Below are 105,389 nucleotides of genomic sequence, written 5' to 3'. Positions count from 1 at the left end.
TGGCCGCCATGCGCCGCCTCGGCCTTGCCGTTAACCTGTCGAAGCAGGACTTTGCCCGCTATGAAGCCGAGCGGAAAGCAGCCGAACGGCGCGCCACAAGGCCGCGCGGACAAAACCTTTCGCTGCTTGATGCGCTGAAATATCCGTTCCGCATCCGCCGCAAATATGTTCCGGCGCGTGCCGTGCCGCGCATCCGGTCGCTCGACGACGATGCGCCACGCATCCCCCTGCCACCGCCGCCATCGCAGAACGATCCGATCAACGCGGCAAAACTGACCTTGCGGCTGGAGGCGCTGGGCCGGGCACTCGACGATCTTCCCGGCCAGGCACAACGTTTCGCCCGCTGGAAGGCGCGCAACGACGCAGGCCTTGCACGCGACAAAGCGGCCCGCGACGCGGCGGCAGGCGGCAAGCCGGGTCCGGTCCGGTTCCGGCGTTTTTCACCGCTGCGGCGCGGGCGGCCGCCCGGCGGAAGATTGCCGCGCTTCGATCCGGATGTTCCGAAACGCAAGAACATCCGCGAGGTCGACGAGATCCTGGCGCACGCCAATGCCATGGCGTACTACGCGCTGGAGCCGCCGCGCAGGGGTACGTCTTGACGGCGGCCTGACGGACGAAATCGCGAAGGATTGTCGGCCGGCGCGGTTTTTTTTCGCTGCGGGACGACGATGGCTGCTGTCGGCGAGGACTCATCCGTTGGCAAAGCCGGCCGGGCCGGCTCGATCGAGCCTCAATTGAACTCGAAAATCTGCCGGAAAATGCCCGGCGCCATCACCGACAGCGGATTGACCTGAAGGCGCGGCGATTTTGCGTCGCCGTCGAGCTTGAAGGTCACGCCGATCAGCCCCCGGTCGCGCCCGTTGCCGAGCAGTTGGCCGACCAGCGGCAGTTCGCTGAACAGACGGTTCAGGCCATAGGCTGGCATGAAAGTGCCGGTCATGTCCATCTGGCCGCGCTCGTCATAGAGCGTGCCCTGGAAGGTCGCGCCGATCTGCGGCCCGCGTACCACGCCGTTCGCCAGGCGAAGATATCCCTCGCCTCTGGATATCTGGGCATAGCCGCGCTCGAACACGACGCTGGATGCATCGATCTGCTTGCGCACGGCGTCGCTCAGGCTGCGGTCGCTGCCGGCAGGTGGCGTCGACAGGATCGAGGCCAGCCGCGGTTCGTTAACGATCGAGAAGTTTTGCGTGTCCACTTGCCCGGACATGCCGCCATCGCCGCTTCCGGCCAGCGCCACCTTGATCGTGCCGCCCTGCATGTTCTTGTAGAGATCGAGGAAGCGCAGGATCGCGCCGGCATCGGCCGCCTGCAGCCGCAATTGCTTGCGGCCGCCATCGGCTCCGTTGGAAAAGCTCACGGCGCCGCCTGAGCCGGACGCCGCCGTAACCGACATCCGGGAGCCTCTCGATACCAGCTTCAAGCCCGAAAGCGTCTCGCCGTTGAAGCCGGTTACACGGGCGACATCGACGTCGAGCGAGAAATTGGAAGGGTTCGCCGACGCGCCCTTGCCGCTGGAATCCGACAGAAAAGTCTTGATCACCGGCCTTGCATCAAAACCGCTTCCGGTGATGCCGATCTTGTAGCCCTTGCCGGAGCGGTCGATCGCCACCTTGACCTCGTCGCCGCGGTTCAGGCGGACCCTGTCGAACCGGGCGGACGCCAGTTGCCCGCCCGAGAGCGTCATGTCGCCGGTGATCGAGAATGAATTGCCCGTCAGTTCGAAACCGGAGAGCCGCGTTCCGTTATCGGTGGTCTGCATGGCGAACTCGGCGGTCGCCGCTATGCCGGCGCCCTTGCTCCAGCCGGCCCAGGGTATCTCCAGCTTGGCGTCGGTAAGGTCGGCCGCGATGTTGCGTGTGCCGCCGTCGTCGTCGACCTGCACTTTCACCGGCCCCGAAATCATCGAATCGAGGCCGGGAGCGACCTTCCGGCGCGCCGCGTCGTCCAGCGTGAGTTCGATCTTCCTGTCGCGCGCCGGCCCGTCCGGCCGCAGCGGCTCGACCATCGCGATCGTCGCTGGGATGCCGTTCAGCAGCCCCTTCGCCGACATCGTCGCCTGCGCGGGCTCCACCGTCAGGCTTCCGTCGGCATCGGTCAGCGTCTGGCCGGAAAAAGGTTTTGCGATCGACAGATCATGATAGTCGAGATCGACGATCCACTGCAGCGTCTTCGGGTCGACGCCCTTCTGGAGCGGTATGTCGGCGATCACATGGCCCGACACCTGGCCAGAAAGGTCGCCCGGTTGCATCGGCAGGAAGCGCATGGCGTTGATCGGATCGAACGACGCGAATTCGGCGACCGCGGCCGCCTCCCCCTCGACGTCTATGTCCAGCTTGCCGATCACGGGCGGCCGGTTGGACTTTTTGAACGACAGCGTGCCGTTCTTTCCCACAATGGATCGGCCGCTCGGCAGGTAAACCGAGCCCGACGAAAGCGTGACGTCCACGTCATAACCATGGACCTCGATCACGCCGTTGGCGTCGCGGATCGGGGGCAGTTTCCCGAACGTGTCGAAGCGCGTGTCCTCGACCGCGAAACGCCCGTTTATCTCTTCGCTGGAAAGCGGCACGCCGTTGCCGAGCCGCCCGGGCAGCACGCGGAATTCGATCGATGCCTCATCCAGTCTGCCGCCGAACATGTGGTCCAGTACCCAGGTACGCGCCTTGGCGGCCGCGAACCACGGCCACAGTTGCTTGGCGTCGGCGACCTGCATGTCGCGGGCGGACAAGGCGAGCGCCACGCCCGGCGCCAGCCCCTTCGCAAGTTCCACCTTCGCCGTCCCCAGCAGCTCGCCCTGGCCGCTCTTGACGACGATCCGTTCGGCCGAGGCGATGCGTGTCGCGGGATCCAGCGTGCCCTCGACCTGCGCCTGGAAATCGAGGGCCGGTTCCGGCGAATCAGACGGCTGCACCACCGTTTTGGTGCTGACCAATTCGTAGCGATAGACGGGTATGTCGCCGGCGTCACCCGTCGGCGGGCGCGGTCCGAAAGCGCCGTTGAATTCGAGCGAGTTGCGGCCGGTCTGCAAGAGCAGCTTGTCTATCTCGACCTTGCCGGTGCCGCTCGCCAGGGTGGCGTCCACCTGCATGTTGCCGGTGAACACGCCCCGGGCGCCGAAATCGACCTGCGACTTCTCGATCACCCCGGACAGTTTCAACTGCTGGCCTTGCCCGGCGGCCTGTTCGCTTCCGGTCACCGAAAGGGTCATCGCTCCCAGGCGCCCTGCGCTTTGCGGTTGCCCATCGCCGAGGGCTTCAGGCGCGGCCTCGCTCACCACCGAGAGGTCGATCAGGCTTATGCGCCCCGACTGCAATTCGCGGGTCGCCGTTCCGGCCAGCACGATGCGCCGGCCGTCGACATCCGCCTCGACCGAAATCTGCAAGGTATCGTCGGAAATGCGATCGAGCATGCCCTCCATGAGTTTGACGGAACGCAGCCTCTCGCCTTCGGGCAGGATCACGCTGATGTTTTGCAGCGCGACCTCGGAAAGCATTCCGGAGTCGATCAGGTCGAACGCCGCGTGCAGCGGCTTGAACGCGGCGGCAACGACAAGGTCCGGTTCGATCAGCCCGCGCTCGTCGCGCAAGGCGGTCGTCCAGTCGGAGCTTGCCGCCGGCATGGCCGCGGCGGTGATCGTGGCATCCGATATGGAGGCGCTGCCCAGCTTCAGCTTGCCGGTCAGCAACGGTAGCAGCCTTATGCCGAAGTCTACCGTGCCGACATCCGCTATCGTCGTCTGGCTGCCGGCGTTCCTGAGAGTGATGTTGTCCAGTTGGAGGGCAACCGGATGATCCATGCCGAAAGCGATGCGGGCCGGGCCGACAGCCGCGGTCGCCCGATCGCCGGCAATGGCCTGGACCGCTCTTTCAGCCTGGGCGCGAAGCGTCTCCGTGCCCCAGTCGGAATTGACCACGAAGGTGACGGCGGCTGCGCAGAGCAACAGCAGAGCGCCCGCTCCGGCGGCCACGAACAGGCAGGCGCGTAGCGCTCCGCGGCGGGTGCGCTCGCGACGCCAATGCGACTGCTGCCCGTGCGCCGACGGCAGCCCGGAAAGGTTGGTGATTTCGTGGCGCCGAAAGCGGATCTTCTGATGCTTTGGCTGCTCGTGGTGCAAGGCGCGGTTCGTGGTGGTTTTCCTGATATGGGCGACCCCGGAACAAGTTCCAGAAGATGATGCCGGCATGGACGAATCCCGCTGCCGGACTATAAGCCCACTTTCATACACATAATCGGCAAAGAAGGGCATCCATATGGCTGAATTGGCGGAAGGGGACATGGCTCCGGAGGTTTCGCTGCCGCTGGGCGGCGGCGGGACGCTCACCCTCGGCGACCTGCGCGGCAGGACGGTGGTCCTCTATTTCTACCCGAAGGACAACACCGAAGCCTGCACCGCCGAGGCCATCGACTTCTCGGCGTTGAAGAAGGAGTTCGAGGCGTCGGGCGCCTCGGTCATCGGAATATCCCCCGACAGCCCGAAGAAACACGCTAATTTCACCTCCAAGCATGGGCTTTCTCTCGACCTTTTGTCCGACGAGGACCTCAAAGCCGCCAATGCCTATGGCGTCTGGGTGGAGAAGAGCATGTATGGCCGCAAATATATGGGTGTCGAACGCACCACCTTCCTTATTGGCAGCGACGGCCGCATCCGCCGCATCTGGCGCAAGGTCCGCGTCAAGGGACACGCGGCGGAAGTGCTGCAAGCCGTCCGCGATCTCGGCGTCTGATCATGATCCGACAAAAAACAGATTGCGGCGGCAAGACGGGCCTGGAACTCTTTTCGACGTTCCGCATTGTAGCAAAGGAACAACGATCGCGGGAGCAAATATCATGCGCAGTATCGTCCTTTGGCTGCTTGGGGTTCCGATCCCGATCATTATCCTTCTCTGGTTCTTTATGAGATAGAGACAGAAGCATCCATTGAAACTGGAATACAGCCCGCCGCTTTGGCGGGTTTTTCTTTGGAGAGCCGAAATTGTCCTCTTCCGGGCATGGGGCGCGATTCGCGCCAAACGTCCGCAAGAAGACAGCGAAGCAGCACTGCTTGCGATCCGGTCGCGGGTGACCGGCGGGGAACGGCGGCAAGCGTCCGACAGGGTTTCCGACGCGCCGCTTTCCCAGATGTCGGTTTCCCACGTTAACCCTGCGCCTTTTCGCACAAGCCTTTGTTAACCCTAACGATGTGTAATGCCACCATCGCTTGTACGGGTGCAAAGCGGAGTGCGGCGCGAGATGACTGCTCAATCGACTGTTTTCGGCAAGCGTCGCGAGCCCCACACCGTCATCATCGCGCGCGGCAATTCGGTCAGCCATTTCACGGTCCGGCCCTGGATTGCGGCGCTTGCCGGGTCCGTCGTCGCCGCAATCACGCTGGGTTACTTTGCCGCCACCTCTTACCTTGTCTTCCGCGACGACCTGATCGGCGCGGCGATTGCCCGCCAGGCCCGCATGCAGCACGCCTACGAGGACCGTATCTCGGCACTGCGCGCCCAGGTCGACCGTATCACCAGCCGCCAATTGCTCGACCAGCAATTGATGGAGACAAAAGTCACCGAGTTGCTCAACCGCCAGTCGAAGCTCAGCGAACGCCATGGCCGCCTCGGTCCCATCCTTGAAAAGGCGAATGCCGAGGCCGCTCCCGAACAGGCGCCGTTGCTGCAAAAGCGGCCCGACGATCGCGCCGACGCGGCTTCGGGCGCCCCTGCCCTCGCTTATGCGAGTGCGGCCAACAGCGCACCGTTTTCGCTGTGGGCGACCCGCGACGGCAACGACCCGTCCGAATCGGCGGCCGACCGCGCCGACAAGCTGTTCGTCTCGATCAACCAGTCGCTGCGCAGCATCGAGAACGAGCAGATCACCAAGATTTCCACGCTCGCCGACGATGCCTATCAGACCGCCGACCAGATTTCCGACGTCCTCCAAGATGCCGGACTGCCGGTGGATGCCGATTTCGGCAAATCCGCGATGGGCGGCCCGCTGATCGCCATCGACAACGCCCAGGCCTTCGACACCAAGGTCAGGGAACTCGATGTCGCGCTCGACCGGCTCGACCGGGTGAAGAAGCAGGCCAAGAGCCTGCCGATCGCCAACCCGGCGCCCGGCCTTTCCATCTCCAGCACCTTCGGCGTCCGCAAGGATCCGATTCTCGGGACCCCCGCCCTGCATTCCGGAATGGATTTTCGCGCGCCGATGGGGTCTCCCGCCAGCGCGACGGCCGCCGGCACGGTGACCAGCGCCGGCTGGAACGGCGGCTATGGACGCATGGTGGAGATCGACCACGGCAACGGCCTGGCGACGCGTTTTGCGCATCTCAGCCGCATCGACGTCAAGGAAGGCGACAAGGTGCAGATCGGCGACGTCGTCGGGCTGACCGGCAGCAGCGGCCGCTCGACCGGACCGCATCTGCATTATGAAGTCAGGCGCGACGGTCATGCCGTCGACCCGCTGCGCTTCATCAAGATCGGCAAGAAACTCAGCCAGTTGCTCTGACGCAGCGTCATTGCCGCACGTCGATCCCACCAGGATTCGGCCATCCTCGCCGCATGGCGGAGGCTGCTTCACACTTGGCCGGCGAAAGGTCGGGCAAATCGCGCAACGTAGTCGCTATCGCGCTTGACACTCTCCGGCGAACCCCTTAATCGGACGCCCACAACGCGGCTTTGGCCGACGTTGGATGCGCGGGTGTAGCTCAGTTGGTTAGAGTGCCGGCCTGTCACGCCGGAGGTCGCGGGTTCGAGCCCCGTCACTCGCGCCAGTAAATTCAATGCCTTAGGGTATGTGTTTGCTTTCAGCGACTGTCATCATTTGAAGGCAATGCGCCTTCAGCCGTCTGGATTTCCGGTTTTCAATCGCGTCTGCCCGATGGCTCTGACCGTATCGAGCAATCTGATGACAGACCCTTCGCTGACCGCAATTTCCTGCCGCGCCACATAATCGGCGAATGTGTCGATGAACTCGTCTCCTCGCCCTTCATAGAAGAGTCGATTCAACTCCAATCCGGTCCTGATTTTCGGCTCGGTCAACGTTGCCCCCTCACCAAGGCTGCCGACCCTATGTAACCGGCCAGTTGGCTTTTGTCGACAGAATAGGCTTTTGTCGACAGAATCGGGCAAATGCTCACCCTTGCTAGCCGTCCCCGTTCCGTGGCTGGATCCGGGCACCGCGGAGAATGTCTCCCGATCGAGGTAGGCCATCTCCAGCAGATACGCCAGCGTGTCGCATCGCTCTGATTCGGCGATGTTTTTCAGCTCTCGGATGGCAGCGTGAAGGTACATGATCCGGTCGCGAAGTCGGTCTCGCGCGGCAGGATTCATGTCCAGACTCAGAGCTTGCGTTTCCTGCGCAAGAACTTACGCCGGCTCCAATCAATAAATCGATAATGCGCTTCCAGCGGAAATCGGGAGCCAAATCGGAAACCTTCTCGCGTTGGCGGCAACGCAATCGCGCTGAAGACGGCGCCGCCGTGAACCGCCTGGACGCCAGGGTCTTCAAGTCCGCGCGAGGCAAGATGCTGAGCGCCTCCAAAACGCCGCAAGCGCAGCCTCCGTGCTTCATAAAACCTTAACTGCGATGGGAAGAGTGGTTATAGTTCGCCCGCATCCGCCACGAGATCGGGCAGTCGTGCATTTCGGGCGTGGTGTTTGCGCCGTTGGCGCAAAGGGATTTGGGGGAAGCGATGACGTCGAGGCAGGCCTGGGTATCGATCGTGTCGCTTTCCCTGGTGGTGGCGCTTTCGATCGGTGTTGAGCAAGCCAACGCCCAGTCGCTGTTCGAAAGACTTTTCGGCGGCGGGATAAAGAGGACGCGACCGGCCGATCTTCCGCCACCGCCCCGGAAGCGGAGCAATGACGCAGCGGCGAAGAAGACGGGCGCCAGGAATGCCGCCGCCGCGCCGAAGATTACCGGACCCGGCTACAACACCTACAAGGCCGACCGGCTGGTGCGGGTGGATTTTTCGCCGCTGACCCATGCCGTCACGCCAATCGTCTATCAGCCGGGCACACAAGCGATCAGTTTCGATGATGCGGTCGGCGGCCTCGACGATTTCGAGCTTTTCGCCGAAAAGGACATAGGCGCGGCTCTCACCGGCTACTACGCCCAAAACCGTAACTTCATCTGGATCGAACAGGCGACCCCCAACGCGCGCGCCGCCGAGGCGATCCGCGTGCTGGGCGAGGCCGGCAGCTACGGCCTCGATCCGGTCGACTATCTGGTCGCGGTTCCGCCTTCGGACACCTCCGGGCTAGATCCGCAATCACGGCAACGTGATCTGATCCGCTTCGAGATGGCGCTGTCGGCGCGCGTCCTGCGCTACGTCCACGACGCCACCATGGGCCGCATCGATCCGAATAGAATCTCCGGCTATTACGACTTTCCCGCCAAGCCGCTCGACCTCGCCGACGCGCTGGACACGCTGTCGCGCACGTCCGAAATACGCTCCTATCTGGAATCCCGGCATCCGCAAAATCCCGAATACCAGGCGCTGCGCGTCGAGCTCGAGTCGCTGGAGGCCAGCGGCGCCGAAAATGAAATCCGGGTCGACCCCAAACTCGTGCTCAAACCCGGCCAGTCGAGCCCGGAACTGCCGAAGCTGATCAGCCTCGTATCGCGCGATCTCGACGACGAACTTGGCGGCGAATACGGCGAGACCTTGTGGCGGATGGGCGGAAGCGAAATCTATTCGGACGAGCTCGTGCCGGTGTTCAAGGCAGTCCAGCAGCGCGCCGGCCTGAAGTCCGACGGCGTCGTCGGCCCACGCACCGTCAGTGCAGTCGCCGGCACTTCGAACGCAGACAAGATCGAAAAGGTCCGGATCGCGCTGGAACAATTGCGCTGGCTGCCTTCGGACCTCGGCAGCCCCCGCGTCTTCGTCAACCAGCCCGCCTTCACGGCGAGCTACATCGACGGCGACGTCGAGAAGCTGAACATGCGCGTCGTCGTCGGCGCGCCGGCCACGCAGACCAGCTTCTTCTACGACGAGATCGAGCAGGTCGACTACAACCCTTATTGGGGCGTGCCGCAGTCGATCATCGTCAACGAGATGCTGCCGCGTCTGCGCCGCGACCCCGGCTATCTCGACCGCGCGGGATACGAGGTGACGGACGCCAAGGGGCGTCGCATCCCATCCTCGGCGGTCAACTGGGGTCAGTATGGCGCAAAAGTTCCCTACAGCGTCCGCCAGACGCCGAGCGAAGCCAATGCGCTGGGCGAGTTGAAAATTCTGTTCCCGAACGATCATGCGATCTATATGCACGACACGCCGGTGAAGAACCTGTTCCAGCGTGATACGCGTGCTTTCAGCCACGGCTGTATCCGCCTGCAGGATCCGCGCGGCATGGCTGCCGCCGTGCTCGACACGTCCGTCGACCATATCGCGGAGAAGCTGAAGCACGGCCACTCGACCGAGAAGGTGACCCGCAAGATCCCCGTCTATGTCGCCTATTTCACAGCCTGGCCGACAATGAGCGGCAAGGTGGACTATTTCGGCGACGTCTACGACCGCGACGCGAAGCTCAGGCTGGCGCTCGACGCGACCGAGGCAGCGCGGGCTCCGGGTAGCTGAGCGCCCGCCGCAACGGCGGCGTGCGAATAGTCGTCAGCGATTTGCAATTCGCTATTGCGGAATATCGGCAAGCGGCTGCTGGATCGGTGCCGGCCGCCGGAACCCTGCGCTGCGCCCTGCAATCAGCCAATAGACCACACCGCCGACCAGGCCGCTGGCGGCGAATATCGCCACCTCAGCGTAAAGGCTTCGCCTGGTTATCTCTTCGACCGTATCGCTGATCAGCATGAACCCGCTGGCCGAAACGATCGCGCCGAACAGCATGTGGACCCATATGGCGCGCAGGGCGAACAGCTCCGAGACCAGCGTGGTCAGCAGCGTCTGCGTGACGGTCGCCGCGAAAGCGACGAGGAGCACGAGGATGCCGATCGGCGGCGCCATCAGCATAACGAACGCGCCGACAGCCATGACCGCGAAATAGTCGGGCGCGCCGGGGAGGGTCGACGCGAAGCCGTAAATCATCGCCGCCGCCACCAGCCCGACGATCAGGGCGACGAGATAGCCGCAGATCGCCAGAAGCAGCCGCTTGAGCACATGGACGAAAGTCGACAATACCACCCCCTGCCCCGGCCCCTCGCCGGGTTCCGCTCAGGCTGCATCAAAGACCGGGCGCCGTCCACGATCAAGAGCCGGCCTCGGTCGGGGTTGCAGGGAGTGTTGCCGATTGGCACGCCCGGTTAAGCATCCGACTCAGCGGGTCTTGCAGGCCCGCGCATTGCGGTGGATAGTTCCGACATGTCGGCGAATCGAGGAGCGCCGCACATGTTTTGCTTTTGCAGGGGCATCAAATGCGCGCACTTGTTACGCTGAGCGGCCTTCTGGCGATCGTCATCGGTCTGTCCGCCTGCCAGAGCGGGTCGTCTGGCCAGACTTTTCATCCGCAGTGCACTCCGCGCGCTGAGGATGCGGGCAACTGCTACGGCATTGCGCTGCCCGCCGGAGCCAACTTCAACTAAAAGGTAAACGGTGGCCAGCGCGCCTTCGCGGTCAGATGTGATCCGCAGCAGGACCAGGCTTCATCCCGCAAAAATATCCGAAGCCGCGCCCGAAGGCCCGGCCCCAAACTCTCGTCCGTCGGAAAAATCTGGTGGGCGATGACGGGCTCGAACCGCCGACATCTTCGGTGTAAACGAAGCGCTCTACCAACTGAGCTAATCGCCCGACGCGTGGCGGGTGTTTATGCGCTTCGCCTTTGCGGCGCAAGAGCGCAGTCGCACTTGCGCGCCATGGATGAAGGCGCATGGGAGTACGCACACGGTGCCGACTGGCCCCGTCCCGGAGCGCCGCGGGTTCCGACCCTCCAGTCGTGCTCAGATCGCCACCAGGAAGCCCTTGCCATTCGCCCTTGTGCGTGGATCAGCTCGCCCTAGCGAGCTGTGCCGGCATCCTCGCGAACGAGACGATGCGCGAAACGACATCGGCGTCGGAGAGGATGCGCCGGTGTCCGAGCCCCGGCGCCCAATGCAGCGTCACGTGACCGCCGGCCTCGCCATAGGCGCGCGCATCGTCCGCCGGCACCTTCCGGTCGTCCGGTGCGTGCACCACGAAGGTTGGGACGCGCAGCCGCGCGAGCTGGCGTGCGCCGGAGAAATCCTGCAGCCGGCGTTCGGCAAGGTGTTCGATCCGGGCCACCATCGCCTCGCGCGAACGGCTGCCAAGGCCGATCTGGCGGGCGAACCCGTCCACTATGTCCAAAAGGGAGTTTGGCGCAGCGATCAGCACAAGGCGGCCGGCGGCCAGCGGAGCCGTGGTCTTCACGGTGCCGGCGACGGCGGCGACCGCGACTGCGCCACCGAACGAATGGCCAACGACGGCATCAAAAGGACCGAACCATTGTGCCGCCGTCGCCAGGGCATCGACCGCCTTCATGACGGTAAGCTGCCGGCCAGCCGACTGGCCGTGACCCTGCAAGTCGATGGCGAATACCCGGAATCCCGCCGCGCGAAATCCTTCGACGATGGTTTTCATGTATTCCGTGCGCGAACGCCAGCCGTGCACGACCAGCACCCTGCCCGCGTCACCCGCACCCGCGTCTGGGCGGAACTCATGCACCGCGACGCAGTCCTGTCCAACGGTCAGGCGGTGATGGCGGGCGGTGCGCATGAAGTCCGCCGCGCGCGAGACTGCCTTGCGTTCGCCCTCGGTCTGGGCGCGCGGATTGGGCGTGCGTGCGAACAGTTCGAAGGCGGCACGGCCTGCGATACCGGGCGCCAACCGTTCCCCGGCGCCGAACAGCGCCCGGATGACCTGCCAACCCAAAGATGCCATAATCGTGGACCATCCAATAGTTCAAGCGTGAACATATTAGTTCAAGAATGAACAATAATCAAGAACTGCCCTGGGACAATCCGCGTTTCCGCAACTGGGTCTCCGTCGCCCGCGCCTGCCATGCGGTGGAGCGGGCGCTGGGCGCCGCCCTGCTGCCGCTCGACCTCAAGCCGGCGCAACTCGACGTTCTGATGAACCTCTACCGGCATCCCGGCATCTCGCAGCACGACCTCGCTCGGAAACTGCTGGTCGGGCGCTCCAACATCACCATGCTGGTGCCGCAGCTTGAGAAACGCGGGCTGTTAAGGCGCGAAGGCGATGAAAAGGACCGCCGCATCCTACGGCTGTCGCTGACAGCCGAAGGCGAGGTGCTGCTGATGCAGGCGCTGAAAGTCCATATGGCGCTGATCGAGAAGGCGATGGCGACAGCCACGCCCAGCGAGTGCGACTTCGTCGGCGAACACATGCGCCGCATCGCGGAAGTGCTGAAGATCGACTGACAGCATCGAGGGCGGGGGAATCCACGCCGGCCGGCTTGCTATCCGGCCGGCGCACGCGCCGCGCGGCGCCCACCCTTCGGTCCCCGGCTTTCGCCGCGCAACGGCCGCAGCAAGGGAACGGCCACCGCGCCGGCGCCAACCGCCAGAACCCACCAGGCGGGACGCACCGAGAAGGAAAAATGCAGGTTCGCGGCCAGCACCCGGCTTGGCGGAATGCCGGTCGCCAGCCCGTACCACGCATACTCCAATCCAACCGTCGTGAGCCCCGCCACGATCACCGCGGCGGCAAGCGTCAGCGGCGATGTGATGTCGAAGCGGCGCCAATGCAGCAGCCGATAGATCATCAGCAGCACGAACAGCCCGCTCATCAGCGTCGCTTCATAGACGTCCGCCTTGGTCTGCATGAAGAAATGCAGCGCCGCCAGAATGCCGATCGCATAGACGATCTTATGCAGCCGGCCCCAGTTGCCGCCCAGTTTGCGGATGGCTGCATCGGTGGAGGTCGCGCCCAGCACGCAGAGCCCGAGCAAGGCGACGAAGCCGATGGTCAAGTAGAATCGCAGAACGATTTCCGAGGCGACGTGGAGCAGTTTGAAATTCTGGTCGCCGATGTAGAGGGTGAGGTGAGCAAGTCCGTAGAACAGCGCCGCCAGCCCGATCATGCGGCGCACCAGGATAAGCTTCGGCCAGTCGGCGATGCGACGGAGCGGCGTCACCGCCAGCGACAGGAACAGGAAACGGATCGTCCAGTCGCCGGTGCCGTGGATGAGTTCGGTGATGGGTCGGGGGCCGAGCGGGCCAAGTGGCCCGGACGCGCCAAGCGCCCCCGTCGCAAATTGCGTGATGAGGATCAGCGCCGGCAGGGTCAGCCCAGCGAGCACCGCCGCCTTCAGCGGCGAGAATCGTCCCGCGCGGTCGTTCCACGGCATCGTCAGGGTTTGGGTCTTTGCCATCGCATGATCCTATACGACGACCACGTCCGACTGTTACGCGATGCACGGATCACGCTTCGGTGAAGTTCGAGGCAAGTGCCGCGACCCGGTGTTTTTTGCTTGGGCCGCGGCTGCCTCTCACCACATTGTCTTGCGTGCCCGCTCCGGCCATTCCCGATCATACGCCTCGCCGTCGATCCTCGCCTCGCTGGTCTTTTGCAGGATGCGGCCTGGCGTCGGCAGCGACTTTTCGTCGACATGCTTTTCCGGGTTCCACAGGTCGGAACGGCGGATTGCCCGTGCGCACTGGAAATAGACCGTGTCGATGGAAATCACGATCACCGACCGCGCCGGCCTTCCTTCCATCACGAAGCTCGCGCAAAGCTCCGGATCGATGCTCACCTCGGCGCGGCCGTTGACACGCAGTGTCATGCCCGATCCCGGTATCAGGAACAGCAGCCCTGCCCTGCCGTCGCGGATGATGTTCTTCAGCGAATCGGCCCGGTTGTTGCCGCGCCGGTCCGGCATCAGCAGTGTCCTGTCGTCCCGAATGCGCACGAAACCGGCGACATCGCCGCGCGGGCTGCAATCCAGCCCCTCCGGCCCGGCGGTCGCCAGCGCCACGAAGGGCGCCGCCTCGATCAAAGTCGCATATTCGGGAATGAGCCGGTCGAGTTCCTTGACCAGCGAGGCCTCGCCGGGCTGGCCGTAAAGCGCTTCCAGTTCCTCGACGGTTTTTATGATCGACATCGGCAGCTCCCGGTCCTAGTCGCGAGACAGGCGTTTTTCGGACAGTTCGTCGAGATAACCCTGCCAGCGTGTATCCTTCTCGTGGCCGAGTTCATGCAGGTACTGCCAGGTGAAGATGCCCGTATCGTGGAAATCGTCGAAGGTGATGCGCACCGCGTAGTTGCCGACCGGCTCGATCTTGAGGATCGCGACGTTGCGCTTGCCCGGCACCGTGACCCGCTGCTCCGGCGAATGGCCCTGGACTTCGGCCGAGGGCGACAGCACGCGCAGCATTTCGGCCGGCAGTTCGAACGGCCGGTGGTTGGGAAACGTCACCGTCAGCATTTTCCGGTCTTTTGAGACACGAAGTTCGGTTGGAGCAGTCATCGTTTTTCCTTGGCACGGCGGCGACACCGGTTACGCCGAATTTTTCCGAAGCGAAAGCCGCACGCGATATCCAGTCAGACTGGACCGGCGATGGGGCCACACCATCGTATGCATTGCGCCGCCGATCCGCGAAATGATACCAAGGCGCGACCGGACACTTGAATGACGGCGTCAAACGACCGACATCAGGGGCAGGCAAGGAAAAAGCTTTGTTTCATTCGCCGACGCAGCAATCCGACATGATCGACCCGTTCGGACGGTCGATCACCTATCTGCGCGTCTCGGTCACCGATCGCTGCGATTTCCGCTGCACCTATTGCATGGCGGAGGACATGACCTTCCTGCCCAAGAAGGACCTTCTGTCGCTGGAAGAGCTCGACAGGCTGACCACCGTCTTCATCGAGAAGGGTGTGCGCAAGCTGCGTTTGACCGGCGGCGAGCCGCTGGTGCGCAAGAACATCATGCATCTGGTGCGCCAGATCTCGCGTCACCTCGACAGCGGCGCGCTGGAGGAACTGACGCTCACCACCAACGGCTCGCAGCTCTCGCGCTTCGCCGCCGAGCTCGCCAATTGCGGCGTGAAGCGCATCAATGTCTCGCTCGACACGCTCGACCCGCAAAAATTCCGGGCGATCACCCGCTGGGGCAATCTCGACCGTGTGATGGCGGGCATCGACGCCGCGCAGGCCGCCGGCATCCACGTCAAGATCAACGCGGTGGCGCTGAAGAACTTCAACGAATTCGAGATTCCCGACCTGCTGCGTTTCGCGCATGGCCGGGGCATGGACCTGACCGTCATCGAAACCATGCCGATGGGCGACATAGACGGCGACCGCACGGACCAGTACCTGCCGCTGTCGCTGCTGCGCGCCACCCTGGAGCGGCAGTTCACGCTCACCGACATTCCGTTCAAGACCGGCGGCCCGGCCCGCTACGTCGAGGTCGCCGAGACCGGCGGCCGGCTCGGTTTCATCACGCCGATGACCCATAATTTCTGCGAAAGCTGCAACCGCGTCCGCCTCACCTGCACCGGCACGCTCTATATGTGCCTCGGCCAGGAGGATGCCGCCGATCTCAGAACGCCGCTGCGCATGTCGGAAGGCAATGAGCGCGTCGCCGACGCCATCGACGAGGCCATCGGCCGTAAGCCGAAAGGCCATGACTTCGTAATCGACCGCCGCACCCGCCGTCCGGCCGTTTCGCGCCACATGAGCGTCACCGGCGGCTGATAGCCGGCTCATCATAAGTTTTGACTGGACTTGAGCGGGGCGACGGCGTTAGCCGCAGCCTCCGGATCAGGTTGTACGCGATTCAGCTCGGGTTGAACCTGATCGCTTAACGCCGGATCGCGGCCCACCATTGCGGTTCCTCGCCCATGACGACGCTCGACAACAACGATCTCGCGCAACGCCGCCGCGAACGGCTGGCTTCGCTTTTGACGCGCGCCGAACGCCAGGGCGCGCGCTGGCAGTTCTGGGTGACATCAGGCACCTTGCTCGGCGTCGCCATCCTGTTCGTCGCACTCAACAAGTGGGACGCGGCGTTCAGCTATTCGATCTCGACGCTCATCTTCTTTTTCCTGATCAACCTTTTGAATTACGCGCTGATTCGCCGCGGCATGCGGCCGATATGGTTGGGTTTCGTGCTGGGAACCCTCAACATCATCATCCTCACCATTGTGGTGATCGCGCCGAACCCGTTCCACGATCAGGCGCTGCCACACGCCATGACCTTGCGCGAAGCAGGGTTCAAATATCTGCTGATCTTCGTCTGCCTCGGCGCGCTGACGCTGTCGCCGCGCCTCGCCGCCTGGCTTGGCACCGCCGCGGCGATCTGCTGGGCCGCGGCTGTGCTGTGGGTCATCGCCATGCCCGGCACCATCGTCGCGCCGCCGCCTGCGGACGGCATCGGCGTTGGCGAGCGGCTGCGGCTCTATCTCAACCCTAATTTCGTCGACGTGGTGGACCAGGCAACCAACATCGCCGTCATCCTGATCATTGCCGGCATCATCGCTTCCGTGGTGGCCCGCACCCGCCGCCTCGCCGAGGATTACACCAAGGCCGAGCGTGCGCGCTTCAATCTCGCCCGGCACTTTTCGCCCAATGTCGTCGATGCGCTGGCATCGGCCGACGAACCCTTCGGCCCGGTCCGTCGCCAGGAGGTCGCCGTGCTGTTCGCCGACATCGTCGGCTTCACCAACTACGCGGAAGACCACAAGGCCGAGGAGGTCTTCGACATGCTGCGCGAGTTTCACGGCCGCATGGAGCAGGTGGTGTTCGACAATGGCGGCACGGTCGACAACTATATCGGCGACTGCATCATGGCGACCTTCGGCATACCCCGTCCGGGCGATGACGATGCCGTCCATGCCTTGCGCTGTGTCCGCGCCATGCGTGAAGCGCTCGACGAATGGAACGACGAGCGCCGCGCCGCCGGCTTCGATCCCGTCGACGTCCGAATCGGCTGCCAGCACGGTCCGGTGGTCATCGGCGCGATCGGCAGCGAGCGCAACCTGTCCTTCGCCGTGATCGGCGACACCTGCAACGTCGCCAGCCGCCTGCAGACCATGTGCCGCGAACTCGGCGCCTCGGTCTGCATCGGCGACGCGCTGGTGAAGCGGGTGCTTGCGTCAGGCGACCACCAATCGATCGAGGGGTTTACCGAGGCCGGTCCCGTATCGGTGCGCGGCCGCGAAGCGCCGATCGATGTCTGGACCCTGCCCGCATGAGTGCGCGACCAAACACGACATCCACCGCATCGAGGGCGATTTACGTGCCGGCGCTTCCGGCATAGTCTCTGCCGCGTGCCCGGTCCGGCACGTTTGGGGGAAAAATCATGCGCAGACTACTGTTCGCATCCGCAGTTGCCACCGCCTTTGCTCTGCCAGCCGCCGCCCAGTCGATCGGCGGCAAATATTCGGTCGCGGGCACCAATTTCGACGGCTCGCCCTATACCGGCGAGGCCGAGATCAAACTGCGCAGCGAGACGACCTGCGCGATCAAATGGAATACGGGCGGCTCCGTCTCGCAAGGCATCTGCATGCGCAACAAGGACGCCTTCGCTGCCTTCTATGCGCTCAACAAGTCGTATGGCCTGGTCGTCTACAAGGTCATGGAGGACGGTTCACTGCACGGCCTGTGGACGATCTATGGCCAGGACGGCAGCGGCACCGAAGTCTTGACGCCGAAGTGACGCGGTCGCGGCAGGCGATTTTCTCCCGTTCTTGACGGTTGAAATCCCGGGCAAAGGAACGCGGGGCGGCAACGTCCGGTCGCACCGACAAGGCCAAGGGCGCGACGCAGTGGCGCGCCCCTTCGGCGCACGCATCCGCCTTGGACCAGCGCATTGACATTGCTGTTGCGCCGCCGAGTGGATAAGCCGGCCCATACCGCAATCCAACAGGCGTTCCGTGGCCCTGTCTCACAATCGCGCTGGCGCGCTTTTCATGATGGTGTCCATGGCGGGCTTCACCGTCAACGACGCGCTGGTAAAACTGTCCTCGACCGAGATGAACATGGGCCAGGTGATGCTGGTACGCGGCTTTTTCGCCAGCGTCCTGATCGCGGCACTTGCCTGGCACAAAGGCGTGCTCCACAAACCTCGCCTGCTCCTCCACCCGATGGTGATCCTGCGCTCGGCCTGCGAACTCGGCGCGACAATCTTCTTCCTCATCGCGCTGGCGCATCTGCCGATCGGCAACGTCTCGGCGATCCTGCAAGCCCTGCCGCTCGTCGTCACCATGGGCGCGGCACTGTTCCTCGCCGAGCCCGTCGGCTGGCGGCGCTGGCTGTCGATTGGCGTCGGTTTCGTCGGCGTGCTGATCATCATCCGCCCCGGCTTCGAAGGCTTCAGCATCTATTCCGTCGCGGTGCTGGTCAGTGTGCTATGCGGTGCGATCCGCGATTTCTCGACCCGCGCCGTGCCAAAGGAAGTGCCGACGCTCCTTGTCTCGGTCATGACGGCGGTCATCGTGACGCTCGCGGGCGCCGTGCTTGTCCATCCCTTGGGCGGCTGGACGCCAATGGCGATGTGGGAAACCGGCGCACTCGCCGTCGCCGCCGGGCTGCTGCTGGTCGGATACCAGTTCATCATTATGGCGATGCGCACCGGCGACATCTCGTTCATCGCGCCGTTCCGATATACGGCACTGCTTTGGGCCATCCTACTCGGCTATCTCGTCTTCGGCGACGTGCCTGATCTGCCGATGATCTTGGGCTCGGCCATCATCGTGGCGTCCGGCCTCTATATGCTCTATCGCGAACAGGTGGTCGCCAAACGCCTGCCGATCGCCAACAGCACCTCACCGGGAATGGCGCCCGAGGGATTGTGACGGTCTTGCCGCCAAGTCCACTTCGGGCTACCGCGCAATCATGACGACCGCTTCCACCGATATCGCCGGCCTCATCCTCTGCGGTGGACGCTCCAGCCGCATGGGTGGCGGCGACAAGAGTCTTCTGCCGCTCGGCAGTTCGACTATTCTTGCCAGGATCATCAGTCGGCTCGGGCCGATCCGGCCACTGGCGATCAGCGCCAATGGCGATGCGGCCCGCTTCTCGGCCTTCGCGCTCCCCGTTCTTGCCGACACAATACCCGGATATGCCGGGCCGCTCGCTGGCATTTTGGCCGGCATGCATTGGGCCGCCGGGCAAGGCCGCGAATACTTGCTCACCGTCGCCGGCGATACGCCGTTTTTCCCGACCGATCTGGCCGGGCATCTCGCAACCGCGGTGGCAGGCTTGCCTGGGCGCATCGCCGTCGCTTCGAGCAATGGCCGCCGGCATCCGGTTTTTGCGCTCTGGCCGACGGCGCTACGCCACGATCTCGGGCGGTTCCTTGTTGAATCCGGAACCGGCAGGGTCAACACCTTCATCGACCTGCATGATCCCGTCGACGTGGCTTTCCCATTGTTCGAGCACGACGGCCAGTCTATCGATCCCTTCTTCAACATCAACGTTCCAGCCGACCTTGCGGAGGCCGAACGGATCGCGCAGATGCTTGATCCATGACGAAAAATGTCTTCGGCATCACCGGTTGGAAGAATTCCGGCAAGACCACGCTGACCGAGCGGCTGGTGACCGAACTGACCCGCCGCGGCTGGTCCGTATCGACGGTCAAGCATGCCCACCATGCCTTCGACATCGACCAGGAAGGCACCGACAGCTTTCGTCACCGTGCCGCCGGCGCAACCGAAGTCGCGATCGTTTCCGGCGTACGCTGGGCGCTGATGCACGAACTGCGCGACGCAGCCGAGCCCGACCTCGCCTCGATCCTCGAACGCATGTCGCCTTGTGACCTGGTACTGGTCGAGGGCTATAAGCGCGAAAGCCATCGCAAGATCGAGGTCCGGCGTCTCGACGCCAGGAACACCGCGCCGCTCGCGCCGAACGATCCGAACATAGTCGCCATTGCCGCCGACCATCCGGCAGACGGCGGTGGACTGCCGGTGTTCGACCTGAACGAAGTCGGCGCCATCGCCGACTTCGTCGAGACGACGACCGGTCTTGCCCGCTCCTGACGCGGCGTCGCCGCTTTGAGGTTGGGCAAAGCGGTTTTGCGATTGCTTTTTCAGCAAAAACAGTGGGAATATTAATGAATGCGGGCGCGTCAGCCGCGCCGCTAGCGGCCCGGCCCCAATGGACGGGACCGGCCAATAAAAGAGAGGAACGTTATGCGTATCACAAGACGTATCGCCTTCGCGATATCGGCAGCCGCGCTCGCGGCATCCCTCGGTGCGGCCAGCGCCCAGGAATTGAGCCTGAAGATCGGCACCGAAGGCGCCTATCCGCCCTTCAACAACCTGACCGCCGACGGCAAGCTGGAAGGCTTCGACATCGACATCGCCAATGCGCTCTGCGAAGAGATGAAGGCGAAGTGCGAATTCGTCACCCAGGACTGGGACGGCATCATCCCGGCGCTGCAGGCCGGCAAGTTCGACGCCATCATCGCCTCGATGTCGATCACCGACGAGCGCAAGCAGAAGGTCGACTTCACCAACAAATATTACAACACGCCTTCCGCCGTCGCGGGTCCGAAGGACAGCACCATAACGGCGATCACCAAGGAAGGCCTGGCCGGCAAGACGGTCGGCGTCGCCACGTCGACCACGCACTTCAACTATGCCTCGCAGACCTACACGGACTCCGAGATCAAGGGTTATCCGTCCAGCCAGGAATTCCTGCTCGACCTGGCCAATGGCCGCCTCGACGCGGTTGAGGACGACATCAGCGTTCTGGAGGCATGGCTGAAGACGGCGGATGGCGCCTGCTGCAAGATCCTCGGCCAACCCTCCCCGCAGCCTGTCGAGATCTTCGGTCCGGGCGCCGGCATCGCGGTGCGCAAGGGCGAGACCGACCTGGTCAACAAGTTCAACGAAGCCATCAAGGCGATCCGCACCAACGGCAAATACAAGGCGATCAACGACAAGTATTTCAGCTTCGACGTCTACGGCGCCGAAAGCTGATCGATCTGACGGGCGGCCGCCAGATGCGGTCGCCCGTCATTACCCGCTGCCAGACTGATCAACGGAGCCAACCAGCCTCATGAAGAGCATCTGGACTCTGCTGAGTTGGGGCTCTGAGGGATGGCTCGACGAAATCGCCTATGGCGTCTTCATCACCGTTTCGCTGGCTTTCGCGACCCTGCCGATCGGCCTTCTGATCGGTTTCTTCGTCGCCTTGGCAAAGCAGTCGAGAGAGCCTTCGCTCCGGCTCGCGGGCAACATCTACACGACGATCTTCCGCGGGTTGCCCGAACTCGTAACGCTCTTCCTGGTCTATTACGGCGCGCAGATCGGCATCCAGACCTTAGTCCGCACGATCGATCCGGGCGCAACGGTCGACGTCAACAGCTTCATCTCCGGCATGGTAGCGCTTGGCGTCGTCTTTTCGGCCTATGTCAGCGAAGTCTTCCTTTCTGCATTTCGAGCCATTCCCCTCGGCCAGTATGAAGGCGGGTACGCGATAGGTCTGACCAACAGCCAGACGATGCGCCTTGTGGTCCTGCCGCAATTGATACGAATCGCGCTGCCGGGTCTGGCCAATCTCTGGCTGATCCTACTCAAGGAAACCGCCCTGGTCTCGGCGATCGGCCTCAACGATATCCTGCGTTGGACCGGCGTGGCGGCGCGAGTGGAGCGCGAGCCCTTCCTTTTCTACAGTTTCGCGGCTTTCCTCTATCTCGCGCTGACTATCATTTCGTCTTTCGGAATCAACAAGATCGAAAGAGCGGTTGGCCAGGAGCCCGCGCGATGAGCGTCACCAGCCAGGCCGCCGTTGAACTCGCCCCACCGAAGCCGCCGCGCGGTTGGCCGCGCGAGCGCGTCATCGGTCATGTATTGGTCGGCCTATGGATTCTTGTGGGCATCGGCCTCGTCGGCTACCTTGCCGCCGCCTGGAACCCGGAATGGTTTGAAAAATACATTCCGACCTATGTTTCCGGCCTCAAGGTGACGCTGTCGCTGGTTGTCATCTCGATCATTCTCGGCGCCATCCTGTCGCTGCCGATCACCTATGCGCGGATGTCGCGCAACAGCATGCTGTCGGCGCTCGCCTACGGATACGTCTACTTCTTTCGCGGCACGCCGCTGCTGGCGCAGACTTTTCTGATCTATTACGGCATCGGATCGTTCAAGCCGCAGTTGGAGGCGGTCGGCCTCTGGACCTTCTTCCGCGAGGCCTGGTATTGCGCGATCCTCGCCTTCTCCCTGAACACCGCCGCCTATCAGGCTGAAATCCTTCGCGGCGCGATCAGGAGCGTACCACGTGGCCAGTGGGAAGGTGCCGCCTCGCTTGGCCTACACAACCTGCAGACGCTCTGGAAGATCGTTTTGCCGCAGGCACTGATCGTCGCGCTCCGCCCCTACGGCAATGAAATCATTCTGATGGTCAAGGGTTCGGCGATCGTGGCGCTGATCACTGTCGCCGATCTTATGGGCGCGACTCGCCTCGCCTATTCCCGCACCTTCGATTTCCAGGCCTATATCTGGGCGGCGATCGTCTACCTTGCTCTTGTCGAAACCCTGCGCAACGGGATTGACTGGATCGAGCGTGTGATTACACGACATCTGCGGCGCTGATCGGGCGACCGAAAGCAACGCAATCGGAATCGTTCGTAGAGGATCGCACCATGGCGTCTGTCGCTTTTCTCGGTCTCGGCGTCATGGGTTACCCCATGGCAGGGCACCTGAAGAACAAGGGCGGCCATGATCTGACGGTGTACAACCGCACGGCCGCACGCGCCGAAAAATGGGTCGCGGAACATGGCGGCAGGAGCGCGCCGACGCCTCACGAAGCCGCCGAAGGCAAGGATTTCGTATTCTCCTGCGTCGGCAATGATGACGATCTGCGCGAAGTGACAATCGGCGCGCACGGCGCCTTCCAGGCAATGAAGAAGGGCGCCGTGTTCATCGACAACACGACGGCTTCCGCGGAAGTGGCGCGCGAACTCGCTGAAAAGGCATCCGCCGGCGGCTTCGCCTTTCTCGACGCGCCCGTTTCCGGCGGGCAGGCCGGCGCGGAAAACGGGTTTCTCACCGTCATGGTCGGTGGCGAGCAGGCGGATTTCGACCGGGCCAGGCCAGTGATCGACGCCTACGCCCGTATGGTTGGCCTGATGGGTCCGTCCGGCGCGGGGCAATTGACCAAGATGATCAACCAGATCTGCATTGCCGGGCTGGTGCAGGGGCTCGCGGAGGGCCTGCATTTCGGCAAGCGCGCCGGTCTGGATGTCGAGAAGGTCGTTGAGGTCATCTCCAAGGGTGCTGCCGGCTCGTGGCAGATGGAGAACCGCCACAAGACGATGAATGCCGGCAAATACGATTTCGGCTTTGCAGTCGACTGGATGCGCAAGGATCTTAAGATCTGCCTTGAGGAAGCTGACCGCAACGGCGCGAAGCTGCCGGTCACCGCGCTGGTCGACCAGTTCTACAAGGAAGTGCAAGGTATGGGCGGCAGGCGCTGGGATACTTCGTCGCTGCTCGCACGGCTGGAGAAATGACCGGGCCAGCACCCGCCGAACTGTCGCCGGCCTCGACGGCTTCCGAGGTGATTTCCTATCTGAAATCAATCGGTTCAGAAGAAAACCGAAAGGGCATGCTGCGCTACGGAATCCGGATCGAGCGGGCGCTGGGAATTTCCCACGGCGTGCAAAGGGACATCGCCAAACGCATAAAACGCAACCACGAGCGCGCTTTTGACCTCTGGGACAGCGGCATCATGGAGGCACAGTTCATCGCCTCCGTCACCACCGACCCGAAGCGGTTTACCGCAGACAATGCAAGGGCTTGGGCGGCTTCGTTCGATTCCTGGGACATCGTCGACGGCGTCTCGGACCTGTTCGTCGACATCGATTGCTGGCGAGATTTGATCGAGGAATTTGCCGAGGACGACCGCGAGTTCGTACGGCGTACGGCCTTTGCCATGTTGTGCTGGGCAACGGTGCACAGAAAGAAGGAGCCGGACGCCACATTCGCGAACTATTTGCCGCTCATGGAGAAGCATTCGACCGACAGTCGCAATTTCGTGAAGAAGGCCGTCAACTGGGCGCTGCGCACCATCGGTAAACGCTCGCTAGTGCTTCACCCGCCGGCGCTGGCGCTTGCCGAAAAACTCGCCGCCTCGCCTGACAAGACCGCGCGCTGGATCGGCAAGGACGCGGTGCGCGAACTGACCGCCCCGAAGACGCTGGAACGACTCGCCGCGCGACGGCCGGAAAGCATACCGCCCCACTGATTTCTACTGTTTGCTCACCAACGCATTCAGAGCCGCTCTCAAGCGATCGACCTTGTCGAGCAGTTCGAGATATTGGTCAGGAGCAGGGTTCGGACTGGTCTTGCCCAGAAAATAAACGCCCACGGTCTCGGGCCTGGTAGAATCCTCGATTTCGCTGCGTGCCCTCCATTCGGCATCGAGCGTCGTCAGGCGCTTGAGGAACGGGTCGCGGGCGAGCACGCTGGCTGATTCCATGACCTCGGCATCGACGACCTTGGCGGAATAGGTCTGCAAGGCGTTTTCGAGAATGGCGATCGCATTGGAGGATTGCTCCATGAGGATCGACATGGCCGGTTTGCTCGATGGGCTGAAGGGAACCGCGGACGGGATGTAAGGCAGGCCAAGCCTCACAGCCGGATCCAGCCTCAACGTCGCCAGGTCGTCGAGAGTGCGTTTACTGCGCAGGTCGATCTGGGCGGCGTCGTCGTATGGCAGCCGGTCTTCCGGCCCGGGACTGATGACCGTCGTGTAGCGCATCAGCGCCGCGAACCTGAGTATGTTCAGGATAAGCTCTGTTCCGTGCTCGAATTCGCTTTGCGCGACCTTCCTCATGGACGTCAGTTGGGCTTGAGCCTGACGAATGGCGTCTTGCTGGGACTTGGCATTGTAGAGCGTGAACATGAGAGCGATGAGCGCAAAGCAGCCGGCGGCCCATCCGAAAGCCGTCAGGCTCGCCACCCCCGTCATATCTGGCTTACGGCTCGGTCCAAGCAGCGCGACCAGCGCTGCAACAAAGCTCAATATTGGAGCAGCATAAGCGACAAAGCCTTTCATGATATGCTTCCTCGACGGTTGCAGACCAAATATTGACTTTGCGTCACATCATAGATGAGCCGTTCCCGCTTACCAGCCAATTCGCGCGCGGGCCGGCGTGAACGCCAAACGCCTCGCCAGCACGGAGAACGCTCCGCGCCCTAAGCCGCGTTCGAGCCGGACTCCTTGTCCAGCACCATGTAGTCCAGCGGCAGCTCGGTCGTGTACTTGATCTGCTCCATGGCGAAGGACGACGACACGTCGCGTATCTCGATCTTGGCGATCAGCCGCTTGTAGAAGGCGTCATAGGCGGCGATGTCCGGCACGACGACGCGCAGCAAATAATCAATGTCGCCGCTCATGCGATAGAACTCGATGACCTCCGGGAACTCCTGGATCACCTCAGAGAATCGCCGCAGCCATTCGTGGCTGTGCGAATTGGTGCGGATCGACACGAACACCGTGACGCGCGCATTGATCTTTTCCGGATCGAGGATGGCGACGCGGCGGCGGATGACGCCTTCCTCCTCCAGCTTCTGGATGCGGCGCCAGCACGGCGTCGTCGACAGGCCTACCTTCTTGGCGATATCGGCAACGGCGAGCGTCGCGTCTTCCTGCAGAAGACGAAGGATTTTCCGGTCGAGGCGGTCCATGATGGGCTCCGGGAGAAAAATATTCCCTTGAACTTAGCATTCCGGGAACGCCTTACAAGCAAGATTTTCACGGTGCGCAGCGTATGCGGAGCATGTACTTGCGCCGAAGTCAGGCAAGACGCAGCGCGATTTCCGTCTTCAGGCGCGGCAGCAAATCCGTTTCGAACCAGGGATTCTTCCTGATCCAGCCGGTGTTTCGCCATGACGGGTGCGGCAGCGGAATAATCTTCGGTCCATTCGAACCCTCGAAGATGCCCTGCCAGCTCTTCACCGTCTCGGTCAGCGAGCGCGCGGGTCCGCCGATATGCCAGGCCTGCGCGTAAAGCCCAACCGCTACGACGAGTTCCACCTGCGGCATCAGCGAAAGCAGTTGCGCCCGCCACGCCGGCGCGCATTCGCGGCGCGGCGGCAGGTCGCCGCCCTTGGCGTCCTGGCCGGGAAAGCAGAAGCCCATGCCTGCCATGGCGATCCTTCTTGCGTCGTAGAAGGTCGCCTCGGTCACGCCCAGCCAGTCGCGCAAGCGCATGCCGGACGCATCGGAGAACGGTTTTCCGCTCAGATGTACTTTTGTGCCCGGCGCCTGGCCGGCGATCAGGATTCTTGCGGTCGAGGATGGAATTACGACCGGGCGCGGCTCGTGCGGCAGCGGCCGTCCGATCGGACTGTCGACGCAGATGCGGCAGGCGCGGATGCGCGCCGCCAGCCGCTCCAGCTCTTCGGCGTAATCAGGCCGAAGCACTCGGCCGTGCCCTCAGCGCCTGGTGCCAGCGCAGCACCGCGCCGCAATCCTCGGGGATGGTGATGCGCGCCGGCTTCATGAAGTCCAGCGCGATCAGGCCGGTGATGTCGGCAATGCTGAAAAAATCGCCTGCGGCGAATTCGTGCTCGGCGAGGTGTTCGTCGAGGATGTGCATGAAGGCGACGGCGCGCGGCCGGTTCGCTTCGCCCCATTCGGGTACCTGCGGCACCTCCCATTCCTTCATGGCCGGATGGGTATGGCGGAACGCCTGCGACACGGCATAAAACAGGTTGAGTTCGATACGCCGCTGCCACATCTCGACTACCGCCTTGCCCAGCGCGCCGCGCCCGAACAGCGCCGGTTCCGGATGCAGTTCCTCGAAATAGCGGCAGATGGCGACCGATTCGGTCAGGACCGTGCCGTCATCGAGTTCCAGCACCGGCAGCCGCTGCAATGGATTTTTCGCGGTGACCTCCTCGCTTCTGTGGCCCATGGCGCCCATGTCGACAGGCACCAGCGGCACTGTGATGCCTTTCTCGGCCAGAAAGATGCGCACGCGGCGCGGATTCGGCGCGCGGCCGCCGTCGAAGAGTTTCATTTTCCAGCCCTTGCTTCCGGTCCTGCCCCCAATATCGATTGGATAGAGGCGCATGGCGCGCGGTCAAGCCACCTTTCGAAACGGAGAACGTCTGGACCATCCGGAAGGCAGGCGTTGCCCGGCCCGCCGGCATCAGGATTTTGTTTCCGATCCCAACGCCTCGGAACTCCTGCCGCCGAAGAACGCGTTGAAAAATACGCGTTCCGAGGTCGAGCCTATTGTCCTGGCGATCAACGCGGTCGCCAGCACGGCAAAGATCAGGCGGGCGACAAAGACGCTGGTGAAATCGGCACCGAGGGCAACGACGAGCAGCGTGTCCTCGATGATCGAGTGGGCAAAACCCATGAAGATGCAGGCGAGGAAAATCTGGCGGGGTTCGACCGCTGTCGAACGCGCCTCGCGGATGAGCAGCCCGCCACCGTAGGAGATGCCGAGAAACATGCCCACCGCAGCGAACGGGACTGTTTTGGAGCGGATGCCGGCAAGCCAGAACAGGGGAGCGATGCCCTTGTTCAGCCAATCCATGATGCCGGACATTTTGAGGATCTCCATCGTCCAGCTAAGCGCAAGCAGAACGACCAGCATGGCGACAAGGCTCTCCACCAGGCCCAGTGCAAATTCGCCCCAGCCGGCGCTCTGGCCCATCGGCATCCAGGCAGGTTCCAGAGGTGTGGCCAGCCATCCGGTCGCGGCGAAGACCTGGTGCAGAATTGCCGCAAAGACCATGCCGCCACCGACGCGGACCGTGGCGGTGACCAGGAAGCCGGGGCCGGCCTTCTGGATGATGCGCTGCTCGATGGGGATTGCGTGCGCCACCAGCAGCAGCGCCGAAAAGACCGTCATGTCAGCGACCGTCAATTCCGAGACCGGCACCAGGGTGAAGAGGGTCGCCACCGCGCCCCAGAGCCCAACCAGCAAACCCATCAGCCAAGCGAAGGCGAGTTCCGGCGGCAGTCCGTAGAGTTCCATGACCGGCGCAAACATGGGGGAGACGGCGCGGATCACGCCGAATTCCACCAGCGCCTGGGTGAGCAGCGTGATCGGAACGATGATACGGACCAGTTCCCAATAGATTCCAAGCGTTTCGCGGGTTTTTCGGTAAATCAGCGCAGTCACTGTCATGGCCATATCTCCTAGGCTTCCGACAATGGCTTAGCGCGGCATCGTCTGCATTTGGCGTCAAAATCTTGCGGGTCTGTGCAATAATATTGCATAGTTTCGCAACATAAATGCGGAGACTCAGATGGATCGGATCGACAGAAAACTCCTCGATCTCCTGCAGGAGGACGCATCACGAACCAATGCTGAATTGGCCGAAACGATCGGGCTTTCGCCGTCAAGCTGCCTGCGCCGCATCCAGCGGCTGAAAGCCGCCGGCGCCATCGACCGCATCGTTGCGATCCTCGATCCGGCCAAGGCGGGCAAGGGGCTGAAGGCGGTCGTCACCGTGGAGCTGGAACGCCATGGCGAACAACCGACGCGGCAGTTTCTCGACCTCGCGGCCAAGGAACGGGCCGTCGTGCAGGCCTACAGCGTTTCCGGCCAGACCGACGTAGTCCTGATGTTGCGCCTGGCTGATATGGCGGAGTTCGACGCGCTGTGCGAACGCCTGTTCAATGACCGCAGCAACATCGCGCGCTACTACACCATGTTCGTCATTCGAACCGGAAAGGAAACGACGGCGATCCCGTTGTCGGTTCAGGCCGATTGACATTCGGGCCTAGGACGGGACAGTCCGTTGAGCCGGCTGCGGTCGTGCTCAGCCATGCTGCCCATGGCACCGCACTTGAACCCCATCGGGCACGTGCACTGCCGGCATGGTGACGCGCCATCGGCGCAAAGCGCACCGGGGGGCTATGAAGGGAACGGCTACGCGTGACGGCCGAGTGTCTGTCTCAAGCGCCGAAAACTTTCGCGTTGCAACACGGCCTCCCCTGGCTACCTGACGCGTATAGGCGGCCGGCAACGGCAAATCGGCCGGCCGCCATCTCACTCGCCGACCGGCCCATCCGGTCCCGGATCGCCGCCCGCGGCGGCGATCGCCAGCCTGCGCAGATAATGGTTCCAGCCCTTTTCGTGGCCGGCACGCTCTTCCTCGTTCGGCAGCCCGCTATGGGTGAAGCGGACCAGCGTGCCGCTGCCCTTCTCGACCAGGTCGATCTCGACCAGGCTCGATCCGGGCGGCACCGCCTCGCGCCCTTCCCAGCCGAAGCTGTAGGCCAGGCGATGCACCGGGATCACTTCCGTGAATTCACCGCGGGCGGGGTACTTGTCGCCGACGCTGACCAGATAGATGCCGCCGGGACGGGCGTCCGTCGTCGCCGTGCCGAGCCATCGCAGGATCTTGTCGGGATCGGTGAGGAAGGCGAAGACCGTCGCCCGCGGGGCGGCGATCTCGATCTCGGTGCGAAGCATCTCGTTCATCGGCGGCGTCCTCCAATGCGGGCGGCATGTCGTTCCACCACTTTACAGAATGTAGGCCAGCCGGCGTGCTGCACAAGAACGCGTCCGCAGCCACCTGACAGCCGCTCGCGGCGCGGTATTTGCATCGGGTTGGCGAGGCATCGTCCGCTTGTGCGCGATCAGGCGCCGCCCAACCCGAAAATCCCGGTGATCCAACCCCATAGCGTTCCCAGCCGGCCGTGATCGTCCTCGACCATGCTGCCATGCGTTTCGCGCCATTGCCTCGGCCGCTCGAATTCGCCGGCCCAGAGGCCGCGTCCGGCGCGCTGGGCGGCAAGTTCTTCCGCCTCGAAGCCGCCGAAGGCCACCGCCCAGCCCTGCTCGACCAGCGAACGGTTGAGGTCGGTCGACCCAGCCTTGCAGTCGCCGAGCAGCCTTCCGTAGCGGTCGCGCTGCCAGCCGGCGCAGGCGACGGGTTTTGCACCGATCAGCTTGCGCAGAGCCTCGCGCGCCTCGCGGCCGCAGGCGTATTTGATGCCAGCGCGCAGGCAGGTTTGCGAATATTCCGGCGCGTCGATGCCGCGCAGCCTGATCTTCTCGCCGGCGATGGTGATCGTGTCGCCATCATTGACGATCGCCACACCCGCCGGCCGCAAGGTTTCCACGCGGTCGAGCCGTGCCGCCAGAAGCGCCAGCAGGCCAAGGATGACGACGGCTAGGAACAGGTCGAATGCACGGCGGAACAGGCCGCGCGAAGTGGATCGGCGCACGCCGCCAAGCGTCGCGCGCAAAAAGCGACTCATATGGCAAACAGTCTCTTAATCATTCCGAACTAGCCTGCGAGGCGTTAAAAAATCCAAGGCTCAGCGCGCGAAAAACCAAACCGGAATGCCGTCCACGCACACCAACACGGCAGACAAGATCATTGTGGACCGGCGCAAACCGCATCGCAACAGCGACGTGGCGAGGGCCGTCCGGCGGATTCGCGACCGCCTCGCGCAACAGCCCGGCAACGTCGGCTTCGACCGCGAACTCCTGAAACTGCATGCCGACTCCACCATCTCGGCCGCCGTTGCGGTGCCCTTGCTGGTCCTGCTCATCGCCATTGGCGGCATGCTCGCAGGCATGACCCTGTCTATCGCCATCTGGGCCTTGATCACAGTGGCTTGCTACGGCGGGCTCGGCTTTCTCGCAAAGCGCGTCGGCCGTACCGCGACCGATGATATCGACGTCAGTCGAACGAAGCGGGCTTTCCTGATCGCGCATTTCGTCTCGGGCATCGGTTGGGCCTATCTGGCGGCCCTGCAATGCGACCAATGCCACGTCGCGCAGTTTCCGGTGGTCAAGGCGGTGCTGCTGCTGCTGGCGGTCGCCGCCTCGGCGCTGATCGCGGCCTCGCTGCGCGGCGCGCTGGTCGCCACCTTCGCGCTGCCAGTGCTGCTCTATGCGGTGCTGGGCGCCAATCTGCGCCAGCCGGTGGAGGCGCTGATGGCCGCCCTGCTGGTGCTGGCGCTGCCCTTCTTCTCCTACATCTCCGGCCACATCTACCGCTCCTCGCTGATGCTCTTGTCCTTCCGCACCGAAAAGGACGCGCTGATCGCCGAACTGGAGACGGCGAAGGCGATGTCGGACGAGGCGCGCCTCCGCGCGGAAGAAGCCAATCTCGCCAAATCGCGCTTCCTCGCCTCGATGAGCCACGAGCTGCGCACGCCGCTCAACGCCATCCTCGGCTTTTCCGAGGTGATGGGCAGCGAGGTGCTGGGGCCGATGACCAACCATACCTACAAGGACTACGCCCACGACATCCACTCGTCCGGCCAGCACCTGCTGACGCTGATCAACGAGATTCTCGACCTGTCGCGCATCGAGGCCGGACGCTATCAGCTCAACGAGGAGGCGCTGTCGCTGGCCCTCGTCGTCGAGGACTGCTGCCACATGATGACGCTAAAGGCGCGCGGCAAGGATCTCCGCATCGTCGAGGAGTTCGAGCAAGGCATGCCGCGCCTGTTCGCCGACGAGCGCGCCGTGCGACAGATCACACTCAACCTGTTGTCCAACGCGGTGAAGTTCACCTCGACCGGCGGCGAGATTCGCGTCCGCGTCGGCTGGACGGCGGGCGGCGGCCAGTATCTGTCGGTGAAGGACAACGGCCCCGGCATTGCCGAGGACGAGATCCCGGTCGTGCTGTCGGCCTTCGGGCAAGGCGCCATCGCCATCAAGAGCGCCGAACAGGGTACCGGCCTCGGCCTGCCGATCGTCCAGGGGCTTACCGAACTGCATGGCGGCAGCTTCGACATCCGCTCGAAACTGCGCGAAGGCACCGAGGTGATCGTGGTCTTCCCCGCCTCGCGGGTCATGGAGGCGCTGCCCGCCATGCCCACACAAGGGGCCGCGGCGGGCGGACGGCGACGGTAGCGGCGGCCTACCGGCCGGCGCGCGCCAGCCCGTGTTCCACCAGCCGGTCGATGACCTCGCCATAACTCACGCCGCTCGCCGCCATCGCCTTGGCATACATGCTGATGTCGGTGAAACCGGGGATGGTGTTGAGTTCGTTGACCAGAATGCGCATGTCGGCCGTGACGAAAAAATCGACGCGCGCCATGGCGTCGCAGCCGACCGCCCGGAAGGCATTCGCCGCCATCTCGCGGATATTACTCTCGATTTCCGGCGGTAGTTCCGCCGGCACCTTCAGCGCGGCGCCATTCTCGTCGACGTACTTTGCGTCGTAGCTGTAGAAACCGTGGTTTTCGGCCGGCACGATCTCACCAGGCCGCGAAACGAACAGGCCGCCTTGCACATCCTCCAGCACACTGCATTCGATCTCGCGGCCGCGGATGAATTCCTCAGCCAGCAGCTTGCGGTCATGTTTGAAACCTTCCGCCAGCGCCGCCTCGAATTCGCCTTCCGTCGCAACCTTGCTGACCCCGACCGACGATCCCTGCCGCGCCGGCTTGATGAAGACCGGCAGGCCGAGCGTGCGTTCGATTTCGGCGAAGGCGGGCGGATTCCCCTGATGAATGGTGACAGAGCGCGCCGTCGCCAGACCCGCCTCGTTGAGCAATCGTTTGGCGATGTCCTTGTCGAGTGCGGTGGCCGAACCGAGGATGCCGCATCCGGCAAGCGGCACGCGGGCGACTTCGCAAAGCCCCTGCACCGCTCCATCCTCGCCATGCAGCCCGTGCAACACCGGAAACGCGATGTCGATCGTCGGCAGATCATAGGCGGCGCCACCGGCCGGGAGTGCGATGATCCGCCCGTGTCCGCCGGGCACCAGGCAGATTTCCGTTCCGCTTTCCGGCTTCGACAGCGTACCGTCATCGAAGGAACTCAACAGCCATTTTCCCTCGCGGGTGACGAAAACCGGCACCGCATCATATTTGCCCGGTTCCAGCGCGCCCATGACATTGGCCGCCGAAAGCACCGACACGTCGTGCTCGGCGGATCGCCCGCCGAACAGCACGGCGATCCTGAGCTTCGAGTGGTGCGAGGCGTTGGTCATGAAAAAAGTCTCCGGAATGATTTGCGATGAAGGTGACTTGAAGCCGACGGCAATGCCGCGATTGTGGCGGAAATCCTGATTTTTCCTGCAGATCGGCCTCGTCCGAATCGCGGTGAGATTCCCCTCGCAAATCAGATCAGCCGCAGGGGTTCGGCAAGGGGATACCGAGGCGTTTGCCCGGCAGGAAGAGACACGCAGTGCTCTCCGGCAACGAAAAGCTGGCCCGATGCCGTGATAAGCTGGTATGCGGCAGCTCCAACGAGACGACAAAGATGACCCCGACTGCCGAAGACTTGCCTAAAACGCTGCCGGCCGCCGTCCATCCCGCCCTAGCGTCGGCGCTGGCGGCGCAGGGCTATTCGCAACTGACGCCGGTGCAGATGGCGATGCTCGAGGACGGGCACGCCGACGCCGATCTATTGGTCTCGGCGCAGACCGGCTCGGGCAAGACCGTCGCCTTCGGCCTGGCGATCGCCCCGACGCTGCTTGCCGGCGCCGAGCGGTTCGGCGCGCCCGACCGGCCGCTGGGCCTGGTCATTGCGCCGACGCGCGAACTGGCGATGCAGGTGCAGCGGGAACTCGACTGGCTGTATGCGGTCGCCGGCATCCGCATCGCCACCTGCGTCGGCGGCATGGACATGCGCAACGAGCGCCGGGCGCTGGATCGCGGCGCGCATCTGGTGGTCGGCACGCCAGGCCGGCTGCGCGACCATATCACCAAGGGCTCGCTCGATCTCGGCGCTCTGCGTGCGGTGGTGCTCGACGAGGCCGACGAGATGCTGGACCTCGGCTTTCGCGAGGATCTCGAATTCATCCTTGCCGCCGCCCCGCCGCAGCGCCGGACGCTGATGTTTTCGGCGACGGTGCCGCGCGGCATCGCCGAACTCGCCAAGACATTTCAGCACGACGCGGTACGGGTCGCCGCAAGTGCTGCGAGCCAGCAACATGCCGACATCGAATACCAGCTTATGCTGGTGCGGCGCGACGAGCGCGAGCACGCCATCATCAACACGCTCCTCGATTCCGACAGCGGCAGCGCGCTGGTGTTCTGCCATACGCGCGAGGCAGTTCGGCACCTGACGGCGCGCCTGGCCAACCGGGGTTTTTCGGTCGTGGCGCTGTCGGGCGAACTCGCGCAGTCGGAACGCTCGAGCGCCTTGCAGGCGATGCGCGACGGGCGGGCGCATGTCTGCGTGGCGACCGACGTCGCCGCCCGCGGCATCGACCTGCCCAATCTCGACCTCGTCATCCATGCCGATGTGCCGAGCAATCCAGAGACGCTCCTGCACCGCTCCGGCCGCACCGGCCGCGCCGGCCGCAAGGGCGTGTGCGTGCTGATCGTGCCAGAACACCGGCGCGGCGCGGCGGCCAAAGTGCTGTCGCTGGCGAAGCTCATGGCAACGATCCGCCCTGCCCCCGGCATCGCCGAGATCGAGACCCGCTACCGCCGGCAGATTCTGGAGACGGCACTCGCCTCGCCGCCAGCCGACGAGACCGAAGCGCGCTTCGTGGCCGAACTCGTCGGGCAGATGACTCCGGAGCAGATCGCCGTCGCCTACCTGCGCCAGCAGCTTGCCACCCGGCCGGTGCCCGAGGACATCCTGCCGATTGCCATATCTCCGGGAACCGTGAAGCCGCGTCGCGAGAAGCGTTCCGGCGAGGATTTTTCGCGCGAGGGCGCGTCGGTGCGCGAGCCCCGCGGACCCGATATGGTCGGCGGTGTGTGGTTCACGATCTCGCTCGGCCGCAAGCAGCGCGCCGATCCGAAATGGCTGCTTCCAATGATCTGCAAGGCCGGCGGCGTCACCAGGCGCGATGTTGGCTCGATCAGGATCGACGATGCGGAGACAAGGTTCGAAATCTCTGCCGACAAGGCCGAGGCCTATGCCGAGCATCTGACGCGCGCCGGCAGCCTTGAGCGGGGCATCAGCATCGCCCCAGCGGGCCAAGCGCAGGCCCGAACGCTTGAAGCCAAGGGCAAGGAAAAGTTCAAGGGCAAGCCTAAATTCAAGGGCAAGCGGCCGGAAGGACAGCCCGACCGGCCTCCATGGAAACCAAAAGGCCGCGGCGCCAAGCGTCCCGGCTGAAGCCCTCGCTTCAGCCGTCAAATGCAGATCATTTAGCCGACGAAACATTCAGTGCGACAGCCGCGCGAATGAGGGCCTTGAACGCATCCTCGTCGATCTTATCGCCTTCATGGATATCGATGGCGCGGCGGGTGCCACCTTCGAGGCTGGCGTTGAAGAGACCTGACGGGTCCTCCAGCGAAGCGCCTTTTGCAAAGGTTAGCTTCACATAGTTCCTATACGTCTCGCCGGTGCAGATGATGCCCGCATGCTCCCACACCGGAACGCCCAGCATCGAGTTCGACGGCTTTCTCCATTTCACCTCTTCCACCACGTCCGGGTCGGCTTGCTTGATGAGAGTTCGGACATAGGCGAGCGTCTCGCCTCGCCAGCCGGCCAGCTCCTTGATCCTCGCATCGAGCAGTTGGGAGGGGGAGGCTCCTCCATCCGCTTCCTTCGAGTTGCTCTTCTCCATGGTTGCTGCCGCCTTCTTCATAATTGCCGTCGCTTGAGTATCGCGTGTCACCGGATTTGCAACAAGCGAACGTGGGGCGAGCGAAAGTCCACTGCCAACGCTCGGGACAGCCGCCATGCGGACGAAGCTGCCGTTTGCCGGATATCAGCTTTCAGTCGCAGTTTGCACCGCGTAACCGCATAAAAATATCCGTACACTTTCCTGAGCGTGGGCGCGAAGCTGCGCTTTTGACGGTATTCCGCTGTCGCCCAAAAGCATGGCGGCGTTGATTGGCGCACCCATCACGATCCAGTTGAAATGCGTGGCGGCAACAGACGGATCGGGCATACTTACCTGCCCGATCGATGAGTAGTGTTCCAGGGCTCGCGTGAGCCTCCTTATCGATCTCATTGGCCCGTTTTCGTAAAGCGACTGTCCCAGTTCGGGAAATCGCTCAACTTCTCCGATGACCATCCGGCGAAGCTGCATCAGCCGCGGCGTCAAGACGATTGTCAGTTGGTCGATTGCCAATCCCAACAGGTATTCCCCAACGGGGCGATCGTCCAAGACCTCTTCGACATCCTCGCCGATCTCGTGCGCCGCACCGCCAGTCATGGCCCGCACAACCTCCACGAACAAGGCCTCCTTGGACTTGAAGTGTGCGTAGACCGTCTGCTTGGAGACGCCTGCGTTTTCAGCAACCGCATCCATGTTGGCGCCTAAAAACCCGTGCTGCAGAAATACCCGCTCGGCCGCGTCAACGATCTTCGCGTGGCTGCGATGGAGGCGGGTGGCAGCGCCATTGGACATTCCGCAGTCTCCCCTGTTCGACAACACCATAGCACTCAGGCTTGACAAATCAAACTGGACGGTCCAGTCTAATTAATGACGACATGGGAGAAGGCGGTGACAAAACAAACCTCGCTGACCTGCAAATGCGGACAGTTCACCATGCAGGTCGAAGGGCCTCATATCGCGAGCGTCGAGTGCCTTTGCAACAGTTGCAGGAAGGCGGGCGCCGTTCTGAATACGTTGCCGGGCGCCGCGGCTGTGGTGGATGAAAAGGGCGCCACTCCATTCGTGATGCATCGGAAGGACCGTGTGCGCATCCTTTCCGGCGCGGAACACTTGAGGGAGTATCGCTTGTCGGCAGGCGCGGGCACGCGTCGCGTCATTGCGACCTGCTGCAACACGCCGGTTTTCCTGGAGCTGAAGGGAGGCCACTGGCTCAGCCTCTATGGACAGCTATGGACCGACGGCGATCGCCCGCGGCTCGAAATGCGGACCATGACAGGCGATCTTGAGCAACCGGCGAACCTGCCCGACGATGTTCCGAACCTGAAGCAGCAGTCCCTGTCGTTCTACGGCCGGTTGTTTGCCGCATGGGTCAGGATGGGGTTCCGGAGCCCGAAAATTGTGGTGAATGGAGAATTGAATGTCTGAAGCCGATACCAAGATCGAAATCGAAAGCTTCACCTCCCCTCATTGGAAAGAGCGGGTGGATCGCACAAAATACCTGGCGATGCGCGAGGCTCTATTGCCTGTTCTGCCCACAACGCCTCCGGGGATCACCGTGGCCGAGGCAACGGCGGCGCTCCTTGGGCGACTGTCCGATACCGTTTTTCCAGGCGGCGCGAAAGCTGGCTGGTGGCTCAAGGCCGTGCAACTCGACCTGGAGGCAAAGGGGGTGATCGCCCGAGGCTCGACCAAACCGGTGCGCCTATATCGCTGCGAGGGATAGCGAGGCAGAATCAGAACCAAGCATTCGCGACACAATTGCATCGCGTGCCTTGGGTCGACGGTGGACGAGCGCGTCTTGCCAGGACCGGAACTCGTTGCTCTGGCTACCGGGCGATAGCCAGGTGAGCGACAGGCGCGACGCCGTGAGTTCTGGAAATTCAACGAAAGTGGTGGATGCCAGGTGCGAGCGAATTCGGTATGCATTGTCGCAGTTGTGCAAACTGCCAGGCAAGCCTATGGTGCCCGACTTCGTTCCGCTCTATGCCATAATTATTGTTTTGTTTTCCCTGACTTATTTCTCCATGGCTTCCATATCCTTCCTGTTCGTTCGGCTCGACGTTCCGGAAGTATGGCGATTGTTTCGTGGCCTGTTCGATACCTATTTCTGGGTGGTTGGTTTCACCGGCCTTGTGGCAACGGCAGCCTTTGCCGCAAGCGGCCGCATGGCTTTCACGGCTGGAATGCTGTTACTCGCCGCTGCTACGGCAATGGCTATGCGCAGCACGGTGCTTCAGCGAATCGACGCCCAGCAAACCGCCTGGCGATCGGGCGACACCGCAGCGATGCGGCAGCTGCGTCTGATCCACTGGGGCGGCATGCTGGCCAATATCCTTGTCATTGCGACCATTGCGAGCAGCGTGCCGTTCATACTTTGACGCATTGTGGCGGGAAGCGCGGCTAAGACCTAGGCGCCTTCAGGATGAGGTCGGTTCAAGCCTGCACGTCGCCCTCGGCCTTGGGCGCTGCATCCTGCGCCGACATTCCCTTTGCCATATTCTTCGTAGCTTGCGGGCCGATGATCTGACCTCCGCTTGCGCCGCGCACTCACCCCCGTTCACATTTTTTCGCCCGGCAATTGGCTGGCCTGCTTTACCCAATCTGCGAACTGCGCCTCGTCGAACTGTTCGTCTTCAAAAATGTGAAAATAGAGCACTTCCTTGTGTTTTGACGCGACCGGCGGAAGCGGGTCGAGCGATGAGCCGCGGAAGAAGGCCACCTTGATGTATTTCGTAAAGACATGGATGCCGAGGAAATAGGTTCCTTCCTCGACCCCATACATCGGCGAGTTCCATTTCACCGCCTTGCGCACGCCGGGGACGGCGTGCGCGATGATCGCGTCGAGGCGCCGCCCGACGGCGCTTTTCCAGCCCGGCATCGCCGCGATGTAGGCCTGCACGGGGGCGTCGCCATAACCTTTCGGGATCTGCGGGTTGCCGCCCGAAAGGAGGACGACCTCGCCGGCCGGCTTGGTCTTCGCTGCGCCGGGTTTGATGGCGGCTTTCCCTGAGCTCCCAGATGTCTTGCCGGGCATTCCTCACTCCTGTCCGACGGTGCGCCGCCCGCCGCGCCAACCGGCGACATAGGGCAGCGCGAACATGTACAGGCCGGAAAATAGCATCAGGAAGAGCGGTGGCAACGGCGCGTAGACCACCCAGGCGGGAGGCTCGCCCATCGCCATCGCGGCAAAGTTGGCGATGACCGTCATGGTGAAGACGATTGACAGCCAGCGGTGGGTCTGGCGAATCCAGTTGTTCCAGGTCAAGGGAATCTCCTTTCAAGGTCAGTCGAAGCGGATCGGGCGTGTCCCTCGCGGCCTGGCAGGCGTCAGTCCGCGCGTGCCAAAACCTCTTCCAGTTTCGCGAAGAACTGCTGCCACCCTGCCTTGGCACCGCCAAAAGCCTGCTTCTGATCCGGTCGGAAACCCGACTGCTCCACGCGCAGATGGGTTCCCGTGCCCGTCGGGGTGAGCGTGAAGGTCACCACACTCTTCAGGTTGAAGGCCGCATCGTCGTGCTTGAAGTCCCAAGTGTAGGACAGCTTCGTGTTTGGCTCGACGGCGAGGACCTCGCAGTCCAGCACACCGCCCCAGTCTCCGCGAAGATTGAAACGGTGACCCACATCCGGCTTGAAATCGTTTTTCATCAGCCATTCCTCGATCAGATGCGGTTGCGTGAGCGCGCGCCAGAGCTTTTCCGGCGGATGCGGGATATCGCGCTCGACGATGACGGTGCGCGTTTCGGCCGATGTTTCGTTCATTGGTCCATCCTTTTCAGCAGGTCTTCGAGGCCGTCGAACCGGTTTTCCCAGAACCCGGTCATCTCTTTTGTCCAATCGACCAGCGGGGCCAAGGCGCCGAGTTGCGCACTGTAGTGCGTCTGGCGCCCTTCGTGACGGTCGCGCACCAGGCCGGCCTGCTTCAGCAGCCCAAGATGCTTAGAGACCGCCGGTTGCGAGACGCCGGCGCGGGTCGTCAGCGCCCCGACCGTCTGCTCGCCCTCGCGGCACAGCCGCTCAAAGATGGCCCGCCGCGTCGGGTCGGCAAGCGTCCTGAAGAGCATGTCATGGGCATCGGGCATTTGGGATCAATAACCAGCCAGCTATTGATTGACGTATAACCACCGAGATATGAGTTCGTCAAGCCCAGCCGACTGCTGATGGTCAAGCCGTGACCGCCCCTCGCCGGCCTCGGTAGCCCGGCTAACGGTCGCGTGCTAAACCGCCCGCAAGGGAATCGGAATTTTCACCATGCGCCTGCTGCTGCCGATCGCGATGACCATGGCCCTGCTCTCGGCCTGCCAGACTGCGCCGCCGAGCAAGCCGTTCGAGCCCGCCTGCACGCAGCACCGCTTCGATGCCGGCTTCTGCGACCAGCCGACTAATTTCCATTTGTGGACGACGCTTTTAACCGGGCAGATGCAATAGCCCGTCAGGTCTTACGGAAGGAACGGAAACGCATCTTCAAAACTGGAGCCGGAGGCGCCTATGAAGATGATTTCACACGGTGAACAGCCGCGCGAGAAATGGCGAGCAGGCGTGGAAACCCGAATGCAGGTATCGGCCTGCAACGGTGCAGCTCAACTTTGTATTTTCGAGCAATGGGTGGCGCCAGCCATGGGCGCACCCACTCATAGTCATCCCGTGGAGGAAGTGCTTACGGTTCTCGCTGGCAAAGCCGAGATGTGGATCGAAGAAGAAACCGCGGTTTTAACCGCCGGGCAATCTCTCATTGTCCCAGCCAACCGCAAACACGGCTTCCGAAACGTGAGCTCCGAAATGCTTCATATGCATGCCGTGCTCGCATCATCGATTTTCGAGGCGACGTTCGACGGCAGCGAACCTGTCCGACGCTGGCTTCCGTCGGCGGTCAATTCGGGTTGATCGAAATTTCAAGCCGAGACGTTATCCGGAAACGGCTGCTCTTGCCTCCGCGAAGGTCGAGGCCACCTGCGCCGCCGCCTTGACCACCCCCGCCGCAAGCACGGCCGAAGTCCCCTCCCCGCCGCCGATTCCAAAGTCGAGCACCGGTTTCAACCCCAGCCGCCCTACGGCATGAGCCAAGCCTCGTTCAACCGGTTGCTGAGCAATCAGGCAATGATCGATCGCTCCCGTATCGAGCGACTTCAGCACCGCCGCCGCGGCCATCGCCGCACCGCCGTCGAGGATCACCGGCACGTGCTCCATGCGCGCCGCAAGGATCGCGCCTGCGATTGCCGCGAATTCGCGCCCGCCCAGCCGCCGCAACACCTCCAGCGGATCCTTCAGATGGCCGCGATGCAGGGCAAGAGCCCGGTCGACGATCTCCGCCTTGCGCGCCACCATGGCGGCGTCCGCTCCGGAACCCGGTCCGGCCCAGTCCGCGCCCGCGCCGCCGAACAGCGCAGAAAGCATCGCCGCCGCAACCGTCGAGTCACCGACGCCGAGAGCGCCGATGCACAAGAGGTCCGTCCCGCCGGCCACCGCCTCCATGCCGAAGGCAATGGTTGCAGCGCAGCCGCGCTCGTCGAATGCCGCCTCGGTGGTTATGTCGCCGGTCGGCAGGTGCAGCGCGAGGTCGAACACTTTCAGCCCGACATCGTTCGAGAGGCAGACGCCGTTGATGGCGGCGCCGCCGGCGGCACAGAGTTCGACCAGCCGCGCCGTCTCATCGACCGGACGCGGCGAAACGCCGTGAACCGCCACGCCGTGATTGCCGGCGAAGACCGCCATCAGCGGCCGGCGTATCGAAGGCTGCCTGCCGCTCCAGCGCGCCAGCCACACCGCGATTTCCTCCACCCGGCCGAGCGGGCCGAAACGCCGCGACCGCGACAGGAAGTCGAAGCGCACGCGCTCCGCCACCTTGTCGTCACCCGCCGGCAGTTGCCGGATCAGCCCGCGTATGTCGTCGAAGGGAAGTCCCGATACCATGTCGTATCCGTCGCACCTTGCCGTCGTTGCCGGGGGCATAGACGCTCTTGCCGCGTGGCACAATCGCGCCCTTGCATTGCGGGGCCGCCTGTCCCATGTGCTGGAGAACAAACGGAAACTTTTCGGCCGTGATCGAATCGCCCTGCATCCTCGTCTGCTCCATCGACATGAAGACGGGCTACTGCTTCGGCTGCGGGCGCACGCGCGACGAGATCGCGGAATGGATCGCCATGACCCCGGACCAGCGGCGCGCCGTGATGGCGCTGCTGCCGGCCCGGCTGGAAACCGTCGAGCGCCGGCCGCGCCGCGAGACCCGCCGCGCCCGCATGGCGCGCGAACGCGGCATGGCGGAGTGAGTTTTCAACGATGAACCGCTATTATATCGGCCTGATCATCCTCGGCGTCGGACTGGTCATCCTGCTGATGACCGATTCCAGCGGCTCGGTCTTCGGCCTGGACAACAATGATTTCGGCAAGCTGGTCTATGGCGGCGCGCTTATCACCGTCCTCGCCGTCTGGTTTCTGTCCTCGCGCCGCGCCATGAGCGGCGGCTTGCGCGCGGCGGCCATATGGCTGGCGGTCGCCCTCGCGCTCGTTGCCGGCTACCAGTACCGATACGAGATGCAGGACGTACTTTCCCGGGTCACCGCCGGCCTTATCCCCGGCAGCCCCCTCTCGTCCTTCGACCAGGAGGGCCGCGCAACGGTGATGATGGAAAAGCGGCAGAACGGTCATTTCGAGGTGCGTGGCACGGTCGAGGGCGCGCCGGTCGAGTTCCTTGTCGACACAGGGGCCACCAGCACAGTTCTAACCGCCGAGGACGCGCGCCGTGCCGGCATCGACGTAAACTCGCTCAACTATTCCATTCCCGTCGCCACAGCCAACGGCACCACGACCGCCGCCGCGACGCGGGCGCGCGAAATCACCGTTGGCAGCATCATCCGCCGCAACCAGCCGATCCTGGTGGCGGCCGAAGGCTCGCTCGGCCAGAGCCTGCTCGGCATGAATTTCATTTCGACACTGTCGGGTTTCGACATGCGCGGCGACCGGCTGACTTTGCGCGACTGAGCGTATCCGTCAGCGCAATTCGTTGAATGCACCGGGCGGATCGGAGTGATAGTTCAGGAAGATTCTGTCAGAGCAGCCCGAGTGCCGCCAGTTCCTGCTTCAGATGCGGCGGCATCTGCGTGAGCCCCGCCCTGCCCTTGCCGAGATCGGCCGGCGCGTCGGCCGGCTTGAGGTAACGCCAGCCTTGGAAGGCGCGGCGCGGCTGCCATTCGGTACGCTCGACAATCGGATCGAGGACGAGGTGGCAGCGGCCGATGCCTTCATCGTCAGTGAACGGGCGTATTTCAACCAACCGCTGGCGGCATTGCACCTGCGCCTTGATCACCCAGTAGAGCGAGCCGCCGTCGACAAGCTCGGCAGCGCGGATCGGCACCATGCGCGTCGTGTGGAAATGCTCGACCGGCTCACCGGCGCGCCGCTTTTCGTCGAGGCGGAAAGTGATCCACTCCTCCAGATCCTCGACGCTGTCGCAGCCGACGCAGAGTTTTATGAGATTGAGCGCCATGCCTCTGGTTTAGCGCGCGCCGCGCAGCGGTCAACGGCCGAAGCGGTTATTCACAGGCGGCGCACACCGCCACGGCGGCGCCTCTCGTTACACAAACCCCTCGTTTCCCTGCCTTCGGCCAGCCTTACAAGATTCAAAGAGCAACATTGAGGAGCATAAATCAGATACAATAACGTGGAATCTTTCACATTCTCTCGGAAGCTCGCACCTTGCAAATATCAAGGAGGCCGAATGCCAATCACCAAAACCGAGGTTCTGGAGGTTCTTGACGACGGCCGTATCCGCAACATGCGCTTCACTGTCGGGCCGATCAGCATCAATGCCGGCGAATACGACAAGGTCTACGACCTGATCGAGGCAGGGGCGATCACGGTGAAGCCATGGAAGGAAAGCTATTCGCTCTACATGGCCGCGAGCAACATGATCCGCACGGCAGCCAAGGAACCGCCGCTCACGCCGATCATCCGCTCCAACGTGCTTCATGAATGCACGCACGTCATAACTGACATGAACAAGATCAGGGTCACCAGGGTGGCGGACGAGGCGGCGGCCTATCTCGCGCAGGTGACATACCATCTGATGCTCGAGCCGAACTACGATCCCCCGACGATCCGCGGCATTCCGGAATACGATATGATCCGGCTCTGTGTGCGGCTGGTGAAGCAATATGAGCTGGGCAAGTCTGGCGGCAACGGCGCGCAGATTTCGGCTGATGACATCAGGTCGATCGCCAATATGCTGCCGAGCCTGCCGGAATACAGCCACATCAAGCCGGAAGAAATCGCCGTCGCCGACGGCGTTGGCATGGACAGCGACGAGGCCGAGGAATTCTACCGGCGCCAGGTCTCGCGGATGAACACCCAGCTTCTCAACGAACTCATGGCCGAGGAAACACGTCGGCTCATCGAAAGCTCGATGAAGATCCAGATCGTCGCTTACGAAAATTATGTGACCTGGGACCCGGAACTGCTGGAATTGTTCGCAACGGCGACAGCCGGAACCTCCAACAAGAACAAGGCCGCACTGCTGAAGTTGCACAGGATCTTCGCAACGATCGCGCAGCGCAGCGCCGTTGAATACAACCAGCGGCTTTCCGCCCTCAAGAAGGGCGACAAGGTTTCGGAAAAATTCCACGCGGTCTTCCAATCCGGACAGCGGGCTGCGCTGCTGGACGCACTGCGCGTTCCGAGGTGACCGTCACAGGCCGGCAGACGCTGTCCACGCCGAGCCCGGAGGAGATGCATGGCAAACACACTCTACATCGTCGACGATGATCTGTTCAGCCGCCAGCCGCAGGTCGTGCGCGACACGACACTCGCCGAAACCCAGAACCTTTTTGCCTTCGTGAAAAACTTCAAGGTCCTGCTGCAGCAGCCCTCGAAATTCCCGACACGCTTCGACTTCACCGACTCGGTGGTGAAAGTGGTGGAGAGCGACGGCGATGTCAGCGCCTTCCACAACCAGTCGGTGCGGACGCAGACGTCGAACCTAGCTCATTCCGCCAAGCAGAACGGCATCACCCTGAACACCGGAACCCAAACACGCAATGCCGGCGTGCCGGAACGCGGCGGCATCGGTTTTCAGTCCAAGGACGTCCTCACGGCGGGCAGCCAGAAACTGGCCTTTGTGCTCACAGGCGGCGCAGCGTCGCTGGAAACCGTGAAGGAGGCGGTCGCCGAATTCAACGCCGGCGGGCGCAGCAAGAATGAGATCCTGGCCGACAAGAAAAAAGCCATAGAAGGAACCAGTACGCGCAAGGGACTAGGCCTGGCGGGTTATTATGGCAGACATCAGTCGCTCGTCGACATACGCGGCCTGATGGCATGGGAGCTGGTCGAGAAACCGCTGGCCGACTGGCCGAAGGATGATCAGATCAGCGTCGCGACCGCGCTGGCGCGGCTGATCGCCCACGAGGCCAGGCACCAGTACATCGCCCCGCACTACAATGGCGGCGGCCTGGGCGCATCGGAAGCCTCATTGTGGGGCGACAAGAATTTCGCCGCCTTCGATCAGGGCGACCAGAAGGAGGTCGGGGTTGCGCTGGCGAATTTCACCAAGCTGCAGAAGACGGCGACGATCCACCTCGAGACCAACCCGACGAACCAGCCGTTTCCGTATTGAGATCCGGAGCGCTTGAGAACCTGTCAGCAGAAACTCAGCACTCCACGACGTTGACCGCGAGCCCGCCGAGGCTGGTCTCCTTGTATTTCTCGCTCATGTCGAGGCCGGTCTGGCGCATGGTCTCGATCGCAGCGTCGAGCGGCACGAAATGTTTGCCGTCGCCCTTGACCGCCAGCGAGGCGGCGGTGACGGCCTTCACCGCGCCGAGCGCGTTACGCTCGATGCACGGCACCTGCACCAGGCCGGCGACAGGATCGCAGGTCATGCCGAGGTGATGCTCCAGCGCAATTTCGGCAGCGTTCTCCACCTGCTCCGGCGTGCCGCCCATGACGGCGCACAAGCCCGCAGCCGCCATCGCCGAGGCCGAGCCCACCTCGCCCTGGCAGCCTACCTCCGCGCCGGAGATCGAGGCATTGTGTTTTATAATGCCGCCGACCGCCGCGGCCGTCAGCAGGAAGTCGCGGATGCTCGGCTGGTCGGCCTCGGGGTGGAAATGCAGCCAGTAACGCAGCACGGCGGGCAATGTGCCGGCCGCGCCGTTGGTCGGCGCGGTGACGACGCGGCCGCCGGCGGCGTTCTCCTCGTTGACCGCCATGGCATAGACCGACAGCCAGTCATTGGCGAGCAGCGGGTTCGGCCGGTTCTGCCGCCATTCCTCCTCCAGCTTGCCGTGCAGCATCTTCGCGCGGCGGCGCACTTTCAGCCCGCCCGGCATGATGCCTTCCTGCGCCAGCCCGCGATCGATGCAGCCGCGCATGGCGCTCCAGATGGCGTCGAGCCTGGCGTCGAGGTCTTCGCGCGGCATTTGCGTTTCTTCATTCGCCCGCTTCATCTCGGCGATCGACAGGCCGCTTTTCGCCGCCATTTTCAACATCTGGGCGGCGTCGGCGAAGGGATAGGGAACTTTCGGCCCGGCGGTCTTCGCCGAGCGGCCTTTCATGCGCTGCAGTTCTTCCTCCGACACCACGAAACCGCCGCCGACCGAATAATAGACACGGCGCAGGATGAGATGGTCGTCGGTGTCGTAGGCATAAAAAGTCATGCCGTTGGCGTGGCCGGGCAGCGGCGTCTTCTTGTCCAGCACGAGGTCGACGGCCGGATCGAAGCGATAGGTCGGATGGCCGGGCGGCGAGACGCGTTTTTCCGCCTTGATCTTTTCGATCTGGGTGTCGGACTTGTCCGGGTCGACCGTGGTCGGCGTCTCGCCGGCAAGCCCGAGGATGACGGCACGGTCGGAACCGTGGCCGATGCCGGTGTAGGCGAGCGAGCCGTGCAGGCTGGCGCCGAGGCGACCCACTTTCGTCCCGGCCGGCCGCGGCCAGTCGTCGCCGGCGATCTCGTCGAGGAAGCGCCGGGCCGCCGTCATCGGCCCCATCGTGTGGGAACTCGACGGGCCGATGCCGATCTTGAACAGGTCGAAGACGGAAAGAAACAAGCGGGATGCTCCGGGTCGGTCGGTACGATCGTTCGCGTGCCGGGCCATAGATATCGGTCTTTTAAGGCCTACAGGCTAGGCCCGCTCCGAAATCCGTTGTGCAGGCCGCGACATCGCGTGGCCGGAGTGCCCGAAACGCGGAAAGGCGGTCGCCCGCGCCTTTCCGATACCGCCCTGTCCTGTCCGATCAGCTTGCGGAACCACTCGCATGCGGCGGATGTCACCCTGGAAAATCTGACTGCGCCTGTTTCCTTCCAGCCGGTCGCCGCATTACGCTGCCTGACATGGCCGAATCTCTGATCCTGTCTCCGGCGGATCTTGCCGCCCTCGCCTTCTTCCTGATCGTATGGGTCGTCCATGCGCTGGCGGCCAACGGCCATCTGGTCAAGCGGGTGTCGCTGACCGCCGCGATGAACGCCCAGCGCCTGGCCTGGATGCACACGATGGGCCGGCGCGAACTGCGCATGATCGACACCAGCATCATGGTCGGCCTGCAGCAGGGCACCGCCTTCTTCGCCTCCAGCGCGCTGATCGCGCTCGGCGGGTGCTTCGCGCTGCTGAGGGGCGCCGACAACGTGCTGATGGTCGTCAACGAGTTGCCCATCGCCGCACAGCACTCGCGGCAGGCCTTCGAGATCAAGGTGGTCGGCCTGATCGCCATCCTCGCCTATGCCTTCTTCAAGTTCGGCTGGTCGTATCGCCTCTTCAACTACTGCTCGATCCTGGTCGGCGCCGTGCCCATGCACCGCGACAGTCTGGACGATCCCTCGGACATGGAGGCGGCGATCCAGCGCGCGGCGCGGATGAACATGCTGGCCGGTTCGCATTTCAACGCCGGGCTGCGCGGCATCTTCTTCTCGATCGCCTATCTTGGCTGGTTCCTCAGCCCGGTCGCCTTCCTGTCCACCACCTTGCTCCTGTTTGCCGTGCTGTTGCGGCGGCAATTCTTTTCGGAAGCGCGCAGGGTGGCACTTGGAGAGGGCAGTAGGGCAGTAGGGCAGTAGGGCAGTAGGAAGGGGGCGCGAACTTGCAAGGCGGTCAAGAGATCAGGTGACTTGTTTCTCGCAGAAGCCTCAAAAGCAGATGCTGGAAGCAGAAACCCTACTGCCTACTGCCCTAGTCCTTGTCAGCCCTACCACCACTTCTCCGGCCGAAACCGCCCCGCCGCCTGCTCGATGACATGGCCGGTCTGGAACAGCGTCTCCTCTTCGAACGGCTTTCCGATGAGCTGCAATCCCAGCGGCAGGCCGTTGGCGTCAAGGCCGGCGGGGACGGCGATGCCGGGCAGGCCGGCCATGTTCACGGTGACGGTGAAAATGTCGTTGAGATACATCTTCACCGGATCGTTCGCCATGTCCTCGTCGGCGATGCCGAAGGCGGCGGACGGCGTGGCCGGCGTCAGGATCACGTCGATGCCGTCGGCAAAGACCTTTTCGAAATCGCGCTTGATCAGGGTGCGCACCTTCTGCGCCTGCAAATAGTAGGCGTCGTAGTAGCCGGCCGACAGCACGTAGGTGCCGATCATGATGCGGCGCTTGACCTCGCGGCCGAAACCGGCGGCGCGGGTCTTTTCGTACATGTCGATGATGTCCTTGCCAGGAACGCGCAGGCCGTAGCGCACGCCGTCGTAACGCGCGAGGTTGGACGACGCTTCGGCGGGCGCCACGATGTAATAGGCGGGCAGCGCGTATTTGGTGTGCGGTAGCGAGATGTCGACGATTGTCGCGCCGGCGTCCTTCAGCCAGGCAATGCCCTTCTGCCACAGCGTCTCGATCTCCTCCGGCATGCCGCCGACCCGGTATTCCCTGGGAATGCCGACCTTCATGCCCTTGACCGGACGTCCGATCGCCGCCTCATAGTCCGGCACCGGGACATCGACCGAGGTCGTGTCCTTGGCGTCGACCGATGCCATCGACTTCAGCATGATCGCGGCGTCGCGCACGTCGCGGGCGATCGGGCCGGCCTGGTCGAGCGACGAGGCGAAGGCGACGACGCCCCAGCGCGAGACGCGGCCATAGGTTGGCTTGATGCCGACTGTGCCGGTGAAGGCAGCCGGCTGGCGGATCGAGCCGCCGGTGTCGGTCGCCGTCGCGCCGGCACAGAGGAAGGCCGCGACCGAAGCTGCCGAACCACCCGACGAACCGCCGGGCACCAAGCGTTTGTTGCCAAGCGCCTTGACCTGCCGCGTCCCACCGCCGGCCCCGACGAAACCGCCCTCGCCCATATGGGTCGACGGCATCACCCGGGTCTCGGTGCGGTGGCTACGCCACGGATTGACGACCGGCCCGTAATAGGACGTCTCGTTGGACGAGCCCATGGCGAACTCGTCCATATTCAGTTTGCCGAGCATGACCGCCCCGTCTGCCCACAGGTTGGACGTGACGGTCGATTCGTAGCGCGGTTTGAACCCGTCGAGGACGTGGCTGCACGCCTGTGTATGCACGCCTTCGGTGGCAAACAGGTCCTTGATGCCGAGGGGGATGCCTTCCAATGCGCCAGCCTCTCCCCTGGAGAGCTTCGCGTCGGAGGCTTTCGCCATGTCGCGGGCCTTGTCGTGGGTAACGGCGACATAGGCGTTGAAGGTCGGGTTGGCGGCGTCGATCGCCGCGAGGTAGGCGTCGGTCAGTTCGGCAGAGGTGATTTCGCGCGCCTTCAGCTTTGCGCGGGCCTCGGCGATGGTCAGTCCGGTGAGCTCGGTCATTTAGGAAAGCTTCTTTTCGTAGAATCGGGAATGGCCAGAATCGGGATAGTCGAGCACCGCGCCGCAGGTGGTGAAGCCGCCGCGCTCGTAGACGCGGTAGGCGGGCTCGAAACCGGGCGCCTCGCCGGTCTCCAGCACCAGCCGGGCAATGCGCTTTTGCCGCGCGAGCGCCTCGATCTTCTCTAGTAGTTGCGATCCAACACGTTTCCCCCGCACTTCCGGCAGCGTGAACATGCGCTTGACCTCGCCGAGGCCGCCGCCGTGGTCCTTCAGTGCGCCCATGCCGACCGGCTTGCCTTCGTCGCGCGCCACGAACAGGGTGACGGCGGGCTCGGCCATCTGCTCGACGGTGAGTTGGAACTGGAATTCGCGCGGTGTCAGCGGGATCATGGTGGCGTTCAGCGCCGACACCATCGTGCGCACATCATCCTGCAGCGGCGTCTCGATCGCGATCTCGACAGCCATGGCTATTCCACCACCTTCGGCACCAGGAAGAAATTTTCCGCCGTTGCCGGCGCATTGGCGACGATGTCGTCCGCCTTGCCGCCGTCCGTCACCGCATCCTGACGCTTCTTCATAGCCATCGGCGTCACCGAGGTCATCGGCTCGACGCCGGTCACGTCGACCTCGTTCAACTGCTCGACGAAACCAAGGATGACATTGAGTTCGCCGGTCATGCGTTCGGCATCCTCATCGTCGACGGCAATGCGGGCCAGGCGCGCGACGCGCTTCACGGTGGCGATATCGACGGACATTTATTTGCCTCGACGGATGATGGAGAACGGCGAAGTCCGGGCTATAGCGGCGCGGCGCGCGGCGCGCAACCGGCGTCCGCCAAGCCAGGACGAACGGGTTGATACCGTATATCGGTCACTCACAGGAAGCATGGCCGTCAACACAAGTCTCTCCCGTCGCCACGCTGCGGAAATCCGCCCTGGCCATTGAGTGCAAAGCTCCCTTTTCGGGAGAGTGGGAAGCGGGGCGCGAGGCCGAGCCTCTCAAAGTTAAAATACGTGGCGCGAACCAAGCGCCCCGCCGGCGTGCTTGCCCGATCGCTGATACCGCCCCGGCTCAATCCGAGGCTTGTCGTCGCGATCTGGGGCCCGGGTCTCAAGGCTCTTGCCAAGCCGCGCACCGTTACGCAGCCACCCCGGCGCCGACGCTCTCCTCTGATACCCGGTGCGCACCAGGTTTCCCGCGAGAGCAATCACCAGGATTATGAGGCAGGATGGGACGATGGGGATGAAATCCCGCAAAAAATCGTCCGGTTGAGTTTTTCGGTAACGCAGACAATCAGCGCAAGCTATTGAAAAGAAATATTTTCTGGCCTTGAGAAACTGTTGGCGACTCATGAATTTCCGCTAATGCCGTCCCCTTCGGATGAAACTGTGGTATGGCGCGCGCCTTTGCCGCTTCGACCGTCAAGCCGGCGAGATTTGGCAGCGGGAACGGCAGGATCATATCATGTCATCAGGCCGTCGTTGACCTTGGGCCTGCGAGGCGCGCCTGAGCGGCCGGGCCTCGGTGAAAATGTTGCGGGAGCGGAACTCGGCCGGGCTGGAATGCCAGAGGAACTCATTGATGCCCGGTCCGGGTTTTTCCGTGGTGAACCAGGGTTCCTTGAGGTAACGAGACGGTGCGCCTGCCCAGGCGGGAACACGCGCCCGGTATTTCTTGGCGAGATAGGAGGCGACCGCCCCTGCCAGTGCATCGAGCCGCGCATCGCCGGTCAGCGGCGGCTCAACGGCAAGCGCTGTCGACTGCCGCTCAGGGTTCCGCAGCGTATAGAATGTATCCAGAAACTCGGCGAACGCCTTCTCGCGGGACTCACCCGCGATGATGCGTTCATACGTTTCCGACAGGGTAGCGGGGCGCATCGGCCGCTCCGGTATTGGCGAGGACATGCCTCAACAGGAAAAGCTGCTTTTCCGGGTCGGCGGCCGAACGCGGAAAATAGCGCGACATTATCTCGACCACCGCGGCAGCGTTTTCGACACCGACAACCCTCATGAGATTGCGGATATCCTCCGCGTCCTTCTGCCCCTTTAGTGGGTCGAGAACACGGACAGCCTTTACCTTCAATGCCAGCAGGTATTCCGCGCTGGGGACATAGACGACAAGCCCGGGTTCCTCATCCGAACGGGGAAACGTGCCGAACTCGACGTGGTCACCTTCCATCGTCGCGATGCTGCTGAGGTGGAACGATACCGCGTCATTCAGCCAGTCCTCCGACCAGCCATGCCGCGCCGCGATCGTGGCCACGACATCGGCAAGCCATTGCGGCCATGGCGTTGGCAGTTCCGCGATATCAACATCTTCCGAACTAAAGCGAAAGTTGCTGGCGAGCATCAGCGCCGAGCCGCCATAGACGGCGACGTGGATCAAGGCGCCGTTCCGCTGTGCCGCCTCGCCGATCTCATCAAAGGCGGCGAGCAGTTCGGTCCGGTCGAATTGCCTCGCCATTGCCGCACCATCCGCCGAGGCTAGACCTCGATCGCCTCGCTCACTTTCGGCAGAACGACCTCGGTCGCGCTGCCCTCCAGCCCGGCGACGAACTTGTCGGCGCTCTGGTCGAGCGCGCCGAATGTCGCGAAGTGGCAGGGAATGGCTTTCTTGAAATTGAAGAAGCGCTTGCAGGCGAGTGCGGCCACCGCGCCACCCATGGTAAAACGGTCACCGATCGGCACGATGCCGATCTCCGGCTGGTGCAGTTCCTCGATGAGCGCCATGTCGCCGAAGATATCGGTGTCGCCCATGTGGTAGAGCGAGCGGCCGTCAGCAAAATGCAGGACGAGCCCCAGCGGGTTGCCGAGATAGGTGTTCGAGCCGTCGCCGATGTTGAAGGAGGAGGAGTGCAGCGCCTGCACGAAGGTCGTGGTGAAACCGCCGCAGTCGACCGTGCCCCCGGTGTTGCCGGGATTGATCTTGTCGCCAGCGACACCCTGGCCGACCAGATACATGCAGATCTCGAAATTGGCGACGAGCTGCGCGCCTGTCTTCTTCAAGATATCGGCTGCGTCGCCGACATGGTCGTTGTGACCGTGGGTGAGCAGCACATGCGTGATGCCCTTGGCCGGTCCTTCCCAGCCGCGGCCCCAGGACGGGTTGCCGCTGAGAAACGGATCGATCAGGATTTTGGCTTCGCCAGCGTCGATGCGGAAGGCCGAATGGCCGTACCAGGTGAGTTTCATGGCGGTCTCCTCGATTTCGCGTTGGTAAGAGGATAGAACGCCGGCAAGCCGAAAGGAAAGCCCGTGCCGGTCGTCGCCATCGAAGCCCTACCCCAACTGCTCCACGGCAACATGACGCTGGCCGGGCTCGATCTCGGCGAAAAGACCATCGGCGTCGCCGTATCGGACCGCGGCCTGTCCTTCGCCCATCCGCGGCCGGTGATCCTGCGCAAGAAATTCACCGTGGATGCCGAGGCGCTGCTGAAACTGCTTGCGGACGAGCAGACCGGCGCGATCATCATCGGGCTGCCGGTCAATATGGATGGCAGCGAAGGGCCGCGCGTCCAGGCGACGCGCGCCTTCGTGCGCAACATGCAGCGGCTGACCGACCTGCCTTTCGTCTATTGGGACGAGCGGCTGTCGACGGTCGCCGCCGAACGGACGCTGATCGAGATGGATTTTTCGCGGCAGAAGCGGAAAGGCAAGATCGATTCGGCTGCTGCCGCCTTCATCCTGCAAGGCGTGCTGGATCGCCTTCAGGCGCTAGGAGAGTCCGGCGCCGGCGCCTGGCCCGAATAGCGCTCGCGCTGCCTGCGCAGCCACGACGCCAGTTCCCGGCGACGGCGGAAAGCCCAGATCGCCAGCAGGATCAGCGTGTCGAAGAGGCAGGCTTTCGCAATGAACCACGGCACCGATGCAGGGTCGACGCCCATGATCTGGCCGGCAAGCTGGAAATAGATGTCGTGGATCTGCCGCGACAGCATCAGGTAGCCGAAATTGACGTCGTAGTAGGACAGGCCGAACCAGCCCCAGAAGATCACCAGCGGCAGCGCCCAGATCGTCAGGATGTAGCGCATCAGCGATCGAAACTCCGTTGGCCTTCGTAGGTCGCAACGAAACGCGACAGCCGCGCCGTCTGAGAGGCATCGATCGCCCTAACGCGGGCGGCGAGCCGCAGCTCTTCGCTGTCGGCCTCCGGCTGGGGATAAAGCTGCTGCTCGGCCCGGATCGCCACATAGGAGGCGATCAGCGCTGCGAAATGCGCGGCCATAGCCGGAAACAGGCCAGCGGTGGCCTTGATGGTTCCTACGAGCAGCATGAGGGTCATCAACCCGGAAGCGGCGGCAAAGGCCATGCGCAGGACCTCCTCGCTGGCCGCGCGGTTCTCCGGCGAGACGAAGAAGGTGACGAAGGCCCACCAGAACAGCACGGAGCAGATCGCGAATCCGAACGATACCGCTGCCTTCATGACGGGCACGGAAACGATGAAGAAATCCTGGCCGGACATGTCGATGCCGAAGAAGGTCAGCCCGTTGGCCGCGCCGTCCTGGCCGCCGAACACGGCGAGCCCGGCCAGCAGCGAAAACAGCACCGCCCAGTGAAAAACCAGAAAGAGAGTGAGTAGTCGCGGCATGCTGTCCTCATTGCGCACTACAGACTGGAGCCGTTGGCGCTCCGGCGCAACGTAAACCATTTGTTAAGGTTAACGGGCTGGGGAGAAGCAGCGGCTTGTTGCCGACCGGCCGGCTCAGTTCGAGGGGTAGAGCGTGTCGAGGACGAGCGCCGGGTCGTGGCGCGGGGCGAGCATGCCGTAGGTGGTGCGCCACTGGCCGGCGAGCCGCGTCTCGACGAAGGCGTCGGCGATGCGGCCGGCGCCGATGCGCCTGAGTTCGGCGGCGGCGGCCGACAGCGCAAGCTGCTCGGTCAGCACGCGGGCCGAGCCCTCGTCCGACGATGCGACCTGCATGGCGGCGCGCAACACGCCCACCGTCCCTGCCCCGCCCGCGCCGAGATCCCGCGAAATGCCGGCGAGCACCTCGTCGAAAAGGCCAGGCCCGCGCCCCAGCACGCGCAACACGTCGAGCGCCATGACATTGCCGGAACCTTCCCAGATGGCGTTGACCGGCGCCTCGCGATAATAGCGGGCGAGCGGCCCTTCCTCGACGTAACCATTGCCGCCGAGGCATTCCATGGCTTCCGCGAGAAGCGTCGGCGCGACCTTGCAGACCCAGTATTTCACCACCGGCGTCATGACCCGGGCGAACGCCGCCTCGCCGCGATCCTTTGCCGCCTCGTCGAAGGAGCGCGCCAGCCGGAACGACAGCGCGGTGGCGCCGGCGACGTCCAGCGCCATGTCGGCCAGCACGCGCTGCATCAGCGGTTTTTCGATCAGATTGCCGCCGAACACTTTTCGGTGGCGGGCATGGTGCACCGCCTCTGCCAGGCCGGCGCGCATGATCGCGGCGGACGCTACCGCGCAGTCGAGCCGAGTCAGCGTCACCATGTCCATGATCGTCTTGACGCCGGCGCCGGGATCGCCGACCGGCTCGCCGACCGCGCCCTCGAACTCAACTTCCGACGAGGCGTTGGAGCGGTTGCCGAGCTTGTCCTTCAGCCGCTGGAAGCGGAATCCGTTGCCATTGCCGTCGCTCAAAATTCGCGGCACGAGGAAACAGGTCAACCCCTCGGCGGCCTGGGCAAGCACCAGGAAGGCGTCCGACATCGGCGCCGACATGAACCATTTGTGGCCGGTGATGCGGTAGAAGCCGCCCCCTGCCCGCTCGGCGCGGGTGGTGTTGGCGCGCACGTCGGTGCCGCCCTGCTTCTCGGTCATGCCCATGCCGAGCGTCAGGCCAGCCTTCTGCACAGGCGGCTTCTGGGTCTGGTCGTATTTGCGGCTGGTGATTCGCGGCGCCCATTCGCGGAACAGTTTTGGGCTGGCCATCAGCGCCGCCAGCGAGGCGCTGGTCATGGTGATCGGGCAGAGATGCCCGGCCTCGAGCTCCGCCGTCAGATAGAAGCGCGCGGCGCGAACCTGATGCCGGCGGCCGGTTTCCTGCTCGCCGTTTTCCCACACGGAGGAATGCAGTCCGCCGGCGATGCCGCGGCGCATCAGCGCGTGGTAGGCGGGATGATATTCGACGACGTCGAGCCGCCGGCCCTGCCGGTCGTGAGTTTTCAGCTTCGGCGTCTCGGCATTGGCCAGCCGCGCCAGTTCCTGCGCCTCCTGGCTCAGAACGAATTTTCCGTGCGCGTCGAGCTCCTTGCGGACGGGTTCGGAAAAATCCTCGGCCAGTTGCACGAGCAGCGGATCGCCGCGCCATGCGTTGCCGCCGGCGAGCGGCGGCGGCTGGTTGGTCACATCATGCGTCACGCCGGATCTCTTTCCCCTGCGCCGTCGAATCCGGGCGCTTCGGCAAGCTTATAGCCGAAGGCGCGAACGCCGCGCGATGAAAAAACCCAAACTTTGCCCCTGCCCGCATCGACGAGATGGCGAGCAGCATGCTCGATGAGCGCGCGACGACGGAGGGTGGACAGGAGGGGTAGCCGTTAGGGCGTCCGCGAACCAACCCATTGGCATTCGAAAGACGACACCAGCTGCGAGAAGCCTTTGAGGCGCCGGCGCCTGCTGCGTTGGAACGCGCCCGCATCGCCGCATTCGCGGCAGATATTCTCGGAGACGAGTATCTGGTCGCCGGACGCCGCGGAGCATAACCGGGCGGCGAGTTGTACCGTCGAGCCGAACAGGTCGTTACCGTCGGCGACCGGTTCGCCGCAGTCGAGACCGATGCGCACGTGAAGTGGCTCGGGATTGCTGCTGTTGAAGGCCCGGAACTCGCGCTGGACGGCCATCGCACACTGGACTGCATCCGCGGCCGAGGCGAAGGAAGCCATGATACCGTCGCCGGTGTGCTTGACCTCCCGGCCGCCGGACCCGACGAGGCAGCGGTGCACGATCGAATCATGCGCGCGGACCAGTTCGGTGGCGCTCCTGTCGCCGAGCCGTTCGGTCATGCTTGTCGAGCCGACTATATCGGTGAACATGATTGTCCGATGGCCGGCATCCATTTCAGGGGTTTCGGCGCCGATAGGCGGTTCGGGATCCTGTATGCGACCGAGAAACGCCTCTACCACGGCCAGCGAAACCTCGATGATCTCGCCGGCGACATGGCCGTGGGCCTCATAGTGGACGCGTTGAGCAATGTCCTTGTCGGGAGCATCAACGAGGCAGAAGGCGGTTCCGCGCTGATCGTCGAACCAGTAGGTGAGGAACTTCACCCCGTATAGTTCCTGCGTCGCGAGGTCCAGCTTGTGCGCGCTGGCGATCTCGGCAGCGGTCATGCCGCGCAAATCATGCCGATCCATGAAAATGGGCATGTCCTGCACTCCGGCCTGCCCGCCCATCTGTCCGCGACTAGGATATTCCGCTTGCGGCCCTTTCGCAAACCGCCGTGTCGGTGACCAGCGCCCCCGGCATCCCAGGCTGTATCAAGTCGGCTGGATGGAGACGATCCTGCCGTCGGCGTCGATGAGGCAGGTGGTCGGCTTGCCGCCGGCGTTGAGCTCCACCTGATAGTTTTTCGCGTCAAGCTTGCGCGAGCTCACGGGCAGCACCTTGCCGGCCTCTACTCCGGCCGACCGGGCAGCCTCGTTGGCGCACAGCAGTTGCAGGTCGGCCGGAGCCGTCTCCAGCGTCGTCCTGGCCATCTGGTCGGGCGTCGGGCTTGTCGTGCAGGCGCTCGCGAAAGCCGCGAGGCCGGCTGCAACCAACAGGCCGGGGAACGGCCCAATCCCGATCGCTCTCATCGCCGATGTGCTCATCATCCCCTCCTTTGAAGACATCACACGCCCTTGTAGAGAGCGGCGCCCTGCATCAGGACAATGACCTTGGTGCCCACCTCGATGCGCGAATGCAGATCGACGATGTCGTCATTGTTCATGCGGATACAGCCGGACGACACGTCGAGGCCGATGGTCCAGGGCTCGGGTGTGCCATGGATGCGATAGATGGTGTCCTGGTCGCCCTCGTAGAGATAGAGAGCCCTTGCACCGAGCGGATTGTCGGGACCGCCGGGCTGGCCGTTGGCCCATTTTCGCGCATTCGGATCACGCGCCACCATCTCGGCGGGTGGCGTCCAGGTCGGCCACTCGGCGGTGCGCCCGACACGCACAATGCCCGCCCAGCCGAACCCTTCCCGACCGACGCCTATGCCATAGCGGATCGCCTGCTGGCCGGGCTGGACGAGATAGAGAAAATGCTGGTTGCCGTCGATGATGATGGTTCCCGGCTTCTCGGCGGTACGGAATTTTACCATCTGCGGGCGAAAGGCTTCGGGAACCTGCTTGTGCTGGCGCCAGTATTTGTAGGCCTTGGTGCGGTCGTAGCTGATCCACGTCCGCGTCTTCGGATCGTAGACCTGAGTTCCAACCGCGGCGAAGGCCACCGCTGTCGCAAGCATGAGGCCGGCCGCGAATAGTGCGCCAAGTTTGATCGTCCGGCCGCGCGTCCAGGTACTGGAAAATGTCGAGTGGTTGGAGGATTCGGTCATGGCTTGGCCCACCCGTCAACGCGCGCCTGGTTCTTCGCCACCCACTGCTCGGCGAAGTCGAGAGGGTCCTGCCGGTCGACCTGCAAGGCATAACTCATGTCGATCGCCTCCTCGGGCTTGAAATCGATCTTGTCGAGGAAGCGGACAACATCCGGGTGCTTCTGGCGCAGCGAGGCCGCATAGGCGATATGATAGTGGGCCGCGTCCCAGCCGACGGCGGCGTTGGATTTCGACAGCCACTCCGGATCCTCGCCCGGCAGGACGACTTTCCATTTGGCCGGATCGTAGGGCGGCTCTGTGAGGCGCACGATGTCATGCAGCTTGAACACGGCATGCGGCGCGTAGCAGGCAAACACCATCGGACGCTCGGTCGCCTCGGCGGCGTCCACGGCCGCCATGCCTACATCTTCCTGTACCTCCAGCAGCGTCAAGCTCTTGGCATAGCCGTAGCTGTTGGCGCGGATGCGCTCGATCTCGGTGGACGACCAGGTCGGCGCGCCGATCCACAACTCGCCGCGGCCGTCGCCGTCGGTGTCGAGCACGGACGTCTTCCTCTCGTCGCTTAGGTCCGAAATATCGCGTATGCCGTCCTTGTCCGCGGCCACCTTGGTCGCGCAGATGCCTTGCCAGGCCGGCACGCCGATCGGGCTGATGGCGACGGTGCCGGCATCGGTGACGTAGCGTTTGACGAGGTTGTCGAGGTTGGGAAGCCAGACTTCCGGGTGAATGTCGACCTGGCCGGAATCGAGCCCGGCGAAGGCGATCAGCGTGCCCATCTCGACGGCGTCGGCGTCGAGGCCGAATTCCTTCTTCAATGCCACCTTGATGATATTGGCGCTCGCCTTGCCCGACCACCAGTTCGGCATCGCGATCACGAGGTCGGCGGCCTGCGCACCCATGCAAGAAATGCAAAGCGTCGAGGCAGCCAGCGCAGTCTTCAGCCAAGACCATGCGTAGGACATACGGAGACCCTCTCAACTATGCCGCGCCCCTTGCCGATCTTACATGTCTGGAGGAGGAGTGCAATTTGCATACGCAATCATTGTTGAGGAAAGGCCGCGTGCGCGGCAGGCCCCCGATCAGGCACACCGAAGCATCGCCTGTGCCCCCGTGGCTGGACCAGCAGACGCCTCGCCGCCGGCAGTACAGGCAGATGCCGGCATCCTGTTGACGACGCCCGCTATTGCCTTGCTAGCCGGCGGCGCGCAGCCTATAGCAGCCGCTTGAGATGACCGACGCCGCATCCCTGCCGCTGTTCCCCCACCGCCACCTTCTTGGCATCCGCGATCTTTCTGCAATCGATATCGGCCACCTGCTCGACCGTGCCGACGCCGCCGTCGCGATCTCGAGGCAGTCAGAGAAAAAAACCTCGACGCTGCGGGGGCGCACCCAGATCAACCTCTTTTATGAAGCCTCGACCCGCACCCAGTCCTCGTTCGAACTGGCGGGAAAACGCCTCGGCGCCGACGTGATGAACATGAGCGTCGCGAGCTCTTCCGTGAAGAAGGGCGAGACGCTGATCGACACGGCGATGACGCTCAACGCCATGCGGCCGGACATTCTGATCATCCGCCATGCCTCGGCCGGCGCCGCCGCGCTGCTGGCGCAAAAGGTCGGCTGCTCGGTGGTCAATGCCGGCGACGGCGCGCATGAGCATCCGACGCAGGCGCTGCTCGACGCGCTCACCATCCGCCGCGCCAAGGGAAAATTGCGGGGACTGGCGGTGGCGATCTGCGGCGACATCCTGCATTCGCGGGTGGCGCGCTCCAACATCCTGCTGCTCACTGCGATGGGCGCCTATGTGCGGGTCGCCGCGCCCTCGACGCTGCTGCCGTCCGGCATCGAACAGATGTCCGTCGATGTCTGCGCGACGATGGAGGACGCGTTGCGCGACGCTGACGTGGTGATGATGCTGCGCCTGCAGCGCGAGCGCATGGCCGGCGCCTTCGTGCCATCGACGCGCGAGTATTTCCGCTACTACGGCCTCGACGCGGAGAAACTGAAAGCCGCGAAAAAAGACGCGCTGGTCATGCATCCGGGACCGATGAACCGCGGCGTCGAGATCGCCTCCGAAATCGCCGACGGGCCGCAGAGCGTCATCCAGGAGCAGGTGGAGATGGGGGTCGCCGTGCGCATGGCGGTGATGGAGGCGCTGCTCGACCCGCGCCGCAATCCCGAGGGACGCGCCGGATGAGCGTCACCGTCTTTTCCCACGCCCGCATTGTCGACCCATCGCGCGGCATCGACGAGACCGGCACGGTCATCGTCGAGGGCGGGAAAATTCTGGCGGCCGGCGCATCGGCGCTCAACCAGGGTTTTCCCGGTGGCGCCACGGTCATCGATTGCACCGGCAAGACGATCCTGCCGGGCCTGGTCGACGGCCGCGTCTTTATCGGCGAGCCGGGCGCGGAACACCGCGAGACCATCGCCTCGGCCAGCCGCGCGGCGGCGGCGGGCGGCGTCACCTCGATCGTCATGATGCCGGACACCGATCCGGCGATCGACAATGTGGCGCTGGTCGAGTTCGTACTCAGGACGGCGCGCGACACGGCGGAGGTCAACGTCTTCCCGGCCGCCGCCATCACCAAGGGCCTCGAAGGCGTCGAAATGACGGAATTCGGCCTTTTACGCGAGGCCGGCGCCGTCGCCTTCACCGACGGGCGACACTCGATCACCAACGCGCTGGTGATGCGCCGGGCGTTGACCTATGCGCGCGATTTTGGCGCCGTGATCTGCCACGAGACTTTAGATCGTGATCTTGCCGCCGGCGGAGTGATGAACGAGGGGCTGTTCGCCACATGGCTCGGCCTGCCCGGCATTCCGCGCGAGGCCGAATCGATACCGCTGGAGCGCGACCTGTCGCTGGCCCGGCTGACTCGGGGCCGCTACCACGCGGCAAAAATCTCGACGGCGCTGTCGGCGGCGGCGGTGGCCCGCGCCAAGGCTGACGGCGCGAATGTGACGGCAGGCGTCTCGATCAACCATTTGTCGCTCAACGACAACGATGTTGGCGAATACCGCACCTTTTTCCGCCTGTCGCCGCCACTGCGCGCCGAGGACGACCGCCTCGCCATGATCGAGGCATTGCGCGACGGCACCGTGGACATCATCGTCTCGTCGCACGACCCGCAGGACGTCGACACCAAACGCTTGCCCTTTGCCGACGCTGCTGACGGCGCGATCGGGCTGGAAACACTGCTTGGTGCTGCCTTGCGGCTCCATCACAATGACGAGGTGCCGCTCGTCCGGTTGGTCGAGGCGCTGTCGACCGCGCCGGCAAAGCTCTTCGGCCTGCCGGGCGGTACACTGAAGCCCGGCGCGCCAGCCGACCTCGTGCTGGTCGATCTGGACGAACCCTGGGTGGTGCGCGAAAGCGATATCCGCTCGCGCTCGAAAAACACCTGTTTCGAGGGCGCGCGGTTGCAGGGCCGCGTCCTTCGCACGCTGGTTGCCGGACGCACGGTTTTCGAGGCATAGTTCCGAGGGGCGGCGCGAGCCGTCCGGGGGAGGTTCATGACGATCAATCTCATTGTGGCAGTGGTCTTCGGCTATCTGCTCGGCTCGATCCCGTTCGGGCTGCTGGTGACGCGCGCCGCCGGGCTGGGCGACGTGCGCAAGATCGGCTCGGGCAATATCGGCGCCACCAATGTGCTCAGGACCGGCAACAAGCGCCTCGCCGCGCTTACCCTGCTGCTCGACATGCTAAAGGGCACGGCAGCCGCGCTGGTCGCCGGGCATTTTGCCCCCGAACTCGGCCTCGTCGCCGGTTTCGCCGCTTTCATCGGCCACATCTTCCCGGTCTGGCTCGGCTTCAAGGGCGGCAAGGGCGTAGCCACCTGTCTCGGCGTGCTGCTCGGGCTCTCCTGGCAGGCGGCGCTGGTGTTCGCCGTTGTCTGGCTCGCCCTCGCCTTCCTGCTGCGGTATTCCTCGGTCTCGTCACTGGCGGCGGCCGTCGCCGCTCCGGTCTTCCTCTATTTCACCGGCCATACCGACCTCGCGATCGTGTTCGCCGTCATGTCGGCGATCATCTGGATAAAACATCACGCCAACATCTCGCGCCTGCTTGCCGGCACCGAAACGCGAATAGGTTCCAAGGGATGACTCCGGCCAGGCCGCTGCTTTCGGAGCGTCAGCGGCTCGCCTGGCTGAGACTGATCCGCACGCCGAATGTCGGGCCGGCGACGTTCCGCGACCTGATCAACCGCTTCGGCTCGGCCGAAACCGCGATCGAGCAATTGCCGGATCTCATGCGCAATGCCGGGTCCGCCGCCGCGCCGCGTATCCCGCCTTTGTCCGCAGCCGAAGTCGAGATGGAGATCGCGCAGCGGCACGGCGCGCGTTTCGTCGGCATCGGCGAGCCCGACTACCCGGCGCAGTTGAGGCGCATGGACTATCCGCCGCCGCTGATCGCGGTGAAAGGCAACGGCGCAATCTTTTCGCTGCCGGCCGTAGCGATCGTCGGCGCACGCAACGCTTCCCTGGCAGGGCTGAAGATGGCGCGCATGCTGGCTGCCGCGGTCGGCAAGGAAGGTTATGCGGTGATCTCCGGCCTCGCCCGCGGCATCGACACGGCGGCGCATGAAGGCAGCATCGCCACTGGAACCGTCGGCGTGCTGGCTGGCGGACTGGATCGTCCCTACCCGCCGGAAAATGCCGGCCTGTGCGAGCGCATCGCCGAGAACGGTGCGATCATCACCGAGATGCCGTTCGGCTGGGAGCCACGCGCCCAGGATTTTCCACGCCGCAACCGCGTCGTCGCTGGTCTGGGGCTGGGCCTGGTGGTGGTGGAAGCGGCGCGCCGGTCCGGCTCGCTGATCAGCGCCCGGCTGGCCAATGAGATGGGCCGGATCGTCTTCTCGGTCCCCGGCTCGCCGCTCGACCCCCGCGCCGAGGGCGCCAACAAGCTGCTGAAGGACGGCGCTGTGCTGGTGACGTCAGCGGAGGATATTCTGGACGCTTTGGCGCCGTTGACGCTGACGGAATCCCCGCCGGAAATCGAGATCGACGAGCCGCCGGATTTTTCGGACGCGCCGCCGCCCGAGCAGTCCGATCGCGCCAAGATACTGGAGGCGCTCGGCCCGGTGCCGACCGGCGTCGACGAGCTGATCTGGCACACAGGGTTGCACCCGGCGCAGGTATTCATGATCCTCCTCGAACTGGACCTTGCCGGGCGGCTCGAGCGCCACTCAGGCGGCGCCGTCTCGCTTGTCCTCCCCGACCCGTAGCGGCCGCTCGCTGCGCAGGATGTCGCGCGCCTCAAGATATGCGACATCGATGAGGTAGGCGAGCATGTCGCATCGCTCGGTCTCCGCCATGGTCCGCACTTGCCGGAGGATCGATTGGATGTAGTCGAGTTGTTCGGTTCGGCGCTTGCTGTGGGTCAGACGCATGTTTCACCATTGGTCCTGGATATTCACCGATGTGACCGGGCAACAGGCCCCGCCCGAAATCCCGCTGCCGGCAATGCAATCTCCAGTAGCATCATCCCTATCATATTTACTTAAGATTGCAAGGAATTTTTGCCTATGATTTTGATTGTAACGACGGGCATTCGCTCCCATTTTCGCCCCCTGCCCTTGACCGATGGGTTTTCCGCAGCCATTTGACGAACCCGAAACGGATTGCGAACGGCTTCGAGCCGCGTCGGCAGGGGGCAATCCACCAAGCGGAAAAACGGTATCTATGGACGTCGTCGTCGTCGAATCGCCTGCGAAGGCCAAGACAATCAACAAGTATCTCGGCCGCAACTACAAGGTTCTGGCCTCCTACGGCCATGTCCGCGACCTGCCGGCCAAGGACGGATCGGTGCGCCCGGACGAGGATTTTGCCATGTCGTGGGAGGTGGACGGCCCCTCCTCCAAGCGGCTGGCCGAGATCGCCAAGGCGGTCAAGGATGCCGATGGCCTGATTCTCGCCACCGACCCGGATCGTGAAGGCGAGGCGATTTCGTGGCATGTGCTGGAAGTCTTGCAGCAGAAGCGCGCGCTGAAGGGCAAGCCGGTCAGCCGCGTCGTCTTCAACGCCATCACCAAGCAGTCGGTGCTGGACGCCATGGCCAATCCGCGCCAGATCGACGCGCCGCTGGTCGACGCCTATCTGGCGCGCCGGGCACTGGACTATCTGGTCGGCTTCACGCTGTCGCCGGTGCTATGGCGGAAGCTGCCGGGCGCCCGCTCGGCAGGCCGGGTGCAGTCGGTGGCGCTGCGGCTGGTCTGCGACCGCGAGGCCGAGATCGAGCGTTTCGTGCGCCAGGAATATTGGCAGATCGCCGCGACGCTGGCGACGCCGCGCGCAGACCTGTTCGAGGCGCGGCTGACCGGCTTCGAGGGCAAGCGCCTGCAGAAGCTCGACATCAACAATGGCGAGCAGGCCAACGGCATCAAGGCGATGCTGGAAGGCGCCAGTTTCCGCGCGCTTTCGGTCGATGCAAAACCGACCAAACGCAATCCTGGCCCGCCCTTCACCACCTCGACCTTGCAACAGGCGGCGTCGTCGCGGCTCGGCTTCTCCGCCGTGCGCACCATGCAGATCGCCCAGCGCCTCTATGAGGGCCTGGACATAGGTGGCGAGACGGCCGGCCTGATCACCTATATGCGTACCGACGGCGTGCAGATGGCGCCGGAGGCGATTTCCGCGGCTCGCGGCGCCATCGCAAAAGAGTTCGGCGAAAAATACCTGCCGGAAAAGCCGCGCTACTATTCGGCCAAGGCCAAAAACGCGCAGGAAGCCCACGAGGCGATCCGCCCGACCGACTTTTTCCGCACGCCCGCCTTGGTGCGCCAGTATCTCGATGCCGACCAGGCGCGGCTCTACGAGATGATCTGGAAGCGCGCCATCGCCAGCCAGATGCAGCCGGCCGAGATCGAGCGCACTACGGTCGAGATCGAGGCGGTCAATGGTGGGCGCACCGCCAGCCTGCGCGCCGTTGGCTCGGTCATCCGCTTCGACGGCTTTATCGCCGCCTACACGGATCAGAAGGAGGAGGACGCAGCGGACGACGAGGAAGGCGGCCGCCTGCCGGAGATCCGCGCCGGTGAAGGGCTCGACCGCAAGTCGATCCAGGCGACGCAGCATTCGACCGAACCGCCGCCGCGTTATTCGGAAGCCACGCTGATCAAGAAGATGGAAGAGCTCGGCATCGGCCGTCCCTCCACCTACACGGCGATCCTGAAGACGCTGGAAGACCGCGAATACGTCATAGTCGACAAGCGCAAGCTGATCCCGCATTCGCGCGGCCGGCTGCTTTCGGCTTTCCTCGAAAGCTTCTTCGCAAAATACGTGGAGTACGACTTCACCGCCGAGCTGGAGGAGAAACTCGACGAGATCTCCGACGGCAAGCTGGTCTGGAAGGACGTGCTGCGCGACTTCTGGAAGGATTTTTCGGCGGCCATAGCCGAGACCAAGGATTTGCGCGTCGGCGACGTGCTGGAGACGCTCAACGAAGAACTGGCGCCACTGATCTTCCCTGCGCGGGAAGATGGTTCCAATCCGCGCATCTGCCCGAAATGCGGTGTCGGCACGCTGTCGCTCAGGCTCGGCAAATACGGCGCCTTTGTCGGCTGCTCGAACTATCCCGAATGCGGCTATACGAGGCAGCTCGGCGACGCGGCCAATGGCGAAGGTGAGAATGGCGCCGCCGAGGACGGCGGCACCAAGGTGCTGGGCAAGGACCCGTACACCAATGAGGAGATCACGCTGCGCAGCGGCCGTTTCGGTCCCTACATCCAGCGCGGCGAAGGCAAGGAGGCCAAGCGCTCCAGCCTGCCCAAGGGCTGGACGGTGGATTCCATCGACCACGAGAAGGCACTGGCGCTGCTGTCGCTGCCGCGCGACATCGGAAAACATCCCGAGAGCGGCAAGATGATCTCCGCCGGCCTCGGCCGCTACGGCCCCTTCGTGCTGCACGACGGCACCTACGCCAACCTGGAGAGCATCGAGGACGTGTTCTCGATCGGCCTCAACCGCGCTGTGACGGTGATCGCCGACAAGCAGTCGAAGGGCAAGGCGGCGCGCGGCGGCACGCCGGCGGCGCTGAAGGATCTGGGCGAGCATCCGGATGGCGGCGGCAAGGTCACGGTGCGCGACGGCAAATATGGTCCCTATGTGAACTTCGCCAAGGTCAATGCGACGCTGCCGAAGGGCAAGGACCCTGCATCGGTCACCTTGGAGGAGGCGCTGGTGCTGATCGCCGAGCGCGAGGCCAAGACCGGCGGCGGAAAGAAGTCGAATGGCGCGAGGCGGCCGGCGGCGAAAGCTAAAGCGAAGAAACCCGCCGCGAAAACCTCTGCTGCAAAGAAACTCGCAGCGAAAAAAACGGCTGCGCAGACAAGGGAATAAAGCCGGTTGGCCAAAAAACCGTCTCCGGTAAGGGATGACCGCAGCAAGAGCCCGGCCTATGGGCCGGGTGCGCATCCGAGGACGGCGGGCGATTTTCGACCGAGCCGCGAGGAACTTCTTAACTATATCGAGGAGAATCCGGACAAGAGCGGCAAGCGCGACCTCGCCCGCGCCTTCTCGCTGAAAGGCGCCGACCGTGTCTGGCTCAAGGACACGCTGGCCGATCTCCACGACGAGGGCCTGATCGAGAAGGACAAGAAGCGGCTGAAACGTCCGGGCTCCCTGCCCCACGTGACGGTGCTCGACATCTTTTCCCGTGACAGCGACGGCAATCTTTTGGCGCGGCCCGCCGAGCGCGATGCCTCTGATACTCCGGTGGTGGTCGCCATCAAGACGGCGAAGGCGAGCCGCGGCCCGGCACCCGGCGTCGGCGACCGTGTACTGGCGAAAACCTTCCGCAATGAAGGAGGCGGCCCCGCTTATACGGCGCGGGTGATGAAGGTGTTCGAGAAACGCGCCGAGACCGAACTCGGCGTGTTCCGAACCTTGTCCGGCGGCGGGCTGCGCATCGTTCCGGTCGAACGCGGCCGGCCGGAATTCGAAGTAGCGGAGGAATTCCGCAATGGCGCCCGCGACGGCGACCTGGTCGAGGTCGAGACAGGCCGTTCGACGCGCTACGGCCTGCCGCAGGCGAAGGTCGTCGCGGTGCTGGGCTCGCTGACCAGCGAGAAGGCGGTCTCGATGATCGCCATCCACGCCCACGGCATCCCGCATATTTTTCCGCGCGAGGTGATCGCCGAGGCTGACGCGGCCCAGCCCACCACCATGGATGGCCGCGAGGACTGGCGCGAACTGCCGCTGGTGACCATCGATCCGGCGGACGCCAAGGACCATGACGACGCCGTCCACGCCGTGCCCGACACCGATCCGGCCAATCCCGGCGGCGTCATCGCCATCGTCGCCATCGCCGACGTCGCCGCCTATGTCCGACCCGGGACCGCGCTCGATCGCGAGGCGCTCAACCGCGGCAACTCGGTCTATTTCCCCGACCGCGTCGTGCCGATGCTGCCCGAGCGCATCTCCAACGACCTCTGCTCACTGAAAGAAGGCGTCGACCGCCCGGCGCTTGCAGTGCGCATGACTTTTGCCGCCGACGGACGCAAGCTGCGCCACACATTTCACCGCGTCATGATGCGCTCGGTTGCGAAACTCTCCTACCCCCAGGCGCAAGCGGCAATCAACGGAATGACCGACGAAAAGACCGCGCCGCTCCTCGACCCCGTGCTGAAGCCCCTGTGGGACGGCTATGCCGTGCTGAAGCGCGGCCGCGACAAGCGCGGGCCGCTCGACCTAGACCTGCCGGAACGAAAAATCCTGCTGAAGCCCGACGGCACCGTCGACGGGGTCATCGTGCCGGAGCGCCTCGACGCCCACAAATTGATCGAGGAATTCATGATCCAGGCCAACGTCTCGGCAGCCGAGGCGCTGGAGGCCAAGCGGCAGAAGCTGGTCTACCGCGTCCACGATTCGCCCTCGCTGGTGAAGCAGGAATCGCTGCGCGAGTTTCTGCACTCCATCGGCATCTCGCTGGCGCGCGGCGCCGAACTGCGCACCCAGCAATTCAATTCCATCCTCGACCGCGTCCGCGACGGCGAACATGAGGGGCTGGTCAACGAGGTGGTGCTGCGCACCCAGAGCCAGGCGGTTTATTCGCCCGACAATCTTGGGCATTTCGGGCTTAACCTGCGCCGCTATGCGCATTTCACCTCGCCGATCCGCCGCTACGCCGACCTCATCGTGCATCGCGCGCTGATTTCGGCACTGGGCCTCGGCAAGGACGGGTTGACGGTCACCGAGGAAGCGCGGCTGGAAGACATATCCGAACTGATCTCGACCACCGAGCGCCGGGCCATGGCCGCCGAGCGCCAGACCGTCGACCGGCTGATCGCCGCGCATCTCGCCGAGCAGATCAATGGCGAGTTCGACGGCCGCGTCTCCGGCGTGACCAAGGCGGGACTATTTGTCCAATTGCCGCAGTTCGGAACAGATGGCTTTGTGCCCGTCGCAACTCTCGATGCCGATTACTATGTATTCGACGAGACGGCGCGGGCCCTGGTGGGCGAACGGACGGGCAAGGGTTTTCAGCTTGCCGACGCCGTCAAGGTGAAACTCGTCGAGGTCGCGCCGCTGGCCGGCGCGCTCCGCTTCGAGATGCTGAGCGAGCCGAAGCCCCTGCCGGGCGCCAAACGGTCGTTTCATAAAGCAAAGGCCCGGCAGAAGCGTGGGCGCGCCACCATGTCGCGGGCTCCGCGCGGCAGGAGATGACGATGGAAGAACAGGTTTTCGGCGGGATCAATCATACCGGAAAAGTCGCCCGGCCGCTGTGGACGGCGATGAAGCGAGGCTTCCTCGGCCGCTGCCCGCATTGCGGCGAGGGAAAACTGTTCCGCTCCTTCCTGAAAACCGTCGACCGCTGCGAGCACTGCCACGAGGAGATGTTCCACCATCGCGCCGACGACCTGCCCGCCTATCTGGTGGTCGTCATTGTCGGCCACATTGTCGTCGGCGCGTTCATGGGCGTCGAGGCGACCAGCACGCTTTCGACCTGGCAGCATCTGGCCATCTGGGTGCCGCTCACCATCGCGCTGGCGCTGGGGCTGCTGCGTCCGGTCAAGGGCGCCGTCGTCGGTTTGCAATGGGCGCTCTATATGCACGGCTTCGGCGGCGAACAGGACCTTATCGAGCAGCATCCGGAAGCTTGACCTGCCACGCTGGGTTCGAAGCTTGATATCTCCGCCCTTGGTCCAAGTTTTCCGGTGAAAAGGGTGGTTCCATCGCCGTCCTCGCTCCGTTAAGGGAGGCATCATGGACGGAATGAGCCGAACCGACCTCGACAAGGCCGAAGCCAAGGATTTTGCGCTCGGCAAAGGCCCGCTGCGGCCGCGCGACGCGGCGACCCTGATCCTGCTCGACCGGCAGGATGGCGCGGTCAAGGTGCTGATGGGACGCCGTCATGCGCGCCATGCTTTCATGCCCGGAAAATTCGTCTTCCCCGGCGGCCGCACCGACCCCGGCGACAGTTTTGTGCCGGTCGCCGAAGGCCTTCACCCGGACGAGGAGAAAAAGCTCATCAGCCGCGCCGCCCGGTCCGGCCCGGTACGGGCACGCGCGATTGCGCTCTCGGCTGTCCGCGAGACCTATGAAGAAGCCGGACTGCTGATCGGCCGGAAAACCCCGTTCAAGACAACGAAGACCGGCTGGCAGGGTTTTGCCGATCACGGCGTCGCGCCCTCGCTGGAAGGGCTTCGCTACCTCGCCCGTGCCATAACTCCTCCCGGCCGCGTACGCCGTTTCGACACGCGATTTCTCGTCGCCTGGCGGGACGCTATCGCCGTCGAACTGCCCGGCGGCGGGCCGACGGAGGAGTTGGAGGAGATCGTCTGGCTGCCGCTCGATGAAGCGAAAAAAGCCGACATACCGAACATCACCCGCACCGTGCTCGGCGAACTTGAACAGCGGTTGGCCTTCGACCCGCTGCTGAGGCCCGGCGGCGTGGTTCCGTTCTACCGCATGGTCCGCAATCGCTTCATCCGCGAAGTCCTTTAGCCGGCTCTCAGCGCAATACCGCAACCAGATACCAGCAGATCAGAGATGGACCGCAGTGTCGACACCGAGGAGACTCACGCGCGTATGCGCTGGCTGCCGATTTCGGCGGCTATTGCCTCGATCAGCGTGGTCGGCATCGCCATCGGCCTCGGCATGCCGCTGCTCAGCGTCATCCTGGAAACGCGCGGCTATTCGGCAAGCCTGATCGGGCTGAACACCGCTGTCGCCGGTATTGCTTCGATCGTCGGCGCGCCGCTGGCGACGCCGCTTGCCATGCGATTCGGCGTGGTCTGGACGATGGCCGCGATGATCGTTTTGGGCGCGCTGGCCTTCATGGGCTTCTATTTCGCCACCGCCTTCTGGATGTGGTTCCCGCTGCGTGTGGTGCTGCACATCGCGCTTACGGTGCTGTTCATCCTGTCGGAGTTCTGGATATCCTCGTCGGCGCCGCCGCATCGGCGCGGTTTCGTGCTCGGCCTGTACGCCACAGTGCTGTCACTCGGCTTCGCGCTCGGTCCCTGGCTGTTCTCGCGGCTCGGCAGCGGCGGCTTCGCGCCGTTCGGAACCGTGTTCGTGCTGGTGATGATCGCCCTGGTGCCGGTGGTGGCCGCATGGCGCCAGAGCCCCGACATCCACCCCACCGGCGACGAAAGCGGCCATTTCCTGCGCTACATCTGGCTGGTGCCGACGGCAACCGCTGCCGTTCTGGTCTTCGGCGCTGTGGAGACCGGCGGATTTGCGCTGTTCCCCGTCTATGGCGCCCGCAGCGGCTATTCCGAAGGCGACGCTGCATTGCTGCTCACCATGATCGGCCTAGGCAACGTGCTGATGCAGATCCCGATCGGCATGCTGAGCGACCGCATGCCCGACCGCCGCTATCTGCTGCTCGGCTGCGCGATGGTCGGGCTCGCGGGCATGATCTTCCTGCCGGCCGTTGTGGGCAACTGGCATCTCATGGCGGCGGTCCTGTTCGTCTGGGGCGGCATGGTCGCGGCGCTTTACACGGTCGGCCTAGCCCATCTCGGCTCGCGCCTTTCCGGCCATGAGCTCGCCAACGCCAACGCAGCTTTCGTGCTGTGCTACGGGCTGGGCATGGTGCTCGGGCCGCAAGCGATCGGCATCGGCATGGACCTGTTCGGCAACGAGGGTTTCGCCGGCGCGCTGGCGCTGTTCTTCCTGTTCTACATTGTCCTTGCCATCACCCGCATCGCCATGTCGCGCCGCCGCTCTTGACTTTCCGGCCATGATCTTTATGTGTCGCGGCAGTTTTCCGCGCCGGGGTTCCGCCCCTTAGAAGCGGTTCGAACCCCAGTCAGTTGAACGGAACGCATCCATGGCAAAAGCCGCGAACATCAAGATCAAGCTGCTCTCCACCGCCGACACCGGCTTCTTCTACGTGACGAGCAAGAACAGCCGCACCAAGACCGACAAGTTCTCCTTCCGCAAGTACGACCCGATCGCGAAGAAGCATGTCGAGTTCAAGGAAACGAAGATCAAGTAATCTTCGTCCTCGCCAACATGCCGTCGAAGCCGCCTCCGGGCGGCTTTTTCGTTTGTGGAAGGTCGACCGCCCGGCCCGCCATCCGTTTTGGCAGCGACCGGTCGCAGGCGCCGGCCTTTCTGGCCCAGAACAAGGCCGGCGCTTCACCTTGTGCCGACGGCGGCTTCCGACGATGATGGGCGGAGCGAGAGGAGAAGGCGATGAGAAGGATATTATACGCCGTCCCGATGCTTCTTCTGGCGTCCGCCGCCGGCGCGGACCCGTCCTACACTGTTACCAACATGACCTGCAAAGCGGTCCAGGCGGCGGTGAAATCGAGCGGATCGGCGATCCTGCACTACCGGTCCAAGTCGAGTGGCGTGCCCCTCTACAGCCGCTTCGTGTCGGATGCGGGTTCCTGCGATTCCCGCACGACCATCGCGTTTGGCAGCGTGCCGACGGCCGACAACAAATCCTGCCCAGTGAAGAAGTGCATTTCGGCGTACTGACAAGGCGAGCGTTGCGTCGAAATTAGCCGGCTTACCGCCCGCCGTGGATGATGCACGTCGCCGCCGACGGCGATGCGCGAAGCTCGTTACGGAAAGAGAGAATTAGGGGCCGGCCGGCAATCTGGCAGCGGTACGAGGAGGCCACTGTGTGCCAGCGCCGGCCGGCCGACCCCACGGACCCAGGAGATGCGGCGGACCTGAGCATCATGGGGTAACTTGTTAGCGCCAAATTAGGTCTTGCATTATGGCGCTTTCTTGTTCCTGAAAGCGATCGTCGCGCAAGAAGACTTAAAAATCAATAATTTCTTAACCAAACCGCGCGAGTCACTGCGGTTAAGGTAAATGCGAAACCATTCCGGCAGCCGGCAAACGGTCAAAATCCCGCAGAAATGGATGCAAACCGCGCTGGGAAAACGCGCCGTTTCAACGTGATGCGACATCGATTTAACGCCGTTTCGAGCCTTCGCCACAATCAGCGGCAGAAGGTTTCAGGCGGCCTTCGCCACGACCCTGTTGCGCCCGCCGCTCTTGGCTTCGTAGAGCGCCAGGTCGGCCCGCTTCATCAGGTCTTCGACCGTGTCCCGTTTGCGCAGCACCGAGGAGACACCGACGCTGATGGTCAGGCCGATCGTCAGGCCTTCCTTGCCGACCGCGAACGGATTGCGTTCGATCTCGGCGCGGATGCGTTCGGCCACCCTCTCGGCGATCGACGCTTCCGTGTCGGGCATCACGACAACGAACTCCTCGCCGCCGTAGCGGCAGGCGAGGTCGATGCCGCGCACGTTCTTGCGCAGCCGCCCGGCGAACTCGCGCAGTACGTCGTCGCCGCCGTCATGGCCGTGGGTGTCGTTGATCGACTTGAAGCGGTCGAGGTCGAGGATCAGCACCGAAAGCGGCCGGCGCCGCGATACCGCCCGGTCGAACAGCGTCCTCAGATGGCTGTCTAGATAGCGCCGGTTGTGCAGGCCCGTCAGCCCGTCGGTCACCGCCATCTCGATGGTCTGGGTGACGCTGGCGCGCAGATGGTCGTTGTAGCGCTTGCGCTTCACCTGGGTGCGAAGGCGCGCCGTCAGTTCATGCTCATCGATCGGCCTGACCAGATAGTCGTTCACGCCCAGTTCCAGCCCGCGGATGATTCGGTTCTCGTCGCCGAGGTCTGCAAGCAGGATGATCGGCAGGAAGCGCGTTCGGTCGATCGAGCGAAGCTGCGAGCACAGGCGCAGCGGGTCGTGGTCGGCGAACCCCGTCGAGATCAGCACGCATTCGTAAGCTTCCTCGGCGGCCTGGAAGAAGCCGGCCTGCGGGTCGTTGACGATGTCGAGTTCGGCCTTGCCCGCCAGGAACCTGCGAATGGTGTCACAGGAGGAGGGCCGCTCGTCGATGAGCAGCACCTTCGGTGTAAGGTCGTCCTCCGGAAACCTGCGCGACAGCAACTCCTCAATACCAATGTTGCGCGTCGTCGCCGCGCGCAGCCGCAACTCGTCGGTCAACATCTTCAGCCGCACAAGGCTTTTCACGCGTGTCATCAGTTGCAGGTCGTTGACCGGCTTGGTCAAAAAGTCGTCGGCGCCCGCCTCGAGACCATTCACGCGATCCGCGACCTCGCCCAGCGCGGTGATCATGACCACCGGGATATGCGCCGTCGCCGGATCGGCCTTGAGCCTTCGGCAGACCTCGAATCCGTCCATGCCGGGCATCATGACATCCAGCAGCACGACGTCGACCTTGCCGTTCTCGCAGGTCTCGATCGCGTCCTCGCCGTTCGACGCCGTCAGCACCTCGAAATACTCTGCAAGCAGCCGCACTTCGAGAAGCTTCACATTCGCCGGAATATCGTCGACGACGAGGATGCGCGCGGTCATCGGCTGCAACCACTCCGGAACAGGTCGGGAACGCCGTTCATGCGTCGCCGAGATAGGATCTGATCGTCTCGATGAAGCGCGGCACCGAGATGGGTTTCGAAATATAGGCTTCGCAGCCCCCCTGCCGGATGCGCTCCTCGTCCCCCTTCATGGCAAAGGCCGTCACGGCAATCACCGGAATGGTGTGCAGATCGTCGTCCTGCTTCAGCCATTTCGTCACTTCGAGGCCGGACACTTCGGGCAACTGGATGTCCATCAGGATCAGATCGGGCCGGTGCAGGCGCGCCAGGTCGAGCGCCTCGAGGCCGTTCCTCGTGCGCACCGTCTCATAGCCGCTTGCCTCGATCAGGTCGCGGAAGAGCTTCATGTTGAGCTCGTTATCCTCGACGATCATTACCTTCTTGGCCATTCGCCTTTCCCCGACAGGAGCCCCGCCTACCCGCGCATCCCGTCATATCCGCGCTTCTTGCGTCAAACCCCGCCGGACCGTAACTGAAGAACATTGACGAAACGGAAACCGTTCCACGTGGGGTTGCGGGCCGTTGGCGGGACTGGTTTCGCCGGCTTGCGGGCGAGGTCTTGCGCCGCTACTGCATGAAATAGGGATCGATCGCCGGAGTCGCCAGTTTGACGCGCAAACCCACATCGCAGGACGCCGAAGTTTTGGCCATTTCGGCGCTGGCCTATGTTGCGAACGATCCGGTCCTGCTGCCGCGCTTCCTGGCGCTTACCGGCATAGAAGCCCACGCGATCCGGCATGCAGCGCGCGAGCCGGGCTTCCTCGCCGGCGTATTGCGCTTCATCCTGGCGCACGAGCCGACACTGACCGGCTTTGCCGAAGACGCCGGCATAGCGCCTGCCGCCGTCGGCGAGGCCCTGAAAGCTCTGCCGACCGGCGATGACCGGTATCTGGCGTCGACATGAGCGAGGATCCGGAGACCGCGCGCCAGATTGCCGAACTATCGCTCGACACGAGGCCTCTGCTGGTGCTCGACGTCGATGACGTGCTCATCGAGTTCGTGCGTCCCTTCACGCTCTATCTCAATGCGCAGGGGCTGGAACTGTCGCTCAAGACCTTCCGGCTGCACGGCAATATCAGCATCAGGAAAACTGGCGAAGCGCTTGACCGGGAGCAGGTTTCGGCGCTGATCAACGCCTTCTTCACGGCGCAGTCCGAGTGGCAGTCGCCACTCGACGGCGCGGTGGAGGCCATCGCCGGCATGGCCAAAAATGCCGAGATCGTCATGCTGACCGCCATGCCGCACCGCCACCGTGCTTCACGGAGGGCACATCTCGACCGGCTCGGCTTCCCCTACCCGCTGCTGACCACCGAAACCGCCAAGGGGCCGGCGATCCGCGAACTGCGCGGCGCGACGCCTCGTCCGGTCGCCTTCGTCGACGACATTCCGCACAATCTGGTTTCGGTGCGCGCCGCCGTCAGCGAGGCGCATCTTTTCCACCTGATGGCTATGCCGTCGATGCGGTCGCTGCTGCCGCCGCTGCCGGAAAACATCGAGGCGGTCGACGACTGGCGCGAAGCCGCGCCGAAGATCGCGGCGGCGCTGGATATCTGAGAGCCTGACCCGAAAGTCGGGCGGGTCGGCTCGGCGGGTCTCTTCGCCGTCCGGTACGTCGCCAATCTTGCCAATATCCCTGATATCGGCGGCGATCGGCTCCTTCCGGATCGACGAAAATCCCTCGCCACCCCTCAGCCACCGACTTTCGAGTCAGGCTCTGACAGACGGCCAGCATGCGTGCTGGGCTCGAAGCACCCAAAAGAAAGCGCCGCGAGTCGCCTCCGAGCAACAATGAATTCACGGCGTGAATTCAACGTGTTGTTAACGTTCGCGAATGCGGTGCCTGACCCTATTCATGCGACCGTGAAATCCGCATTGGTAAGCGCCAGTCCAGCCGTAATCATCGCAAACAATATGCTACCGCCGGAACTGGTGCCGTTGGCGTCGTAATAAAGTTCACCGGTATCGGTCTCGTAAATGATACGGTCGGTAGCGTCGTTGGCTAGCCCCGTCGTATTCGCCCGGAACGCCGAGGCGACGAGCGTGCCGACGGAAAGCGCGGTGAAGATCGCATCCGAAAGCAGAAAGCGGTCGTCCGAAACGTTGAAATCGCTGATCGTATCGACATTGCCCGAGCCGACCGCCGTGGCGAAGACGAAGGTGTCGTCGCCGGAAAGGCCGCGCAGCGTATCGTTGCCGCCATTGCCTTCCAGCCGGTTGTCACCGTAGTTGCCGGTGATCTCCTGGGCAAACTCGTTGCCGGTGAGGCTGATGGCCGACGTTCCAGTGGAACTGCTGGTGGTCAGGAGTTCGACACGCACGCCGGTTCCAAGCGCATAGCCGACGCTCGCCAGGACCCGGTCGGACGCGCCTTGCGTGGACGTTTCGACGATGACGTCGCCCGCATTCGACACGCGGTAAATGTCATTGCCGCCGAGCCCGCGCAGGATGTCCGCCTTGCCCGACCCGCCATCGCTAAGAATGTTGGCTCCGGCATTGCCTGTGATGTCCTGGGCAAGCACATTGCCAGTGAGATCGATCGTCGACGTTCCGGCGGCATTATCGGTGGTCATCACCTCGACATGGACGCCGGCTCCGAGCGCGTAGTCGACCGCCGCAATCACCTTGTCGGCGGCGCCTTGTGTCGAACTCTCGACGATCAGGTCAGCGCTGTTGAAGACGCGATAGGTGTCGTTGCCGCCGAGACCACGCAGGATATCCGCCGCGCCCTTGCCACCATCATGCAGAACGTTGACGCCGGCATTGCCGGTGATGTCCTGCTTCAGCGCGTTGCCGGTCAGGTCGATCCCGACAGTCCCGGTCGAGCCATTGGTGGTCATCACCTCAACATAGACGCCCGCGCCGAGCACGTAATCGACCGCCGCGACCACTCGGTCGGCCGTTCCGCCGCTAGCGGTCTCGGTGATCTTCGAGCCGGACGTGTATATCTGGTAGGTGTCATTGCCGCCCAGGCCCTTCAGCGTATCGGCCTTGCCGGCGCCGTCCTTGAGCGTATTGGCGGCCGCGTTGCCGATCAGCGTGTCGGCCCCCTTGCCGCCTATGGCGTTCTCGATGATCGCGCCGACCGCGATCGACACATTCTCCCGATAGCCGCCGATATTGGAGAACTTGCCGTCCCTGAGGTCGACAAGCTGGTTCTGCGAAAAACCGGAGACGTTGAGCGTATCGGTGCCGCCGGCATCCCATATGCACAGCGCCGGATCGTCGTTCTTGGAAAAGTCGTAGACCGCGCCCGTGTTGGCGCCGAAGCCGTAGACCGAGTTGCCGGTCCGCGTCGTCATGTTGGCGCCGTACTGCTGCTGCAGCGCCAGCACGTCGAACAGCATCAGCGTGTCCGGCTCACTGTTGAAGCTTGTAGTCGTCTCGGCCTCGTCGAAGTAGCTCATCACCGTGTACTGGGTGGAGTCTTCGATGATCTGCGCATGATCGTCGTAGGTTATGGCGACGCCCGGTGCGGCGTTGTAGTCGCCCGAATGGGCGAAGCCGATCGCATGGCCGATCTCGTGCAGGACCGTCATGTACGAATAGCTGCCGCGCGGCAGCGCGGTTTTCGACACGCTTTCGGTGTTGAAGCGCACATCGCCGTCCGCCGCGGACGACGACGTGTCTCCGGGATAGAGGGCGTATGCACCGGCGCCATCCGAATCTGAAGAATAGTTCGAAAACAGCATCGTCGCGCTGTTGGTCGTGCCGCCGGGGTTGACCCGCGTGAAGGTGATGTTGGCGATCTCCGCGTAATCGTCGAGCGCCATCTGCACGGCCGCGATCTGCTGGGAACTCAACTGGCTGAAGGGCGCGCTGTTGCCCCCCGCGTCGGTGCTGCCGGAAAAGCTGGCGCGCACGCCCCAGGTGACGTTCGCCGGCGTTCCCGGCGTGCTCCATGACGCAACCGGGCTGGTGAGATCGCCCGCGCCCATCATCGTGTCGTAGTGTGCCTTGCTGCCGAGAACCGCCGAGATTCCGTACTGGCCGGAGGAATCGTTGTCGAACGGACCGGCGTCGAGATAATAGGCGCCGCTCGTCGTCGCCCTGAAGGTGATGCTGGAGAACTGGTCGGGGCCGTCGTCATCGCTCTCGGCGATCTGCGTGCCGTTGCTGTTGCGCAGCCTCAGGAACGGATCTTCCAGGCTGCCGCTGGTGACACCCGTGGCAGCGAGAGCGAAGGTGTAGGTCTGACCGGCGACGAGGTTCACCTTGAACCAGTCATGTTCCGTAACCCCACCAGACTGGGTGAGGTTTCCCTGCGCGGTCTGGCCGATGCCCAGCGTGTAGCTGGTGCTCTTGCTGGCGGCCGCGTCAGTCGTCTCGATGATATCCGGCATTATTCCCCCAAAACGGCCTGTCGATGTCGAGGCCCATGTCGATCTGCGTTGAGACCTCTTATTGTTCCGCTTATGGCATAGTCAAATGCAGTTTGGTAAGCCGCAGTCCGCTCCCGCTGGCATCGAAGTTAAATTCAATCCGCCGAATGTCCCAAACGCCACACTTCATTGTCTGGCGCTCTAATAGATCGGGGAAAAGAAACAATTTGATCGTTCGGCCAAAAAAACGACAATCATGCTGTTTCATAACTCCAGCCTGACCAGCGGCCGCCCGGCTTTGCGCTCGGCGACTCGTGCAAAACCCGCCTTCTCGAATACCCGCGTCGAGCCGACAAACAGGCCGATGGATCGCGAATCCTTGGACTGGTCGATCGGGCATGCCTCAAGCAGGCGCGCACCGTTTTCCCGTGCAAACGCGATGCCCGCGGCCACCATCCGATGCGAAAGGCCCCTGCCCCGCGCCGCATTGCGGATGAAGAAACACGAGATCGCCCAAACAGCCAAGTCGGCGCCATGGTCCGATTCCAGTGGCGCCGACACGCGGCCGGCATTGTTCCACTCCGGCACGTCGGCGCGCGGACCGATCTGCATCCATCCAACCGCCTTTTCGCCGTCGAAGGCGAGCAGGCCGGGCGGCGGTCCCGCCTCGATGCGGGCGTGGATATGATCCTTGTTGCGCTGCCTGTCGTTCTCGCGGCGCACCGCCGGCCGCAAGCGGAAATGCGTGCACCAGCAGCCGTAGCAGGCGCCCTGCTTGCCGAACAGGTCCTCGAAGGCCGGCCACAGGTCGGGCGTCAGCGGCTTGACGGTTTCCGGCATGGCTCCTCCACCGCCGCGCCTTGCGGGCGGCGTCCTACTGTCCTAACATTGCGATGTTCTGTTTATGTTCGCATCAATGGCGGCGTCTGTCAACAACCCCGAGCACGGCTTCTGCCGCGACTGCCTGGCGCTCCAACCGGGGAACACGCCTCGTTGCGTCCAATGCGGCAGCCCGCGGCTTGCCCGCCATCCCGAGCTCTATCGCCTGCATCTCGCCCATATCGACTGTGACGCCTTCTACGCGGCTGTGGAAAAGCGCGACAATCCGCAGTTGCGTGACAAGCCGGTGATCATCGGCGGCGGCAAGCGGGGCGTGGTCTCGACCGCTTGCTACATCGCCCGTATCAGGGGCGTGCGCTCGGCCATGCCGATGTTCAAGGCTCTGGAAGCCTGCCCGGAGGCGGTCGTGATCCCGCCAAACATGGAAAAATACGTGCGCGTCGGCCGCGAGGTCCGCGCCATGATGCAGGCGCTGACGCCGCTGGTCGAGCCGCTGTCGATCGACGAGGCATTCCTCGACCTCGGCGGCACCGAAAGGCTGCACGGCCGGCCGCCGGCGCTGGTGCTGGCCGATTTCGCGCGGCGGGTCGAGAAGGAGGTCGGCATCACCGTGTCGGCCGGCCTTTCCTATTGCAAGTTCCTGGCGAAGGTCGCTTCCGATATGCGAAAACCGCGCGGCTTCGCCGTCATCGGCGAACAGGAAGCCGTGTCTTTCCTCGCCGGCCAGCCTGTGACGCTGATCTGGGGAGTCGGAAAAGCCTTTGCCGCGACACTGGAGCAGGACGGCATCCGATCGATCGGCCAGTTGCAGAAGATGGAGCGCGGCGAGCTGATGCGGCGCTACGGCACGATGGGCGACCGGCTCTTCCGGCTGGCGCGCGGCGAGGATGCGCGGCAGGTGCACCCCGACAGCGACGCCAAGAGTGTCTCGGCCGAGACCACCTTCGACACCGACCTCGCCTCGATGGCCGATCTCGTGCCGGTGCTGCGGGCGCTGTCCGAAAAGGTCTCGGCGCGGCTAAAGAAGGCGCATATCGCCGGCCGCACCGTGGTGCTGAAGCTGAAGACGCAGGATTTCAAGCTCCGCACCCGCAACCGCCAGCTTGCCGATCCAACGCGGCTCGCCGACCGCATCTTCCAGACCGGGCTCCAGCTTCTTGAGAAGGAGGCGGACGGCACGAAATATCGCTTGCTCGGCATCGGCGTCAGCGACCTTTCCGACGACGGCCGCGCCGATCCGCCTGACCTGATCGACGAGCAAGCGCGCAAGCGGGCGATGGCCGAAGGCGCGATCGACACGCTGCGCGACAAGTTCGGCCGCAAGGCGGTGGAGACCGGCTATACGTTCGGGACTGGGCATCGCGGCCGCCCGTTGCGCCCGGGCGAAGACGACGACGCGCCGGAGGTGCAGCATCCGTGGGAGCGCACTTAGGAGCAACCAAAGTCGGATCGAGCGTCAGTCAAATGGTGGATTGACGGCATCGCACCAGACATTCGGGAACAAGGCGTGAAGGCGACGGCGAGCCGATTGCCCGAGGAATCGCCGCACGCTACAGTCGCTGCAATGTTTCGAAAGGAGATGATTGCCATGGTCACACGCGGGTTTGGCAGCCGGCAGCCGCCAGGCGAAACGTCCAACCGGCTTCCACCGGGCCAATATCTCACCGAGGACTTTCCGGTGCTGTCGGCCGGACCGACGCCGCGCGTAAAAGCCGAGGACTGGAGTTTTACACTGAAGATCGGACCGAAACCCGTGGCGAAATGGAGTTGGGACGAGTTCGGCCGCCTGCCGATCAGCCGCATGACCCGCGACATCCATTGCGTCACCGCTTGGTCGAAGTTCGACACCCATTGGGAGGGCGTGCTGGTCGACGACATTTTTGCCGAGGCCGGCATCGAGACGCCTAAACCTTACACGCTGGCGCATTCCTTCGACGGTTACACGACCAACGTGCCGACGGCCGATCTTGTCGGCGGCAAGGCGATGGTGGCGATCCGCTACGAGGGTAAGCCGATCCCCGCCGACCATGGCGGGCCGGCGCGGCTGCTGGTGCCGCATCTCTATTTCTGGAAATCGGCAAAGTGGATCGACGGGCTGCAGTTCATCGACCAGGACACCGGCGGTTTCTGGGAACTGCGCGGCTACCACATCTATGGCGACCCCTGGCGCGAGCAGCGCTACACGGATGACTGACGCCGCCGCGCCGGGCGGCGCTCCGCCGGTCCGCTGGCAGCCGGCGACGATCGCCAAAATCGTCCGGCGGACGCCGCGTGTCATCAGCTTTTTCTTCCGCCCGCAAAAACCCTTCGCCTGGCGGCCCGGCCAGCATGCCGACGTGCGGCTGACGGCCCCGGACGGTTACACCGCGCAGCGCAGCTATTCGATCGCCAACATCGCGGAAGACGGCGAGGAGGTCGAACTTGCCATCGAGCGCCTCGACGACGGCGAAGTCTCGTCCTTCTTCCACGACGTGGCGGCAGTCGGCGACGAGATCGAGCTGAAAGGGCCTCTCGGCGGCCATTTCGTCTGGACGGTCGAGGACAGCGGCCCGCTGCTGCTGGTCGGCGGCGGCTCCGGCGTCGTGCCGCTGATGAGCATGCTGCGCCACCGCGCCGCGCGGGAATCAAGCGTGCCGGCCGCCCTGCTCTACTCGTCGCGCAACTGGGACGAGGTGATTTTTCGCGACGAACTGCTGGTACTCGACGCCCAAGGCGGCGGCTTCGCCCTGACGTTCGCGATCACGCGCGAGGCGGCTAGGCGCGCGCAGGATTTGTCGCGTCGTATCGATCCGACGGCGGTCCAAATAGTGCTCGCCGGGCTTCCCGCCACCCCGTCGCACGCCTTCGTCTGCGGCAACAACGCCTTCGTCTCGACCGCAGCCGACGCGCTCGTCGCCACCGGCATCGCCCCCGACCGGATCAGGACGGAGCGCTACGGGCAGTAACGCCGTCTGCTTGCGCACGACTGCGCCCGGTTCCCGGCTGCATCACACCGCTGTTGTCGAACCGTCATTTTGCTGTGGCAGAGACTCCGGCAGCCAGCCCGGAGCCCGCAAATGACCGACCGCCAGAAAACCCGCCAGCGTCCTACCCGCCGCCAGAATTTCGGCCAGACCTACGGGTCGGTGCTGGCCGAGGGCGTCAGCCGGCGCGCCGTGCTGAAAGGTTTTTTCGCCTCGACCGCATTGGCCGCGATCGGCTCCGCTTCTGTGCCGAGCGTCGCGAAGGCTGCTGCGGAAAGCGTCTCCACTCTGAAGTTCGCAGAACTGACCCGAGTACGCGACAATACCGACCATTGGCCGGAAGGGTATGAGCGGCAAATTCTGCTGCGCTGGGGCGACGCGCTGTTTCCCGACAGCCCGGTCTTCGATCTCGCGACCCTCGACGGTCCCGCAGCCGAACGCCAGTTCGGCTACAACAACGATTTCACCGCCTTCATCCCGCTGCCGCATGGTTCGCAAAGCTCGGACCACGGCCTGCTGGTGGTCAGCCACGAATATGTCGATCCCTACCTGATGTTCCCCGGTCTCACCGACGAGGATTTTCGCGAAAAGCTGACCGACGCGCAGATCCGCGCGATCATGGCCGCGACAGGCGTCAGCATCGTCGAGGTCAGGCGCAATGGCGCCTCTTGGGAAGTGGTGAAGGACGGCCAATACAACCGCCGCATCCATATGGGCACCGAGATGGCGATCTCCGGCCCGGCGGCGGGCGACGACCGCTTGAAGACCAAGGCCGACCCGACCGGCAAAATCGTCTTCGGCACGATCTCCAACTGCAATGGCGGCATCGCCCCCTGGGGCACGATGCTGTCAGGCGAGGAAGGCGCGATGGACGTCTTCGCCGGCGACTACAAGACGCTGCCCAACCAGGACTTGGTCGAGCGCCAGGGCTGGGATGAGGAAGAGAACGATCTCTATTCGGTGTCGCGGCTGGAGCCGCGCTTCAAGTTCGAGGAAGATCCGAACGAGTGGATGAAATTCGACTGGGTGGTCGAGATCGACCCATTCGACCCCGCCGCCAAGCCGGTGAAGCGCACCGCGCTCGGCCGCTTCACCCATGAAGGCGCGCAGGTCGCGTTGGCGCCCGACGGCCGCGTCGTCATCTACATGGGCGACGACGACGATTTCGAATATCTCTACCGCTTTGTCACCCGCGATCCGTACAACGCCAACGACCGCGTTGCCAACAAGGACCTGCTCGACAACGGCACGCTGTCGGTCGCGAAATTCGCCAGCGACGGCTCGGTCGAGTGGCTGCCGCTGGTCGCCGGCCAAGGGCCGCTCACCGCCGAAGCCGGCTTTGCCACCCAGGCCGACGTGGTGCTCAACACGCGCACCGCCGCCGACCTGCTCGGCGCGACGCCGATGGACGGTCCGGAAGGGTTCATTCCGCACACCGGCACAGGCAAACTCTACGTAGCGATGACCGAGAACGAAGATCGCCTGCCGGCAGGCGGCGGCGACGAGAGCGAGACGGTCAACGTTGCCAATCCGCGCGGCCCGAATCCCAACGGCCATTTGCTGGAACTCGTACCCCCCGGCGCGCCGGACAAGCCGGACCATGCGGCGGAAAAGTTTGCGTGGGACGTGTTCGTGCTTTGCGGCGACCCGGCCGTGCCCGCCGACGAATGCCGCTACCATCCCGACACATCAGCCAATGGCTGGTTCACCGATCCGGACAATATCGGCGTCGACCCGGCCGGCCGCATCTGGGTGACCACCGACGGCCCGCCGCCGGAAGACCTTGCCGACGCGCTCTACGCGATGGATACGGAAGGCCCCGGCCGGGCGCTGCCGAAACTGTTCTACATCCCGCCGGTCGGATCGGAATGCTGCTCGCCCGCCTTCACGCCGGACGGAACGACGCTGTTCGTATCGATCCAGCATCCGGGTGCGCTGCGGCTCGGCGACAATGAGGATGCGACCTCGGTCGCCGACGCCGGCACCAACTGGCCGGACTTTTCCGATGGCATGCCGGCGCGCCCGTCACTGGTGGTGATAACCAAACAGAGCAACGGTGTGATTGGGAGCTGACGGCTGCCGGGCGGATCGGCACCTTCCGATCCGCAAATCCCTATACCAATTCCACCTCGACCACGCCGGGCACGGCCCGCATCGCCGACGCCACCTGTGGCGAGATGCGGTAGCCGCCCGGCAGCGATACCTCGACTTCGCCGCGCGCGTCGTCCTTGAGCACGATGAAGCTGACCTGCCCGTCGCCCTTGACGCCGAGCTGGCCGGCCAGCGTGTTCAGCGGCGCGGCGTCGCGGACGTAGATGCGCAGCGCCTTCTGCACGCGGCTCGCCTCGTCCTCCAGCGATTGCGCCGTCTGGATGCGCAGGTTGACGCCCTCCGGCCGGTCTTCGGCCTGGACCGTCAGCACCACCGAGCGGCCGGGTTCGAACAGGTCGCGATACTGCGCCAGCGTCTCCGAAAACATCACCGCCTCGTACTGGCCGGTCTGGTCGGAGAACATGACGACGCCCATCTTGTTGCCAGTGCGGGTTTTTCGCTCCTGCTTCGAGGTCACCGTGCCGGCCAGCCGGCCAGCGGTCGCGCCGCGCTTCACCGCGGCGGAAAATTCCGCCCAGTTCTGCACCCGCATCTTCTGCAGCGCAGATTTGTATTCGTCGAGCGGATGCGCCGAGAGATAGAAGCCGACGGCCAGAAACTCCTTGTGTAGGCGCTCGGCGGGAAGCCACGACTCGGTGGCGGGAAGTCTGATTGCTTCCGGCTTCCCGCCCGCTGTTCCTGCACCGAAAATATCGATTTGGTTGCTGGTGGCATTTGACTGTGCAAATGACGCCGCAGACATAATCGCCTCGACGCCTGCGAACATTGTGGCGCGATCTTTACCGAAACAGTCGAGCGCGCCGGCAAGGATAAGGCTTTCAAACACCCGCTTGCCAACGATCTTTGGATCGACACGTTGAGCAAAGTCCTCAAGACTGTCAAACGGCCTTTCTCGGCGTTTCGTAACAATGTGCTCCACGGCCGCGTCACCAATACCCTTGATGGCGGCCATGGCGTAGAAGATGCGGTTCTCCTCCACCTCGAAATCCCGATACGAGGTCTTCACCGAGGGCGGCACCACGTCGATGCCGAGTCTCAGCGCGTCCTGGCGGAAATCCGCCAGCTTGTCGGTGTTGCCCATGTCGAGCGTCATCGACGCCGCCAGGAACTCGACCGGGTAGTGCGCCTTCAGATAGGCGGTCTGGTAGGACACGACGGCATAGGCGGCGGCGTGGCTCTTGTTGAAACCGTAGTCGGCGAATTTCGCCAGCAGGTCGAAGATGAAGTCCGACTGCTGCTTGGTCAGTCCGTTCTTCACCGCGCCCTCGACGAAACGCACGCGCTGCGCATCCATCTCTGCGCGGATCTTCTTGCCCATGGCGCGGCGCAGCAGGTCTGCCTCACCCAGCGAATAGCCGGACAACTCCTGCGCGATCTGCATCACCTGTTCCTGATAGACGATGACCCCTTGAGTCTCGGCCACGAGATGGTCGATCATCGGATGGATCGACGCGATCTCCTCTTCCTTGTGCTTTCGCGCATTGTAGGTCGGGATGTTCTCCATCGGCCCAGGCCGATAGAGCGCCACCAGCGCGATAATGTCCTCGATACGGTCGGGCTTCATGCCGATCAGGGCCTTGCGCATGCCCGCCGATTCCACCTGGAACACCCCGACAACCTCGCCGCGCGACAGCATGTCGTAGGTTTTCTGGTCGTCGAGCGGCAGCTTCGCCAGGTCGATATCGACGCCGCGCCGCCTTATCAGCTTTACCGCGGTTTCGAGCACGGTCAGCGTCTTCAGGCCGAGGAAGTCGAATTTGACCAGCCCGGCCTCTTCCACCAGCTTCATGTTGAACTGCGTGACCGGCATGTCGGAGCGCGGATCGCGATACATCGGCACCAGTTCCGACAGCGCCCGGTCACCGATGACGATGCCGGCGGCATGCGTCGACGCATGACGGTAAAGCCCCTCCAGCTTCTGCGCCATGTCGAGCAGCGTGCCGACGATCGGCTCCTTCTCCATCTCCTCGGCAAAGCGCGGTTCCGCCTCTATGGCATCCTTCAGCTTGACCGGATTGGCCGGGTTCTGCGGCACCATCTTGCACAGCCGGTCGACCTGGCCGTAGGGCATCTGCAGCACACGGCCGACGTCGCGCAGCACGGCGCGCGCCTGCAGCGATCCGAACGTGATGATCTGGCCGACCTGGTCGCGGCCGTATTTCTGCTGAACGTAGCGGATCACCTCTTCACGCCGGTCCTGGCAGAAGTCGATGTCGAAGTCCGGCATCGAGACGCGGTCGGGATTGAGGAAGCGCTCGAACAGCAGCGAGAAGCGCAGCGGGTCGATGTCGGTGATGGTGAGCGCATAGGCGACCAGCGAACCGGCGCCCGAACCGCGTCCCGGCCCGACCGGGATCTGGTGCGCCTTCGCCCATTTGATGAAGTCCGCGACGATCAGGAAGTAGCCGGGGAACTTCATGCGCTCGATGATGCCGAGTTCGAACTCCAGCCGCTCGCGATACTGCTCCTCGCTGTAGCCCTGCGTCAGCCCGGCGGTGTCGAAGCGCATCTGCAGCCCTTCGCGCGCTTGCCTGCGCAATTCCTCGACCTCGGCCTTCTCCGCGTCGTCCCCTGCCCCGGTGAAACGCGGCAGGATCGGCGAACGCTTCTTCGGATAGTAGGAGCAGCGCATGGCGATCTCGACCGTATTGTCGATCGCTTCCGGCAGGTCAGAAAACAGCGCCGACATTTCGGCCTGGCTCTTCAGATAATTGTCGGGGGCCAGCCGCCGTCGGTCGTCGGAGGCGACCACCGCGCCCTCGGCAATGGCGATCAGCGCGTCATGCGCGTCGAAATCGTCGCGCACCGGAAAGAATGCCTCGTTGGTGGCCACCAGAGGCAGTTCGTGGCGATAGGCCAGGTCGATTGTCGCCGCCTCGATGCGCTTGTCCCAGTTGCCGACGCGCTCCAGTTCGACGTAGAGCCGGTCGTCGAATATCTCCTTCAAACGAAGCAGCCGGTTCTCGGCGAGGTCGGCATGGTCGAACTTCAGCGCCGCGCCGACCGGTCCACGCGGGCCGCCGGTCAGGCAGATCAGCCCGGGCGACAGTTCCTCCAGCCATTCTGTCGATATCCTGATCGCCTCGCCCGAAGGGCCGTCGAGATAGGCGCGGCTCACAAGCCTCACCAGATTGGCGTAGCCGTCGGCCGTGGCCGCCAGCAGCACAACCGGGTTGTGCTCGACGCCGCCCCTGCGCTGTCCGTTGCCGCCTCGGCCGTCGCTCGGCTCGCCACCGAAGGCGAGGTCGAGTTGGCAGCCGATCAGCGGCTGGATGCCTTCCTTTGTCGTCTTGTTGGCGAATTCCAGCGCCCCGAACAGATTGTTGGTGTCGGCAATCGCGATGGCCGGGGCCTTGTCCTTCTGGGCGTGCGCGACGATCTTGCCGATCGGCAGCGCACCTTCGAGCAACGAATAGGCGGAGTGCACCCGCAGATGGATGAAGGGCCGCACCGCCGCAGGCTCCTTGGGCGCCGGAGCCGGTGCCGTCTCGGATTGCAGCATGGCGCGCAGGATCGGGTCGCGCGGGGGGCGGTCGGCTGGCATGGCGTCTCGGCAGGCAGGACTCAGGTTTTCGCCATTGTCGCCCATTCGACGGATCGAGGCCAGCAGCAATGCAGGTTGCTGCACAGCCAGCGGTCGCATGTATGAACCTGTCGTTATTCTTCAAGGGCGCCGGAGCCTCGATCGCCTGTCGCGCGTTGACAGACGGGCGGCCGGGCAAAACCGGTCATCCGGAGGCTGCGACAGAGAGGACTGCTGCATGTATTACATCGCGCTGGCAACGGATTACGACGGAACCTTCGCGCATAACGGCATCGTGTTGGACAGAACCCTGAAGGCAGCGCGCAGGCTGAAGGACAGCGGACGCAAGCTGTTGCTGGTGACCGGCCGCGAACTGCCGGACCTGAAGAAGGTGTTCCCGGAACTCGACATCTTCGACAAGGTCGTGGTCGAGAACGGGGCGCTGCTCTATACGCCGTCAACCGGCGAGGAACGGCCGCTGGCCCCTGCCCCGTCCGACGAATTTGTCGCGGAACTGGAGGCGCGCGGTGTCGGCCCGATCTCGGTCGGCCGGTCGATCGTGGCCACGTGGGAGCCACACCAGGCGGCGGCGCTGGAAGCGATCCAGGCGCTCGGGCTTGAACTCGAGATCGTCTTCAACAAAGGCGCTGTCATGATCCTGCCCAGCGGCGTGAACAAGGCTACAGGCCTTGCCGCCGCCCTCGCCGAACTCGGCATTTCGCCGCACAACGTGGTCGGCATCGGCGACGCCGAGAACGACCATGCCTTCCTGCGCGCCTGCGGCTGCAGTGTCGCCGTCGCCAACGCGCTGCCGGCAGTCAAGGATACAGCCGACCTGGTGACGAAGGGCGCGCGGGGGCGCGGTGTCGAAGAGTTGATCGCGGGACTGATCGAACGCGACCAGGATCTCGGAAAAGCGCCGCGCAATCGCATCGTCATCGGCAAGGACCAAGACGACAAATTCGCCGAACTGCGGCCGACCGACTGTGTCCTGATTTCCGGAAGGTCTGGCATCGGCAAGTCGACGCTGGCAACGGCCATCACCGAGCGCTGCGTTGAAAAGAAATTCCAGTTCTGCGTGGTCGATCCGGAGGGCGACTACAGCGAGTTGGAGAACGCCATCAAGCTCGGCGAGGCGGAGAAGGCGCCTACGATCGAGCAGGTGATAGACCTTCTGGGCAAGCCGGATACCAATGTCGCGGTCGAGGCGCTTGGCGTCGAACTGGACGAGCGGCCGCAGTTCTTCGCTCAATTCCTGTCGAAACTGACCGGCTATCGCGCACGCACGGCGCGGCCGCACTGGCTGATCGCCGACGAGGCGCACCACATGTTGCCGAAACAGCGGGACGGCTCATCGCTGGCGCTTTCGAACGCGTTGCCGGGGACAATCCTCATCACCGTGCATCCGGACGCGATGTCGCCGGAAGCGCTCAAGCTGGTCACGGTGGTGATCGCGCTCGGGCCGAAGGCGCGGGACGTGGTCAAGACCTTCTGCGACATCACGGGGCGCAAACTGCCGTCGAGGCTTCGCGCACCCGACAGCGAGTCGGTGCTCTATTGGCGGCCGGGAGAGAAGCACGGGCCGCGCCTCGTCAAGGCCGACAAGCCGAAGCAATCGCGCAAGCGGCATACGCGAAAATATGCTGTCGGCGAGATCGACGAGGCCGGCAGCTTCTATTTCCGCGGCCCGAAGGACCAAATGAAGCTGCGCGCCCAGAACCTGATGATGTTCGTGCAGATCGCCGAGGGCATCGACGACAGGACGTGGCAACATCATCTGCGCGTCGGCGACTATTCCGAATGGTTCCGCAAGCAGATTCGCGACGACGAACTTGCCGATGAGACGGCCGAAGTCGAGAAGGACAGAAGGCTTTCGCCGGAAGAGAGCCGCAAGCTGATCGCGGAAGCGGTGAAGCGGCGCTACACCGGGCCAGCCGAGGCGCCGGACTGAGTTCGGCAAGCATCGGCACAGGCGCCAAACATTCCGGTGTCCTTGGGCGCCTTGTCCACCTCGTCTGCACCAATGAATTGTCTCTTCGTTCGCGCATTGCTGCATTGCAGCAAAGCCGCTTCTCACCTACATGAAACCGGCCCATTCTGCGGGCCAGCATCGCTTTCTCCGAGTCCTCCATGCCCCTGCCGATCCTTGCGCTTGCCGTCGCGTCCTTCTGCATCGGCACCACCGAATTCGTGATCATGGGCCTGCTGCCGGAAGTGGCCGCCGACCTCGGCGTTTCCATCCCGGCCGCTGGCTTGCTGGTGACCGGCTATGCCTTGGGTGTAGTCGTCGGCGCCCCGGTAATCGCGCTGGCCACGGCGAAAATGCCGCGAAAGCTGGTGCTGGTCGGCCTCGCCTCGCTTTTCGTCATCGGCAATCTGCTCTGCGCCGTCGCGCCGAACTACTGGATGCTGATGGCGGCGCGCGTCGTCACCGCCTTCGGCCACGGCGCCTTCTTCGGCATCGGATCGGTCGTGGCGGCAAGCCTCGTACCGAAGAACCAGCAGGCAAGCGCAATGGCGATGCTGTTTGCCGGGCTGACGCTCGCCAACATTTTGGGCGTACCGGCCGGCACGGCGCTCGGCGAGGCCTTCGGCTGGCGTTCCACTTTCCTGGCGGTGGTGGTGATCGGCCTGATGTCGGTGGCCGCGATCGCCTGGCTGGTGCCCAACAACGTCGCACCGCCCAGCGGCAGCGGCATCGCTGGCGAAATCCGCGTGCTCGGGCGGCTGCAGGTCTGGCTGGCGATGTTGATCTCGGCGCTGGGGTCCGGTGCGTTGTTCGCCGTCTTCACCTACATCAAGCCGATCCTGACTGACGTCACCGGCGTGTCGGTCCCGGCAGTCACCTGGATCCTGCTTCTGTTCGGCGGCGGCATGACGGTCGGCAACATCATCGGCGGCAAGCTGGCGGACTGGCGGATGATGCCGACGATCATCGGCTCCCTGATTGCGCTCGTCGCCATGTTCCTGGTCCTGAACGAAGTGGGGCCGCTGCCATACGTGGTCATCCCGATGGTGTTCCTGTGGGGCGTTTTGACCTTCCTGCCGATCCCTGCCTTGCAGCTTCGCGTCGTCAACAGCGCCTCCGGCGCGCCGAACCTTGCCGCGACGCTCAACCAGGGCGCCTTCAACATGGGCAATGCCGCCGGCGCCTGGATCGGCGGATCGGCGCTGTCGCTCGGCGTTTCCTATGCCAACCTGCCGCTGGTCGGCGCGGCCATCGTCATGCTGGCGCTGGCCGTGGCGCTGGCGTCGCTGCTGATCGAGCGCAATGGTCGCGAACCACTCGCCGAAGCGTCAACGATCGGGTAACCATGCTCGGGCCACAATCCCGACGGATAGGGCTTCCGGAACGAATCGCGAACTGGTATCGCGGCCGTTGGAACTTTGCGACTATCCGTCCGAAACCGAATCAGTTGCCCGACGCTCATGGACAATAACGATCTCTTCGCCAATCTCGGTGGACAGCCGGCGCCGCGCCCGCCCAAGCCGGTCGACCCGCTTGTCGCGGCAGCGCGCAAGACTGCCGTCGCCAAGGACGGCAGCGAAGGTTATGACGCCAGCCATATCACGGTGCTGGAAGGGCTGGAGCCGGTGCGGCGCCGGCCGGGCATGTATATCGGCGGCACCGACGAGAAGGCGCTGCACCACCTCTTCGCCGAGGTGATCGACAATTCCATGGACGAGGCGGTGGCCGGGCACGCCACCTTCATCGAGGTCGAGCTTTCCGCCGACGGGTTCTTGACCGTCACCGACAATGGCCGCGGCATCCCCGTCGATCCTCACCCCCACCCGAAGTACAAGGACAAGTCCGCGCTCGAAGTCATCATGACGACGCTGCATTCCGGTGGAAAATTCGACTCGAAGGTCTACGAGACTTCCGGCGGCCTGCACGGCGTCGGCGTGTCGGTGGTCAACGCGCTCTCGGATTTCCTGGAAGTCGAAGTGGCGCGGGGCCGAAAACTCTATCGCCAGCGCTTTTCGCGCGGCGTGCCGGAGGGCGGGCTGGAATTTCTGGGCGACGTGCAGAACCGGCGCGGCACGAAAACCCGCTTCCACCCCGACGCCGAGATTTTCGGCAAGGGCGCGAAATTCGATCCGGCGCGGCTCTACCGCATGGCCCGCTCGAAGGCCTACCTGTTCGGCGGGGTGGAAATCCGCTGGTCCTGCGCGCCGGAACTGATCGCCGACAAGGACAAGACACCAGACAAGGCGGTCTTCCACTTCCCCGGCGGTCTGAAGGACTATCTGGTCGCGACGCTCGGCGACGAGTTCCAGGTCACCCGCGAGGTTTTTGCCGGGAAAACCGAAAAGCCGGGCGGCCATGGCGGCGTCGAATGGGCAGTCACCTGGTACGGCGGCGACGGCTTTATCAACTCCTACTGCAACACCATCCCGACCGGTGATGGCGGAACGCATGAGGCCGGTTTTCGCGCCGTGCTGACACGCGGGCTGAAGGCCTATGCCGATCTCACCGGCAACAAGCGTGCCTCGGTGGTGACGCCGGAGGACGTGATGATCTCGGCCGCCGGCATGCTGTCGGTGTTCATCCGCGAGCCGGAATTTGTCGGCCAGACCAAGGACCGGCTGGCGACCGTGGAGGCGATCCGCATCGTCGAAACGGCGGTGCGCGATGCGTTCGACCATTGGCTTGCCGACAATCCGCAGGAAGCGACGAAACTGCTCGACTGGGTGATTGCGCGCGCCGACGAGCGCGTGCGGCGGCGCCAAGAGAAGGAAGTCAGCCGCAAGAGCGCCGTGCGAAAACTGCGACTGCCCGGGAAGTTGGCCGATTGCACGCAGAACGCGGCGGCCGGCGCGGAAATCTTCATCGTCGAGGGCGACTCGGCCGGCGGCTCGGCAAAACAGGCGCGCGACCGCGCCAGCCAGGCGGTTTTGCCTTTGCGCGGAAAGATCCTGAACGTCGCCAGCGCCGGCAATGACAAGCTGGCCGCCAACCAGCAGATCGCCGACCTGATCCAGGCGCTGGGCTGCGGCACGCGCTCGAAATACCGCGACGAGGACCTGCGCTACGACCGTGTGATCATCATGACCGACGCCGACGTCGACGGCGCGCATATCGCCTCACTGCTGATCACCTTTTTCTACCAGGAGATGCCGCAGTTGATCCGCGACCGTCACCTGTTCCTCGCCGTGCCGCCGCTCTATTCGATCCGCCAGGGCGGCAAGGTCGCCTATGCCCGCAACGACGCCCACAAGGACGAGCTGCTGAAGACCGAGTTCACCGGCCGCGGCAAAGTCGAGATTGGCCGCTTCAAGGGTCTCGGCGAGATGATGGCCTCGCAGCTCAAGGAAACGACGATGGACAAGCGCAAGCGCACGCTGCTCCGCGTCGACGTGCTTGACGACGCGGAGACCACCAAGGCCGCCGTCGACTCGCTGATGGGCACCAAGGCCGACGCGCGGTTCCGTTTCATCCAGGAGCGGGCGGAATTCGCAGAGACCGAAGAGCTGGATATCTGACCGAGCCTCTCGGTCGGTCTGTCGGGGGTTCTTCAAGGTTTACCGTCGCAGGATCCCGCCCAGGCCTCGAGACCGTCAGGGCCTTGAATAAGAAGCGGCGTCTCTGCTCGTGGGTCTACCGAGTATCCAAATGATGTCGTGGCCCTGGACCATCCTGAAGTCGCTCCTCATCATCGCGACCCTCAGCTATCTGATGGTCGTCGCCGCCATGTATTTCTGGCAACGTTCGCTGCTGTTTCCGGGCGCAACCGGCGAAGGAGCGCCAAGGAATGCCCATTGGGGCGATTGGGTGCGGATCGACACACCGGACGGCGAAAGGCTGGCCGCCCTGTATCGGCCCGCGCAACCGGGAAAAGCGACACTGCTGCTCTTCCCCGGAAACGGCGACAACATCATCCACTACGGTTTTCTCGCCGACGCCTTCGCCGCCGAGGGTCTTGGCTTTCTGGCGCTCTCCTATCGCGGCTATCCAGGTTCGAGCGGGTCGCCGTCCGAAACCGGACTGCTGATCGACGGGCTGGCGGCATTCGACTGGCTCTCGGCGCACAACGCAGGATCGGTAGTGCTTCTCGGCCGCTCTCTCGGAAGCGGCGTCGCCGTCAACACGGCGGCCGAACGCAAGGCCGCCGGTCTGGTGCTGGTGTCGCCCTACGACTCCATCGCCGCCGTGGCGCAGCTTCACTACCCGCTGCTGCCCGTAAAACTGCTGATCAAGGACAGTTTTCGCACCGACCTCCGGATCGCAAAGGTCGACGAGCCGAAACTCTTCCTGCATGGCGACCTTGATGGCGTAATCCCGCTGGGCTCCGGCGAGCGGCTGTTTTCGCTGGCGAGCGAGCCCAAGACGTTCAGCATCCAGCATGGCCGAGGGCACAACGACATCTGGTCGATGGCGCTTGTCGAAAGCGTCATCGCCTTCGTAAAGTCGACATTACCCGCCAATCAGCAGGATTGACGTCACGCCGCGGCAATCGCCAGCGCGTGGCTGCGCGCGTTCTCACGCAGTACGTCGAGATGGATCGATGTCAGTAGTCCGGCCAACTCGCCTTGGGCGTTCGGGCCGCCGAGTTCCCTCAGCATCAGCCACGACACTTCCTGCACGCCGGCGATCTGCCTGCCTTTCGCCACCTCGCGCCAGACCTTGAGCGCCCGCATGATCACAGAATGCGTGCAGGCACCGAGCCCGGCGCCGCGCATCAGGGCGGCGACCGCCCCATCGCCGCCGCCTGACAGAAGCGACCGCACCCGATGTTCCGCCTGGCCGGTCAGCACGACCAGGGCGGAGCCGAAGAAATCGATCTTGCCATGCGCCACGGCGCGGATGAGGAACGATGCGGTCAGGTCGCCGCGCAGGCGAAGATGCTCGATCAGCGCGCGATGCTCGTCCGGCCGGGTGCCGTCGACGACGGTGATCGAGGCCTTCACGCAGGCGTCGCGGGTGATGCGTTCGGCGCGCGCCGTGCCCATCAGCGCGCAGACCAGCGGTGAGCGGCTCAGCGCCTCGCCCACCTTCACCAGCAGCATGTGCCGGCAATCGGACGGCAGCCGCCCGTCGGCGATCATCACTTCGCGCACCGACGCGAGGTCGCCGAAGCGCTCGGCGATGCGGCGGAAGCTGATGGAGGCGATGTCGGCACCGGGATTGGCGAGCAGCGCGAGACACGCATCCGCCTCCCCCACTTCGGTCAGCGCGGCCGATACCGGCATGGAAACGGCGGAGCGCTGGGCGATCAGCACCTGCGTTGCCGAAGAACCGGACGCGACCCGATCGATAAGGTCGAGATCGGTGATCAGCGGCGAACGGCCGATGATCAGGCTGGCGACCTCCGGCTGGTCTGAAGCCAGCGCGCTGACGATCTGCAAGGGCGCGTGACGGCTCATCGACAGCGCTTCGGCCATTGCCAGCCGCACCTTCCAGGACGGATCGTCGAGCAGCAGTGTCAATGCCGCCTCGGCGGCGCAGCGATCTTCCAGCGTAAACTGATTCTCGACGAAGGCCCTCGCCAGAAGTCCGGCCGCATAGGCCCTTTCGGAGACGCGCGCCGTGTGAACCCATTTCAGGAAATTGGACACGATCATTCAGACTACCCGTTCCCCAAGACTCGCTACCTGCCCCTCGTCAGAGGGTAAGCAGAAATGGTTTACGAACCGTTTTATGGTTAACCAACGGTTCAAGAGGCCCGGCGAAGGTCACCTGTTATGCTCGTGGTCCCAGACGTTCGGGTCATCAGGAATTTAGGCAACCGAAAAAACAGGGGTGTAGAAAAATCTCCAAAATTGACAAATCCGAGCCATCTTGTAATTTCTTCATCAACAGTGCGGAGACGTGGGAGGAGCGGTGTCGATCCGGGAAGAACTGGCGCATACGCAACTGGCCCTGACGTCAGCAGAACAGAAGATCGTGCAGGTGCTGCTGGCCGACTATCCGAAGTCGGGCCTGGGCACGGCGACGCGCCTGGCGCGGCTGGCCGGCGTCAGCGACCCGACGGTCATGCGGCTGATGATCAAGCTCGGCTACGGCAAATTCTCGGACTTCCAGTCGAAACTGCTGGAGGAAGTCGAGTCGAGGCTGCACTCGCCGCTGCTGATGATGGAAGCCAAGCGGCCGGCCAACGCCAGCGAGGGCACAGCGTTGGGCTACTACAATTCGGTCGCGGAAAGCCTCGACCGCACCCGCACACAGACGCCGTCGCAGGCCTATACGCGCGCCGTATCGATGATCATCGAGGCGAAGGGGCAGGTGGTGCTGCTCGGCGGCCGCTTCAGCCGCCACATCGCCTCGATGCTGGCCGGCTATCTCGTGCAGTTGCGCAGCGGCGTGCGCGACATCGAGCAGCTCTCGCCGTCCGATTTCGACGTGCTGATCGACATGGGCAAGCGCGACCTGCTGGTGGTCTTCGATTATCGCCGTTACCAGGCCGACGTGGTCAGTTTCGCCCGCCAGGCGCATGAGCGCGGCGTCGGCATTTTACTGTTCACCGATCCGTGGCTGTCGCCGATCGCCGAGTTCGCCGACCAGACGATGGTGGCGGCGATCGACGCGGACTCGCCCTTCGACACGTTGGCGACGCCGGTGGCGCAGATCGAAGCGGTGCTGGCGCATGCGCTGGGCCAGCACGGCGCCTCGATAAGGGGCCGCATTGAGGACATCGAGGCGATCCGCAGCGCCAACGCCGTCACGCTGGACGGTGGCGACGATGCGGAGCGCGCCAAGAGCCCGGGCGACCGCATCCCGCCGCCGGCTGCTCTAAAAATATCATGACATTCCCGGAGCTTTCATGACCGCCAAGACCCCGCTTCCGCGCCGCGACGAACCTTTTCAAAAAGGGGCGACGGCGCTGCTGCTCGTCGACATGCAGCGCATCTGGCTGGAGCCGGGGCTCGATCCCGATCATGCCGACCGAGGCCCCGACCACTACATCTACAAGCAGACCCGCGAGGTGACGATCCCCAACCAGGTCAGGTTGCTGAAAGCGGCGCGCTCGGCCGGCGTCGAGGTGCTGCACACCATCATCCAGAGCCTGACCGAGGACGGCCGCGACCGCTCGCTCGACCACAAGCTGACGCCAATCCACATTCCGCCGAGTATGAAGGAGGGTCTGCCGCCAAAAGAATTGGCGCCCGTCGGCGACGAGATTCTTTTGCCCAAGACGTCGTCCGGCGTCTTCAACTCGACCAACATCGACTACCTGTTGAAGAACCTCGGCATTCGTTACCTGGTGGTCTGCGGCATGCTGACCGACCAGTGCGTCGACATGACGGTGCGCGACGGCGCCGACCGGGGCTATCTCGTCACCTGCGTGTCCGACGCCTGCGCGGCGCCGTCGCAACAGCGGCACGATGGCGCGCTGAAAGCGTTCGGCGGCTATTGCTGGGTGGCGGACACGGCAACCGTGGTCGGGCGCTTCGAGGCGCTGGGGCGCGAGGCATGACCCCCCTCGCCCATGTCGTAACCACCGACCTCGCGGCGATAATGCGCGGCCGACCGGTGAGCGAGGAGCGACTACAGAAGGCCGCGGCCATCGGCCTCGGCTGGGTGCCGGCGAACCTCTGCCTGACGCCCTTCAACTCCATCCCCGGCGAGAATCCGTGGGGATCGGCCGGTGACCTCCGCCTGGTGCCGGACCTTTCGGCGCGGTTTTCGACCAGCTCGACCGGCGCCGAGACGCCGCTCGACCTCGTCATGGGCGACCTCGTCGAACTCGACGGCTCGCCATGGACCGGCTGCACGCGCACGCAATTGAAGGATGCGCTGGCGGCGCTGAAGAAGGCAACCGGGCTTTCGGTCGTCGCCGCCTTCGAGCAGGAATTTCTGCTGCGTCCGGCCATCGCCGATCCCCTGCGCGTGCCGGGCCATGCGTTTTCGGTGGCGTCGTTCCGCGCGACCGGCGTGTTCGGGCCAAGGCTTGCCACCTGCCTGGAAGAGGCAGGCGTCGAGCCGGAGATGGTGCTGCCCGAATACGGCAACGACCAGTTCGAGGTGACGCATGCGCCGACGGACGGGCTGGCGGCGGCGGACCGCGCCATCGTCATCCGCGAGGTGACGCGCGAGGTGGCGCGCAATCTCGGCCGGCGCGCCTGCTTTGCGCCGAAGCCAGCGGTCGAGGGCGTCGGCAACGGCGTGCACATCCATTTCAGCCTGGTCGATGCCGACGGAAAGCCGGCCACCTATGACGGCGGCAGGCCCGGCGGCCTAGCGGCGGCGGCAGGCTCATTTTGTGCCGGCGTGTTGAAACATCTGCAGGTGCTAACGGTGCTGACCGCCTCCAGCCCGCCCTCCTATTACCGGCTGGCGCCGCACAATTGGAGCTCATCCTACACCTGGCTGGGCGAGCGCGACCGCGAGGCGACGCTGCGCATCTGCCCGGTGGTAACGATGGGCGGGCGCGACCCGGCAAAACAGTTCAACATCGAGTACCGGGCGGCCGACGCCACCGCCAATCCCTATCTGGCGCTGGCCGGCATCGTGCGGGCCGGGCTGGCGGGCATCGAACAGAAGCTGCCGGCGCCGCCGATCGTATCGGGCGACCCGACGCTGATGAGCGAGGCGGAGCTGGATGCAAAGGGCCTGCGCCGGCTGCCGGAGACGCTGGAGGCGGCACTGGAAGCGCTGAAGGCGGACGAGACCGTTTGCGCGTGGTTTCCCAAATCCCTTATCGACAGCTTTGTCGCAGTGAAGCAGGCCGAACTGGCACTGATGGCGGGCAAGGACAAAGCGGAGATCTGCGCGGCCTATGGGGACCGCTATTGACCGCCCCTGCCCCGACGGCCGACTGGCCGGAGCCGGTGGAGATCGTCAATGCCGGCTCGCGCTCGCCGCTGGTGCTGGTCTGCGACCACGCGTCGAACCACATTCCGGCCGTCTATGGACGGCTGGGCGTCGCGCCGCCCGAACTCCAGCGCCACATCGCCTGGGACATCGGCGCGGCCGAGGTAACGCGGGCGATTGCCGCGCGGCTCGGCGCGCCGGCATTTCTGGGCGCCTATTCGCGGCTGCTGGTCGATCTGAACCGGCCGTTCGGTGTGCCGACCAGCATGCCGGTGATTTCGGAGGCGACGCGCATCCCTGGCAATGAGGGCCTGGACGAGGCCGAGCGGACGCTGCGGCGCGAGCGCATGTTCGAGCCGTTCCATGAGGCGGTGGCAAAATTCCTCGACCGGCGCGGAGCGGCCAAGAACCTCATCGTCGCCATTCATAGCTTCACGCCAATATTCCTCGGCGCGGCGCGCCCCTGGCATGTCGGCTTGCTGCATGAGGATGGCGGCGAACTGGCGCAACAATTCCTAGCAGCACTTCGCGTCGACCCGGCCTTGGTGGTGGGCGACAACGAGCCGTACCGGATCGACCGCGAGGGCGACTACGCCATCCCCGTCCACGGGACGGATCGCGGCAACCCGGCGGTGCTGATCGAGATCAGGCACGACCTGATCGACACGCCGGAGGGTGTCGCCGCCTGGGCAGGACGGCTGGCCGCCATCCTGGAACCCATCGTCGCAACATACGAGCTGGCGGCCTGAGGCCGCGACCACGAAGAGGATGCCATGTCGGACACCGAAGCCACCATCAAGGCGCTGCAGGATTTCATCGAGAAGGATCGCGACTTCGTCATCAATCTGACGCGCGACCTCGTCCGCATCCCGTCGGTCAATCCGAAATTCGAGACTGCGGAGGGGCTGAACCGCGAGGGCGACGTGCAAAATCTGCTGGAGCCGATCCTCAAGGACGAGGGCTTTGCCACGGAGCAGTTCGACGCGCTGCCCGGTCGGCCGAACCTGATCGGCGAAAAGCCCGGCTCCGAGGATAAAAGCCTGATCCTGTGCGGGCATATCGACGTGGTGCCGACCGGCGCGCTGAAGGACTGGACCGCCGATCCGTTCGGCGGCGAGATCGCGGGCGGAAAACTTTATGGGCGCGGCTCGATCGACATGAAAGGCGGTGTGGCCGCCTGCGTGGCGGCCATGCGCGCCATCAACCGCGCCGGCATAAAACTCGACGGGCGGCTGGCCTTCCACTCTGTGGTGGATGAGGAGGCCGGCGGCGGCGGCGCCATCGACAATGTCAGGCGCGGCAAGCTCGCCAAGGCGATCCTGGTGGGCGAGCCGAGCTGGGGGGACGTGCATCCGGCCGAGGGCGGGCTGGAATGGGCGCGCGTCACCATCCGCGGCCGCAACGGCCATTCGGCCTTCCGCTTCAACGAGATCTATCCGCAGCAGCACACGGCCGACCGGCTGGCGCCGGCGGTCAACGCCATCGACATCGCCGCGCGTTTCATCGAGGCTGTACACCTGTTCGAGCAGAACCGCGTGCGCGCCCGCTCGCATCCGCTGCTGCCCGCCGGCATGAATACGATCAATATCGGCGTCATGTGGGGCGGCACGGGCATCGGCGCCAACGGCCTGCCGACTGTGATGACCAACCCGGCGATCATTCCCGACGCGGCGGTGCTCGACCTCGACATGAAGTTCCTGCCGGACGAGACGTCGGCACAATATCGCAAGGACTTCGAGGATTTCGTCGCCAGCTTCTGCGCCATGGACGACTGGCTGAGGAAGAGCCCGATCAGGATCGACTGGGATCTCAGCGGCCTGCATTTCCCGCCGATGAACACCGCGCCCGACCATCCGCTGGTCGCCTCGTTGATGAAGCGGGCGGCGGCGGCCGGCAAGGCGCCGGCGATGAAGGGTTTTATTGCCGTCTGCGACGCGGCGCACTATGCGGGCGCCGGCGTCGACGGGTTGATCTACGGACCGGCCGGCGACGGTTTCCATTCGACAGACGAATATGTCGACATCGAATCGCTGGTGAGAAGCGCAAAGGTCATCGCGGCGAGCGTGATCGACTGGTGCGGGGTCAGGGCCTGACAGACGCCAACGAGCCTTAACCGAAGGAGGCGCATATGAGCTCATCCCCTCTCGACAACAGCCTTGTCGAAGAAGCAACCGGCTGGCGGCGGCATCTGCATGCGCATCCCGAAACGGCCTTCGACGAGCATCGCACCGCCGATTTCGTCGCCGCGAAGCTCGAAGAATTCGGCATCGAGGTGCATCGCGGGCTCGGCGGGACCGGCGTGGTCGGCATGCTGAAGCGGGGCACCAGCCCGGTCGCCGTTGGCCTGCGCGCCGATATGGACGCCCTGTTCATCCACGAGGAGAACGCGGTCGACTATCGCTCGTCGGTGGATGGCAAGATGCATGCCTGCGGCCATGACGGGCACATGGCGATGCTGCTCGGCGCGGCCAAACACCTCTCTCGCAACGGCAATTTCGACGGCACCGTGCATTTCATCTTCCAGCCGGCGGAGGAAACGGGCGACGAGCGCTGCGGCGGCAATTTCATGGTCAGGGACGGCCTGTTCGAAAAGTTTCCAGTGCAGGCGGTGTTCGGCCTGCACAATCTGCCGTCCGCGCCGCTCGGCAGTTTTTCGATGCGGCCCGGACCGATGCTGGCGTCCATCGATACGTTCGAGTTCCGCATCGGCAGCGCGCTCGCCCATCCGGCAACGCAGTACGGCGTGGCGGACCCGTTGCTGATCGCGGCAGGGATCGTGCAGGACATGCACACCTTCAAGGCGCGCTACGTCAATCCGGCCGAGCCGGTCGTGCTGTCGATCACGCAGTTCCAGAGCGGCAATCCGGCCGACCGGCAGAGCGTGCATGTGACGCCGGACAAGGCGATCGTGCGCGGCACGGTCTATACGCTGAACGACGCGGTGCGCGACCAGTTCGAGGCCGGGGTGGAAAGGCTGGTGCGCAATGCCGCCGAGGCAGGCGGCGCCGGCCACGAGTTTTTCTTCGAGCGCGGCTATCCGGTGCTGCGCAACACCGCCGATGAAACCGAGTTCGCAGCAAGCGTCGCCCAGGAGGTCTCATCTGCCGTGAATGCGGCGATGCAGCCAGTCATGGGCGCCGAGGATTTCGCCTTCATGCTGGGCGCGGCTCCCGGCTGCTACGTCTTCCTCGGCTCGCGCCATGAGGGGGAAGCGGCACCGCGCCAGCTTCACAATCCGCGCTACGACTTCAACGACGCGGTGTTGCCGGTCGGCATCCGCTACTGGGCGACGCTCGCGGAGCGCTATTTGAGTGAGGCCGGCGTGTTCGGTCGCAATGCGAACGTCGGGTAAGTCCGCTTCCCACCCCAAAGCGATCCTTCGCATCCCAAGTCTAAGTCGGCGGGTGGAAGTCGACCTTCCTTTGCACGGCCTGGTCCACATCCTCCGGAGCCATGAGCACCGTGACCCGAGACTTCACCATGCCGCTGGCCTGAGCAACAATGGCGGTCGCAGCCATGTCAATGTTGCTCGGCAGATCGAGGATAATTACGAAGTCATCACTGCCAAAGGCGAAATAGAACACTTCGAGTTTGCCGCCCATCTCCTCGGCAAGTTGTTCGACCATCGCTCGCCGTTTCGAACCGCCCTCCTTCAGCAAGCCCGCGAGACCGTGGTCCGTGTAAGAACCCTGTACGAGATATTTCGGCATGGCGTCTCCTCTCTTTCAATGGTCGTGGCGAGGTAGGCTACAGCCAGCAATTGGATTGCGGAATAGGGTTGTCCGCAAGTGGCCGATTGTGTTGAAAAACTCTGTAAGCGTCGCTCGGAGCGCTCCAGCTTGAAATGGCTTTCTCCGTGCGGCAGGATCTGGGGCAGTTCGCGCTGTTTCATTTCTGCTGTGCGGCTTGAGTAGAAAGCAATTCTGTACACTTCCGCTCCGCTCGCGTCGTCGCACCGGTCATTCGACTTTTTCAACACAATCGGCCCATTTCGCACATTGACGTTTAGCGATGCCTTGCTGACTGTGGCTCATGAACATTCTGAACGCATATGCCCGCCGAGCCACACTTTCGGATGACGAGTTAGGGCGTCTTCTTCCTGCCTTGAAAGATCAGCTTGAGCGCTATCGGTATTTCAGCCGCAATTATCCGCGCGAACGCATGGAGCGATATGGGGTACCATATCTCGCCAAGCTTCAAGGTCGAGTGCGTGAGGTGGAGCAGTTAATTGCCGAACGCGCGCAACGGCTCCCGTAGAATAACCGCTAACCACCCTTTGCGGGCGGTCGCCGTTGCGTCTGATGAAATGGATCAAGCTTTCGGCGAATTTCTTCTTAGAATGCTGCCGGGATTCGGCATCTCGCGGAGCCATGTGATTTCGTCTGCACTCGCGCCAAGCGCGTCGAGGATCGGTTTCAGTTGGTACGCGCCCTTATCGACGTCGAAGGTACTATCTTCCACCACGATAACGATGCCGGGCGCAGGGGAGTGTCGGTAGCGAAGGAGGCCAAAGAGCCGTCCATCAGCAACCGCCACCGATGCGTCGAAATAGTCCAAGTCGTCACAGTCCTCGTCAAACTGAAGCCCACACCTGTTCTGGACATCTTCCGGCTCTAAGTGTCCGTCCGGGGACTTTGTGAGCGGGCAGAATCGGTTGTCGGATTTTGAGTTTCTGGTTTTGGATCGGTTGTGATTCCTTGTTCGGCATGATTCGAGAAGGAATGCGCCGATGTGGACCGCCGAGAACCGGGCTCGCTACAACCGTGATCATCTGCGTTATCCGAGCGATCTGACCGATGAGGAATGGGCGCTGATCGAACCGCTGATCCCGCCCGGCAGGCCAGGCGGCGGCAAGCGGAGCGTGAAGCTGCGCGAGGTGGTCAATGGGCTGATGTATGTGTTGTCGACCGGTTGCCAGTGGGGGTCAGAACAAGAACTGTTCCCAGCGACACGCTAAGGTCGAACGAAGCATGAACGCTCGCAATTGATCTGTAGATGAAGCCATCAGCCTGTTGAAAGCAGGTGGCCGGTGGCGGCCAATTTCCCCTGAAGTCGTGTATCGAGGGGAATGCGGATGGGCCGAAGAAAGCTTCTCAGTTCAAAGTAAGCGGCGACGCTTCTGGGCATAGCGGTGGACGAGGATAGCCTTATCCGACATTTTACGTTGGAACCGGCAGACCGCGTGGAATGCGAGCTCCGCCGCCGACCGCAGAACAAGCTGGGTTTCGCGGTTCAACTTTGCACAATGCGCCAAACGGGGCGACTATTGTCGGAGAACGAGCAACCACCAGCCGCTGCGGTCAAATATCTTGCGGAGCAGCTCGGTATCGACGCTCGCCTGTACGAGTTTTATGCTCGCCGGGTGCAGACCCGTTTTGACCATAGCCGGCATCTGATGGACTATCTCAGTCTTCGGGCGGCTTGCAAAGAAGATCGGCGAGCCGCTCTGATAGCTGCAATCGAAGTGGCAACCAACGGCGATCACGGACTGCCGATCGCGATAGCAGTCATTGCCGAGTTCCGGAAGCGAAACGCCCTCCTTCCCTCGCTGCATTCTATCGAGAAAATAGGCCTCGGCGGTCGCGCGGTAGCCCGCCGGCGTGCGGAAAGAACTCTGATCGAAGATATTCCGGTCAATACGTTTCATTCATTGGATCGGCTGTTAGAGGTTGACCCATCGATCGCCCAGACGCGCTTTCATTGGCTGCGCTCGGCTCCGGAAGCGCCAAGTGCATCGAACCTGGTCGGGCTGACCGAACGGATTGCCTTCCTGCGCAAGCTAGAAATCGATCCGAAATTGCAGATGCGCATATCGCTTGGACGGTGGGATCAGATGATCCGTGAGGGCAATGCCACACCGGCATGGCTGGCCAATGACTTCAATGCCAGCCGCCGGCGCGCCCTGATCGTGGCGCAGGTCATCAAGCTCGGCCAGAAGCTCACCGACGATGCCGTGACGATGTTCATCAAGCTGATGGGTCGGCTGTTCTCGCAAGCCAATAGCCGTAAGAAGCAGTGGCACGTGGACTGCAGGCCGGATACCGCCAAAGCGCTACGCATGTTCCTGGACACGATCACAGCCCTGCAGTCCGCGAACGATTATGGCCGGAACGCATTGGAGGTTCTCGATCAGGAAGTTGGATGGCACCGGTTGCTTCGCATGAAGCCTGAGCTTGAGTCGATGGTCGAGGACAACGAGGCGTCGCCATTGACCTTAGCGGCCGAGCAATATGCGACCGTCAACAAATATGCCGGTGCGTTCCTGCAGGCGTTCACGTTCCAATCGGCACGTCGCCACGATCCGCTTCTTGCGGCGATCGCGCTGCTGAAGCGGCTCTATATCGAGAAGCGGAGGACCCTCCCGGATCGCGTCCCGTTCACCCACCTTAGCCAAGCTGATCGACGACTAATTCTCGGGCAGGAGAAGCCCGATCGCCGTCTCTATGAGATTGCAACGCTCGCGGCTTTGCGAGACCGGCTTAGATCTGCGGACATTTGGGTCGATGGCAGCCGATCCTTCCGACCGATCGACGAGCACCTGATGCCGCGGTCAGCGTTCACCATCCTGAAAGATGAAGAGCGCCTCGGGCTTGGTGTCCAAGAAGACGGCGCGGCGTGGCTTACCGAAGCGCAACAGATGCTCGACTTCAACCTGAAGCGCCTGGCGCATAGGGCACGATCCGGGAAGTTCGACGGTGTTCGTCTCGAAGGTGGAACGCTTATCGTCACGCCAGCAGCTGGCGAAGTTCCCGCAGCAGCCGAGGACCTGAATGCCGAGATCAGCGAGCTCTATCCGTTGATCGAGGTGCCAGATCTCTTGAGGGAGGTGCATGAATGGACCGGCTTTGCGGATTGCTTCACCCATGTTCGCACGGGTGACACTCCGAGGAATGTCTCGGCCATGCTGGCTGGCGTACTGGCCGATGCAACCAACCTCGGTCCGAAACGGATGGCCAGCGCATCCAAAGGAATCAGCGCCCATCAGATCGGCTGGATGCGCACGTTCCACGCCCGGTCGGAGACCTACCGAGCAGCCCAGGCCTGCGTGACGGACGCACATACCCGCCATCCGCATTCTCGCCTTTGGGGCAATGGCACGACGTCATCATCTGATGGCCAATTCTTCCGCGCAAGCGACCGCGCCGCAAAGCGCGGAGATATCAATCTACATTACGGCAGTGAGCCCGGATCGAAGTTCTACAGCCATCTGTCAGATCAGTACGGCTACTTCAGCATCTTGCCTATCAGCCCGACCGAAAGCGAGGCTGCCTTTGTGCTCGACGGACTATTCGATCAGGACACAATCCTCGACATACAGGAGCACTTCACCGACACCGGCGGCGCGAGCGATCACGTCTTTGGGCTATTCGCTCTGAGCGCGGCGGTGCAAAAACCGGCCACGGTAGCGGCGGGATAGTCCGGCTGCGGGCGGCGTAAAAGTCGTCCACCTATTTTCCTCCTGGGGTTCGCGCAGGAGGGTTAGGGGATCTACACCGTGGA

105 protein-coding genes, 2 tRNA genes and 3 pseudogenes are annotated in these 105,389 nt (G+C 63.8%); 62 read left to right on the top strand and 48 right to left on the bottom strand.

Translation table 11 applies throughout. From position 1 onward, the window contains the following. A pseudogene (locus ACH196_RS20040) lies at positions 1 to 599 on the top strand (hypothetical protein); the annotation flags it as partial. Positions 600 to 730: 131 nt separating this feature from the next. Here the strand turns inward: ACH196_RS20040 and ACH196_RS20035 are convergent. Beyond that, a complete protein-coding gene (locus ACH196_RS20035) occupies positions 731 to 4,186 on the bottom strand; it encodes a DUF3971 domain-containing protein (protein WP_396648688.1) in 3,456 nt (1,151 codons plus the stop codon). A 67-nt stretch (positions 4,187 to 4,253) separates the two neighbouring features. Between ACH196_RS20035 and ACH196_RS20030 the strand changes: the two genes are divergently transcribed. The 3 genes from ACH196_RS20030 (at position 4,254) to ACH196_RS20020 (ending at position 6,754) form a co-directional block, all read left to right on the top strand. Then, a complete protein-coding gene (locus tag ACH196_RS20030) occupies positions 4,254 to 4,727 on the top strand; it encodes a peroxiredoxin (protein WP_396648687.1) in 474 nt (157 codons plus the stop codon). Positions 4,728 to 5,232: 505 nt separating this feature from the next. Continuing rightward, positions 5,233 to 6,489: a M23 family metallopeptidase gene (locus ACH196_RS20025; RefSeq protein ID WP_396648686.1), complete on the top strand. Its 1,257-nt coding sequence runs from the start codon at positions 5,233 to 5,235 to the stop codon at positions 6,487 to 6,489. A 188-nt stretch (positions 6,490 to 6,677) separates the two neighbouring features. Continuing rightward, positions 6,678 to 6,754 (top strand) — tRNA-Asp (locus tag ACH196_RS20020). A 67-nt stretch (positions 6,755 to 6,821) separates the two neighbouring features. Here the strand turns inward: ACH196_RS20020 and ACH196_RS20015 are convergent. Continuing rightward, entirely contained in the window at positions 6,822 to 7,313 is a 492-nt protein-coding gene (locus ACH196_RS20015; protein ID WP_396648685.1) for a hypothetical protein, read from the bottom strand. 362 nt (positions 7,314 to 7,675) lie between these two features. Between ACH196_RS20015 and ACH196_RS20010 the strand changes: the two genes are divergently transcribed. Then, a complete protein-coding gene (locus tag ACH196_RS20010) occupies positions 7,676 to 9,562 on the top strand; it encodes a murein L,D-transpeptidase (RefSeq protein WP_396648684.1) in 1,887 nt (628 codons plus the stop codon). 51 nt (positions 9,563 to 9,613) lie between these two features. On the opposite strand, the gene ACH196_RS20005 is transcribed toward ACH196_RS20010, so the two are convergent. Further along, a complete protein-coding gene (locus ACH196_RS20005) occupies positions 9,614 to 10,114 on the bottom strand; it encodes a hypothetical protein (RefSeq protein ID WP_396648683.1) in 501 nt (166 codons plus the stop codon). A gap of 236 nt (positions 10,115 to 10,350) precedes the next feature. On the opposite strand from ACH196_RS20005, the gene ACH196_RS20000 reads away from it, so the two are divergent. After that, the gene (locus ACH196_RS20000) at positions 10,351 to 10,518 is read left to right on the top strand and encodes a hypothetical protein (protein WP_396648682.1); all 168 of its coding nucleotides are present in this window, start codon (positions 10,351 to 10,353) and stop codon (positions 10,516 to 10,518) included. Positions 10,519 to 10,647: 129 nt separating this feature from the next. On the opposite strand, the gene ACH196_RS19995 is transcribed toward ACH196_RS20000, so the two are convergent. Together ACH196_RS19995 and ACH196_RS19990 are read right to left on the bottom strand one after the other, a co-directional pair. Then, positions 10,648 to 10,723, bottom strand: a tRNA-Val gene (locus ACH196_RS19995). 195 nt (positions 10,724 to 10,918) lie between these two features. Then, complete coding sequence (locus tag ACH196_RS19990; protein WP_396648681.1) at positions 10,919 to 11,830, bottom strand: alpha/beta fold hydrolase; 912 nt, start codon at positions 11,828 to 11,830, stop codon at positions 10,919 to 10,921. Between the two features lie 47 nt (positions 11,831 to 11,877). Here ACH196_RS19990 and ACH196_RS19985 point away from each other — a divergent pair, with 47 nt between their 5' ends. Further along, positions 11,878 to 12,330 carry a MarR family winged helix-turn-helix transcriptional regulator gene (locus ACH196_RS19985; RefSeq protein WP_396648680.1) on the top strand — a complete coding sequence of 151 codons (453 nt, stop codon included), beginning with the start codon at positions 11,878 to 11,880 and terminating at the stop codon, positions 12,328 to 12,330. A gap of 38 nt (positions 12,331 to 12,368) precedes the next feature. On the opposite strand, the gene ACH196_RS19980 is transcribed toward ACH196_RS19985, so the two are convergent. From ACH196_RS19980 to ACH196_RS19970, 3 genes are all read right to left on the bottom strand, one after another. Further along, positions 12,369 to 13,283: a sulfite oxidase heme-binding subunit YedZ gene (locus ACH196_RS19980; protein ID WP_396648679.1), complete on the bottom strand. Its 915-nt coding sequence runs from the start codon at positions 13,281 to 13,283 to the stop codon at positions 12,369 to 12,371. Positions 13,284 to 13,400: 117 nt separating this feature from the next. Further along, complete coding sequence (locus ACH196_RS19975; RefSeq protein WP_396648678.1) at positions 13,401 to 14,012, bottom strand: pyridoxamine 5'-phosphate oxidase family protein; 612 nt, start codon at positions 14,010 to 14,012, stop codon at positions 13,401 to 13,403. Positions 14,013 to 14,027: 15 nt separating this feature from the next. Next, positions 14,028 to 14,378: a gamma-butyrobetaine hydroxylase-like domain-containing protein gene (locus ACH196_RS19970; protein ID WP_396648677.1), complete on the bottom strand. Its 351-nt coding sequence runs from the start codon at positions 14,376 to 14,378 to the stop codon at positions 14,028 to 14,030. A 239-nt stretch (positions 14,379 to 14,617) separates the two neighbouring features. On the opposite strand from ACH196_RS19970, the gene moaA reads away from it, so the two are divergent. The 11 genes from moaA (at position 14,618) to ACH196_RS19915 (ending at position 24,106) form a co-directional block, all read left to right on the top strand. Next, entirely contained in the window at positions 14,618 to 15,607 is a 990-nt protein-coding gene (gene moaA / locus ACH196_RS19965; RefSeq protein ID WP_396648694.1) for a GTP 3',8-cyclase MoaA, read from the top strand. 146 nt (positions 15,608 to 15,753) lie between these two features. After that, positions 15,754 to 17,106 carry an adenylate/guanylate cyclase domain-containing protein gene (locus ACH196_RS19960; protein WP_396648676.1) on the top strand — a complete coding sequence of 451 codons (1,353 nt, stop codon included), beginning with the start codon at positions 15,754 to 15,756 and terminating at the stop codon, positions 17,104 to 17,106. Positions 17,107 to 17,213: 107 nt separating this feature from the next. Beyond that, a complete protein-coding gene (locus ACH196_RS19955) occupies positions 17,214 to 17,570 on the top strand; it encodes a hypothetical protein (RefSeq protein WP_396648675.1) in 357 nt (118 codons plus the stop codon). A gap of 217 nt (positions 17,571 to 17,787) precedes the next feature. Beyond that, entirely contained in the window at positions 17,788 to 18,708 is a 921-nt protein-coding gene (locus tag ACH196_RS19950; protein ID WP_396648674.1) for a DMT family transporter, read from the top strand. 40 nt (positions 18,709 to 18,748) lie between these two features. After that, positions 18,749 to 19,384 carry a molybdenum cofactor guanylyltransferase MobA gene (gene mobA, locus ACH196_RS19945; RefSeq protein WP_396648673.1) on the top strand — a complete coding sequence of 212 codons (636 nt, stop codon included), beginning with the start codon at positions 18,749 to 18,751 and terminating at the stop codon, positions 19,382 to 19,384. Next, positions 19,381 to 19,893 carry a molybdopterin-guanine dinucleotide biosynthesis protein B gene (mobB, locus tag ACH196_RS19940; protein ID WP_396648672.1) on the top strand — a complete coding sequence of 171 codons (513 nt, stop codon included), beginning with the start codon at positions 19,381 to 19,383 and terminating at the stop codon, positions 19,891 to 19,893. The genes mobA and mobB overlap by 4 nt, the downstream gene beginning before the upstream one ends. Positions 19,894 to 20,046: 153 nt before the next feature. After that, on the top strand, positions 20,047 to 20,838 hold the full coding sequence (locus ACH196_RS19935; RefSeq protein ID WP_396648671.1) for an ABC transporter substrate-binding protein: 792 nt from the start codon (positions 20,047 to 20,049) through the stop codon (positions 20,836 to 20,838). Between the two features lie 79 nt (positions 20,839 to 20,917). Beyond that, the gene (locus ACH196_RS19930) at positions 20,918 to 21,628 is read left to right on the top strand and encodes an ABC transporter permease (RefSeq protein ID WP_396648670.1); all 711 of its coding nucleotides are present in this window, start codon (positions 20,918 to 20,920) and stop codon (positions 21,626 to 21,628) included. Then, on the top strand, positions 21,625 to 22,452 hold the full coding sequence (locus ACH196_RS19925; protein WP_396648669.1) for an ABC transporter permease: 828 nt from the start codon (positions 21,625 to 21,627) through the stop codon (positions 22,450 to 22,452). Before ACH196_RS19930 ends, ACH196_RS19925 begins: the two co-directional genes overlap by 4 nt. Then, a complete protein-coding gene (locus ACH196_RS19920) occupies positions 22,452 to 23,372 on the top strand; it encodes an NAD(P)-dependent oxidoreductase (protein WP_396648693.1) in 921 nt (306 codons plus the stop codon). Before ACH196_RS19925 ends, ACH196_RS19920 begins: the two co-directional genes overlap by 1 nt. Continuing rightward, entirely contained in the window at positions 23,369 to 24,106 is a 738-nt protein-coding gene (locus tag ACH196_RS19915; RefSeq protein WP_396648668.1) for a DNA alkylation repair protein, read from the top strand. Before ACH196_RS19920 ends, ACH196_RS19915 begins: the two co-directional genes overlap by 4 nt. A 3-nt stretch (positions 24,107 to 24,109) precedes the next feature. Here the strand turns inward: ACH196_RS19915 and ACH196_RS19910 are convergent, their stop codons facing one another. From ACH196_RS19910 to ACH196_RS19890, 5 genes are all read right to left on the bottom strand, one after another. Then, positions 24,110 to 24,919 (bottom strand): hypothetical protein, encoded by an 810-nt coding sequence (locus ACH196_RS19910; RefSeq protein WP_396648667.1) that lies wholly within the window; start codon positions 24,917 to 24,919, stop codon positions 24,110 to 24,112. Between the two features lie 140 nt (positions 24,920 to 25,059). Next, positions 25,060 to 25,551, bottom strand: a complete 492-nt coding sequence (locus ACH196_RS19905) for an Lrp/AsnC family transcriptional regulator (protein WP_396648666.1) — start codon at positions 25,549 to 25,551, stop codon at positions 25,060 to 25,062. A gap of 109 nt (positions 25,552 to 25,660) precedes the next feature. Then, positions 25,661 to 26,290 (bottom strand): uracil-DNA glycosylase family protein, encoded by a 630-nt coding sequence (locus ACH196_RS19900; RefSeq protein WP_396648665.1) that lies wholly within the window; start codon positions 26,288 to 26,290, stop codon positions 25,661 to 25,663. After that, positions 26,277 to 26,888, bottom strand: coding sequence for a glutathione S-transferase (locus ACH196_RS19895; protein WP_396648664.1), 612 nt, complete (start codon positions 26,886 to 26,888; stop codon positions 26,277 to 26,279). The genes ACH196_RS19900 and ACH196_RS19895 overlap by 14 nt, the downstream gene beginning before the upstream one ends. A 132-nt stretch (positions 26,889 to 27,020) precedes the next feature. After that, positions 27,021 to 28,010, bottom strand: a complete 990-nt coding sequence (locus ACH196_RS19890; protein WP_396648663.1) for a nucleoside recognition domain-containing protein — start codon at positions 28,008 to 28,010, stop codon at positions 27,021 to 27,023. 121 nt (positions 28,011 to 28,131) lie between these two features. Here ACH196_RS19890 and ACH196_RS19885 point away from each other — a divergent pair, with 121 nt between their 5' ends. After that, a complete protein-coding gene (locus ACH196_RS19885) occupies positions 28,132 to 28,599 on the top strand; it encodes an Lrp/AsnC family transcriptional regulator (protein WP_396648662.1) in 468 nt (155 codons plus the stop codon). Between the two features lie 278 nt (positions 28,600 to 28,877). Here the strand turns inward: ACH196_RS19885 and ACH196_RS19880 are convergent, their stop codons facing one another. Together ACH196_RS19880 and ACH196_RS19875 are read right to left on the bottom strand one after the other, a co-directional pair. Next, positions 28,878 to 29,312 (bottom strand): SRPBCC domain-containing protein, encoded by a 435-nt coding sequence (locus ACH196_RS19880; protein WP_396648661.1) that lies wholly within the window; start codon positions 29,310 to 29,312, stop codon positions 28,878 to 28,880. Between the two features lie 158 nt (positions 29,313 to 29,470). After that, complete coding sequence (locus ACH196_RS19875) at positions 29,471 to 30,094, bottom strand: thermonuclease family protein (RefSeq protein WP_396648660.1); 624 nt, start codon at positions 30,092 to 30,094, stop codon at positions 29,471 to 29,473. A gap of 85 nt (positions 30,095 to 30,179) precedes the next feature. Here ACH196_RS19875 and ACH196_RS19870 point away from each other — a divergent pair, with 85 nt between their 5' ends. Beyond that, the gene (locus tag ACH196_RS19870; RefSeq protein WP_396648659.1) at positions 30,180 to 31,706 is read left to right on the top strand and encodes a sensor histidine kinase; all 1,527 of its coding nucleotides are present in this window, start codon (positions 30,180 to 30,182) and stop codon (positions 31,704 to 31,706) included. A gap of 7 nt (positions 31,707 to 31,713) precedes the next feature. On the opposite strand, the gene ACH196_RS19865 is transcribed toward ACH196_RS19870, so the two are convergent. Continuing rightward, positions 31,714 to 32,790 carry a D-alanine--D-alanine ligase family protein gene (locus ACH196_RS19865; RefSeq protein WP_396648658.1) on the bottom strand — a complete coding sequence of 359 codons (1,077 nt, stop codon included), beginning with the start codon at positions 32,788 to 32,790 and terminating at the stop codon, positions 31,714 to 31,716. A gap of 272 nt (positions 32,791 to 33,062) precedes the next feature. On the opposite strand from ACH196_RS19865, the gene ACH196_RS19860 reads away from it, so the two are divergent. Continuing rightward, positions 33,063 to 34,877: a DEAD/DEAH box helicase gene (locus ACH196_RS19860; protein WP_396648657.1), complete on the top strand. Its 1,815-nt coding sequence runs from the start codon at positions 33,063 to 33,065 to the stop codon at positions 34,875 to 34,877. A gap of 28 nt (positions 34,878 to 34,905) precedes the next feature. Here ACH196_RS19860 and ACH196_RS19855 read toward each other — a convergent pair whose 3' ends face one another. Both ACH196_RS19855 and ACH196_RS19850 read right to left on the bottom strand, forming a co-directional pair. Then, on the bottom strand, positions 34,906 to 35,352 hold the full coding sequence (locus tag ACH196_RS19855; RefSeq protein WP_396648692.1) for a DUF1801 domain-containing protein: 447 nt from the start codon (positions 35,350 to 35,352) through the stop codon (positions 34,906 to 34,908). 123 nt (positions 35,353 to 35,475) lie between these two features. Continuing rightward, on the bottom strand, positions 35,476 to 36,120 hold the full coding sequence (locus ACH196_RS19850; RefSeq protein ID WP_396648656.1) for a TetR/AcrR family transcriptional regulator: 645 nt from the start codon (positions 36,118 to 36,120) through the stop codon (positions 35,476 to 35,478). Between the two features lie 96 nt (positions 36,121 to 36,216). On the opposite strand from ACH196_RS19850, the gene ACH196_RS19845 reads away from it, so the two are divergent. The 3 genes from ACH196_RS19845 (at position 36,217) to ACH196_RS19835 (ending at position 37,706) form a co-directional block, all read left to right on the top strand. Continuing rightward, positions 36,217 to 36,753, top strand: a complete 537-nt coding sequence (locus ACH196_RS19845; RefSeq protein ID WP_396648655.1) for a GFA family protein — start codon at positions 36,217 to 36,219, stop codon at positions 36,751 to 36,753. Next, the gene (locus ACH196_RS19840) at positions 36,746 to 37,051 is read left to right on the top strand and encodes a DUF6958 family protein (RefSeq protein ID WP_396648654.1); all 306 of its coding nucleotides are present in this window, start codon (positions 36,746 to 36,748) and stop codon (positions 37,049 to 37,051) included. Before ACH196_RS19845 ends, ACH196_RS19840 begins: the two co-directional genes overlap by 8 nt. Before the next feature lie 121 nt (positions 37,052 to 37,172). Beyond that, positions 37,173 to 37,706 carry a hypothetical protein gene (locus ACH196_RS19835; RefSeq protein ID WP_396648653.1) on the top strand — a complete coding sequence of 178 codons (534 nt, stop codon included), beginning with the start codon at positions 37,173 to 37,175 and terminating at the stop codon, positions 37,704 to 37,706. A gap of 179 nt (positions 37,707 to 37,885) precedes the next feature. Here ACH196_RS19835 and ACH196_RS19830 read toward each other — a convergent pair whose 3' ends face one another. From ACH196_RS19830 to ACH196_RS19815, 4 genes are all read right to left on the bottom strand, one after another. Continuing rightward, positions 37,886 to 38,362: a DUF1801 domain-containing protein gene (locus ACH196_RS19830; RefSeq protein WP_396648652.1), complete on the bottom strand. Its 477-nt coding sequence runs from the start codon at positions 38,360 to 38,362 to the stop codon at positions 37,886 to 37,888. Positions 38,363 to 38,365: 3 nt separating this feature from the next. After that, complete coding sequence (locus ACH196_RS19825; protein ID WP_396648651.1) at positions 38,366 to 38,593, bottom strand: hypothetical protein; 228 nt, start codon at positions 38,591 to 38,593, stop codon at positions 38,366 to 38,368. Positions 38,594 to 38,655: 62 nt separating this feature from the next. Beyond that, entirely contained in the window at positions 38,656 to 39,087 is a 432-nt protein-coding gene (locus ACH196_RS19820; protein WP_396648650.1) for an SRPBCC domain-containing protein, read from the bottom strand. Then, positions 39,084 to 39,407 carry an ArsR/SmtB family transcription factor gene (locus ACH196_RS19815; RefSeq protein ID WP_396648649.1) on the bottom strand — a complete coding sequence of 108 codons (324 nt, stop codon included), beginning with the start codon at positions 39,405 to 39,407 and terminating at the stop codon, positions 39,084 to 39,086. The genes ACH196_RS19820 and ACH196_RS19815 overlap by 4 nt, the downstream gene beginning before the upstream one ends. Positions 39,408 to 39,576: 169 nt before the next feature. Between ACH196_RS19815 and ACH196_RS19810 the strand changes: the two genes are divergently transcribed. Both ACH196_RS19810 and ACH196_RS19805 read left to right on the top strand, forming a co-directional pair. Next, positions 39,577 to 39,753, top strand: coding sequence for a hypothetical protein (locus tag ACH196_RS19810; protein ID WP_396648648.1), 177 nt, complete (start codon positions 39,577 to 39,579; stop codon positions 39,751 to 39,753). A gap of 60 nt (positions 39,754 to 39,813) precedes the next feature. Further along, entirely contained in the window at positions 39,814 to 40,209 is a 396-nt protein-coding gene (locus tag ACH196_RS19805) for a cupin domain-containing protein (protein WP_396648647.1), read from the top strand. A 21-nt stretch (positions 40,210 to 40,230) separates the two neighbouring features. Here ACH196_RS19805 and ACH196_RS19800 read toward each other — a convergent pair whose 3' ends face one another. After that, positions 40,231 to 41,235: a nicotinate-nucleotide--dimethylbenzimidazole phosphoribosyltransferase gene (locus tag ACH196_RS19800; RefSeq protein ID WP_396648646.1), complete on the bottom strand. Its 1,005-nt coding sequence runs from the start codon at positions 41,233 to 41,235 to the stop codon at positions 40,231 to 40,233. A gap of 95 nt (positions 41,236 to 41,330) precedes the next feature. On the opposite strand from ACH196_RS19800, the gene ACH196_RS19795 reads away from it, so the two are divergent. Both ACH196_RS19795 and ACH196_RS19790 read left to right on the top strand, forming a co-directional pair. After that, the gene (locus ACH196_RS19795) at positions 41,331 to 41,591 is read left to right on the top strand and encodes a DUF1289 domain-containing protein (protein ID WP_396648645.1); all 261 of its coding nucleotides are present in this window, start codon (positions 41,331 to 41,333) and stop codon (positions 41,589 to 41,591) included. Between the two features lie 10 nt (positions 41,592 to 41,601). After that, positions 41,602 to 42,303, top strand: a complete 702-nt coding sequence (locus ACH196_RS19790; RefSeq protein WP_396648644.1) for a TIGR02281 family clan AA aspartic protease — start codon at positions 41,602 to 41,604, stop codon at positions 42,301 to 42,303. A 67-nt stretch (positions 42,304 to 42,370) separates the two neighbouring features. On the opposite strand, the gene ACH196_RS19785 is transcribed toward ACH196_RS19790, so the two are convergent. Continuing rightward, entirely contained in the window at positions 42,371 to 42,808 is a 438-nt protein-coding gene (locus tag ACH196_RS19785) for a DUF1489 family protein (RefSeq protein WP_396648643.1), read from the bottom strand. A 231-nt stretch (positions 42,809 to 43,039) separates the two neighbouring features. On the opposite strand from ACH196_RS19785, the gene ACH196_RS19780 reads away from it, so the two are divergent. After that, positions 43,040 to 44,002 carry a hypothetical protein gene (locus tag ACH196_RS19780; protein ID WP_396648642.1) on the top strand — a complete coding sequence of 321 codons (963 nt, stop codon included), beginning with the start codon at positions 43,040 to 43,042 and terminating at the stop codon, positions 44,000 to 44,002. A gap of 48 nt (positions 44,003 to 44,050) precedes the next feature. Next, entirely contained in the window at positions 44,051 to 44,929 is an 879-nt protein-coding gene (locus ACH196_RS19775; RefSeq protein WP_396648641.1) for a hypothetical protein, read from the top strand. Positions 44,930 to 44,963: 34 nt separating this feature from the next. Here the strand turns inward: ACH196_RS19775 and ACH196_RS19770 are convergent, their stop codons facing one another. Continuing rightward, the gene (locus ACH196_RS19770; RefSeq protein WP_396648640.1) at positions 44,964 to 46,364 is read right to left on the bottom strand and encodes an L-serine ammonia-lyase; all 1,401 of its coding nucleotides are present in this window, start codon (positions 46,362 to 46,364) and stop codon (positions 44,964 to 44,966) included. A 284-nt stretch (positions 46,365 to 46,648) separates the two neighbouring features. Here ACH196_RS19770 and ACH196_RS19765 point away from each other — a divergent pair, with 284 nt between their 5' ends. Beyond that, a complete protein-coding gene (locus ACH196_RS19765; RefSeq protein ID WP_396648639.1) occupies positions 46,649 to 47,368 on the top strand; it encodes a DUF599 domain-containing protein in 720 nt (239 codons plus the stop codon). A 128-nt stretch (positions 47,369 to 47,496) separates the two neighbouring features. Here the strand turns inward: ACH196_RS19765 and ACH196_RS19760 are convergent, their stop codons facing one another. The 7 genes from ACH196_RS19760 to ACH196_RS19730 form a co-directional block, all read right to left on the bottom strand. Then, a complete protein-coding gene (locus tag ACH196_RS19760) occupies positions 47,497 to 49,065 on the bottom strand; it encodes an amidase (protein WP_396648638.1) in 1,569 nt (522 codons plus the stop codon). Further along, complete coding sequence (locus tag ACH196_RS19755; RefSeq protein ID WP_396648637.1) at positions 49,066 to 49,530, bottom strand: GNAT family N-acetyltransferase; 465 nt, start codon at positions 49,528 to 49,530, stop codon at positions 49,066 to 49,068. Between the two features lie 2 nt (positions 49,531 to 49,532). After that, on the bottom strand, positions 49,533 to 49,820 hold the full coding sequence (gatC, locus tag ACH196_RS19750; RefSeq protein WP_396648636.1) for an Asp-tRNA(Asn)/Glu-tRNA(Gln) amidotransferase subunit GatC: 288 nt from the start codon (positions 49,818 to 49,820) through the stop codon (positions 49,533 to 49,535). A 538-nt stretch (positions 49,821 to 50,358) separates the two neighbouring features. Further along, positions 50,359 to 50,526 (bottom strand): hypothetical protein, encoded by a 168-nt coding sequence (locus ACH196_RS19745; RefSeq protein WP_396648635.1) that lies wholly within the window; start codon positions 50,524 to 50,526, stop codon positions 50,359 to 50,361. Then, entirely contained in the window at positions 50,523 to 50,942 is a 420-nt protein-coding gene (locus ACH196_RS19740) for a hypothetical protein (protein ID WP_396648634.1), read from the bottom strand. The genes ACH196_RS19745 and ACH196_RS19740 overlap by 4 nt, the downstream gene beginning before the upstream one ends. Beyond that, the gene (locus ACH196_RS19735; RefSeq protein WP_396648633.1) at positions 50,911 to 51,528 is read right to left on the bottom strand and encodes a hypothetical protein; all 618 of its coding nucleotides are present in this window, start codon (positions 51,526 to 51,528) and stop codon (positions 50,911 to 50,913) included. Before ACH196_RS19735 ends, ACH196_RS19740 begins: the two co-directional genes overlap by 32 nt. Positions 51,529 to 51,548: 20 nt before the next feature. Further along, complete coding sequence (locus ACH196_RS19730; protein WP_396648632.1) at positions 51,549 to 52,256, bottom strand: metal-dependent hydrolase; 708 nt, start codon at positions 52,254 to 52,256, stop codon at positions 51,549 to 51,551. Between the two features lie 63 nt (positions 52,257 to 52,319). Here ACH196_RS19730 and ruvX point away from each other — a divergent pair, with 63 nt between their 5' ends. Beyond that, a complete protein-coding gene (gene ruvX / locus ACH196_RS19725) occupies positions 52,320 to 52,814 on the top strand; it encodes a Holliday junction resolvase RuvX (RefSeq protein WP_396648631.1) in 495 nt (164 codons plus the stop codon). Here ruvX and ACH196_RS19720 read toward each other — a convergent pair. From ACH196_RS19720 to ACH196_RS19690, 7 genes are all read right to left on the bottom strand, one after another. Then, positions 52,772 to 53,092 carry a DUF6105 family protein gene (locus ACH196_RS19720; protein WP_396648630.1) on the bottom strand — a complete coding sequence of 107 codons (321 nt, stop codon included), beginning with the start codon at positions 53,090 to 53,092 and terminating at the stop codon, positions 52,772 to 52,774. The genes ruvX and ACH196_RS19720 overlap by 43 nt on opposite strands. Next, positions 53,092 to 53,649: a hypothetical protein gene (locus ACH196_RS19715; protein WP_396648629.1), complete on the bottom strand. Its 558-nt coding sequence runs from the start codon at positions 53,647 to 53,649 to the stop codon at positions 53,092 to 53,094. Before ACH196_RS19715 ends, ACH196_RS19720 begins: the two co-directional genes overlap by 1 nt. A 114-nt stretch (positions 53,650 to 53,763) precedes the next feature. Next, positions 53,764 to 55,389 carry an acyl-CoA dehydrogenase family protein gene (locus tag ACH196_RS19710; RefSeq protein WP_396648628.1) on the bottom strand — a complete coding sequence of 542 codons (1,626 nt, stop codon included), beginning with the start codon at positions 55,387 to 55,389 and terminating at the stop codon, positions 53,764 to 53,766. A gap of 176 nt (positions 55,390 to 55,565) precedes the next feature. Beyond that, positions 55,566 to 56,393 (bottom strand): nickel-binding protein, encoded by an 828-nt coding sequence (locus tag ACH196_RS19705; protein WP_396648691.1) that lies wholly within the window; start codon positions 56,391 to 56,393, stop codon positions 55,566 to 55,568. Positions 56,394 to 56,504: 111 nt separating this feature from the next. Next, a complete protein-coding gene (locus tag ACH196_RS19700) occupies positions 56,505 to 56,837 on the bottom strand; it encodes a hypothetical protein (protein ID WP_396648627.1) in 333 nt (110 codons plus the stop codon). 20 nt (positions 56,838 to 56,857) lie between these two features. Next, entirely contained in the window at positions 56,858 to 57,475 is a 618-nt protein-coding gene (locus ACH196_RS19695) for a L,D-transpeptidase (protein WP_396648690.1), read from the bottom strand. An 86-nt stretch (positions 57,476 to 57,561) separates the two neighbouring features. Further along, positions 57,562 to 58,464, bottom strand: a complete 903-nt coding sequence (locus ACH196_RS19690; protein WP_396648626.1) for a glycine betaine ABC transporter substrate-binding protein — start codon at positions 58,462 to 58,464, stop codon at positions 57,562 to 57,564. A 329-nt stretch (positions 58,465 to 58,793) separates the two neighbouring features. Between ACH196_RS19690 and ACH196_RS19685 the strand changes: the two genes are divergently transcribed. From ACH196_RS19685 to dprA, 4 genes are read left to right on the top strand one after another with little or no spacing between them, the layout of a single operon-like run. After that, complete coding sequence (locus tag ACH196_RS19685; RefSeq protein WP_396648625.1) at positions 58,794 to 59,759, top strand: aspartate carbamoyltransferase catalytic subunit; 966 nt, start codon at positions 58,794 to 58,796, stop codon at positions 59,757 to 59,759. Further along, a complete protein-coding gene (locus ACH196_RS19680) occupies positions 59,756 to 61,042 on the top strand; it encodes a dihydroorotase (RefSeq protein ID WP_396648624.1) in 1,287 nt (428 codons plus the stop codon). The genes ACH196_RS19685 and ACH196_RS19680 overlap by 4 nt, the downstream gene beginning before the upstream one ends. A 36-nt stretch (positions 61,043 to 61,078) precedes the next feature. Further along, entirely contained in the window at positions 61,079 to 61,666 is a 588-nt protein-coding gene (plsY, locus tag ACH196_RS19675; protein WP_396648623.1) for a glycerol-3-phosphate 1-O-acyltransferase PlsY, read from the top strand. Continuing rightward, complete coding sequence (gene dprA, locus ACH196_RS19670; RefSeq protein ID WP_396648622.1) at positions 61,663 to 62,790, top strand: DNA-processing protein DprA; 1,128 nt, start codon at positions 61,663 to 61,665, stop codon at positions 62,788 to 62,790. The genes plsY and dprA overlap by 4 nt, the downstream gene beginning before the upstream one ends. Here dprA and ACH196_RS19665 read toward each other — a convergent pair. Next, positions 62,752 to 62,955, bottom strand: a complete 204-nt coding sequence (locus ACH196_RS19665; RefSeq protein WP_396648621.1) for a hypothetical protein — start codon at positions 62,953 to 62,955, stop codon at positions 62,752 to 62,754. The two genes, dprA and ACH196_RS19665, sit on opposite strands and share 39 nt — an antisense overlap. 292 nt (positions 62,956 to 63,247) lie before the next feature. Here ACH196_RS19665 and topA point away from each other — a divergent pair, with 292 nt between their 5' ends. From topA to ACH196_RS19630, 7 genes are all read left to right on the top strand, one after another. Next, positions 63,248 to 65,902 (top strand): type I DNA topoisomerase, encoded by a 2,655-nt coding sequence (gene topA / locus ACH196_RS19660; protein WP_396648620.1) that lies wholly within the window; start codon positions 63,248 to 63,250, stop codon positions 65,900 to 65,902. A 6-nt stretch (positions 65,903 to 65,908) separates the two neighbouring features. Beyond that, positions 65,909 to 68,227, top strand: coding sequence for a ribonuclease R (gene rnr / locus ACH196_RS19655; protein WP_396648619.1), 2,319 nt, complete (start codon positions 65,909 to 65,911; stop codon positions 68,225 to 68,227). 2 nt (positions 68,228 to 68,229) lie between these two features. After that, entirely contained in the window at positions 68,230 to 68,664 is a 435-nt protein-coding gene (locus tag ACH196_RS19650) for a DUF983 domain-containing protein (RefSeq protein WP_396648618.1), read from the top strand. 103 nt (positions 68,665 to 68,767) lie between these two features. Then, positions 68,768 to 69,508 (top strand): NUDIX hydrolase, encoded by a 741-nt coding sequence (locus tag ACH196_RS19645; protein ID WP_396648617.1) that lies wholly within the window; start codon positions 68,768 to 68,770, stop codon positions 69,506 to 69,508. A 45-nt stretch (positions 69,509 to 69,553) separates the two neighbouring features. Continuing rightward, on the top strand, positions 69,554 to 70,741 hold the full coding sequence (locus ACH196_RS19640; protein ID WP_396648616.1) for an MFS transporter: 1,188 nt from the start codon (positions 69,554 to 69,556) through the stop codon (positions 70,739 to 70,741). Positions 70,742 to 70,841: 100 nt separating this feature from the next. After that, positions 70,842 to 71,009 carry a 50S ribosomal protein L33 gene (rpmG, locus tag ACH196_RS19635; protein ID WP_396648615.1) on the top strand — a complete coding sequence of 56 codons (168 nt, stop codon included), beginning with the start codon at positions 70,842 to 70,844 and terminating at the stop codon, positions 71,007 to 71,009. Between the two features lie 200 nt (positions 71,010 to 71,209). Then, positions 71,210 to 71,497, top strand: coding sequence for a hypothetical protein (locus ACH196_RS19630; protein WP_396648614.1), 288 nt, complete (start codon positions 71,210 to 71,212; stop codon positions 71,495 to 71,497). Between the two features lie 488 nt (positions 71,498 to 71,985). On the opposite strand, the gene ACH196_RS19625 is transcribed toward ACH196_RS19630, so the two are convergent. Together ACH196_RS19625 and ACH196_RS19620 are read right to left on the bottom strand one after the other, a co-directional pair. Next, positions 71,986 to 73,359, bottom strand: coding sequence for a PleD family two-component system response regulator (locus tag ACH196_RS19625; RefSeq protein ID WP_396648613.1), 1,374 nt, complete (start codon positions 73,357 to 73,359; stop codon positions 71,986 to 71,988). 37 nt (positions 73,360 to 73,396) lie between these two features. Next, on the bottom strand, positions 73,397 to 73,768 hold the full coding sequence (locus ACH196_RS19620) for a response regulator (protein ID WP_396648612.1): 372 nt from the start codon (positions 73,766 to 73,768) through the stop codon (positions 73,397 to 73,399). Between the two features lie 200 nt (positions 73,769 to 73,968). Here ACH196_RS19620 and ACH196_RS19615 point away from each other — a divergent pair, with 200 nt between their 5' ends. Both ACH196_RS19615 and ACH196_RS19610 read left to right on the top strand, forming a co-directional pair. Next, positions 73,969 to 74,283 (top strand): DUF3572 domain-containing protein, encoded by a 315-nt coding sequence (locus tag ACH196_RS19615; RefSeq protein WP_396648689.1) that lies wholly within the window; start codon positions 73,969 to 73,971, stop codon positions 74,281 to 74,283. Continuing rightward, positions 74,280 to 74,933 carry a hypothetical protein gene (locus ACH196_RS19610; protein WP_396648611.1) on the top strand — a complete coding sequence of 218 codons (654 nt, stop codon included), beginning with the start codon at positions 74,280 to 74,282 and terminating at the stop codon, positions 74,931 to 74,933. The genes ACH196_RS19615 and ACH196_RS19610 overlap by 4 nt, the downstream gene beginning before the upstream one ends. A 296-nt stretch (positions 74,934 to 75,229) precedes the next feature. Here the strand turns inward: ACH196_RS19610 and ACH196_RS19605 are convergent, their stop codons facing one another. Together ACH196_RS19605 and ACH196_RS19600 are read right to left on the bottom strand one after the other, a co-directional pair. Beyond that, positions 75,230 to 77,719, bottom strand: coding sequence for a M10 family metallopeptidase C-terminal domain-containing protein (locus ACH196_RS19605; protein WP_396648610.1), 2,490 nt, complete (start codon positions 77,717 to 77,719; stop codon positions 75,230 to 75,232). Positions 77,720 to 77,962: 243 nt separating this feature from the next. Further along, positions 77,963 to 78,538: a GNAT family N-acetyltransferase gene (locus tag ACH196_RS19600; protein WP_396648609.1), complete on the bottom strand. Its 576-nt coding sequence runs from the start codon at positions 78,536 to 78,538 to the stop codon at positions 77,963 to 77,965. Between the two features lie 64 nt (positions 78,539 to 78,602). On the opposite strand from ACH196_RS19600, the gene ACH196_RS19595 reads away from it, so the two are divergent. The 4 genes from ACH196_RS19595 to ACH196_RS19580 all read left to right on the top strand — a co-directional run bounded on the left by ACH196_RS19595 (position 78,603) and on the right by ACH196_RS19580 (position 83,574). Next, positions 78,603 to 79,970: a DNA polymerase IV gene (locus ACH196_RS19595; protein WP_396648608.1), complete on the top strand. Its 1,368-nt coding sequence runs from the start codon at positions 78,603 to 78,605 to the stop codon at positions 79,968 to 79,970. Positions 79,971 to 80,126: 156 nt separating this feature from the next. Further along, entirely contained in the window at positions 80,127 to 80,732 is a 606-nt protein-coding gene (locus ACH196_RS19590; RefSeq protein ID WP_396648607.1) for a sulfite oxidase-like oxidoreductase, read from the top strand. Then, positions 80,725 to 81,483, top strand: coding sequence for a ferredoxin reductase (locus ACH196_RS19585; RefSeq protein WP_396648606.1), 759 nt, complete (start codon positions 80,725 to 80,727; stop codon positions 81,481 to 81,483). Before ACH196_RS19590 ends, ACH196_RS19585 begins: the two co-directional genes overlap by 8 nt. A gap of 111 nt (positions 81,484 to 81,594) precedes the next feature. Further along, positions 81,595 to 83,574 (top strand): PhoX family protein, encoded by a 1,980-nt coding sequence (locus ACH196_RS19580; protein WP_396648605.1) that lies wholly within the window; start codon positions 81,595 to 81,597, stop codon positions 83,572 to 83,574. A 40-nt stretch (positions 83,575 to 83,614) separates the two neighbouring features. Here the strand turns inward: ACH196_RS19580 and dnaE are convergent, their stop codons facing one another. Further along, positions 83,615 to 87,157, bottom strand: a complete 3,543-nt coding sequence (dnaE, locus tag ACH196_RS19575; protein WP_396648604.1) for a DNA polymerase III subunit alpha — start codon at positions 87,155 to 87,157, stop codon at positions 83,615 to 83,617. A gap of 217 nt (positions 87,158 to 87,374) precedes the next feature. On the opposite strand from dnaE, the gene ACH196_RS19570 reads away from it, so the two are divergent. The 4 genes from ACH196_RS19570 (at position 87,375) to ACH196_RS19555 (ending at position 93,575) form a co-directional block, all read left to right on the top strand. Then, positions 87,375 to 89,087 (top strand): HAD-IIB family hydrolase, encoded by a 1,713-nt coding sequence (locus tag ACH196_RS19570; RefSeq protein WP_396648603.1) that lies wholly within the window; start codon positions 87,375 to 87,377, stop codon positions 89,085 to 89,087. Positions 89,088 to 89,266: 179 nt separating this feature from the next. Next, positions 89,267 to 90,448, top strand: coding sequence for an MFS transporter (locus ACH196_RS19565; protein ID WP_396648602.1), 1,182 nt, complete (start codon positions 89,267 to 89,269; stop codon positions 90,446 to 90,448). Positions 90,449 to 90,565: 117 nt separating this feature from the next. Then, a complete protein-coding gene (parE, locus tag ACH196_RS19560; RefSeq protein WP_396648601.1) occupies positions 90,566 to 92,620 on the top strand; it encodes a DNA topoisomerase IV subunit B in 2,055 nt (684 codons plus the stop codon). Between the two features lie 130 nt (positions 92,621 to 92,750). Further along, positions 92,751 to 93,575, top strand: coding sequence for an alpha/beta hydrolase (locus ACH196_RS19555; RefSeq protein ID WP_396648600.1), 825 nt, complete (start codon positions 92,751 to 92,753; stop codon positions 93,573 to 93,575). Between the two features lie 2 nt (positions 93,576 to 93,577). Here ACH196_RS19555 and ACH196_RS19550 read toward each other — a convergent pair whose 3' ends face one another. Continuing rightward, entirely contained in the window at positions 93,578 to 94,699 is a 1,122-nt protein-coding gene (locus ACH196_RS19550; protein WP_396648599.1) for a DUF2336 domain-containing protein, read from the bottom strand. Between the two features lie 259 nt (positions 94,700 to 94,958). Here ACH196_RS19550 and ACH196_RS19545 point away from each other — a divergent pair, with 259 nt between their 5' ends. The 6 genes from ACH196_RS19545 to ACH196_RS19520 are packed head-to-tail and all read left to right on the top strand — an operon-like array spanning position 94,959 to position 101,241. After that, positions 94,959 to 95,882: a MurR/RpiR family transcriptional regulator gene (locus ACH196_RS19545; protein ID WP_396648598.1), complete on the top strand. Its 924-nt coding sequence runs from the start codon at positions 94,959 to 94,961 to the stop codon at positions 95,880 to 95,882. Between the two features lie 16 nt (positions 95,883 to 95,898). Beyond that, positions 95,899 to 96,552, top strand: a complete 654-nt coding sequence (locus ACH196_RS19540; protein ID WP_396648597.1) for a cysteine hydrolase family protein — start codon at positions 95,899 to 95,901, stop codon at positions 96,550 to 96,552. Next, positions 96,549 to 97,871 (top strand): glutamine synthetase family protein, encoded by a 1,323-nt coding sequence (locus ACH196_RS19535; RefSeq protein ID WP_396648596.1) that lies wholly within the window; start codon positions 96,549 to 96,551, stop codon positions 97,869 to 97,871. The genes ACH196_RS19540 and ACH196_RS19535 overlap by 4 nt, the downstream gene beginning before the upstream one ends. Next, positions 97,868 to 98,638, top strand: coding sequence for an N-formylglutamate amidohydrolase (locus ACH196_RS19530; protein WP_396648595.1), 771 nt, complete (start codon positions 97,868 to 97,870; stop codon positions 98,636 to 98,638). Before ACH196_RS19535 ends, ACH196_RS19530 begins: the two co-directional genes overlap by 4 nt. Before the next feature lie 24 nt (positions 98,639 to 98,662). Further along, positions 98,663 to 99,982, top strand: coding sequence for a M20 family metallopeptidase (locus tag ACH196_RS19525; protein ID WP_396648594.1), 1,320 nt, complete (start codon positions 98,663 to 98,665; stop codon positions 99,980 to 99,982). A 35-nt stretch (positions 99,983 to 100,017) separates the two neighbouring features. Beyond that, positions 100,018 to 101,241 (top strand): amidohydrolase, encoded by a 1,224-nt coding sequence (locus tag ACH196_RS19520; protein WP_396648593.1) that lies wholly within the window; start codon positions 100,018 to 100,020, stop codon positions 101,239 to 101,241. A 40-nt stretch (positions 101,242 to 101,281) separates the two neighbouring features. Here ACH196_RS19520 and ACH196_RS19515 read toward each other — a convergent pair whose 3' ends face one another. After that, positions 101,282 to 101,599, bottom strand: coding sequence for a GYD domain-containing protein (locus ACH196_RS19515; RefSeq protein ID WP_396648592.1), 318 nt, complete (start codon positions 101,597 to 101,599; stop codon positions 101,282 to 101,284). Positions 101,600 to 101,921: 322 nt separating this feature from the next. Here ACH196_RS19515 and ACH196_RS19510 point away from each other — a divergent pair, with 322 nt between their 5' ends. Continuing rightward, positions 101,922 to 102,146, top strand: coding sequence for a hypothetical protein (locus ACH196_RS19510; RefSeq protein ID WP_396648591.1), 225 nt, complete (start codon positions 101,922 to 101,924; stop codon positions 102,144 to 102,146). Between the two features lie 54 nt (positions 102,147 to 102,200). Here ACH196_RS19510 and ACH196_RS19505 read toward each other — a convergent pair whose 3' ends face one another. Further along, positions 102,201 to 102,446: a hypothetical protein gene (locus ACH196_RS19505; RefSeq protein ID WP_396648590.1), complete on the bottom strand. Its 246-nt coding sequence runs from the start codon at positions 102,444 to 102,446 to the stop codon at positions 102,201 to 102,203. 172 nt (positions 102,447 to 102,618) lie between these two features. Between ACH196_RS19505 and ACH196_RS19500 the strand changes: the two are divergent. Both ACH196_RS19500 and ACH196_RS19495 read left to right on the top strand, forming a co-directional pair. After that, a pseudogene (locus ACH196_RS19500) lies at positions 102,619 to 102,810 on the top strand (transposase); the annotation flags it as partial. A gap of 198 nt (positions 102,811 to 103,008) precedes the next feature. Next, a pseudogene (locus tag ACH196_RS19495) lies at positions 103,009 to 105,264 on the top strand (Tn3 family transposase); the annotation flags it as partial. Positions 105,265 to 105,389: the final 125 nt, after the last annotated feature.

Source organism: Mesorhizobium sp. IMUNJ 23232, from assembly GCF_044326205.1.
Taxonomy (GTDB): domain Bacteria; phylum Pseudomonadota; class Alphaproteobacteria; order Rhizobiales; family Rhizobiaceae; genus Kumtagia.
Note: the sequence above shows the minus strand (reverse complement) of the source record. Positions and strands in the feature narration are given on the sequence as shown.

Bases quoted from the DNA above. Each gene is read 5' to 3' on its own strand.
- ACH196_RS20035 (WP_396648688.1), bottom strand. From the start codon at position 4,186: ATGCCGGCATCATCTTCTGGAACTTGTTCCGGGGTCGCCCATATCAGG.
- ACH196_RS20030 (WP_396648687.1), top strand. From the start codon at position 4,254: ATGGCTGAATTGGCGGAAGGGGACATGGCTCCGGAGGTTTCGCTGCCG.
- ACH196_RS20025 (WP_396648686.1), top strand. From the start codon at position 5,233: ATGACTGCTCAATCGACTGTTTTCGGCAAGCGTCGCGAGCCCCACACC.
- ACH196_RS20015 (WP_396648685.1), bottom strand. From the start codon at position 7,313: ATGAATCCTGCCGCGCGAGACCGACTTCGCGACCGGATCATGTACCTT.
- ACH196_RS20010 (WP_396648684.1), top strand. From the start codon at position 7,676: ATGACGTCGAGGCAGGCCTGGGTATCGATCGTGTCGCTTTCCCTGGTG.
- ACH196_RS20000 (WP_396648682.1), top strand. From the start codon at position 10,351: ATGCGCGCACTTGTTACGCTGAGCGGCCTTCTGGCGATCGTCATCGGT.
- ACH196_RS19990 (WP_396648681.1), bottom strand. From the start codon at position 11,830: ATGGCATCTTTGGGTTGGCAGGTCATCCGGGCGCTGTTCGGCGCCGGG.
- ACH196_RS19985 (WP_396648680.1), top strand. From the start codon at position 11,878: ATGAACAATAATCAAGAACTGCCCTGGGACAATCCGCGTTTCCGCAAC.
- ACH196_RS19980 (WP_396648679.1), bottom strand. From the start codon at position 13,283: ATGGCAAAGACCCAAACCCTGACGATGCCGTGGAACGACCGCGCGGGA.
- ACH196_RS19975 (WP_396648678.1), bottom strand. From the start codon at position 14,012: ATGTCGATCATAAAAACCGTCGAGGAACTGGAAGCGCTTTACGGCCAG.
- ACH196_RS19970 (WP_396648677.1), bottom strand. From the start codon at position 14,378: ATGACTGCTCCAACCGAACTTCGTGTCTCAAAAGACCGGAAAATGCTG.
- moaA (WP_396648694.1), top strand. From the start codon at position 14,618: ATGATCGACCCGTTCGGACGGTCGATCACCTATCTGCGCGTCTCGGTC.
- ACH196_RS19960 (WP_396648676.1), top strand. From the start codon at position 15,754: ATGACGACGCTCGACAACAACGATCTCGCGCAACGCCGCCGCGAACGG.
- ACH196_RS19955 (WP_396648675.1), top strand. From the start codon at position 17,214: ATGCGCAGACTACTGTTCGCATCCGCAGTTGCCACCGCCTTTGCTCTG.
- mobA (WP_396648673.1), top strand. From the start codon at position 18,749: ATGACGACCGCTTCCACCGATATCGCCGGCCTCATCCTCTGCGGTGGA.
- mobB (WP_396648672.1), top strand. From the start codon at position 19,381: ATGACGAAAAATGTCTTCGGCATCACCGGTTGGAAGAATTCCGGCAAG.
- ACH196_RS19935 (WP_396648671.1), top strand. From the start codon at position 20,047: ATGCGTATCACAAGACGTATCGCCTTCGCGATATCGGCAGCCGCGCTC.
- ACH196_RS19930 (WP_396648670.1), top strand. From the start codon at position 20,918: ATGAAGAGCATCTGGACTCTGCTGAGTTGGGGCTCTGAGGGATGGCTC.
- ACH196_RS19925 (WP_396648669.1), top strand. From the start codon at position 21,625: ATGAGCGTCACCAGCCAGGCCGCCGTTGAACTCGCCCCACCGAAGCCG.
- ACH196_RS19915 (WP_396648668.1), top strand. From the start codon at position 23,369: ATGACCGGGCCAGCACCCGCCGAACTGTCGCCGGCCTCGACGGCTTCC.
- ACH196_RS19910 (WP_396648667.1), bottom strand. From the start codon at position 24,919: ATGAAAGGCTTTGTCGCTTATGCTGCTCCAATATTGAGCTTTGTTGCA.
- ACH196_RS19905 (WP_396648666.1), bottom strand. From the start codon at position 25,551: ATGGACCGCCTCGACCGGAAAATCCTTCGTCTTCTGCAGGAAGACGCG.
- ACH196_RS19895 (WP_396648664.1), bottom strand. From the start codon at position 26,888: ATGAAACTCTTCGACGGCGGCCGCGCGCCGAATCCGCGCCGCGTGCGC.
- ACH196_RS19890 (WP_396648663.1), bottom strand. From the start codon at position 28,010: ATGACAGTGACTGCGCTGATTTACCGAAAAACCCGCGAAACGCTTGGA.
- ACH196_RS19885 (WP_396648662.1), top strand. From the start codon at position 28,132: ATGGATCGGATCGACAGAAAACTCCTCGATCTCCTGCAGGAGGACGCA.
- ACH196_RS19880 (WP_396648661.1), bottom strand. From the start codon at position 29,312: ATGAACGAGATGCTTCGCACCGAGATCGAGATCGCCGCCCCGCGGGCG.
- ACH196_RS19875 (WP_396648660.1), bottom strand. From the start codon at position 30,094: ATGAGTCGCTTTTTGCGCGCGACGCTTGGCGGCGTGCGCCGATCCACT.
- ACH196_RS19870 (WP_396648659.1), top strand. From the start codon at position 30,180: ATGCCGTCCACGCACACCAACACGGCAGACAAGATCATTGTGGACCGG.
- ACH196_RS19865 (WP_396648658.1), bottom strand. From the start codon at position 32,790: ATGACCAACGCCTCGCACCACTCGAAGCTCAGGATCGCCGTGCTGTTC.
- ACH196_RS19860 (WP_396648657.1), top strand. From the start codon at position 33,063: ATGACCCCGACTGCCGAAGACTTGCCTAAAACGCTGCCGGCCGCCGTC.
- ACH196_RS19855 (WP_396648692.1), bottom strand. From the start codon at position 35,352: ATGAAGAAGGCGGCAGCAACCATGGAGAAGAGCAACTCGAAGGAAGCG.
- ACH196_RS19850 (WP_396648656.1), bottom strand. From the start codon at position 36,120: ATGTCCAATGGCGCTGCCACCCGCCTCCATCGCAGCCACGCGAAGATC.
- ACH196_RS19840 (WP_396648654.1), top strand. From the start codon at position 36,746: ATGTCTGAAGCCGATACCAAGATCGAAATCGAAAGCTTCACCTCCCCT.
- ACH196_RS19830 (WP_396648652.1), bottom strand. From the start codon at position 38,362: ATGCCCGGCAAGACATCTGGGAGCTCAGGGAAAGCCGCCATCAAACCC.
- ACH196_RS19820 (WP_396648650.1), bottom strand. From the start codon at position 39,087: ATGAACGAAACATCGGCCGAAACGCGCACCGTCATCGTCGAGCGCGAT.
- ACH196_RS19815 (WP_396648649.1), bottom strand. From the start codon at position 39,407: ATGCCCGATGCCCATGACATGCTCTTCAGGACGCTTGCCGACCCGACG.
- ACH196_RS19810 (WP_396648648.1), top strand. From the start codon at position 39,577: ATGCGCCTGCTGCTGCCGATCGCGATGACCATGGCCCTGCTCTCGGCC.
- ACH196_RS19805 (WP_396648647.1), top strand. From the start codon at position 39,814: ATGAAGATGATTTCACACGGTGAACAGCCGCGCGAGAAATGGCGAGCA.
- ACH196_RS19800 (WP_396648646.1), bottom strand. From the start codon at position 41,235: ATGGTATCGGGACTTCCCTTCGACGACATACGCGGGCTGATCCGGCAA.
- ACH196_RS19795 (WP_396648645.1), top strand. From the start codon at position 41,331: ATGTGCTGGAGAACAAACGGAAACTTTTCGGCCGTGATCGAATCGCCC.
- ACH196_RS19790 (WP_396648644.1), top strand. From the start codon at position 41,602: ATGAACCGCTATTATATCGGCCTGATCATCCTCGGCGTCGGACTGGTC.
- ACH196_RS19785 (WP_396648643.1), bottom strand. From the start codon at position 42,808: ATGGCGCTCAATCTCATAAAACTCTGCGTCGGCTGCGACAGCGTCGAG.
- ACH196_RS19780 (WP_396648642.1), top strand. From the start codon at position 43,040: ATGCCAATCACCAAAACCGAGGTTCTGGAGGTTCTTGACGACGGCCGT.
- ACH196_RS19775 (WP_396648641.1), top strand. From the start codon at position 44,051: ATGGCAAACACACTCTACATCGTCGACGATGATCTGTTCAGCCGCCAG.
- ACH196_RS19765 (WP_396648639.1), top strand. From the start codon at position 46,649: ATGGCCGAATCTCTGATCCTGTCTCCGGCGGATCTTGCCGCCCTCGCC.
- ACH196_RS19760 (WP_396648638.1), bottom strand. From the start codon at position 49,065: ATGACCGAGCTCACCGGACTGACCATCGCCGAGGCCCGCGCAAAGCTG.
- ACH196_RS19755 (WP_396648637.1), bottom strand. From the start codon at position 49,530: ATGGCTGTCGAGATCGCGATCGAGACGCCGCTGCAGGATGATGTGCGC.
- gatC (WP_396648636.1), bottom strand. From the start codon at position 49,820: ATGTCCGTCGATATCGCCACCGTGAAGCGCGTCGCGCGCCTGGCCCGC.
- ACH196_RS19745 (WP_396648635.1), bottom strand. From the start codon at position 50,526: ATGATCCTGCCGTTCCCGCTGCCAAATCTCGCCGGCTTGACGGTCGAA.
- ACH196_RS19740 (WP_396648634.1), bottom strand. From the start codon at position 50,942: ATGCGCCCCGCTACCCTGTCGGAAACGTATGAACGCATCATCGCGGGT.
- ACH196_RS19735 (WP_396648633.1), bottom strand. From the start codon at position 51,528: ATGGCGAGGCAATTCGACCGGACCGAACTGCTCGCCGCCTTTGATGAG.
- ACH196_RS19730 (WP_396648632.1), bottom strand. From the start codon at position 52,256: ATGAAACTCACCTGGTACGGCCATTCGGCCTTCCGCATCGACGCTGGC.
- ACH196_RS19720 (WP_396648630.1), bottom strand. From the start codon at position 53,092: ATGCGCTACATCCTGACGATCTGGGCGCTGCCGCTGGTGATCTTCTGG.
- ACH196_RS19715 (WP_396648629.1), bottom strand. From the start codon at position 53,649: ATGCCGCGACTACTCACTCTCTTTCTGGTTTTTCACTGGGCGGTGCTG.
- ACH196_RS19705 (WP_396648691.1), bottom strand. From the start codon at position 56,393: ATGCCCATTTTCATGGATCGGCATGATTTGCGCGGCATGACCGCTGCC.
- ACH196_RS19700 (WP_396648627.1), bottom strand. From the start codon at position 56,837: ATGAGCACATCGGCGATGAGAGCGATCGGGATTGGGCCGTTCCCCGGC.
- ACH196_RS19695 (WP_396648690.1), bottom strand. From the start codon at position 57,475: ATGCTTGCGACAGCGGTGGCCTTCGCCGCGGTTGGAACTCAGGTCTAC.
- ACH196_RS19690 (WP_396648626.1), bottom strand. From the start codon at position 58,464: ATGGGTGCGCAGGCCGCCGACCTCGTGATCGCGATGCCGAACTGGTGG.
- ACH196_RS19685 (WP_396648625.1), top strand. From the start codon at position 58,794: ATGACCGACGCCGCATCCCTGCCGCTGTTCCCCCACCGCCACCTTCTT.
- ACH196_RS19680 (WP_396648624.1), top strand. From the start codon at position 59,756: ATGAGCGTCACCGTCTTTTCCCACGCCCGCATTGTCGACCCATCGCGC.
- plsY (WP_396648623.1), top strand. From the start codon at position 61,079: ATGACGATCAATCTCATTGTGGCAGTGGTCTTCGGCTATCTGCTCGGC.
- dprA (WP_396648622.1), top strand. From the start codon at position 61,663: ATGACTCCGGCCAGGCCGCTGCTTTCGGAGCGTCAGCGGCTCGCCTGG.
- ACH196_RS19665 (WP_396648621.1), bottom strand. From the start codon at position 62,955: ATGCGTCTGACCCACAGCAAGCGCCGAACCGAACAACTCGACTACATC.
- topA (WP_396648620.1), top strand. From the start codon at position 63,248: ATGGACGTCGTCGTCGTCGAATCGCCTGCGAAGGCCAAGACAATCAAC.
- ACH196_RS19650 (WP_396648618.1), top strand. From the start codon at position 68,230: ATGGAAGAACAGGTTTTCGGCGGGATCAATCATACCGGAAAAGTCGCC.
- ACH196_RS19645 (WP_396648617.1), top strand. From the start codon at position 68,768: ATGGACGGAATGAGCCGAACCGACCTCGACAAGGCCGAAGCCAAGGAT.
- ACH196_RS19640 (WP_396648616.1), top strand. From the start codon at position 69,554: ATGGACCGCAGTGTCGACACCGAGGAGACTCACGCGCGTATGCGCTGG.
- rpmG (WP_396648615.1), top strand. From the start codon at position 70,842: ATGGCAAAAGCCGCGAACATCAAGATCAAGCTGCTCTCCACCGCCGAC.
- ACH196_RS19630 (WP_396648614.1), top strand. From the start codon at position 71,210: ATGAGAAGGATATTATACGCCGTCCCGATGCTTCTTCTGGCGTCCGCC.
- ACH196_RS19625 (WP_396648613.1), bottom strand. From the start codon at position 73,359: ATGACCGCGCGCATCCTCGTCGTCGACGATATTCCGGCGAATGTGAAG.
- ACH196_RS19620 (WP_396648612.1), bottom strand. From the start codon at position 73,768: ATGGCCAAGAAGGTAATGATCGTCGAGGATAACGAGCTCAACATGAAG.
- ACH196_RS19610 (WP_396648611.1), top strand. From the start codon at position 74,280: ATGAGCGAGGATCCGGAGACCGCGCGCCAGATTGCCGAACTATCGCTC.
- ACH196_RS19605 (WP_396648610.1), bottom strand. From the start codon at position 77,719: ATGCCGGATATCATCGAGACGACTGACGCGGCCGCCAGCAAGAGCACC.
- ACH196_RS19600 (WP_396648609.1), bottom strand. From the start codon at position 78,538: ATGCCGGAAACCGTCAAGCCGCTGACGCCCGACCTGTGGCCGGCCTTC.
- ACH196_RS19595 (WP_396648608.1), top strand. From the start codon at position 78,603: ATGTTCGCATCAATGGCGGCGTCTGTCAACAACCCCGAGCACGGCTTC.
- ACH196_RS19590 (WP_396648607.1), top strand. From the start codon at position 80,127: ATGGTCACACGCGGGTTTGGCAGCCGGCAGCCGCCAGGCGAAACGTCC.
- ACH196_RS19585 (WP_396648606.1), top strand. From the start codon at position 80,725: ATGACTGACGCCGCCGCGCCGGGCGGCGCTCCGCCGGTCCGCTGGCAG.
- ACH196_RS19580 (WP_396648605.1), top strand. From the start codon at position 81,595: ATGACCGACCGCCAGAAAACCCGCCAGCGTCCTACCCGCCGCCAGAAT.
- dnaE (WP_396648604.1), bottom strand. From the start codon at position 87,157: ATGCCAGCCGACCGCCCCCCGCGCGACCCGATCCTGCGCGCCATGCTG.
- ACH196_RS19570 (WP_396648603.1), top strand. From the start codon at position 87,375: ATGTATTACATCGCGCTGGCAACGGATTACGACGGAACCTTCGCGCAT.
- ACH196_RS19565 (WP_396648602.1), top strand. From the start codon at position 89,267: ATGCCCCTGCCGATCCTTGCGCTTGCCGTCGCGTCCTTCTGCATCGGC.
- parE (WP_396648601.1), top strand. From the start codon at position 90,566: ATGGACAATAACGATCTCTTCGCCAATCTCGGTGGACAGCCGGCGCCG.
- ACH196_RS19555 (WP_396648600.1), top strand. From the start codon at position 92,751: ATGATGTCGTGGCCCTGGACCATCCTGAAGTCGCTCCTCATCATCGCG.
- ACH196_RS19550 (WP_396648599.1), bottom strand. From the start codon at position 94,699: ATGATCGTGTCCAATTTCCTGAAATGGGTTCACACGGCGCGCGTCTCC.
- ACH196_RS19540 (WP_396648597.1), top strand. From the start codon at position 95,899: ATGACCGCCAAGACCCCGCTTCCGCGCCGCGACGAACCTTTTCAAAAA.
- ACH196_RS19535 (WP_396648596.1), top strand. From the start codon at position 96,549: ATGACCCCCCTCGCCCATGTCGTAACCACCGACCTCGCGGCGATAATG.
- ACH196_RS19525 (WP_396648594.1), top strand. From the start codon at position 98,663: ATGTCGGACACCGAAGCCACCATCAAGGCGCTGCAGGATTTCATCGAG.
- ACH196_RS19520 (WP_396648593.1), top strand. From the start codon at position 100,018: ATGAGCTCATCCCCTCTCGACAACAGCCTTGTCGAAGAAGCAACCGGC.
- ACH196_RS19515 (WP_396648592.1), bottom strand. From the start codon at position 101,599: ATGCCGAAATATCTCGTACAGGGTTCTTACACGGACCACGGTCTCGCG.
- ACH196_RS19510 (WP_396648591.1), top strand. From the start codon at position 101,922: ATGAACATTCTGAACGCATATGCCCGCCGAGCCACACTTTCGGATGAC.